A 115,343-nucleotide genomic window follows, 5' to 3' on the forward strand; every position below is an offset into this window, starting at 1 on the left:
CTGATTAATAAAATCAGCCCTCTTTATTTTATCATAAATATTTATCCAGTATTTCCGTCAGCTCTTCTTTCGAATACAATCCGACCAGACGTTCAACTTCTTTTCCGTCTTTATAGATAAACATAGCCGGAATAGTAGAAATCCCCTTTGATGTAACAAAGGCCTTGTTATTATCAACATTGAGCTTTCCAATCTTTACGTTTTTCTCAGCTGCCAGACTTTTCAATATCGGCTCCAGTTTGCGGCAAGGTCCGCACCAGGGAGCCCAAAAGTCGACCAAAACTACCCCTTTTGCTATTTCAGTCTCATATGTTTTTGCCGACACTGTAACTATATTACCCTTGCTTCCTTTATTATCCTGAGCCATCACTGCTACAACAAGCAGCGAAGCCATCATTATCATTATAATTTTTTTCATATATTAAAAAAACAATAGTCCGGTTTAGTAAAAAAGAGCCGCAGAAAATAATAATCACTGCGACTCTCTCTTTTTAACCTAATCTTAATACCTAATCTATATCTATTATTCTACAAATAATTATTCTCTATCTTGATATTTATAGTCACGTAGCATTTCTTGCAAACGCTTTCTGGCGAAGAATATACGGCTCTTCACGGTTCCGATAGGCAATACCAATGCCTGAGCAATTTCTTCATATTTATACCCGGAAACGTGCATCGAAAACGGAACTTTATATTCGTCAGAAAAACTGTTTATCGCTTTTGTAATTTCTGCGATAGTATAAGCTCCTTCGGGAGTATCAAACCCCGAATCCTGAGGCAAGTTCAAGTGGTATAAATTTTCTGTCTGGTCTACTACTGTCTGCGTACGGACAATACGGCGGTAATTATTCACAAATATATTGTGCATAATAGTAAATACCCAGCCTTTGAAATTTACATTTTCGTAATATTTCTCTTTGTTGTCAAGTGCTCTTAATGTTGTTTCCTGTAACAAGTCTTTTGCTTCTTCACGGCTTGTAGTCAGAGTCATCGCAAAATTCAACATATTATTCTGTAAGGCTATAAGTTTGTTTTCAAAACCAGCGTCTGTAGTATCTGTAGTGTTTGTTCCCATAATCATTTTCTTTTAAATGTAGCTAACTTAAAACAATGTTTGTAAATATAAATATTTTTTCGAATCAACCAACAGTACAAATGTACGATCTTTTCTGATTGCGCAAAATAAAATACAGTTTTTTTAGCAAAAAAAATGTTAACTAGACAACTATAACACCCCTAAAATATTGATTTACAGAAATATTAAATTCACATAAATTTACACATACGCCCACTTATAAGAGATAGATAAAAGCTATACACCTCGCAACATGTGATAAAAAAATTCGATATAGTTTGTCAAAATGGCAGTAAATATACTATTGGCACTTTTTTTGAATAGTATTGGATAAAATTACATAACATATATAACAATATTATATCATGGAAGAGAAAAAAGGACAGATTGGGGTAACCACAGACAACATATTCCCCATTATAAAAAAATTCTTATACAGTGACCACGAAATATTCTTAAGAGAGCTTGTCTCTAACGCAGTAGACGCCACTCAGAAACTAAAAACATTCTCGTCGCTAGGCGAATTTAAAGGTGAACTGGGTGACCTTACCATACATATATCGGTAGATAAGGACAAGAACACATTAACCATATCGGATAAAGGAATCGGGATGACAGCAGAAGAGGTAGATAAATATCTGAATCAAATAGCGTTATCATCGGCAAACGAATTCCTGGACAAGTACAAAGATGATGCAAACTCTATTATCGGACATTTCGGATTAGGATTCTACTCGTCATTTATGGTTGCAAAACAGGTAGAAGTAATCACCAAATCGTACAAAGACGAACCTGCTGTAAAATGGACTTGTGACGGAAGCCCCGAATTTACAATATCGGCTGCCGATAAAGCTGAAAGAGGCACAGACATTATCTTACATATAGATGATGAAAACAAAAACTTTCTCGAAAAAGCTGAAATAGAAAGACTTCTAAAAAAATATTGCCGATTTCTGCCTATACCTATTGCTTTCGGCAAGAAAACCGAATGGAAAGACGGAAAGTCGGAAGAAACAGACGAAGACAACATCATCAATGATACCACACCACTCTGGAGCCGCAAACCCAGCGAATTGAAAGACGAAGACTACAAGAAATTTTATCAGGACTTATATCCTTTCACCGACGAACCTTTGTTCTGGATACACCTGAATGTTGACTATCCGTTCAAATTGACAGGTATTTTGTACTTCCCTAAACTAAAGCCGAATGTAGATCCGCACAAAAACAAAATACAACTATATTCGAATCAGGTATTTATCACCGACTCGGTAGAAGGTATCGTCCCCGAATTCCTTACATTATTACACGGAGTGATCGACTCTCCGGATATCCCTCTGAACGTATCGAGGTCATATTTGCAAAGCGACCAGAATGTAAAGAAAATATCGAGCCATATAACCAAAAAGGTAGCCGACCGTCTGGAAGATATATTTAAGAACGACCGCCCCCAATTCGAAGAAAAATGGGATAACCTGAAGATATTCATCGAATACGGGATGCTGACAGATGAGAAATTCTATGACAGGGCTCAAAAATTCTGTTTATTAAAAAGCACTGATTCTAAAACATTTACCCTTGAAGAGTATAAGACCTTGATCAGTTCTAATCAAACAGACAAAGATGGTACATTAATATACCTATATACCAACAATAAAGAGGAGCAGTATTCATACATCAATGCGGCTAAAGAGCACGGATATGATGTATTGCTTCTGGATGGGCAATTGGATGTACACCTGGCAAGCATGCTCGAATCGAAACTGGAGAAGAGCCGGTTTGTGCGCATCGACAGTGATATTATCGATAATATTATCAAAAAAGAGGATATAAAAGAAGCCGAAATCACAGACAAACAAAAAGAGAATCTGGATGAAGCTTTCAAATCACAGCTTCCTGTAATCGAAAAAGTTGACTTTTCATTCGACTACAAGCCGTTGAAAGAAAATGTGCAACCTATACAAATCACTCAGGATGAGTACATGCGTCGCATGAAAGAGATGGCAGCCATGCAAACAGGTATGTCATTCTATAGAGAGATGCCCGATCATTATAAAATGGTTGTAAATACAAATCACCCGTTGATCAAACAAATCATGGGCGATCTTGAAGGTAAGGAAAAAGAAGATGCTGCTTCTTATGCCTCAGATAGTGCCATTATCAGACAGTTAGTTGATTTGGCTTTACTATCGAACAATATGCTGAAAGGAGAAGCCTTGAGTAACTTTATTAAACGCAGTACAGACATTATTTCGAAATAAAAGAACTCTGAATAATAAAAGTCCGGTTTTCGCAATGGAGACCGGACTTTCTTTTTATATCTATACGAAAAATCCACTTTACTAAAATCATCGCAACACCCAACAATATTAGCTCATCCATTTTCGATCTCATAAACTTTCTCTTTTTGCCGAATAAAAATAGTAAGTTTACACATATTATTACCTATCTATGAATCCGAGTACCTATTTAATTCTATTCCTGATTGTTTGCTTCGCAATACTGGCATTGTGCATATATAAAGTATATGCGTGGTTCAAACGTCCCGAGGTCAGAGCACGTATAGATAATTATAAAGGGCAACAGCAATCAATATATAAATCTTTTCCTATCTACCGGAAAGTAAAACGTGTTCGCAACGGCACCGCACTCTCTATGTGCATTGTCTTAATTATCATATTCACACTTCATCTTACAGCGGTAGAAATACCCAAACATCTTTTCGGCGGGATGATGCTTGGCTCTTTTATACTAATTATTATTATCAACAATTTTTTAATCGGGCATATATGGCGATGCCCACATTGCCATAAACCTCTACCTATCAAAATAGGGAAAGGAGGCATACACCCCTCTCTTACTGAAAAATGTCCGTCGTGTGGAAAAACACTTTACTAATATTTTAATGTATTAATATCATGAAACAAATTATTCTTATTCTCTTAACAACTCTATCACTGACACCTTGTATTAATGCCCAGAACTACAACAACATTATTAACTATCATTTGAACAATACCCCCACCAAGGGCATAAAGATAAAAACCAATATTCCATTTCAGGATGGCTTAGGTATGCCCAGTGTAAAAATAGAAGGCTATGATTATCAAAAAAAACAAACTTTAAATCTTCATATAGTATGGTATGTATATAATGGGGCATTTTGGAATCCTACTATATCTACAGCCGGCGGTTCAATCCCTAGTGTATGGATGAGCAATGAAAATGGAAAAATTGTAATATTCCTGGATGAAAAGGTATACTACCAGCGTTTTACCGTGAGTGTATATGCAAAAGGCCAAAACGAACAGGATGCTTATTTTTCGGGCTGGGAAGTTGTAGATGAGCTGCCTACCGGAGCAAATAAAACACAATGTATTTACAAGAACAACTTTGCCGGTAATGTAGGTATCGGAACTGAAAGCCCCAAACAAGCACTCGACGTAAACGGCAATATACAGGCAAATATATTATATTTAAATAATCTAATGCCAGAAGGCACACCTTTCCAATCCTATTTATACTATGGAGGTCATTACATGACAGTAGGAACTCCCAAAGGTTTATACAAACATAATTATTTCGAACTTAAGCCGGGAGGAGCTTCGAATGGAACTTTATTCACCACATTTACAATGTATACAAGTCCCAACGAAAACCAACAAGATAAAAAAGTACTGATACATTCTCAAGGTAAATCTTTCTTCAACGGAGGGTATGTAGGAATAGGCACCGAAAATCCTTTGGCGACACTAGATGTTGCCGGAACCATACGCGCTCAGGAGGTTAAAATAGAAATAGTAAATGGTGCGGATCATGTATTCAGTGAAGAATACAACCTGAAACCTCTTTCTGAGATAGAAGCTTTTATCAAAGAGAATGAACTCTTACCAGAAATACCCAGCGAAAAACAAATGCAGAAAGATGGCTTAAACATCAATGAATTTCAAATAAAATTATTACAAAAAATCGAAGAATTGACCTTATATTCCATTCAACAAGCAAAACAAATTGAAGAACAGAAAGAGGAAAATATAGATTTAAAAAAACGTGTTGAACAATTAGAAAAAATTCTTAAGTAATTAATATACAACAAAACAAAAGAGGTAAATACCTTAAAATAAGAACTATTATTTATCTATATAAGAAACAAGTTATGGATATAAGTTCTGAGATAAAAATATTACTGTCACCTTTGTTTACCTGTCACCTTTTAAGGGTTAAATCACAAACTTACAAGTATTTAAAAAAGTTACACGTGTATACTTTTTGTCACTTTAATGTCACCTTATTGTATAGTTTGTAACCCTTTTGTTACCTCAGGCTACAAACCCACCGGGAGTAAAAATAAAGAATAACAATAATAGTTAATTACAATAATGATACGCATAGAATTTATTAACTTTGCATTCTCGATAACAAAAGAAAAGAAATAGATATAGTTTATGAAAAGAAGTGCTTTTTCGGTGATCATATTCTGGTCACTATTTATCGCCTCTACATTTGCTCAGAACCCCGTCAACTGGAAATTTAAAATAGAGGACAAAGGCAACGGCGAAATAGAATTGGTAGCCGATGCTTCCATTGATGCCGGATGGCATTTGTACGATACTCAAATACCCGATGGAGGCCCATACCCCACCGGTATCTCAATAGACGAAATAAAAGGAGCCACACCTATCGGAAAATTCCATGCAGTAAACTCCAAATTACACAAAGAATTTGACAAGGTTTTCGAAATGGAGATCGGCTTTTTTGAGAAATCAGCAACCTTCGTTCAGCGATTCAAAGTAACAGATAAGGCCAAGTTCTCGCTAAAAGGCGATGTAAGAGCACAAGCTTGTAACGACCGCGAATGTACACCACCCATACCTGTCGACTTCAGCTATAATTCAAAGAACCTACCTGCAACAGTCACAGTAGCAGGAGGAGCAGATATCGCAGCAACCGGTGCTCAGGATTCTGTAGTAAGCAGTCCTACCGACACAGCACAGGCACAGGTTACAAATATCGACATACAGGTAGACAAATCGACCCTATGGGAACCTGTTATTGAGAATCTGAAAGTATATGGGGCTACAGGCAATCAATCGGATCAAACCTTATTGATGATATTTATCGCCGGAATGGCAGGAGGATTTTTAGCACTGCTTACTCCTTGTGTCTGGCCTATGATACCTATGACAGTGAGCTTTTTTCTTAAAAGGAACAAAAAGAACAAAGGCAAGGCTATCAAGGACGCGGCTACTTATGGTCTGGGCATCATAGTTATCTATGTAGCCTTAGGTTTATTGGTAACCGCTATATTCGGTGCCAGTGCCCTGAATGATTTATCAACAAGCGCAGTGTTCAATCTGATATTCTTTGCTTTATTGGTATTCTTCGCAGCTTCTTTCTTAGGAGCGTTCGAGCTTACCCTGCCTTCGTCATGGACCACTAAAATAGACAGCAAGGCCGATTCTACAACCGGGCTTATCAGTATGTTTTTTATGGCCTTCACTTTAGCTCTGGTATCATTCTCATGTACCGGTCCACTTATCGGATGGCTATTGGTCGAAGCTGCCAGCACAGGCGCAGTAGTTGCTCCTGCTGTCGGGATGTTTGGGTTCGCACTGGCATTAGCTATTCCATTTACCCTGTTTGCAATCTTCCCCTCATGGCTCGAAGAAATGCCCAAATCAGGCGGATGGCTCAATTCGGTGAAAGTAGTTTTGGGATTCCTCGAACTGGCATTAGCACTTAAGTTCCTTTCGGTTGCAGACCTTTCTTACAAATGGGGAATATTAGACCGCGAAGTATTTATCGTACTTTGGATTGTCATATTCGCTTTGCTCGGATTATATCTATTAGGAAAACTTAAATTTGCCCACGATAGCGACCTGAAAAGCATCTCAGTTACACGCTTATTCATGGCTATTATATCACTCTCATTTGCGGTATATCTGGTTCCCGGTTTATGGGGTGCTCCGTTGAAAGCAGTCAGCGCATTTGCCCCACCTCATTTCACTCAGGATTTTAATCTGTATGACGGGTCGGTACATGCCAAATTCGATGATTATGAAGCCGGAATGGAGTATGCCCGGAAGAACAATAAACCTGTCATGATAGACTTTTCGGGATATGGTTGTGTCAACTGCCGGAAAATGGAAGCATCGGTTTGGACAGATCCCCGTGTGAAGCATTCACTCGAAAATGATTATGTACTTATCACGCTGATGGTAGACGACAAAGAAAAATTGCCGGAAATAATAGAAGTTGAGGAAAACGGCAAAACCGTTAAGCTTAAAACTATCGGTGACAAATGGAGCTACCTGCAACGACACAAGTTCGGAGTAAACTCACAGCCATACTATGTATTGCTCGATCTTGAAGGAAAACCAATCGGGCCATCATACGCATATGACGAAGATGTGGATAAATACCTGAATTTTTTAAAAACAGGTCTCGACAATTTCAATAAGAACAAGTAATGAACAGCAGAGAACAAAAACTTGAAGCTTTCGGGCGGCTATTGGATATCATGGACGAACTACGCGTGAAATGTCCATGGGATGCCAAGCAAACCAACGAAAGCCTTCGCACAAACACTATTGAAGAAACATATGAGCTTTGCGAAGCTATCATGAAGGATGATAACCAGGAGATCAAGAAAGAGCTGGGCGATGTTCTTCTGCATATAATCTTCTATGCAAAGATCGGACAAGAGAAGGAAACGTTCGATATCGCCGATATATGTAACTCTCTTTGCGACAAACTCATATATCGCCACCCACATGTATTCGGCGATGATGCTGCAAAAACAGCAGGTGAGGTGGAACAATCGTGGGAGCAACTTAAACTGAAAGAAAAAGGCGGTAATAAAACCGTTCTCGAGGGAGTTCCGGCATCCTTGCCTTCCATAGCAAAAGCACACCGCATACAGGACAAAGCTCGCAATGCAGGTTTCGATTGGGATAAGAAAGAAGATGTTTGGTACAAAGTGAAAGAAGAAATAAACGAAGTAGAGGCCGAAATAAGCAATATGGATGATGATAAACTTGAAGCTGAATTCGGCGACTTGTTTTTCAGCCTGATAAATGCAGCCCGGCTATATAAGGTTAATCCTGACAATGCGCTGGAACGAACTAACCAAAAATTCATCAAACGCTTCAATTTTATCGAGCAAGAAGCCAACAAGCAAGGTAAAAAGCTAAAGGATATGACTCTTGCCGATATGGATATACTTTGGGAACAGGCCAAAAGCTTATTATAACAGAAACGAAGATTACTATGACACTGGTTTCGATGATAGTCGCTATAGATGAGAAAAATGCAATAGGGAAAAACAACCAATTGCTTTGCCACCTGCCTAATGACCTTAAATACTTCAAGTCAATCACACAAGGCCATACAGTAATCATGGGACGTAACACTTACGAATCGTTACCCAACGGAGCCCTACCCAACAGGCGCAATATTGTACTAAGCCGTAAACCTGGTTTAGAGATCGACAAATGTGAAGTATTCAAATCCCTTTCTGAGACTAAAGAAGCTTGCTCCGGCGAGAATCAGGTATTCATTATAGGAGGCGCAACATTATACAGTCAATGCCTGATGGAAGTCGACTCTCTTTATGTGACATATATACATCACTCATTTGATGGGGCAGACACTTTCTTCCCCTCAATAGATAACAATATATGGCAAGAGGTATCTCGTGTATATAATCCTGCTGATGAGAAGAATCAATACGCACATAGCTTTGTAGTTTACAACAGGCGATAAAATAAAAGAAGAGGTTATCCCGGTGGGACAACCTCTTTCTTTCATATAGCGACTTTACTCCTATTCTCAATACCCTATTGTGAACCGTTCCTGATGATGTTTGGGTGTTTCCAGTTCATCTATCATTGCAACAGCATAATCCTGAACCGATATATTACTTTTACCTTCTGTATCTACAATCAGATTATCCTTACCTAAACGGAACTTACCTGTTCGCTCTCCCGGAAAGATATTTCCAGCAGGAGAGAAAAATACCCAATCGATATCTTTTTCAGGTTGTAAATAGTCAGTCAGAATCTTCGCTAAACTCTTTACTCCGGGAAGTATTTCCTCAGGCAAAACACCAGTATCCATAACTCGTGTATTTGGCGCAACGAGTAAACTTCCGGCTCCGCCGACAATCAATAACCGTTTTACACCTGCACCTTTAGCTGCATTTATAATAGACGGATAACCTTTAAGGGTATCATCATAAATATTGGGATTTGTCCATCCCGGATTATATGCACTGATTACAGTCTCCGTACCTTTCAGCAAATCAGTTAAACTGGCAGTGTCCATTACATCTGTCTTGATAACTTCGATAGCAGAATCTTTTACTTCTACTTTTTCAGGATTACGGACAAGGGCTTTCACCTGATAACCTCTTGATATTGCTTCTTTCAATACTGCAGTTCCAACGAATCCGCTAGCACCGATAATTACTATATTTTTCATATTGCTACTATTATTTAGTTGATTTTAATTATATAACAAATGTAATACAGTTAAGTATGGCAGCACTGATAGAAAAAATGCTAATAATGGTAAATCTGCGCCATGTATTATTTATATAACAGAAATATACAGGGCAATTTCCCTATCTCACTGATATGCTTCGACCAGCTTTTAATAGGGAGGGTTTTAATATACTCATCTTCGCAGGTAATATTCATTGCAACGCAAAGCTTAGTGGATGCTCCGCAATGTTTAACTAAATCTTCGATAAGTTTTGTATTGCGATAAGGCGTTTCGATAAATATCTGTGTCTGATCTTCGCTGAATATACGCTGTTCTAACAACTTCAGTTTTTTAATCCGTTCAGAAGAGTCAATTGGAAGGTATCCATGAAAAGCAAAACTTTGCCCATTAAAACCGGATGCCATTAATGACATTAATATAGAAGAAGGTCCGACCAGAGGAACCACCTTTATCTTCTTTCGTTGTGCAATCGCCACCACATCTGCTCCCGGATCTGCAATTGCCGGACATCCTGCTTCAGAAATAACACCTACTGAAAAACCATTTTCTATCGGTTTCAGATAAGACTCCAAAGCGTCCCGGTTGGTATGCTTATTCAGATCGAAGAATGTGAGTTCATCAATATTGATTGACGGTTCCGTCTTTTTCAGAAAACGCCTTGCTGAACGGACATTTTCCACAATAAAGTGTTTTATACCAACAATTACTTCTTTATTATATTCAGGTAACACCTGTTCGATCGGAGTTTCGCCCAAAGTAACAGGTATCAGGTAAAGTGCGGTTTGCATATATTTCGATTTTCCACAAAAATACATCTTTTCGGCTAAATAAAGTCATTGTCTTTTTATAACTTCGCTCCGTCAATTATCAAACAAAAATAAGTACAGGTTGTTAGAGTTATAAAGATTAGAAAAACCTCATTTTATTTATCAAAATCCTATGGAGGAAATAAATCCGAAACCCAGACTTTGGACTTGGGGCTATCTGAATGTTTGTATTGCCAATTTTCTGATGGCATGCTCATTCAATTTACTTATGCCATCCATCCCGCTATATATTACCGAACAATTAGGTGTACCTCAGACTAAGACCGGAATTGTTTTAGCATCTTATGCTATCGCGATACTTATCATTCGTCCATTCTCGGGCTATATTGTCGATTTGTATTCCAGAAAAACTGTCTTACTTATCAGTTTCATATGTTATGTAAGTATATTCATCGGCTATTTTTATGCTACAGCCATACTCATATTCATCATTGTCCGGTTTATGCATGGTGTTACATGGGGCTTATCCACGGTATCATCAAGCACATTAGCGATAGACTTGGTTCCATCCGAACGCAGAGCCGAAGGTATTGGCTATTTCGGAACCTTTATGAATGTTGCAATGGCTATCGGGCCATTTATCGCAATACATATTTATCAGACATATAACTTCCAGACTTTGTTATATTGCGCCATTTTCATGGGGATATTGGGTATAGTTGCCGTTGCCTTCATCAAAGCTCCGGAACGGCCAAAGGTTCAACGAGAGAAACTGTCATTTGACCGGTTCTTCCTTGTTCCCGCGTGGCCTATATTTCTCAATCAGCTATTGCCTAGTTTTGCCTGGGGTACTATAGGACCCTTCGTTGCTCAATACGGAAAAGAGATATCTATACCAAATGCAGGGGTGTTCTTTCTATTTTGGGCAGGAGGGATTATTATCTCCAGAATCTTTGCCGGAAAAATGGTAGATAAAGGGTATATCCATTTAGTGAACATATCCTCAATGCTTATTGTAGCCTTATCTTTTCTGACATTCGCCCTCTTTCATAACATTGAGGCATTTTGCATTTCTGGTCTATTTATAGGTATAGGTTTCGGTATGATGTTTCCTGCACTACAAACATTGTATATAAATATGGCTGAAAACAATCAACGGGGAACAGCTAACTCTACTTATCTTGTAGGATTCGACCTCGGATTAGCTTTAGGTATGCTTATAGGTGGATATATTTCAGGTATTTATTCGTTCGAAATCTTATTTCTTGTAGCTTCGGGACTTTGTGTCCTAAGTAGTATTGTCTATAATTTCGTATCGAAGAAACTATTTGAAAAGAAAAGGCTTAGGTAATATGACCTTATATCACAACCCTTGTTTATGTAATTCTCTCTCCAATTCAGACTTTAGTACAAGGGCATGATTCTGCGACTCATTTTTAGAAGCATATAACAAAGTCACAACCGATTGCCCTTTTAGCGTATCGACAAATCGGGATAATACACCGGAAGATTGAAGTTCAATCCTGTAACGGGTAGCAAATTCCTCCCAGTTTTGAGCCTGATCAGAGTGAAACCACTTACGTAGTTCTGTCGACGGAGTAATATCCTTCTCCCACAGATCGAACTTCAGGCTTTCTTTCTTCATACCTCTGGGCCAAAGCCTGTCAACCAGAACCCGATATCCGTCTGCATTATCATAATCAGCGTATACACGTTTCAACTTTATTATCATGAATCTTATCTATTGATCTACTTATATAACACAAAAAAAGGAAAACCGTTTTTGATTAGCTTTCCTTTTCACATATCTTCTTATTGTTTATACTTGATCAGATATCAACAACAAACTTCTTCAATTCCGCATTCAATAACTGAGGAGGAACAGCTTTCTTTACTTCATCGATAATGATACTCAAAACCCGTTCTCTCAAGAACTCCTTACGTGTAACTAAACTGATCTCACGAACCGGAGAAATATCCTTCAACGGACGGATATTCTGCTTTTGCTTATCGTTCAACTGATCAATAGCCATTTCCGGAATAATAGTCAGCCCACTATTATTATCTACAATATTGATCAGTGTTCCAATACTTCCTGCTTCGTATGTAAACAGTGTATGAGAACTCTTGCGTTTACGCAGATTACAAATACGTAGTATCTGGCTTCTAAAACAGTGAACTTCTTCTAGTAACCAAAGCTTATTTATATTCAAATCCTCTTCATCCAGTTCTTTCTTTGCATATAGGGAAGTCTCACGGGGAGATACATATGCATAAAATCGTTCGTAATAAATCGGATGTTCTTTCAACTTATCATTTTTAAGAGGAGTTGCCAAAATAGCCCCATCTAAAGACCCATTGAGAAGACGGTCTATAATCTGGGTAGTAGTGGTTTCTTCAATAACCAGCTCTATATCATAGCCATTTTCTTCGTGCCTCAACATCAGTTTGGGCAAAAGATATGGTGCTATAGTAGGGATGATACCCAGCTTGAAAGTACCTTTTACAATACCTTTTTCCTCCTGTATTATCTCCTTTACCTGCTTCACCTGTGAAACAATAACTCTTGCCTGATTTATAATCTGAGTTCCTATCGGAGTTGGTTGAACGGGCAACTGGCTACGATCAAATATCTTCACCCCGAGCTCATCTTCGAGCTTCTGAATCATCATACTTAATGTAGGCTGAGTCACAAATGACGCCTCGGCTGCTTTTGCAAAATGACGGTGATTATCGACTGCGATAATGTATTCCAACTGTTGTATATTCATATTCGAAAAAGTTGTATCTTTTAAGTAAAAGTATATATTCGAATGAGTCTCAATATTCCCTTTCTCCGAAGATAGATGTCCCTACACGAACGATAGTAGCACCCTCTTCTATGGCTATTTTATAATCATGAGACATGCCCATCGATATTTCACAGAACTGAGAACATTCTGAGAAATAAGAATCTTTCAATTCTTCATAAAAAGAATTTAAGGTCTTAAACTCATTTCGTATTTGTATTTCATCGTCAGTCAAAGTCGCCATTCCCATCACCCCTGCAATCTGAATGTATTGTAACGCAGACCAATTCTGATTATCCAGCATTTCACGGCATTCATCATAGCTAAAGCCGTATTTAGTATCTTCCTGAGCGATCTTTATTTCAAGTAGGCAACGGATTGTCCGGTTGACTGCTTGTGCATGTTTATTTATCTCTGTCAATATCTTCCAACTATCAACACTCTGAATAGTATGAATATACGGAACAATAAACTTCACTTTATTAGTCTGAAGATGACCTATCAGATGCCATTCGATATCAGACGGTAATTCCTTCGCCTTTTCATCCAGTTCCTGAACACGGCTTTCTCCAAAAACACGCTGACCGGCATTATAGGCCTGCATCAAAGCTTCTTTCGGATGGAATTTAGAAATGGCCACCAACTTAACCCTTTCGGGCAATTGGCTCTTTATTGTATCTAAATTCGATGCGATGCTCATCTTACTCTTCTTTTGTATACTCGATCTTCCCTTTATCGTCTGTTGAATAAGGGAAAACATCCATTAATGCTGTTTCTGTCAGAGAAGCAATACTGTAGTCAGCCATAGTTCCAACCATACCTTTCTCTACAACCTCCAATGCATCTTTTATATCCGATGCCTGAGCCAACATCTGAACAGCTGTTTTCTTCTCCATTCCACTCTTTTCGTCTAAAGTGATGAAGTATACTTTTGCCTTGTAATAGCGGTCTCCGTTTTCATTAAAGAACAACTCAGCAAGTTTTGCACGCTTAATATCGGCTATTGTAAACTCTCCGGCAATATAAGGTTTTAGCTCTTCGATGATACGAGCTTCGGCTTCCGTAAATGATAATGCATCTACCAGATAAGGTTCGGTCACTTTTTTCTGTGTTCCGTTCTCCATCGTTTTCTCGTAAGCCACCTTACATTCAAACCAATTATACATATAGATTTTATTGTTTTAATTTACTTATACAAACAAGACTTTCCCATGTCGACAAAACCAATATCGGAGCAGAGACTCTTATTTCAAGAAACAAAAATAGCAATTATTTATATATTTAAGTCTTCTCTGATAAATAAAATTTATAAATAAAAGCCGGCTATCTATAAGCCGGCTCAATTAACATTTATTTTTTACAGTTTACGGGCACCGTCTTTTATCACCACATCATAAACTTTCGGTTTGATGCGGAATTTTTGCTCGTAACTTTCAGTTGCACGCTTGATAAATCCATCATGTAGTTCATTCTTTACCAAGTTGATAGTACAACCTCCGAAACCGCCACCCATTACACGTGAGCCTGTTACACCACATTGACGGGCTACATCATTCAAGAAGTCTAACTCCTCGCAGCTTACCTCGTATTTGCGGCTAAGCCCGATATGTGTTTCGTACATTTTCTTGCCCACTGTTTCGTAGTCTCCTTTTTTCAAGGCATCACAAGCTTCGTCCATACGTTGAATTTCTTCGATCACGAACTCTGCGCGCATATAATCTTCGGCACTCACTTCGTTTACCACTTCTTTCAACATATCAATGGTTGCATCCCTCAACAATTCAACCTCAGGATGGTATTTACGGATGTAAGAAGCAGCATTCTCACACGACTCGCGGCGTTTGTTGTATGCAGATGAAGCCAGTTCATGGGCAACACAGGTATTAATCAATACCAAACGGTATCCTTCTGGATTAAACGGAATGTACTCGTATTCCAATGAACGGCAATCCAAACGGATAAGCGAACCTTCTTTACCGAAGCAAGAAGCAAACTGATCCATAATACCGCATTTTACTCCTACATAGTTATGTTCTGTAGCCTGACCGATTTTAGCTAATTCAAAACGGTCGAATCCTAAACTGTATATATCATTCAAAGCAAAACCAAAACAACTTTCTAAAGCTGCGGAAGAAGACATACCTGCACCCAGAGGTACATCTCCGGCGAACACACAGTCGAATCCTTTGATTTTAGCTCCACGTTTCATCATCTCGTGGCAAACACCAAATATATATTTACCCCACTGTTTGATCGGAATATCATCCAACCCGAATTCATCCATTTCTTCAAGGTCAACAGCGTAAGCTCTTACACGATCTTCAGTTCCGTTTGGCTTGATCATGCAATACATTGCTTTGTCGATAGCTCCCGGAAGAACAAAACCTCCATTATAGTCGGTATGTTCTCCGATAAGGTTGATACGACCCGGTGATGTGTATAGCTGACCTCCGTCACCGAACAATGATTTGAATTTTTCTGAAATAACAGTAGTTTTCATGGTTCTTTATTCTATTTTATATATTTAATGAATAGTTTTAATCGCATTTATTCTTTGAGGTATAAAATTAACACTTATTTCCGTTCCGAATAATTTTTTCCGTACAATTGGCAACTTTTTTAATCTTTTAACTATCTCCGATTTATTCCGGTTTCAATGACAAAAAAAGTGACAAACTTATACAGAAAGGTGACATTAAAGTGACAGATAAACAATTGGTGTCACCTTTTTTATTTCTTGACAATAAGGAATTTACCCTTCTCAAAGTGACATTTGAAGCAAAAGTGACAATATTTTTTATTTTTCTTTTTATTCATTTCTCTATAAATCTGTTTTCTGTATAGATAAAAAGCCGGGCAAGTGAAAATATTGCATTTGTACATACCATCCATAAGCAAACAGGGCAGCTTTTATAGCCACCCTGTTATTATATTCTTATCTCGGATATTAAAGGTTCAGGTTCATTCCTTTCGGATATTTTACACTGTAACTGATCTCATAAGTTTTGGTAGCCCCGGCAGGCAGTTCTTCTTCCCAGCTTATAACCCCTATATCTTCTTTATTAGCGGTCCATGGGGTAGTATCTTTTGTTATCAACTCCACTTCGATGTTTTTCTGGGTCGAAATCGGATACTGGTCTTTCAATACCATCTTCACCGGTTTCGTCTGGTTATTCTTTACAGTTATGCGGTAAGTAAAGACCTGTTTTGTTCCGCTATCCAGAAATTTAGTACTGCTGAAATCTTTCAATCTTTCGCGTTTTACTGTAACTCGTTTATCTGACCCGAGAGTTAGTGCCAGTTTTTGAGTTGTAGAACGGGTGTCGATCATCGACTCTCCTACATAAGTACCATCGTAAGTTATATTAGCCTTACCACTAAGCAGATTCAGTTTCTCCCAATCCGCTATTTCTGCCAGCAAATATGTCTCGGTATCCAGTTTAGGTGCACTGTAATATTTATATTCGGCTTGTACCTGTTTTGTTTGCAGGTCTATACTTTGCACTTTTCCATTTCCCTGTATCGTATAGGGTATATCGATATTGTATGTAACATTCATATCGTTGTCAGACATAGTAATATAATCATCCATACTGTTTTTCAAGGTTATTACCTCTACCCCTCCGGTAGCGCTGCTACCATATATGGCAGTAGCATCAGAGCCTGTCAATCTTTGGCGGCTTTTTATCATAGACGGATCAAGTGCAGCCACATATACGGCATCAACAGGATTGCCATCGACAATATAAAGTAACTCGGCTTGCTTATCTTTTCGCGTACCATATGCTGTAGTTACTACTTCCTGTAATTCCTGAGCCGGCATCATATCATACTCTTAGATTTGTAAATTGTTAAATGGGTTATAGACAGTTAATCTTTACAGTGTTATGAGAAATGAATATTACTTGATAGGTCTCGGCCTAGAGACTGGAATTGAATTGTCTGAGGAGGTGGCTAATAGACTTATTGCTAAGGGTCTGCTCGTTTTGGACGGTACGGAAATTCTTAAATCTATTGATGTTAAATTCTACTGGTTGAAAATTGCTATTTAATGTAAACTTTAATACTTGTATTATGTCTAAGCGTAAATTACATAAGATTTTCTTGCCTGCTGGTGAAAATGTTTCTCTAGGCTCGTTTATTCGTATAACTGGTCTTGAGGCTAAAAGGTTTCTTGCATCTGGTGTTATCGTTCCCTCTGATAATCCTTCTTTATATACAGTTACTATATTTTATCAAATATCTGATTCTTATGGCAAAGCAATCTAATGATGTAATATCTTTTGGTTTTGGTTTATACCGTGCTGAAATCGTTGTTAAAGCCGGTAAGGCTGTTGTTACTTACTTTTATGAAGGTGCTAATCGCGAATCCTCTTTACTTCATTTCGCAGTTAATGAGATTACGCAATATAATTCTGTTCGTCTTAGTTTTTTGCGCGAAAAAACGCAAAAATATGCTGCTCAGAATTCTTTGAAGTTAGTCGATTCTTTATTTGATCCTAGATCTTGACCGATATGACTGATGTGGCTTATAATATCTTATGTACTCAGTATCGTTGGCTGGTCTCATATATATCAGCGAATTACAGGATCAAAGTTTACTCACGCGCTATTAACCGTTTGGTTGGTGTCTGGGGGCTTGTTTCTCTTGTTGGTTTTGATTTATGCTTTAAGTTCTTGAATCGTGCTTATTCGTCTATTGACGATAAGTTAACGTTTAAGCTTAGACGTGGTCTAAAAGTTACTTTTTATTCCCGTTAATGAACAAAATGCTCTTGTTTATATTCTATTAATACCTAAGCGGAACGGGTGAACTAAATATCTTACTAGATTCAAGGTCTATCATTCGTTATAGTCCCGTTCCGTTTTTTTTGTCAATAGGTCTAGATAGAAAAATAGCATTAAAGGGCTGGTAAGAGTTATAGAAAGTTTGATAAGTGGGTTAATTAATATGAATATGAAAATAAACAAAAATCTTATGTCCGATCGTTATTGTATTGGTGTTGACGTCTCAAAGAAGACTCTGGATATTCGTATCTATGCATCTGAAAATATGTTATCATCTAACTATGTTCAGGTGTCTAATGATTTATCCGGGTTTACTTCTTTTGCCCGCTGGTTAAAACAGCGTAATATCTCCTGGCCTGATGTTCTTATTTGTATGGAACATACGGGTTATTATGGTTATGACTTCCGTTCTTTTTTGCAGGAGAAAGATGTGTTTTATAGCGTTGTTTCCGGTTTGGAAATAAAGCGGTCTATGGGTCTCGTTCGTGGTAAATCCGATAATATAGACGCCGGGCGTATAGCCCGTTATTGTTATCTTCATCGTGACGAGCTAAAACGATCGATAGGTAAATCTTCTGAGATGCTTATGATTCAAAGGCTACTTAGCGAGCGTTCCGATTATAAAAAGCGCGCATCTCGTGCGAGGGCTTATCTTACCGATCATAGACAAGCGCCGGATACTCCGGTTTATCGTCGTTATGAGTCTGATCTTAAGCATTGTACATCTGTTTTAAAGGTTATTGAGTTGGATATTATTCATTTAATAGAATCCGATGTCGATCTATATCGTAACTTTTCGTTACTGATCAGTATCGTTGGTATTTCGTTTATTAATGCTGCAAATGTCCTTTTATATACTGATAATTTTCGGCTGTTTAAAGACGCTCGGAGTTATGCTAGTTACGTCGGTGTTGCTCCCTTCCCTTATCGTTCAGGTACAAGTGTCTATTCTGCTGATCGCGTGTCTAAATTATGCGCCCGGCATTTAAAATCTGATCTGACTCAGGGTGCTTTGTCTGCTATTACTCATGACCCTGAATTAAGGGCTTATTATAAAAGAAAAATCGCTTCCGGAAAATCTTCCGGGAGCGTTTTAAATGCAGTTAAATTTAAACTTATTGAACGGATGTTTTGCGTTGTTAAGCGTGGCGCTCCGTACGTTAAGTTATCTAATCATGTATCTCTGTAATGTCTTTGTTTTCTTTATAGTGATTATTATTAATTGTTTGAATCTTAAGCGGTTTCGTTGTGAAACGCGACCGCTTTCTTTGAAAAGAGTTTCTTTATTGTTTTATTAAATATATTATTGATTATGAGAGTTTTAAACCAAAACGGAAATATTTCCGACTTGCAAGTCGAAAATGGTACTTTCTTCTTGCTTTTTGATGTGACTAAAAGTCAGGGTTATGACAGTTTACCTGCTTTTTTTGGCGATTTGGCATTACCTACCTCCGATACGTTAAAAGTGTTGTATACTTCTCGTGCGGGTGGTCAGCGTACATTAATACCTTCTCTGCCTATTCTTCCTTTAACTATCGCTGCTACTATGGGAGAACAACATTTGAAATGTTATCTAGACGCGAATGGAAAGATTAATCGTGTTGTCTTCCCTGTTATGATCGGTGCGGGTGGTGCTCTGTCGCTTGATGACAATAGTTATATCTCTGTATCGACTAACTTTAGCAGTCTTGCTACGATTACACCTAGTGCTGCTGATGATGGTTTGAGTTTGCAAATCTATGCTGTCGATACTGTTAAATCGAATCTTGCGTTTATGTACGAATCTATTCATCTGAATGCCAGTTCTCAAAAAGCTATTGATTTGACGAATAGTAATCAGCTTATTATGTCTAAACAGATACTTGATTTTCAATTGCTTGCAAAGGAAAATCAGTATTCTGTGAACTGGTCTGAACGAGAAATTGAGTCTGTCGCTCGTGCACAGAATGACTTGTTAGCTATGTTTGGTAATGATATCTCTGCTACCCGTGTTATTCAGGGACAGAATGTTACTTCTAATCTTGGTTTTGAAGCGGTTACTATTGCTTCCGGTGGTGCATATTATAATGCTATCGGCGTTACAGACTTTGCCACTGCTAAAGTGACGAGTAAATATGATGATCGTGCGTATGTTCTGCGCGTGGTCGATACTTCTGTCCTTTAATATTCTTGGTTTATGAGTATATTCAGTTCTATTGGTAAGGTCGCTTCGAGCGTCGTTAAATCGGTTGGTAAAGTTGCAAGTTCCGCCGTTAAGGTGGTTGCAAAAGTTGCCAGTCCGGTGTTAAAAGTTACTCCGGGTGTTGGCCAAATCTACGATGCCGCTACGGCTCTCGTAGGTGTTGACCCTGTTGTGGCTCTCGGTAATACTGTAGGCGGTGTTCTCGGTGGCGGAAATATTGGAGAGAATATTTCTACTGGTTTAAAGGCAAGTGTTACGGGTGGTCTTGTCAGTGTCTTATTCCCCTCGAAGGTTAAGCCCGGTGAAGAATTGCCGAAAACGTCGGCTGATTCTCCCGGGGTGTATACTTATGAAGATGGCAGTTATGCGTATACTGTGAATGCTGATCAATCGGTTACTTATAATCCGGTCGATCTTACATCGCCTCCGATCAATGCCGCTGAGACCGCTAACGGTTCTCTTGTATCTCTTCCTGAGTCGTTGGGTGCAAAAAGTATGTATGTAAAGCAGTTACTTGATTCTTATGGACATCCTTTGGGAGTCGATAAAGCTAATATGACTCTTTCAGCGGTGAATAGTTATGTCACAGGGCAGGCTCCGTTATCAGGTGCTCAACAAAGTAATTTAATTGCTCTGGACGTCGTTAATCAGGATCCTGAGGCCTTGGCTTATACTGCTGAGACTTTAGCCGTGGCAACGAAGAAGAAATCTATTGACTGGGTTGCTCTGTTGTCTGGTCTCTGGAACACTGCAAAAGCGGCTGATATACCCGGTGTTTCTGATGCCTTGAAAAAGGCCGAAGGACAGGCTATAAACGTCGTTACGGGCGTTGTTGAAGAAACAACGGCGCAAAAGATGGCGCGGTTTATTAAAGATAATATGCTACTTGTTATCGGTGGTCTCGTGGCCCTGATCTTGCTTGTGATGTTCTCCCTGGGTCGTCGAACCCGTTAATCTAGTAAGCTATAATAATCTTTTTTTTTTTTACTTTTTTTAATTATAAAAATAATCAGATAAGAATTTTTTACCTGCGCCAATAACGCTAAAAAGAGAAAGCAAAACACGGGTTAATTTTAATCGGATTTTTAAGCTATTACTATAGTTAAAAATTTGTTAAAATTGTAAAAGTTGATTGCTGTTCTAGCCCTTTCTATGTCTCAATTTTCGGTGTTATGCCTCCCGTGTTTTGTGTCTCTTTGGGCGTTATTTCCTTTGTGAAAGATTCTTATCCTAAAACCAAATTACGATGAAAACTATAGTTAAGTACATGGCTTTGTTTGCCATTATTGCAGTTGCTGCAAAAAGTTTTGTTGATGCCTTTACTCCCGAGTATGAGGCATGGCGTGAAAAATACCCTCCAGAAGTTGAACCAGACGAAGCTGACGAAGACCCTAGTGAGGTGGCAGCTAACGTTGTTACTGCAGCTGATCTGTTTAAAGCAGACGGTTCAGAGAAAGGGGGTCTGTAATGGCACGTCGTAGAACTTCCCGCAGGCGTTACGGCTTTAGACGTCGTTTTCGTCGTTATCGTACCCGTTTCCGTGGTTATTTCCGTCGGTTCCGTTCCTTTCGTCCTTTCAGACGTTTTAGACGTCGCCGTTCATCTTCTGGGCGTGGTTTGTTTTCTGGTCGCCGTACTCGGATTTTGGGTTTTGGTGTTCCTACTATTCTGTTGGTTTTGGCGGTAATTGTCGCTATTTGGAAATGGCAGCCTATAAAAACATGGGTTAGCAAATTTATAAAGGTATGAATAAGGGAATTTTGGCTTTTCTCATTGCTGGCGTTCTTGCTGTTATTAGCTTCCTTGTCTGGAAGCTATTAATAGCTAAGAAGACTTCGGATGTTGTTACACCGTCTGTTCCTGTTCCTGTTAATAACCCTATAAGCTCTCAGAGCGTCAACAATATTGGCGGTTATGTAAATGTTAGTCCTGAATCTACTCTTGATTCTGATAGTGTTCACACTAGCAGTGTCTTGCATAATGACTCTAAGGGTTTTTCGGCTTCTTATCAGGAAACTTTGACCTTTGACAAGACAGCACTTAGTCAGCGTTCGAATAATCCCGGTGCTTTGTTCTGGGATGGTTCGACTAACTGGCAGGGAATGAATAAATCTAAAACAAAGTCGGGTGCTATTATGTATTTTGATAATTTTGATTATGGCGTTCGAGCGCAGCTCATGACGCTAAAGAACTACTTCAAAAAGCATGGTTTAAATACGCTGCTTGGTATTACTACCCGTTATGCTCCTTATGGACATGAAAGCAATGATCCGGCCGCGTATGCCCGTACTTTAGCTTCTTACTTGGGTATCGATGTTGACACTAAATTTGATTTAGATGTAAACAGGAATATGCTTGCTGCTTTAGGTTATTTTATCCATCGTGTTGAAGCTGGTTACTTCTGGATACCACGTTCTAAATACCTTGAATGGGCTCCTAAAGTGTAATATTGTTGAATTTATAGAGCCTGTATAGTCAGGCTTTATTTAAATTGTATATTTTATGGCTATTTTGAATAAAAGTGCATCTCCTGCAGGAGATACATTCGGTATTATACAGAATGTATTTGTTTGGTTTATCGTTATTGCTTGCGGTTTCTTGTTGTATAAGTTATATCAGAAGGTTTTTGGTTCTTCTGGTGCAGGTACTGTAACCAGTTCTCAGGAAAAGGAAATATTAAATCATTCTTCTGATCGGATGTCTAACGGTAATACGTATATGCAGTCTGCTGAATGGCTTTTTAATGAGCTTTGGGCTTCGGATGCCTTTTTTCCTTGGTTGAAAAATACTGATGAAGCTGTCGTAGGTCGGTTTATGTTGACTGTTACTAAGTCTGAATTTCAGCAATTGTCGTCTGTTTATTTACTATTAAAGAGAGAAAAGCGTTCTTGGTATCAGCAGATGGATTTGAACGCTTCTCTTTCTTCTGATTTAGATGTCTTGTTTAGTTCTTCTGATAAAGTTATGTATATGGAACATTTGTCTTAGAGGATAATGAGTATAGATGTAGTGATTCCTATAATAATCCCTATTCCTGTTCCTATTCCTATATTTATTATTCCTTGCGATCTTTTGTCGTTAATTACCGTTTCGATGTAGTTTTTATTGTATGTTTTTGGCTTTTCGTCTATTATTTTTTTAATTATTCGTGCGGTGTCTTTTATGTCGTGTTCTTCTTTTAGTAGTGAATTAGGGATTCTTATAGTGTAGTATCCTTTAACCATTGAATAGTATGTTCTTAATATATCTCTTTTTGCTTGTTCTTTGTCTAAATTGTGATGAGAACCGTCTATTTCTATGTTTATAAACTTGTTCGGTATGGCTATGTCTATGTGTTTGTATCCGTCGTATTTCTCTAGCTCTGATCTTATGCCTAATAGCTGTAGTTCCTTGTTTAGTCTTTTTGCTACAAGTGTTGGTTCTGGTTTTTGGGTGTTTTCTCTGTTCATGTTCTTTAAATTTTAAAAATTAATACTGTAAAATAATGGAAAATAATCCAGAAAAAGAAATAGTTTTTATTGAAGGTCGATCTTATGAAGTGATTGATCATGCCAGTTGTTTGGGATGTTTCTTTGAGTTGGACAATGGTAATTGTTCTGCACCCTATCTGCTTGGTTGCTCTCCTCAATTCCGTTCAGGTGACCGTTCAGTTATTTTTAAGCTAATTGAGAATGAAGAAAATAATTAACAGTTGGCTTTTCCTCTGCTATCTACGCGAGGAAAAGCGCTTTGTTTGTCATTGCATAACAGAAGGTAGTTTTACTAATGCGATGGCGTCGCATGGGAAATTATTCCCTATGCACAACGTTGTATTTGTTCTTAGCGTTCCGTCTTACTTATGTGAGGTTTTTTGTATGTATTTACAGAGTTTTTTCGCTGATTCGGCTGCCGTATCAGCTTCTTTAAATTCCCGCTTGACGGCTTCTTCTTCTCAGTTTGTTGTTGCTCCTGTTAAGACCTATCTGGGTCTTATTCCTCTTAGTTATAGCGATGTCTCCCGGGTTCTGGTCTTTAGTAACTGGTCCGGTGAATATTATGAGAATGCCTGTGCATTTGTGCTGCATTCTTCATTCCTGGAATACTTTAACGCTATATTCTATAGTTCCCGTTCTAATAATACCCTACATATCTTTTCGTGATGGATATAAAAAATAATTTATTCAGTAGGCAAACAGATTATACATTGAAGATGTATAAGTGTATACCTACTATCGTTAACGGCTCTCAGGTTGACAATTTAGTAGAATTTCAAGTCGATAAGCCGTTTATTCTGCTACATGCTTTTGTAGTTAAAAAAACCGATTCTCGCGACCGTTATTCAGACCTTACTCAGGGTATGACTAACGCGTTATTGTTTCTCGATCCGCACCCGATTGTTCAGATAATGAATGTTGCTAATGTTAGTAGCTTCCATATTGCGCCAAATCTCTACTATGTTCAGGACTTGCGCCCTGCTCCGGGTTCCGTTGATTCGAATGGTTTACCATTGAACCGTGATGACTATGAGCAATATGTTTATGTTCTCGTTTGTACTAATTTTTAAGATTAATTGAGATGGATGTAAATAAATTTAGGTTAGACTGGCGCAATAGCCCCCAGAAGCAATTGGACTTCTTAGAGGCTATGGTCGGCGCCTTGATTCGTATAGATGATAAGTTAGGTGATATAAGTATAAAGCTTGATGTCCTTCCGGATATTAAAGCTTTGCTTGAAAAGAGTAATGAGATACTTGTGAGTATCGAAGACTTGAATGAGGTAAATAATTTGTTGACTCAGCAAGTTGTGGATAATACGACATGTACATGTAATGCTTTGCATAATGTCGAACAGCAGCTTGATGAAATTATCGATCTTCTTAATACTGATGTTCCGGCTTACTCTTTTGACATTGTCGATTCTTCGTTTACCTTAACGGATAACGATTTAGTAGCCGGCTCATTCTTGTTAAATGCGACGTCCGTTAAGAACGGTGCTAATTTCGATGGTATAACGGTATTGGAAGGTAACGAATATGTATCGTCCGTTGAAGTCTTAAATGATGGCACTTTCCGGCTGAATCTGGCCGTTACTTCGCTCGCTTACGGTACTTACGTGATTCGTTTACAACAAGCCGAATCTTCGACCGTAGAAGAGTTCAATCTTATTCGCGTTCAGCCTACCGTTACGAAGGCTTATTTGTCTTATAGTGGTGCTGGCGGTTTATTGATCGGTGGCGATACTGCCGGAGAATATCAAGTAGGCGTTACTATTAACTTGCCTACTGAGGTTTGGCGACAAGGTTATTCGTTTCTTGGCTTTGTTAGTTCTGCTTGGAGCGGTACTAAACAGCTAGGTGAAACCTTTATTATGCCGGCCGCGAATACGAATGTAGCTGCATCATGGAAGATTATCCCGACAGCTACTATAAGTATCGAGAGTATAGATACCGCTGACTCTCTAGAGCTGCTTGTATTACCCGTCGGTACTGCCGCAGATTGGAGTTCACAGACGGTTTATCTTGTTAATTCCGGAACGCCTCTAAATGTTGGCTTAAATAGTCTCGGTCAAAAGTTGGTAGTAGGCGATCATTATTCTATTTATTACCGGAAACTTAACGGTAATGGCGCGGTTACGACTTATGATATACCCGCCGTGGTTGATGGTGGTGTATATTCTATTGGTGTCGCTCCCGGGCCTGATATCGATATAACTAATACAAATGCGACTGCGCAGTATGAAGTTATAATCTTGCCTGTAAATGCCCCTATAGACTATGTTACTCAGGAGATATGGATAATGCCGGGTGCGAATTATACTACTAACTTCGATCGTGATAGTTATGGCAATAACTTCATCGTCGGTAACCATTATGTAATTCATTATAGTAAAAGTTTCTCAGGCGGACAGCCTGTTCAGTCTGAGGACATTGACCCGTTGGTAGATGGTGCTACCTATACTATTAGTTAGTATATAGTAATTAATGTTTTGTAAACTAAGGCTTTAGGAGAGTTTGAATAACCTCTCCTAGCCTTTCTCATGTCTTTGTTTATGAATAATTTAGATAAGAACATATTGAAATTATGGCGTTTAGGTGATGTTCCTGAGCGTTCATTATCTTGGCTTTGTATGAAGTCTTTTCGGTCTGTAGATATTCACATCAGTATAAGGAAGGATAGTATTTCCGGCGTTTATGTCGCTTCTTGTCTCGACCCAAAATTAGAGATCAAGTTGTTTGATTTGCGTTTGCTCCTCGAGCGTGTTTTTACGAATCTTGATAAGCTGACTACGGATGTCTATCATAGGTCTACGCTTCGCCGGGTGCTGCCGTTTATAGAGCAATTGAAGGTCTCACCAGACTTATTTGAGTTTAATGAGTTCCCTTTTTAGAGGGCTATTATTCTTCTGTATAGTTGGACTTGTTTATGTTTCACTTTTCGGATTAGGTTTTTATTTATGTTTGATAATCATGGGTTTATCCTCCGTAGAGATTTTAGTTCTACTCTTGTACCGCGTCGTGCTTTTGTTGCGTCGTTTAAGCGCGCAAAAAGGGAGCCTGTTTTCACGAATCTTGATTTGCTTGACTCTCATTCTGGTCATGCTGTCAGTTGTACTTGTTCTTGTTGTTGTGCTGATCGGTCTGTTAAAGTAAATTCTTCGCTTAACCGGTCTGAACGTGGCTTTTCTATTGGATCCCGTTCCCGGGTTGCTATCAAAAATGCAGCAAATTCTATGTTTTTTCGGTCGAAAAAGAAAGAATATCTGCGGTTTATTACCTTCACTTTTCCGTCTATTCCTGGAACTTTTGATAGTAAGGTTCAGGAGGATAAGTATTTACATAATCTTTTTAAAAAATTTTTAGACAATGAGCGTAAAAATTATGGGCTTACTGAGTGGCTTTGGACTAATGAAAGGCAAAGTGGCGAACGACTCGAAAAACATGAACAGTCTGCTCGTGAGGTCCTTCACTATCATTGTATCTTTGAGTATAAAGATCGTATCAATTACTACCTTGTTAACCTGCGGTTTCTTAGGCTTTTGCATCGTAATGGTTTTAATATTTTATCGTCTTATAGTCAAAATATTAAAAAAACTGACGTTCGATATTCCGGCTTAAAGAGGACTTGTCAGGCTATTGCTAAAGGTGATTACGATTATCTTATTCAGGATACTGAGCGCATGTACTTGCGTGATGAATTAGGCATTAAGCGTTTTGTTTTCTTGTCTCCTGTTGATTTTGAAAAAATCCGGTATAGCTCCCTCGATATTGGTCGTGTATCGGCCTATATTTCAAAATATATCTCTAAAGCGAGTGATAAGATCTATTGCCGTCGCTGGGGGTCCTCTCAAGGTCTTGTTCTTAAGAAAGAGCAGTTAGAGGCTTTCGCTATCGACTTGTGCGGTACTGAGGTTGTCGATGAAGATACCGGTGAAATTGTTCCTGTTATCGATAAATTGAAGTTCTTCAATTTTATGATCGCCGGCGACGATTCTACCGAAATTATTAAATTTCGTGTTTCGGCTTTCGATCAGGAGGGCGAAGACTTTTATTACATCCCGCCTAACTGGCGGAACTGGCGTAAATACTCGATCTTCTTTGAGAAGATAAAAGAATATTTCGGTTATGAGATTTAAGGCGTTCTAAGCGCATTAAATTTTATTTTGGTATATAGATACTATTTTATTAAAAAAGTGTCTTAAATCAGAAATTCGGCCAAAATAACTACATTTAGGACGGTCTTTTAATGAGCGCGGAGCGCTCTAAATTTTAGAAAATGATTATGTTTCTGTCATGTTAAATTATGTTAATTCAAATATTTTCTTATATATTAATTTGCTTATTATCAGATTATTGATTATCTTTAGGTATTGAATTTAAATAATTAAAAATAGTATATTATGGAAACAATTAATGTTATAGAAAAGGAAGCTACCACTAATGAAGACCTTTATCTATCTATCAAAAATAGGGAGAGTGAAGATGTGATTGTAGATCTTCTTGCTGGTCGTTATGGATGGGCTTTTGATAGCGTGGATGAAATTGAAGGTTATGTCTGGGCTGAACGTGCTAGTGGTTATGGTCATTATATTATTCATTATCAGGTGTATAATTTTCCTGTTTCGAAAATTAATGTTCCGGACTTTAGTATAGAGGACTTTAGGGCCGATTTAGCAGATGATGATTATGAGTGGTATACTGATGATACTTTTGACGGCGTGATTGAAAAAATAGAGTTGAATTGATGTATAGGGGGCGGTACTCCGCCTCTATTTTTTTATGTATTAAATCGAAATTATTAATATTTTTTAACTATTTAAAATAGGGTTTATCATAGAAAACGAATAGCTATTTTGAACAGCCAGTCCGGCAACCCTTCCCGAAAGTTGGTTTATTCCGACCTGCCCATAAGTATATTCCTTCAAAAACCATGCACTGAATAAAGGTGCGGTTTTTCCGTTACTGGGAGTTGCAGTAGATAAGGTAAGTTTTACCTTTTCCCAATCGAGTCCTGTAGTTTGCCTTACCTTCGATTTGGCAGCAATAGTGATAGGCTTATCTGTAGATACTACAGTAATGTCGTAATAAGGTACCCAGTTGGCAGCCGATGTATAATACGAAATAGTAAAGTTGGAAGCTGTAGCTACCGGAGCGGCTAAAGTCAGCTTCAATACTCCCGATGTTTTGTTATTTTTGGTTGTTTCCTGCGACAGCTGATTACGTAAACGGCTCAATGCCTCATCGTATGTTTTTTTCTTTTTATTATTATCTGACTGAGTCAATTGCAATTCAGTTGATTTAGTCTTATAATAATCCATGGTTTTTACCAGTTCATCGATACCCAAGCCATTTTCCGATCCGGCAACATTCTTATCCGTTCCTTTTTGCAGAAGGGAAATAAGATTATTAGTCACAGTAATATCGGTATTTAACTGCTCTACTTTCTTCTGATAAAAATCAATAGAATCCAGCAATCTTTTTGAAGCAGGACTTACAACTTTACTCTCCGATAAATAATCGACCGAAAATTCATACGAAGATATAATTACACTATTAGATGCTTTTATTTTCAGACTGTTTACATCTATATTCGGGCTAAGACCTTCGATATAGATTTCGTTCTCTCCCCTGCTCAGGGTACCCGATGCAGAATGATTCAATTCTGCTCCTTGAAAAAATACTGTTACAGCATCCAGTTTCGATTTTATAGTTTTCTTATCGTCGGCGAACAAACTTGTCGAAATGCACAACGATAAACAGATTATGCCCAATACATTCTTTTTCATATCCTACTTTTTATTGTTTTTGTTTTTCTCTTTATTACTTAATAGAGTATATATTTCGATTATTTTCATAACCAAAAGTAAAAAAAGAGGATATGGGCGTCAATCTTTAATTGGTGAATGGGGAATCCGGCTTGGTGAAATCCGGCTAAAACATACTATATTTACATAAATTACCCTATCAAAAGAACAATACAAACCTATGAATATAGAAGATTTCAGAGAATATTGCCTCTCGTTTAAAGGAACATCCGAGAGTTTTCCTTTCCTCGACAAAAACATCCTCGTTTTTAAGGTAATGGATAAAATGTTTGTGTATGGTTCTATATTCCCGAAAGACGGAAAGATTCGAATGTCTATGAAATGTAATCGCGATTATTCGGTCGAACTCCGCGACAAGTATAGCGGCGTGCAAACAGGTGACCATACCCGCGACCTTTCATGGAACAGCATTTATATTGAAAGCGATATACCCGATACCCTGATTAAAGAGCTTGTCGCCCATTCCTTACAAGAAGTTATCAACGGTATGACCAAGAAAAAACAGGCAGAGTATAATAACCTCCGCTGATTATAACCTTTACAATAAAACTAATGGAAGATTTCCCATTTCTTTTTCCCCGAACTATATTTCCATTTATAATTTTTATCCTGATAGTAGCCGGACTCATTTTTAACAGCAACATATCTAAAAGTAGGCGGATCAGCTTCGGGTAAAATATTCGACCTGTAATAGACATGATTTTTATCTTTTGAAAAGCTTTCACTTATCTTACTGAATGTCCGAACATCAGCGCCCTTTATTTCTATTCCACTATAATATATCCGGTTCTTATCTGTTGCATAATCTCCATCGCATTTGAATGTAGCGATATCTATATTTGAAGCATCTCTTTCTTCCATATTCCAATACATCGTTTTATCTACAAAAAAGACAATATTTCGAATAGAGTCAACAACATGAATTGTTGCCGGACTATTTACCGGAATAACTGATACGGGCTTTTTTCTGAAATTATAAATCTTATTATCATCATGAAAGATATTTTCTATTACAGGACGGACTTCCCCTGTATAATGATAACTTTTTCCATACCCGAGAGATGGTTTGCCTACTATATAGTAAATAGTATTTTTATCAATGCCAACATCCCCTGACAAAAACCTGAATGTCTGAACATCGACATCTATTTTTTCATCGAAGTAATAATAATGAGAGTCATCTTTGGCCCAGCCACTATTTATTTTTATGTATTTATCAGGATTTGCACCTTCTATTATGTTTAAAATACCTTTCTCTTTATCTGAAAAATCGTTAGTAAAAACATGGTATTTATCACGAGTAAACGTTTCGTCGGAAGTAAATGAAGCGACATCGGCATTTGTCACTTTCACTCCCTTAAAAAACACATTATTTTTATCTTTAGCATAACTCCTACTGAGAACAATAAAACTTCCGACATCTGCATCCATCCGGATAGGAGTCGACCACCACAATTGAATTCCTGTTACTGACTGCTTATATTTATAAACAACATCCTTCTTTGAACTTGTGTAATAATAGTATTCAGATTTTCGGGCATCTACCACCGTATCACCCGAACCAAAGCCACAGCCTGACAATGAAACTATCACCAATAGTATAAGTATCTTTTCAGTCATTTTATAATCAACTAAGGTCATAAAATCAAAAGTATAAGAAAAAAGAATAGTATCGTATTTTGTAACTTTTAATACCGAAATAATTTTAACGACAAAAGATGTGATAATAAATGGACAAGCAGCTATAACATAATTTCAGGCAGAGCATAATAACCTGCCTGATATTAAATAATAGCTTATATTTTATTTTGCGAAATTCCTGCTTGCGAACGGCAAACACAAATAAAGGCCTGAATGCCAGAACTCTAAATCATGCCCTCCGTTGCGGACACGGTATTCGCAAGGTATATTGAGTTTACGCATCGCCATCACAAAATCGGTATTCCATTCTAAGCCTACATAATGGTCATCATCACCAAAGTCGATAAACCAGGCAGTCGACCGGAGTCTGCTTTCAGTTGCTTCATCAGCCTCCTCTATAAATTTTACGCAATCATTCTCTATAAGCTTAGTGCTTGTTTTCCTATATCTGTCTATTATAAAATCTTGTAATTGCAACCCTTTTACCATATCCAGCTGCATATCTATCAACTCCTGTTTATAGCGCAAAGTCGAACTCATTGCATATACAGCAGAAAACATTTCGGGATAATGTTGTGCATACCATACCGACGCACCTCCTCCCATCGAAAAACCTCCGATTGCCCGGTGTGACTTATCCCCGATTATACGGTATTCTTTCTCTATATATGGCAGGAATTCGGTAAAAAAGAAGGTTTCATATTTCCACTCCAAAATATCATAGTAAGTGTTCCAAGCCCCTTCCAGAATATTGCCTCCTGCATTTGGAGTAACCACGATCATTTCAGAAGCTTCGCCGGAAGATACAAGCAAATCCATCACATCCTTCAGGTGGAGACGCTCAAACCATACATTATCTGTAAATCCTGAACCATGTAAAAGATATAAGACCGGATATTTTTTGTCGGTGTTTGTTTCGTAACTCTTAGGTAAAAGAACTGTATAGCTCCTTTCAGCTCCAAGAACTTCACTTTTAATACTTTTAGTTTCGACCTTAGACTGAGGCGTAAAATCAAATTGTGCTAAAACCGGGATAGCCACCAATGCCATAAGCAGCGTGTAGAACATTTTTTTCATGATTCTTTGTTTAAGTTTATTCAAATTCATCCGTTTGACGCAGACAAAGGAATAAGGTTACAAAGAATTTATTCTACAATCGGCTTCACCCGATCAGATATTTACTTTTGGGTAGATAAGACAATATTTTTATTAGTATATATGTTGTTATAAAAGTGCAGACAGAAATAACAGGTAATTTAATACAGACATTATCAGTCATCCCATCAAATACCGAATAGAAAAAGTTAAGCAACATTATATGCGCCAAATACATTCCGTAACTCATATTCGAAATATCTGTAACAGTGCGACTCAGCACACATTCTTTACATGTCAGATTTTTGAAGATAAAAAATATTCCCAAAGCCATCATGGCAACATTTACAGTCCCGTATCCCCACGACAATTCCACATCAGCGACAATAGTCTCTGTCGAAAGCCGTTGACGGAAAACCAATACGGTGACAGCAAACCCGACTATCAGTAGCAAACTACCTAAAAGCATATCCGACTTTTTGTTTTCCATATGATATTTCTTCAAATATGCACCTAAAACAGCAAAGCCTAACAGACCACTGAAATAATACAACATCGGAGTATTATTCCAGTAACATTCGCCTAGTATCTCGGGAAATACCAGATGTATATAGGGAAGAAACAAAGTAAATACCCAAATCACCAGATAGAAAAGCAAAGCTTTCTGTGAAGCAGACTTTATCCACGGAGAAATAATGGGAAAGAAAAGATACAACCCTATCAGCATATAAACATACCAGAGATGACCTACCTCAGTACCGAAGTTGACCGGAATTTTCAGTATATTAACTAGAGTTGCCTGTACATCGGCATCACCCATAATCAGTTTATAAAATGCATAAAGTACACACCAGATAACGAAAGGAATAACCACACGTGTAAAGCGCTTCTTGAAAAAATCAGCCATATTATCTTTTACAGGCAGTACAAAAAAACCTGTGATCATAACAAACAGGGGAACTGCCGCCCGTCCTATCGAATTAAACAGATTAACCCAATAAGGATTATCTCCCATTGGAATCGTACCATCGGCATTAATATAATAAAACTCACCGGCATGCACCTGTATCACAAGGTAACAAGCTATTACCCGAAGTAGATCTAAACTGAATATCCTGTTATTCGTACTCATAAATACTCTATGTTGTTTTTATTTTGATTGCTAAAAGTATATAATTCGGATTAGTAAAAAAAATCCTTTCGCACTGTCAGACAATCTTTGTACCTTTGTTTTGAATTAGTCTCCGAAAATCACATTTTTTCTTCAGATGAAAAAACTTCACCCCATCATGTTTGCCGGAACAGGCAGCGATGTAGGCAAAAGTGTTATTGCAGCGGCATTCTGCCGTATCTTTTTGCAAGATGGTTATCATCCCGCCCCGTTCAAAGCACAGAATATGGCGCTCAATTCGTTTGCCACTCCCGATGGTTTGGAAATAGGGCGTGCTCAAGCCGTTCAGGCGGAAGCAGCTGGTATTCCCTGCGATACCGACATGAATCCCCTTTTACTAAAACCGACTACCGACAAGGTCGCACAGGTTGTCCTCAACGGGAAACCTTTCGGAAACCAAAGCGCATACCAATACTTCAAAAAAGAAGGGCGTGATGTTTTACGGAAAGAAGTAAACGATGCTTTCGACCGTCTCGAAAAGCGATATAATCCTATCGTAATGGAAGGAGCCGGCAGTGTATCGGAAATCAATCTCAGGGAAACCGATATTGTGAACCTTCCTATGGCGATCCATGCTAAAGCCGATGTAATACTCGTCGCAGATATAGACCGGGGAGGCGTTTTCGCCAGTGTGTATGGTTCGGTTATGCTGATGAATGAAGAAGAAAGAAAACATGTAAAGGGCATCCTTATAAACAAGTTCAGAGGAGATATCCGGCTGTTCGAATCGGGAATAACAATGCTCGAAGAGTTATGTAAAATACCTGTTATCGGGGTTGTTCCTTATTACAAAGATATATACATCGAAGAAGAGGACTCGGTTATGTTACAAACCAAAAACGTACAGGCTACACACGGAAAAGTCAACATAGCAGTAGTGCTGCTCAGGCATATGTCTAACTTTACCGATTTCAATGTATTGGAACGCGATCCACGTGTCCACCTCTATTATACCAATAATACCGACGAAATAGAAAAAGCCGATATTATACTCATACCCGGCAGCAAAAATACAATATCAGACCTGTACGAACTGCGCCGTAACGGTGTCGCGCAAAGCATCGTAAAAGCACACAAAGAAGGAACTACTGTTATGGGCATCTGTGGCGGTTACCAGATGATGGGGCACGAAGTTTGCGACCCCCATCATGTAGAAGGAGACATCGAACGCCTACCCGGACTAGGACTCCTGCCTATTACCACCGAAATGCAAGGGGAGAAAGTAACCCGTCAGATAGGTTTTACCTTTCTGGATTCTGCAGTTCCCTGTGAAGGGTATGAAATACATATGGGGACAACAAAACCGATAGATGATGCTAAAATATTACCGTTAAATCAATTATCGGACGGAACTACAGACGGATATTACCTCAGCCGGAAATGCTTTGGAACATACATACATGGTATACTCGATAACGGAGCATTTGTCGATTTTCTGCTCGAACCCTATGCAGAAAAGCTGACAGGCAAACCTTTCGATTTCAAAGCCTACAAAGAAGAACAGTACAATAAACTTGCTGACCATATCCGCTCACATGTGAATATGGATCTGGTATACTCAATAATGGGACGATAAAATGCTCAACGGACACGGAGACGACATATATGCACACGACAACAAGATTGTCAGCAATTTCAGTTCGAATGTATATAATAATCTGGATCTTACTAAACTGGAAGAATACCTGTGTACACATATTTCGTCCATCCATTCGTATCCCGAACCCGATGCTATTACTTTGCGGAAAATTATCAGCCGGAAATTGAATATTTCTTCCGGGAGCATCTGCGTTACCAACGGGGCAACAGAAGCAATTTACCTGATAGCTCAGGCATTCAGGGAAGCTAAAACAGCTGTCGTTATTCCTACATTCAGCGAATATGAAGACGCCTGCCGGATACAACAGCACCGGTTATATTTTATCGAATCGTTAGACGAAATAGAACCGGACACAAAACTGGTCTGGATATGTAACCCCAACAATCCGACGGGAAAGATTTACGATCCGGATTATTTACGGGATACCATATCAAGTCATCCTGACATTTATTTTGTGATAGATCAATCTTATGCAGGGTTTACAGAACAAAAGGTATGGAGTCCTGATGAAGCATTACAATTCAACAATGTTTTACTACTTCACTCATTGACCAAATGCTATGCTATCCCCGGATTAAGGCTCGGATACATTACCGCTCCCTCTGAACTGATCGAGAGAATCAGCTATTACAGTATGCCATGGTCAGTCAACCAAATGGCACAGCTCGCAGGGCAGTATTTATTGGAAAACGAAGAATACGATTTATCCGAAAGTATAGAAGAGTCACGCCGTGTACAAAACATACTTTCAGTTACGCATGGAATTGAAATTCTCCCCTCAGAGATGCACTATTTTTTATGTAAGTTAGAAAAGGGAAAAGCGTCCGATCTGAAACAATACCTTATCAGCAAATACGGAATATTAATACGGGATGCCTCTAATTTCAGAGGGCTCACCGCAGGACACTTCCGCATTGCCATACAATCACCCGAAGAAAACGAACAGCTTATAAACGCTATAGGAGAATGGATAAAGCTACATTGCTAATAATACCCTTACTGATCGGATGGATTGCAGACCGGTTGTTAGGCGACCCGCCTTCTCTGCCCCACCCTGTTGTGCTTTTTGGCAAGATAATATCCAAAGGCGAAAAGCTGCTGAATAAAGGTACAGGGCAATTAATTAAGGGGGGCGTTTTTTCGCTCGTACTCATTGCCGGAGCTTACTTTGTTACTAAATACATACAAGTCGGCTTAGCCCAGATACACCCCATTACTGTTATTGTATTTAATGGCATCATTGTATTTTTCTGTCTGGCAGGCAAAACTTTAATTAAGGAAGTAAAAGCTGTATTTGTGGCATGTGAACGCTCGGTTGAAGACGGACGGAACCAAGTATCACGCATTGTTGGTCGGGATACCTCTCAGTTATCACTCCAACAAATAAAGAAAGCAGCATTAGAAACTTTATCCGAAAACCTCAGCGATGGTGTAATAGCTCCTCTCTTCTGGTACCTTATCTTGGGAGTACCCGGTATGGTAGCTTATAAAATGATAAATACTTTGGACTCGATGATCGGATATAAAAACGTGCGTTATAAAAATTTCGGTTGTTGGGCAGCATATATAGACGATATTGCAAACTACATTCCTGCGCGGCTAACTGCATTTTTGATGATCCTTGTGAATGGCAAAGTCCGGTTAATTTCGTTTATTGCCCGATACGGGTCAAAGCATGCCAGCCCCAATTCGGGATATCCCGAAGCAGCTTTAGCAGGAATACTCAACTGTAGATTCGGCGGTCCCAACTATTATTTCGGGGAACTTGTCGACAAGCCTTATATCGGAGAAAACGACCGTCCCATAGAGATAGAAGATGCTTTAGTTTCAATAGTAACCAATCAACGGACAGAAGCCTTTATGGTAATCATTATTGTTTTTTTGAGCCTTACGGAGTTTTTTCCGATATTGTAGCAGGAATTATTTAAAATAATATGCTCTATGGCCTTTTCTTGGGGGATCTATCTGGTTATTTACGGAATCTGGCTCTATAAAAAGAGACCATTTTCAAAATATAGTACACACTATCTTTCTTTGATAGATGTTGAAATAAAGATAAAACGAAAATGGTTTTGAACATTTTCATCGATTATATTTAATAACACAAGCATCCTCGATACATACAGTCACTGTAATAACATATAAAATAAAAAAAATGAAAATATATACACGCGGAGGCGATAAAGGTAAAACAGGCATACACGGCGGACAACGTGTTGATAAAGACGACATCCGTATAGAAGCGAACGGCTGTTTAGACGAACTCAATTCTATGATCGGAGTTATACGGGCTTATCTTCCCCGGGAACATGAGTGGCAACAAATATTATTCAGAATACAATCGGAACTGATGGTTGTTATGTCACACGTTGCCACCCCTTCGGACATCAGGGATAAAAATCCGAATCCATTACCCGAAGACCTGGACAAACTTTGCGAAGAATGGATAGACAGCATGACCGATGATATGGGACAAAGCCTTACTTTTATCCTCCCGGGAGGTAATCTGGTGTCATCACATCTGCAACTTGCACGAGCCATAGCACGACAAAGCGAACGCCGCCTATGGACTTTAAACAGGCAAGACGAAGTACCCGAAAGCATTCTACGGTTTATCAACCGTCTTTCAGACCTTTTCTTCACAATGGCACGCTTCGAAATGTTCCGTGATGGTACAGACGAAGAACGCTGGAAAGATTTTCTGTACAAACGTAAAAAGAAAGAGAACTCAGCAGATGAATAAAAAGATCACTCTTATTACCGGAGGACAGCGGTCGGGTAAAAGCAGCTATGCCGAAAAACTGGCGCTCTCGCTATCCCCGAATCCTGTTTATCTGGCAACTTCACGGATATGGGACGAGGAACATCAGAAGCGCATCGAACGCCATCAGGCAGACCGGGGACCTGAGTGGACTAACATTGAGGAAGAAAAATACCTAAGTAACCATAACCTGAACAACCGGATCGTTCTTATAGATTGTATTACACTATGGGCTACCAATTTCTTTTTTGATAACGATTCGAATGTAAAGAAATCTCTGGATGAACTGAAAAGTGAATTCGATAAATTTACCTCTCAGGAAGCACATTTTATATTTGTAACAAATGAAATTGGATTAGGCGGAACATCCGAAAACCAGATTCAACGCCTTTTTACCGACCTGCAAGGATGGGTAAACCAGTATGTTGCATCGAAAGCAGATGAAGTATTCCTTATGGTATCGGGTATCCCGCTTAAAGTGAAGTAGTGAAGTAAAGTAATCAAAGGTTTTTCCCTTGCGTAAACTCCCTGTATTTGATTGGAGTATAACCAGTTTTTCGCTTAAAGGTACTGCAAAAATAATCGGAATTATCGAAGCCTACGGCAAATGCTACCTCCTGACTGGTCATCATCGTATTAGTCAGCAATTCTTTGCTTTTCTGTATTTTTAATTCAAGGATATATTGTGCAGGAGCAAATCCTGTATATTGCTTAAAAATCCGCCTGAACCACGAATAACTCATATTTACCCGTTGAGCCACTTCTTCGGGGAGAATAGAAGTATGGTAGTGTTCGAGCATTATTATTTTAGCTTTATTTATCTGATTGGTCACCTTCAGGTCCTCAAACAACGAATACTTATCCTGCGAATAAGCATATCCCAATAAATGATTGACAATACCGGCCAACATCTGCTGGAATCCGGTATGCTGGTCACGGGCTATATCGATTGCCTGTTTGTATAGCTGTACTATCTCCTCACGGATACCGACATTAAAGACCGGTTTATTCTTCGAAAAAAAGCCATTCTGAATACGGTTATCTATATTGATTCCCTGAAAACCTATCCAATATTCATTCCATCCGGTCGACTGATCCGGATGATACGTATGCCACTCACCGGGAAACAGCAGGAACATATTGCCTTCACACACATTAACAGGCTTTTGGCTTGTTGACGTAAAACGTCCTTGCCCCTGAGTGATATATAGCAGCTGATATTCTTCCAAAATACGCCCCTTCTCCGTAGAAAAAAGATAACGGGTCGGATGGCTTCCCAACGGATATGGAGAACCCGGTGGAATATCCTGTACCCCTACTGTATTCACAGTAAGCCCCCAAAGCAGATCCTGCTCATTGGCAATCAAATATTTTACGTGAATAGAGTTATCTTCTATCATACAAAAAAATAAAGACTGAAATTATCCGACACCCGAAGATACAATAAAAATAAAGCGTATCAAATTTCAAAGTTTTAAAATCAAGAATGTAAATAGTTATCCCTGCTGTTTAAGCTAAATTTGTATTATACAAGTTAGTAGATTACCCGATTCATAAACCTGCATAAGTGATTATACATATAACTAACGGTAATTTGGTAAAAAACATTAAATATCCGTTTCGTTAAGCCAAATATACTAAAATAGCGTATTTTTGCGATATAGATTATACAAAACATACTCTTCGTTGTATCTGCCCGCAGATCGGGATATGACTATCAACATATAAGAGGATACAGTCAATCGAATCATTGACAAAACATTAACCTGAACCTAAGTTATATTTACGAGTAACATTCGTCAGGGATATATAATCAGGTAGCCATTAATTAGTATTACTATTAAAAAATTATATATAACATGAAAACTGTAATTGAAGAACGTTGGGGAACTCACCCGAATGATGTAAAGAACTATGATACGACACAACTCCGTAATGAATTTCTGGTAGAAAAACTATTCGAAGCCGATGCTGTACTCATGACATATACACACAATGACCGCTTGGTCATCGGGGGAGCATTGCCTGTAAAAGAAGCATTAAAACTTGAAACCGTAGACCTGATTCGTTCAGAATATTTCTGCGAAAGACGCGAACTGGGTATTATCTGTATCGAAGGAGAAGGCTCGGTAGTAGTAGACGGCACAGAATACAAACTGGGTTTTAAAGATGCTGTTTATGTAGGACGCGGCTCTAAAGAAGTAATCTTCAAAAGCAACGATAGTTCGAAACCAGCCAAATTCTATTTCGCATCGTCACCTGCGCACAAAGCATATCCGACAGCACAAATCACTTCCGAAATGCGCCGTACGAGAGATTTAGGAGTGAAAGCAACATCAAACGAGAGGCTTCTAAACCAAATTATCCTTAGCGAGATCGTTCCTTGCTGCCAGCTTCAAATGGGTATGACCGAACTAAAGGAAGGCAGCGTATGGAATACTATGCCTCCTCATACACACTCGCGCCGTATGGAAGCATACTTCTACTTCAAAGTTCCCGAAGGACAAGCTGTTTGCCACTTTATGGGACAACCACAGGAAACCCGCCATATCTTTATGGGTAACGAACAGGCTGTTATCTCTCCATCATGGTCTATCCACTCTGCTGCCGGAACAAGCAACTATACTTTTATCTGGGCTATGTGTGGCGAAAATCTGGACTATGACGATATGGACACATTCACTGCCGATAAATTAAGATAAGGCTACAGGCTATTACCTTTCAATAAAATAGTAAGAGTAAGAATTATTATTAAATCGAAGTATGAAAAGAATATTCTATTTTCTATTTGCCGGCCTATTGGGCTTCTCGTGCTCAAATCAGACCAAAGACTTACAGGTTACAGTAGAAAACCCAAGTGATTTCGACCGCACCGAAGAGTTAGTGGAAGTTCTCGTCGAAAGCATTACTGCCAAAGTAAAGCTAGCAGACTCTACTCAAACGTACATCGTGAAGAACAGTAAAGGCGAGATTGTACCGACACAGATTACTTATGACGGAAAATTAGTATTTCAATCAGGAGTAAAAGCTAAAGAATCGGCAGTATTTACTATTACTACAGGTGCAAAAGAGGAATACAAAGCTAAAACATACGGACGCCTAGTTACCGAGCGTAAAGACGACTTTGCTTGGGAAAACGACCGTGTAGCATTCCGTATTTACGGACCTGCGCTTCTTCCTATCGATGGTCCGAGCAACGGCCTCGACATCTGGTACAAACGTACCAATGACTTGAAAATAGACCAATGGTACAAAGACGATATAGCAGGAGTAGCTTCTTATCACGATGACCATGGCGAAGGACTTGACGACTATAAAGTAGGACGCTCTTTAGGAGCAGGAGCTATGGCTCCTTTCGTGAACGGGAAACTGGTTCTGAACGAAAACTTCGCATCAGCAGAAGTTCTCGAAAATGGCCCACTGCGTACGACATTCAAACTGTCTTATAAAGATATTGACATCGATGGCAAGACTTACAAAGAATCACGTACATTCTCTATAGACGCCGGATCACAGCTATCTAAAGTTGTACAGGAGTATGGTGTTAGCGATGCGATTGATGTAGCTGCAGGATTCTCTAAACGTGAAAAGAATGATACAATCATAGTATCACCCGAAAAGGATTATCTTATATACAGAGAACCAAGCGAAAAAGCAGGTAATGTATTCCTTGGATTAGTATTCCCGAATGGCATCGACAGTACAACTATCGATACATACGATGTAGTAAATCCGGTAAACAATACCAAAGGAACATTCACTCATGTACTGGCTATAACTAAGTACCAACCGAATACGCCTATTACTTATTATACAGGTTATGGCTGGACTAAATTCGGATTTGAGACCGAAGCTGCTTTCCAGACTTATCTGAATAATTTCTCTAAAGGATTGAAACAACCTCTTATCGTAAAATTTTAAGTAAAGACATAAAATAACAACCATGAAAAATCAATTTTCATTAGAAGGAAAAGTAGCTCTTGTTACAGGAGCATCATACGGTATCGGATTTGCTATTGCATCTGCTCTAGCTAACGCCGGTGCAACAATAGTATTCAACGACCTTAAACAAGAATTCGTAGACAAAGGGCTTGCTGCTTATAAAGCGGAAGGCATCACTGCACACGGATATGTTTGTGATGTAACCGATGAAAGCGGAGTAAACACAATGGTTGCCAAAATCGAAAAAGAAGTAGGTGTTATTGATATTCTTGTAAATAATGCAGGAATCATCAAACGTATACCTATGATAGAAATGTCGGCAGCCGAATTCCGTCAGGTGATTGATGTCGATTTGAACGCTCCTTTCATTGTAGCAAAAGCCGTTATTCCTTCGATGATCAAGAAAGGCGGAGGTAAAATCATCAACATTTGCTCTATGATGAGCGAACTGGGTCGCGAGACAGTTTCGGCATATGCTGCTGCTAAAGGCGGTCTTAAAATGCTGACCCGTAATATCGCTTCTGAGTACGGCGAATTTAATATCCAATGTAACGGTATCGGACCGGGTTATATCGCAACTCCCCAGACTGCGCCTCTGCGTGAAAAACAAGCTGATGGATCGCGTCATCCATTCGATTCATTTATTATTGCAAAAACTCCGGCTGCACGCTGGGGTAATCCTGAAGACCTTGCAGGTCCGGCTGTCTTCCTTGCATCTAATGCTTCGGACTTCGTTAACGGTCATGTACTGTATGTAGACGGAGGTATTCTTGCCTATATTGGTAAACAACCATAAGTAATTTACATTATAATATATAGTAAAAGGGAGTGTCAGATAATACCTGCCACTCCCTTTTTATTTATCAAAGCAAGCAAATTTCAGTTTATTGAAGAAACTCGCAGACAAATGTGCAATCATCTATATTATTCGCATTTGAAGTTCCTGTTTCATCTGTATACATTGTAACTATATCATTTTGGCTTAAATCTAAAATAGTAATAAAAGTTGGAGTTAATCCCCAATTATTACTATATCCGATACAATTACCCGTCCACGCTATTATCCCGTTTCTATAAACCGCCGGAACAATATTATATGGATTATTTCCAACCCTGTTTGTCCCCCAATGCCCCGATATTGTGATTCTATACTTTCCCGAAAAAGGAACCTGTATAGTTCCACTTGTCGCATTTACACCTCCCTGAGCCGGATTAGATATCATTTGTGTAGAGAAGCCTGTAACCTGTCTCATTGTATATGAAGTATAGTAAGTTGGAGTCCATCTACCATTCAGAACTGCAAACCATGAACCCGCAACAGAAGCCCATGTACCCACCCCGTTAGCATCAGAAAGAAGCATCTTATTTACCCCTTCCGAGGTATCCGATATTCTGATAGCACCCACAGACGAACTTTGTATATCGAGTTTAGTATCGGGTGTGGCAGTTCCTATACCGACATTCCCCTGATTGTCTATAACCACATCATCAGAAGCCTGCGTAACCGATATAGTTCCGGTCGGAGGGTTAGTTGTTGCTACAGAAGAAGCCGCATCTATATGTAATAAAGTTTTAGGATTAGTTGTATTTATCCCGATTTGGGAATATAATTGACTATTAAGAATAAGTATAAATATGAATGTTATTGTAAAAGTTTTCATTTAAGTTATTGTTTTAAGAAGAAGTTATGTTTCTTATTTTAAGCTTTAAAAGATATTATACCGGTTGGTTACTACGAAATAAATTCCGAAAAGTATTTTCACTGCACAAATTCGACTAAAAGAGTAAGGTCTTTTACTCCATTCGCATATCCTGTACTAGTCTCCACTCCTGCAATGGTTATTATATCATCTTTATTTAATTGTGCAAACGACATATAGCTAACCTGTTTTTCATTACTGATATTGGTATTTCCCAGGTTGTGAGGTCCCCATATTCCTACCGAATTCTGATATACAAAGAAATAACCGGCAATATAGTATCCCGAATACCTGTTCATCAAAGAAGTAGCATATATACATATCCGGTATACACCATCATACGGGATTTTAATAGATCCATTTACAATATCAACAGCTCCAATTCCGGTTTGTGAAATAAACCCCTCAGAAAAAGACTTGATATTTCGAATTCCTGTAGCCACTATATAAGGGAGTGCCCCTCCGTTTAATGTAGCCGACCACGAACCGGGAACATTCCGCCACGTTGCGACACCTGCACCATTAATAGAGGACAATATTTTCCCTTCCCCTTCATTCCCATCCACAATTCTGATAGCTCCGGGAGTTGCAGAAACAATATCAAGTTTAGTCACAGGGGCAGCAGTTCCTATCCCGATATTGCCTTTATTGTCCATAATTACATCATCCGAATCATTTAAGGGAGAAGATGTTGTTCCGCTTGTATTAGCCAAAGGGTCTATATGTAAAATACCCAAAGGATTCTGGGTATTAATCCCCACCTGAGCGTGCAGGTTAAAAGCACCTATTAAACAAAATAGAAAGAATAATTTTTTCATTGTTATTTCAGTTTGAGTTGGGGTCGCAGACCCTCTTGTTGTTTTTATAAAAAGTTGTTGATTTAAAACACAGAGTCTCACGGAGTTTATTTTACAGAGTAGGAAAAGATATATTCCGCATTTGTAGGGGCAGGGCTCTGCTCTGCCCGATAATGTGTACTTTATCACAAAGGGCACAAAGAAAGCACAAAGGGCACTGTCTTGTTTTTTAATACAACGGGTAAAGCAGAGCCTTATCCCTACAGGATATCTTTGAATAGAACCTTTGTATCTTTCTGTCTTTGCGTTAAAAATATCCGGTAAATCTCGAAAATAAAGCAGCAAAGTGCACACACTGCACCCTGCTGCATAGATTAGTTGGCGTATCGGCAAGCTGTTTTCCGAAATAGTATTCGAACGACAACAAAACAACAATGATTCTACCGGACACAGTTTGCCCGGCCAACTTATAATTTGGAAATGGATATATACGACAAAATAAGCGAAGACACAAAAAAACGCCCCGTCATTTTGACACAATAAGAAATTTTGTTTAGTTAACGCCCTGTGATGCGTCTCTCTCTCTCTCTCTCTCTCTCTCTCTCTCTAATATTTCAGCACACAAACACAAATCCAAATTGTTAAAATTCAGATTATTATTGATGTTTTTATGTGTAAATACAGAAGTCATTCCAAGCCTTTAAGAAGTCTATTAATACGGCAAATATAAAGATATTTTAATATATCCCAAAGACAAATATTCTAAATACAAAAAGAAAGTTTATACATATGAATTTCTGACAACGAAAATCACTACATTTACAGCCTCATTTTATACCGCTTAATAAAGCATGGATACTTCTTATTTACAAGTTATTAAAACACAAGCGACAAAGGTTATCCACATCGCTGCCGGCAAAATTAAACAATGGTTTGAAGCATACAAAACCTACTATAAGAAATCGGCATGGTACAAAAAGACAGGTGTTATTATCGCTACCTCGATTGTTCTTTTTATCACTTATCTTTTTCTTGTCGATATAAACTTTTTGTGGTTATTCGGCAAGTCTCCCGGATATTCGGATGTAAGTGCCCCTATGCAGAATGTCGCATCCGAAATATACACTGCTGACGGTAAATTACTGGGTAAATATTACAAAGAGAACAGGATACCTGTTACCTCAGAAGAAATATCGCCTATATTGAAAGAAACTCTTATATCAACCGAGGATATACGGTTCTATCAGCATTTTGGTATAGATATTAAAGGGATTTTTGCAGCAACTAAAGACATGATCCAAGGCAATGCACGTGGAGCAAGTACCATAACTCAACAGTTGGCCAAAAACATGTTCAAAGTACGATCTCAATATTCCACCGGGTTACTGGGATATATTCCTGGCGTAAAGATGCTGATCATGAAATCGAAAGAATGGATTCTGGCATTAAAACTGGAAACATTTTATTCGAAAGACGAAATTCTGACCATGTATTTCAACACTGTCGATTTCGGCAGTAATACCTACGGCATAAAAACAGCCTCTAAAAATTACTTCGATACTACCCCGAAAGACATAACTATCGAGCAGGCGGCAACACTTGTAGGATTGCTTAAAGCCACAACGACTTACAATCCGAGACTAAATCCAGAAGCGAGTTTGATACGGCGCAATATCGTCTTATCCAATTTACAGGAAGCCGGGCATATAACCAAAGCTGAATTTGATTCGATAAAACAAATCCCGATCAAACTACATCAATCAAGAGAAAAAAACGAAAAAAGTTTTGCTCCTTATTTCCGGGCAGCGGTAGCCGAGTCGCTCGAAAACTGGTGTAAGGAAAATGATATAGACCTGTATTCCGATGGACTGAAAATATACACAACTCTTGACTCACATATGCAAGAATATGCCGAATCGGCTGTAGATAAGCAAATGCGTATTGTTCAGAGAAACTTCAACAGTCAATGGGGAAAAGAAAATCCGTGGCAAGACGAAAACCGGAAAGAGTTACCGATGTTTATCGAAACGTTGGCGAAACGAACTTCTATGTATAAAGATCTGGAAGAGAAGTTCTCTGGCAATCAGGATTCCATAGACTTTTACATGAACCAACCGCGCAAAATAAAAGTCTTCGATTACGATACAGGTTCGGTCGAAATGGAAATAAGCGCCATGGATTCCATCCGCTACATGCAACGCTTTATGCATACCGGATTTCTGGCGATGGAACCCCAGACCGGATTTGTTAAAGCTTGGGTAGGAGATATCAATTTCGACTCATGGCAATACGACAAAGTAGAGTCGAAACGCCAGCCGGGATCTACATTCAAGTTATTTGTATATACCGAAGCCATGAATCAGGGATTATCGCCCTGCGATATTCGTGTCGACCGTTATGTAGACTGGGAACTGACGAAAAACGGCAGTATTGAAAAATGGGTTCCCCACAATGCCGACGGAGCCTATTCAGGTGACACGATGTCATTAAAAGCTGCATTTGCCCGTTCAGTAAATAGTATTGCAGTAGAAGTAGCCAAAGAGGCCGGAATCAAAAATATCATACGAACAGCTCATGCGATGGGTATAAAAACGGAGCTTGAAGAAACTCCATCCCTTTCGCTGGGAGCATCTGATGTTTCGTTGCTCGAATTGATCAACTCTTACTGTACCGTTATCAATGAAGGGATGGCACATGACCCTGTACTCGTCACTCGTATAGAAGACCGGAACGGAAAAATCCTATTTCAATATAATAAAACTCAGGTTCAAGCACTTTCATACGAAACAGCCTTCCTCATGACCGAAATGCTAAAGTCGGGCATGACTGAACCGGGAGGAACTACCCGTGCACTTTGGGGATTTAACCTATTTAATTACAATACCGAATTCGGAGGAAAAACAGGAACATCATCCAATCATTCCGATGCATGGTTTGTAGGTGTCACTCCCAAGTTAGTAGCAGGAGCATGGGTTGGTGGTGAGCACAGAAGCATCCATTTCAAAACAGGAGCATTTGGTCAGGGCAGTCGTACCGCTTTACCCATTTTCGGGTATTTTATGGAAAAAGTATTAGCTGATAAAAACCTTACTTCATACAGGGCTAAATTCCCTGCACCAAAGAAACCCATCAACCGGAACTATCAGTGCCAATCGGTATATAAAGCCCATAACGATTCTACCGAAGTTTCGACAGACAGCCTGAATATAGAAACCGAAGAAATACCGGAGGTTATAGAAGAATAATAAGTACGAATACAATCAACCAACAAGACATATCATTCAACCTTTTAAGAACTTCAGGATAGAACAAATCATTCTATCCTGAAGTTTTTTTAATAAACAGATAATAATAAACCCTATTTTTCTACGTTATCCTATTTTGCATCAATATTGCAAAACGAGCGTATTAACAGAAAATTACTTAAAAGAGAGGCTTTATATGATCATATTGATAATATTTTAGCAGAAAATGTTTTCAATATAACATTTTAAAAATTACCTTTGTAACAATACTCTTAAAATGACATTAAAATATAGCCATGAGTTATTTAATTGAACCAAAGCAATACACACCTATACTTGATCTCCAGCAAACGGAAATGGGGATCAAACAAATAAAAGACTTTTTCCAGCAAAACCTATCTGCCGAACTCCGGTTAAGACGGGTTACAGCTCCTCTTTTCGTACTCAAAGGAATGGGGATTAATGATGACTTAAACGGAGTAGAACGTGCTGTTACCTTCCCTATCAGAGACATGGGGGACGAGCGTGCCGAAATCGTACATTCTCTGGCTAAATGGAAAAGACTTACACTTGCCGACTATCACATTCCGGAAGGCTATGGTATTTACACTGATATGAATGCTATCAGAGCCGACGAAGAATTGGGCAACCTACATTCCCTCTATGTAGATCAATGGGACTGGGAAATGGTTATGTCTCCGGAAGACAGGAATCTTGATTTCCTTAAAGAAATTGTAAACCGTATTTATGCTGCTATGGTCAGAACAGAATACATGGTTTACGAAATGTTTCCTTCTATCCCTCCTATCCTACCCAAAGAAATTACATTCATCCATTCGGAAGAATTACTTCAACTATATCCCGGACTAAACGATAAAGAAAGGGAAAATAAAATTGCAGAAAAATACGGAGCTGTGTTTATCATCGGCATCGGTGGAGTACTTAGCAATGGCGAACGCCATGATGGACGGGCTCCCGACTATGATGACTGGACAAGCAAGTCGGAAAACGGTTATAACGGACTGAATGGCGACCTTCTTGTATGGAATCCTATTTTAGGAAAAGCGCTGGAATTATCATCTATGGGCATCCGTGTCAACAAAGAAGTACTGCTCAGACAACTGGAGATAAGCGGACAGGAAGACCGTGTAAACCTGTACTTCCATAAACGATTGATCAACGGAGAATTACCTCAATCTATAGGCGGAGGTATAGGACAATCCCGCTTATGTATGTTCTACCTGCGCAAAGCACATATCGGAGAAATACAAGCCGGAATCTGGCCATGTGAGATGCGACAAAAAGCAGCCGAACTCGGAATTGTTTTAATTTAAAGAAAAGTCTCAATATTTAAATACAAAAATAGCCGGAAGAATTTTAATTTTCTTCCGGCTATTTTTATATACTAGAGCCTGAACTTACTTAATCGAGACTAACCAGTTCATACTTCTGGCTACCCAACCCTATAGATTCTCCATACACAAGTGTATGTATCCCGTTTTTAGATTCCATACGTTCAATCAAATGGATTTTACCATGATCATTCGATGCATAAACCTGATCTACACAAGCTTTATCCAAAGCAACGGGATCCAGTGAAGCCAAAATACCAACATCTCCCATTTCCGGATTAGCCGGATTAGAATCACAGTCACAATCTACCGATAGATTATTCATCACACTGATATATATAATCTTGTCACCGGCATAGTCTGCAACGGCCTTAGCCGCTTCTGCCATAGATTCCAGAAAATCATCCTGAGCAGGACTACCCCAGCTTGTAGTACTGGCACCTGCAGAATGTATCAATACTTTACCTTTGGATGAAGCAATACCTATAGACATATTTTTCACTGCACCACCAAATCCTCCCATAGCATGTCCTTTGAAATGCGAAAGATTTACTATAAAATCATAATTCTTAATATGCGAACCTACAATATCTCTTGTCAAATGTTTTCCTCCTTCGATTGGCAATTCTATCTCTCCTTCCGAATCCAGAATATCAACAGGAGCAAGTGCTAAAAAACCATGATCTTCTGCTGCCTTAAGATGTAACTCCGTAGTAGCACGGTTACCTCCATAAGCTGTATTGGCATCGATAAAAGTACCATTCACCAGACGTACAAAATCGCCAACCAGTTCGGGCTTCAAGTAATTGTGCCCTCCGGGTTCACCCATACTCAATTTGATAGCTACTTTTCCGGTAGCTTCACGTCCAAGTGCCTTATAAATACGGATCAAACTCTCCGGCGAAATTTCTTTTGTCATATATACTTTCGGCACATCTTCGTTCGTTTTCTTATTCTGCGAAGAACAACCGAGAGAGACAATCAGCATACAAGACATAATCATTGAAACGATTAAACTTTTTTTCATAACAATCCTCCTTTTTATTGATTATATATATTTGAGCTAAGAACTTATTCTTTAAAATTTTACAGAAACACCACCAAACACTGTTGCTCCGGGCATAGGATATCCTGTATACATCTGATAATTCTGATCCAACAGATTCTCTCCACGGGCAAAAAGATCGCACCACTTAGCAACCTTATAAGAAACACGGACATTCCACAAAAGGAAAGAATCTTTCTCGCCCGAAGTACCTGCTACAAGATCGGGAGCCTCCGTTACCAGATCATTTACATATTGTAATCCAGTAGAAAACAGCCATTTTTTCATAGAATAATCCACTCCTGCAAATATTTTATGTTTCGGAGCCGCTGCAATTTCATGTTCCATATGAAGATAACTATAATTCGCATTAATATTCAGACGGGGTGTGATATAATAGTTCGCCGAAACCTCCAACCCGTAATTTTCCAATTCTCCGGTATTCATATACTGCCAGCCTGCGCTGTTTTCTGCGGGAGCGGCTACAATACTGTTATTCCCCTTTATATAATAAAGATTCAATTCCAAAGCGAGCCGTCTGTTTAGTAAATGCTGGTTCAACGAGACTTCGTAATTCATCAAATCCTCAGGTTTCAGATCCGGATTCTTTGGTCCCCACATATACAGTTCTCGCATTGTCGGGTTGCGATACCCTTTACTGACAATCCCCTTAATAGTAGTATTAGGCGCAGCAAAGTAACTCAGTCCTATTTGAGGAATCCATTCGTTTCCGGCAACCGTATGATGATCAAACCTAATACCAGCATTCACCATCAGTTTGTCCCACAACATCTGCTGAAAATTTACATATCCGGCATAATCACTCATATATTCTCTTGCGATCTTACTATCGGGATTATCATTAACGTACGAAGTCCATGCATGCCCTCCATAACGCTGATAATCGAAGCCAATCGTGGTTTGGTTTCCCTGCCATAAGCTATAGTTCTGGAACATCATTAGCCCGAACATCCAGTCTGTCGAATTGAAACGCGATTCACGCGGAGTACCACCCTCACGGTAACCATCGTTTATATAATGATCTCCAAAGTTGTAGAATAACTTAACTGCTCCCGAAGTACGGTCGTAATTATTTGTCAAAGAAAAAGATGTAACTCCGCGCAAGATATCCATATCATTATCGAACATAGGCACATCAACAGTTCCCGGATTAGAACTATATGACTTTGACAAATCAAGATCGACAAAGCTTTTCCAGTTGGGAGTTAAATCATATCCGACTTTGGCATAACCGCTATATTGCTCAAAATCCATATTGTCACGGTGCCCGTCAGACCGGTTATATCCGAGCGAAAGCACACTGTTGAATTTCCCATAACGGGCCATATTAGTAGCTTCTGCCGAAAGTGTGTTGTATGAACCATACATCAGCCGGGCTTGTGTGCGAACTCCCTCATCCTGTTGTTTTTTGGTCAAGATATTGATAACGCCTCCCATAGCATTCGACCCGTAAAGAACCGAAGCTGGCCCCCGTACGACTTCAACTCTTTCTGCCATAAGGGTTTGATAAGTATCATTCAACGGATGGCTAAAGATACCCATAAACTGAGGATGTCCGTCGATAAGCATCAGCAATTGAGAACCGGTACCTCCTACCCCGCGCATACTCATTGCACCTGCAGCACCTGTAGAAGCACCATACCCCATAACGCTACGGGAAGTGATAAACAAGCTCGGTACACGCTCTACCAAAATAGGAAGAACCGACTGATCTTGCCTGTTTTCGAGTTGAGTTTCTGTTACTACGCTTACACTCATCGGGAGATTATTCGAGGTAACGGATGTACGAGTTCCGGTCACCACAACCTCATCGATACCAATAGTATCGCGAATCGAAATATCCGGCAAAACCGGTTGGGCAAATGTCCCTAATGATAAAAACAGTAATACACTCAATAGAAATAGACCTTTGAATATTCTCTTCATCCTAATTATGTTTATTCCAAAAATGGTTCGTTTTAACTTGTTATTCCGTTTTGTGTATGCAAAGAAACAGAAAATTCACATAGTAGATTTTTCTTACAGGCTCAAAAGGTTTTGTTATAAGGCTCACCAAGTAATACGATTCTATAAAAATAACAGGTATATCTCATTTTTATGTATCTTTGCAACAATAAAATCATTGGATGTTTAAATTTAAGAAGGATTTGGTGAAGTAAATAACCTTTTAAGTGCTTTCGCTTAAGGTTATCCCTCCGTTACTCGGGCATATTCTTGCCAGAGTTATTCTTGCATTATATTTTAGTATTTACATCGGGGCTTTTACAAGAAAGTGATATTTCCTTGTACCGAACCTCAATAATAAATTTGAACATCATGAGTAATGAAAATAAATCGATCCACGAATTCGACTTTAATTTAATTTGCGAATACTATTCAAGCGTCGAACGCCAAGGTCCCGGAAGTCCGGAAACGACCATTAAAGCACTAAGTTTTATCGACAACCTGACAAGCAAATCGCATATTGCAGACCTTGGTTGCGGAACAGGCGGACAAACAATAGTATTGGCTCAGCATCTTCAAGGTGAAATTACAGGAGTGGACTTATTCCCCGACTTTATCAATCAATTTAATGACAATGCCAGACTCCTGAATCTTCAGGACAGAGTAAAAGGAATTACCGGGTCAATGGATAATCTGCCTTTTGCTGAAGAAGAATTTGACCTTATCTGGTCTGAAGGAGCTATCTATAATATCGGTTTCGAGCGCGGATTAAGAGAATGGCACAAATACCTCAAAACGGGAGGATATGTTGCAGTATCAGAAGTATCGTGGTTTACCAACGAACGGCCATCCGAGATCAATAATTTCTGGAATGATGCTTACCCCGAAATCAATACCATTCCGAATAAAGTAACTCAGATGCAAAATGCAGGTTATATTCCGGTTTCGGTCTTTATTATTCCCGAAACTTGCTGGACAGAAAACTTTTACGCACCACAGGTTTTCGCTCAGGAAAATTTTCTAAAAAAATATCCGGATAACGAAACAGTGAAAGATTTTATTGAAAACCAACGTCACGAAGAACGGTTATACAATAAGTATAAAGAGTTTTATGGATATGTATTTTATATAGGAAAGAAAATCTGAATATGGTAAACACCAAATAGAGAAAGAGCCTGTTTTTATGAATTAAACAGGCTCTTTCATTTTATAGATTATATTATTTTTAGAATCCGGTATTGAGAATTACAAGTAATGAAAGTACCGAAATAAACACCCACAAAATAATACCCTGCAATAGTGGTTTAAAACCTATTTTTTTCAATGCCTCTTTAGTCAATCCGGCACCTATGAGAAATAAAGTCAATGTCAATCCGCGTTTCGAAAGCCATACTATATACGGACTGATTGCCTGTATCGGAGTAAAGTAAGTATTGATAAGCATAGCCACCACATAAAGAAATATAAAGTAGGGTATAGAAATCTTACTTCCGCTTTTCTTATAGAACAGAGCTGTAACCAAAGAAAGAGGAATAATCCATAATGCCCTTTCGAGCTTTACTGTTGTTGCTATATGTAAAGCTACATCCCCATATCTTTGCGAAGCGCCCACGACCGAACTGGTATCATGTATTGCAATGGCAGCCCAAAGCCCGAATTGCTCTTGTGTCATCTCAAGCAAATGCCCGAGAACAGGAAAGATAAAAAGAGCAATAGAATTAAGGACAAAAATAATACTTAAGGAAATGGATGTTTCTTCTTCCTTTGCATCTACTATAGGTGTCATTGCTGCAATAGCACTACCTCCGCAAATAGCGGTACCCGAAGATATAAGGACACTGGTATTTTTCTCTGTCTTGAAGATCTTCCCCAAGAGTAATCCGAAAAGCAACGTCAGGATAATAGAAGACGCGGTAAACAACAATCCGGTTTTACCGACTTCAAGCGCCTCCTGAAAGTTCATACCAAATCCCAATCCGACGACTGCAGCCTGTAACAAAAACTTGGTTGCTTTGGACGTTTTTTTCCTAAAAGGGTTGCCTATCGTAAATGACAAGATAAAACCGGCAAGCAACGCCAGAGGCGGTTGTACAAAAGGGAAAAGGCACAGTACTGCGACTATGATGAATATACTTTTTTTCAGGGTTTCGTTTTTTGTCTGCATAATCTAAATCAAATAGGATACAATTCTTTTTTCTGCGGACAAAGGTCAGATAAAAAACGTGCAGTTGTATATTTTAAATAATTATAGGCTATTACTTCTAGTTATGGTCTTAGATGCAAAATCCATAAAAAGATCAGAAAGGCTTTGTTGTTGCCCATGCAATTGAACAAAGTCGAATGTGCGGACAACCTCAAAATCCGTGATATCGATAATTTTATATTCTCCGTTTTTCAACTCTTTACTGATTGCATTTATCGATATAAGTCCTAATGTATCAGAATATCGAAGATAAGATTTTATCCCCTCGGTACTGCCCAGATGCATTACAATATTCAGGTCGCGAAGGCTTATATTGTGTTCATGCAACTTATCCACAATTACATCAAGGCTACCCGAACCTTGTTCGCGCAACACTACCGGAATGGATCTCAACTCATCTAACGTTATCTCATCTTTCTCTGACAAAGGCTTCGAAGTATGAGCTATTGCCACAATCTCGTCTTTGATAAACGGTGTGTATTTCAACTGACTATTCTTCGATTTCCCCTCAACCAATCCCATATCGATCTCTTTTGCAGCCAATAAAGCTTCAATCTTCTTGGTATTGTCATTAATCAGAGTGATATGTATATCGGGATATTCTTGATTGAACCGCGCCAGAACTGCAGGCAAGATATACTGCCCGATAGTAGTACTTGCTCCAAGCCTGAGTTGTCCGGAATACTTATCACTAAGGCTCGACAACTGATAAGTCAATTTACGGTCGAGTTCGAATATTTGTTTTGTGTAATCGAGTAATATCTCTCCTGCTTCGGTCAGATACACCTTTCCTTTAATACGGTCAAATAACCGGGCGTTGAGTTCCGTCTCCAGTTCCTTAATATTCTTTGTAACAGCAGGCTGGGTAATAAACAACTCTTCGGCCGCCTGTGTAAAATTCAGGTGTGAAGCAACCGAATGAAATACTTTTAATCGAAAATTAGACATTCTTTTTCTAAATAATGACTCTAAAATTAGTGATTAATATTCACTTTTTATCATTTGTAAAAAACTGTCTCTTTTTAAATCACGATCTTTGTTTCGTTAAAAAGAATTTTCAGCATTTATGAATTGGATTATTTTGGTTATAGCCGGACTCTTTGAAGTCGGATTTACATTTAGCTTAGGAAAAGCGAAAGAAGTTGGAGGCAACGCCTCTTACCTATGGTATACAATATTTGTGATTTGCCTCTTTGCCAGTATGGGGTTGTTGATACATGCGATTAAAACCATCCCCATTGGAACAGCTTATGCTATATGGACAGGCATCGGTGCTGTAGGAACAGTATTACTCGGAATCATAATATTTAAAGAGCCTGCCGATTTCTGGAGGCTGTTTTTCGCAACCACGCTGGTATGTTCGGTAATCGGGCTTAAGTTTGTTTCTCATTAATATCAGGAACAGTTATCTATCTTATACACCAAGGAACCGGATCAATGATCCGGTTCCTCTCGTATATAGGCAGATAGTAGATAACTAAACAAAATTAAATATAGAAGTCTGCACTGTATATTATATCTTAACCTAAAAAGGAATGATGCCTTTATTTTACTGCTGCAAGAGCTGCGCTGTAGTTCGGTTCATCTGCAATTTCAGGAACAAGTTCTGTATAAGCCACTTTACCCTCAGCATTGATAACTACTACAGTACGAGCCAAAAGTCCTTTCAAAGGACCATCAGCCATAAGTACTCCGTAAGCTTTAGCAAATTCAGGATTTCTGAATACCGAAGCAGGATGTACATTATCGATACCTTCTGTGGTACAGAAACGTCCGGCAGCAAAAGGTAGGTCGGCAGAAATAGCCAGGATCACAGTTCCGGGAATGCTTGCAGCTTCTTTGTTGAAACGGCGAACCGATGCAGCACAAGTACCTGTATCGATACTAGGGAAAATATTCAGGATTACTGTTTTACCTTTCAGGTCTTTCAATGTTACTTCTGACAAATCGCTTTTTACCAAAGTGAAATCCGGTGCTACTGATCCTACCGCAGGAATTTGACCGTCTACATTAACTTTACTTCCTTTAAATGTAACTGTTGACATAATTGTAATTTTTTTAAGTTGTTATTACTTGTATTGTATAGTTTATTCTATCGTGATAAGAAATTCAGATAGAGGATGTCTTACTTTTTTCTGGTTAACAAGCCAGTCATTCGTTTCGTCTCTATAGCCCAAGGGTAACATAGTAACACTTTTCAAGCCTTTAGAGTTCAAACCCAGAAGCTGATCTAAAGCAGCATTATCAAAACCCTCCATAGGTGTAGCATCCACTTTAAGCTCGGCAGCCATAGCTATGGCATATGCGAAAGCAATATAAGACTGACGCGCAATATGGTCGAAGTTTTCCGATGCCGGACGGTTCAGGTATGCAGCCTTCAACCGGTCGGTGTATGCTTTATATCTGTCGGGAGCCTGTCCGCGTTCTTTGGTTGTAATACCATAGATGTGGTCGATACGCTCTTCGGTATAATTATCCCATCCTGCGAAAACCAAAAGGTGAGAACAGTCGGCTACTTGTTGTTGGTCGAATGCTATACCGACTATTTTTTCTTTTAATTCCTGATTGGTTATTACCAGCAATTTATAAGGCTGTAATCCCGATGAAGTAGGAGCCAAATGTGCTGCCTCAACTATCTGGGCTACGAGCTTTTCATCTACTTTCTTCGACGGGTCGAATTTTTTTGTGGCATACCGCCAGCGGGATTGTTCTAATATACTCATTTTCTTTTTATTTATCTGATGAATCGTATTTACATTTTGTCGCAGAGTCTATCATTTTGTTGAGTTGATTCTTGAGTTGCGATAGCTGCTCGTCGTCAGCTTGTAATCCTTCTTTAATTTTGGAGGGAATATCGGTTGCTTTTTCTTTCAGCTGCATTCCTTTTGGAGTGATAACGATATTGACAATCCGTTCATCGGTTTCAGACCGTTTTCTGTTTATCAATCCGCAAGCCTCCATTCTCTTTAACAGAGGAGTAAGGGTGCCGCTATCTAAAAAAAGCATTTCCCCGAGTTCTTTTACCGTTCTCGACTTGTATTCCCAAAGCACCATCATAACCAAGTATTGAGGATAAGTTAAACCCAGCTTATCGAGGTGCGGACGATACAATGCTGTTATCTGTCTGGATAATGCATATATCGGGAAACATACCTGATTTTCGAGTTTTAAATAATCAATCATTACTTTTTCTATTTTGGTTTCACAAAATTAGATTGCGCACAACCAAAATAAAAATATTTAGTGTTAATATTTACTAACAGAAAAACAAAACACTCAGGACTATCTGTTCCGAGCACAAATAATATCCTATAATATAGCGATATACATATTACCTTTCAGACAACGGTGACCCTCCTTTATACACCCACGTACCATTCTTTTTTTCATAGATTTCATTCAATTCCTGACAGTCCCAACAGAGGGTTACCATAAAATCTACTCTGGCAAGATCAAGATTCTTATTAAAATATACCTTTTTCACAAAAGGGAGAGATTCTATAAACCAGTTTCCGCTATCCCTAAAAGCATTGATAGGTGTTCTTTCACCCAGAAGGTCTTTGAGCCTTTTCAGTTTGCGGGCAGTTTTTCCGGGCAAAGCTGAAGCCACCCATTCATCATATTTCTCTGCTAAAACATTTTCTACCCCGTATTTATATTCTTCGGTTGCATAAAGCACTTCACTATCCGGTAAACCTGTAGGAGGTCTGAAATTCTCTATATATTGTATAATAACCGTTTCGTCTTTCATCCCTTTCCCTATATCATCTTGCTCTAAAGACCTCGACGGAAGCACTGTATAGATCATGAAATTCTGTACAACAAAGTATCGGGGATTACCTTCTTTTCCAACAATACCATATATGCGGTTCAGATTGTCATCTGCATAAATATCTTTATACAATTGATACACTTCTTTCATTCCGTCATTCTGCCCGATATATTCAGCTGAATTAGGCTCTATAGTGCGGTTCCATTCTTTATAGAAAGCCTCTACACTATCAGCTGGAACAGAATCGTTGGCTATTGCCCGGATTTTTTCGTAAACTCCGGCTGTCGTATATTTAGGGATATAAGAATCCTCCACTTCTTTTTCCTGTTTAGCAGAACAGGACGATAAAGAAATCAGTAATAAAGCGATAAGTATTGTTTTCAGTTTTTCCATAAATTCAAAGTGTAAGCAGTCCCTAAAAATAGCTAAGAAAAAACATATTTCATATTGTAATTATAATATTCAGCACCACCGAAACGGATTTCGCCTTCGTCGACCAGTTCAAAGCCAAGTCGTGAATAAAAAGAAACATTTTCGGGCAATTGGGTAGTCAGCCCCAGTAAATCCGATTTACGTACGATCTGTTGTAATTCGTCGAGACAACGACCGATAGCAAAAGAACCGACTCCCCTGCCCCGATATTCGTCTTTCACAACCACCATCGACAGGTAATAGTATGAATCTGTTCCGATAGAATCGGTCAGAACCTTTTTATTATAGTCTCCCAAACGCATCATTTTAAGCAAAGTAGAAAATCCGAATTTAAAAATAAATGCAGGAATCCCAAGTTGCAGATAATCGCGCAACCCGTTTTTCTTACTATCGGGAGGAACAAGTGTGAATGTACCTATAATATCGCCGGTTTGGCTGTCTTTAATCACTCTTGTCAATACTTCGTGGCAATTAAGCAAATACAGGCTTGTGCGGAAAAGCCAGTCCAACCCTTCCCGTAAATGCGACTTTTTGAAAATAGAAGCATACGCCGGATTTGTTTCGAAAGCATCAGTCTGCATACCGGCTACTTTATCCAAATCGGACATTTGCATTTTCTCTATAGAGAAATTATTTATTATCAAAGAAGTATTCATAGTTATCTAACTTATTGTAAAACTGCCGGAAAACTGACTCCTTTTTATCCTTTACATTCCCATCCATATCATACTCAATCCGGTTTAGCAAACCATTATCTGCATCGAAAAACACTTCCTGTACTTTCACCCCATTGTCTGAATATCTGACATAATTAATGAGTATTCCTTTATCGTAAAGTACCTCATAAATTAAGTTTCCGTTTAATAAACAAACCTTTATAATTCCGTCCGGCATCCCATCCTTATACTGATAATGCATCTTTTGGGTTAAGTCTTCCGACATCTCTGCTCTCTCACCATTGTGACCATCCAGAGCTTTTTTTATCAGATTCCTGATAGCTTCTCTATCCGATTCCTTGTATTGAATCTGGGTAGGATAAAGAGGGGTACCCCCATACGATATAACCCCTTGAAAATCGCGAAACTCACGCACACGCATACGCATAAACATATCTCCCTCAAACGAATAAGCATTATTACTCCACCCGGAATTGTATAACCGGATAAATTCTTTTGATTCCTCTTCGCTCAATAACACAGGCGGAATATGAAGAGAAGGGAAAACATTCTGAAAATTAAAGATAGAGCTGATTTCTACCCGCTCATTTTCTATTAATTCAACATTATTGAACTCTGTATTATACTTAAAGAAAAGTTCTTTTATTTGGTTTATATCACCAACAGACAGCTTTCCTTCCGGCCGGAAAATACCGTAAGGCTTACCATCCGGATATTGAATCAGAAATTCATCTTTGCATATACCTCCACTATTTATCCTTAACCTCATTTCGCGTTTATCGGGATGGGTTATTGTAATAAAATAACTGTGTACATAATAATGATATCCGTGCGAGTTTAACACATATTGCTCAATAGTTGCTTCGTGGTTTTTCCTGTTTTCTACCCAGTCGTGGGCAGAAAAAATATCAATCAGGATTTTGGTATCCTCTTCCGACAACAGGTGAGACGTCTTGGCTTGCAGATATACTGTATATTCCGATTTATCTTTAACCTTAAAGAAACCGGACTTTTTCCAATCCGAATTTGAAAATAGTGTCATAAGAGCAGATAAAAGCATACAAATAGTCATACAATTTCAGGTATTAACAGAGGTGTTGTTGTATTAAATAGAGACATACCCGGGTTTTATTCCATAAGAAGAAGAGGAAAACATTCCTTTTATTATGAATAAAGCCTTCCTGTGACGGAAGGCTTTATGTTTATTTTTTGATATTTCCCCTCAGCTCTTCTACTTGCTTTAGCAAGTCGTCAACTTGTTTTTCGAAGCGTTGTATTTGCTTGTCTTTTTCGTCTATCAGTTTGTTGTAAAGGTCTTTTATATCGTCTATCGGGTAGTTGTAATTATTTTGTTCTTCGACATTTTGTTGAGTAACAACATCCTTTGAGCCTTCAGCTGAAGTATTGGTAATTTCATTATCATGCAAGGTTAAGTTATGCATATTAATTGCCTCATCCATATTATAGCTCTTCAAGAAATCGACTGGAATTACTAAAGAAGCAGCAATCTGTTCCAGAATAATATCATCGACAGTTTCTTTGGATTCTATTTCCGAAATCTGTTTCTGGCTCATCCCCAGATTAAAGGCTAACGTCTCTTGACTTACCCCTTTCCAGTTCCTACCCAATCTTATATTACGTCCGTGATGTATAATTTTCTTGTTTGCAGTTGCTTCCATATGTTATTCTGTTAAAATAAAACCTTGTTAAAGATAGTATATTTTATCCGAAAATACAGGATTAAATTATTTATCGGTTTGCAAATATATTCATTGTCAGCGGTATAAAATATCCTTTTACAGTAATATTTTATGCTCTGCATCTTACATATATTTGTATAGACAAATCGTGCAAAACTATGTTTGCTTATTCAGATAAAAATAAACAACACAACAACCGGTCGATGGACGAATCATTCAATAGGCTTAGGCAATGGATGTCTGAGGAGGAGATCGAGAGCTATACCGATCCCGAATGTGAATTGACCGACTTACTCGGCCTGCTCTTATCACGCCATAAACATACACGCGGATTGATAGAATCTCTGCAAAAAACCGTGGACCCTGCCTTTGCAAAAAAACTGTCATGTATCGACGAAAGTATACAGGTAAACCATTTCTTTTATCAATCGGCCTTGGTACAATTTCACGCAGGCCACAAAGAGTACACTCGTAATATCTGTCTCCTGATGAATGCCATTCAGAAAAACAGCCGCTGACACATCAACCCTATGATCGTGGGTATGCCAAAGAAGCATATAAAGCTGACTTATCGTCGAACATATTCGAAAAAATAGTTATTCAGTTCAATCAATAGTAAAAACAGACACTATTTCATTTTGCAAAACCCACATTACTGAGGGTTTTGCTTTTTTTAGTATACATATCTGAAACAGAATATGTATTTTTATCTTGTTATTATAAATGTAGAGACTGCGCGCATCACAGATGCTTGCATATCTGCCGTCAGGCTTCCGGCATTTATCTCGCAGACGGGGCACCCATTCGGTGCAGGCGGTGTAAAACGGGATGTTGTTTGAGCCGGAGGCGAGTTTTATCCCGTTTAACCGGCAAACCATTAATGGGTCGGCGAGGGATGTAGCCTTGATCTTTTGCTTCGTTTTGTATCAAGACAAAATGAAGAACAAGCCTAAAGGCGCGTTAGTAAAAAATAATCAAAAACACCCATGTTACGAGATTTTGCAGCTATAGATTTTGAGACAGCCAACGAACAATTATCCAGTGTTTGCAGTGTCGGAATAGTGATCGTAAGGAACGGTACTATCGATGAACGCTTTTACAGCCTTATCCAACCCGAACCAAATTATTACAGCCTGCAAAATACAAATGCACATGGCATAACGTACGAAGATACAGCGAAAGAAGCAGTATTCCCTTTGGTATGGACACAAGCCGAACCGTTGATCAGAGACCTGCCATTTGTCGCCCACAACAAAGGTTTTGACGAAGCCTGCCTAAAAGCCGTTTTCAAAACCTACCAGATGGATTATCCCGATTACCGCTTTTATTGCACATTAGCCGAATCGCGCCGTCAGTTGAAATATCTGCCCAATCATCAACTACATACCGTAGCAGCCGACTGCGGCTATGTCCTGACCAACCATCACCATGCTTTGGCCGATGCAGAGGCTTGTGCTGAAATAGCATTGCAGTTGCTGTAGTCTGTTATCCATCTGATACAGGCTTTTTTAGGAGATTAAATTTGGAGAATTCACCGGAATAACCCTATCTTTGCATCAGTATTCACTTAAATCCGTAAAAATGTACAGATAAGAAACCTCCACTACATAAATTGGGTTTCATCTTTCAATAACCAGTTATTGAATTTAATATCCTCACTTGGATATTAGTCTGTCATTTATATCAAATAATTTTGTAGAGGAACGGTTCTTTTCGGCATTTATGATGTTGACGTGTCCGTCCTGTATCCAGACTTTTTTGAGGCTCAATTTGATAATCAAATTTTTAAACAATCAAAAGGAAATTGAGCTATGACAAAAATAGTAGACATACAAAACTTTACCTATGAACACCCCGACAGGGAGGTTCTTTTCAGGAACATCAATTTACAGATTGTCGAAGGGCAGAAAATCGCCCTGATAGGAAGAAACGGAACAGGAAAAACAACCCTGTTACGGGCCATAACCGATTATGAGAAATATCCCGAAATAAAAACCGGGGCTGAGCCTTACAATATACCCCAACATGTCGATGTATATAACAGTTGGACAATAGCCCGTATTCTGGGAATCGAAGACAAACTCTGTGCATTGAACGCTATTAGCGCAGGTGACACTTCTCAGGAGAATTTCGATATTCTGGATGATGACTGGGACATAGAGAATAAAGCTATCTCCGTTTTATCATACTGGGATATGGAGCAAATAAGCCTCAACTCTAAAATGGAAGAATTGAGCGGCGGCGAGAAAATAAAAATATTCCTTTCGGGCATAACGCTGCATCAGCCAAAGTTCGTTATTCTGGATGAGCCAACCAATCATCTCGACTATGCTGCAAGAGAGACATTATATGCATGGATAAAAAACACTACGGCTACATTACTGATAGTGAGTCACGACAGGTATTTGCTCAACCTACTGACAGACATGTATGAACTGACCGAAAAAGGCATAAATTTTTATCCGGGTAATTATGATGCCTACGAAGATCAGAAAGAAGCAGAACAAGACGCCCTACTGAAACAACTGGATTCGCAAAGACAGGAACTAAAGAAGGCCAAGAAGATACAACAGGCCGTTGTTGAACGCAGGCAGAAAATAGAATCGAGAGGCAAAGGGCAGACTGCAAAGAAGTCTATACCGCGGATTGTAGCCAATGCAAGAAAAGGTGCAGCAGAACAAACTTCATCCAATCTGGCAGACAAGCACAGCAAAAAAATAGCAGGGATAGGACAGTCGATACAACAACTGAAAGAAGGCATCGATAATACTCAGAATCTAAGATTCAGCGTAGCAGATTCACAGTTGCATAAAGGGAAGATACTGGCAGAAGCAATCGCAATAAATTATTCTTATAACGAGGATAAGATATGGGAAACAAACTTAAGCTTCACCATAACCAGTGGTAACAGAATTCAGCTTAAAGGTAGAAACGGATCGGGAAAATCAACACTTATCAAACTGATAACAAGGCAGTATCAGACCACAGAGGGTATACTTAAACTGGCAGACTTCGATTTTCTGTACCTCGATCAGTCTTATTCATTGATCAACGATTCTAAAACTGTTTATGAGCAGGCACAACAATACAACAACGATATGCCGGAAAGTGAAGTAAAAAGATTCCTAACACATTCTCAGTTCTTTTCCGACACTTGGGACAAGCCCTGTTCGGTACTGAGTGGCGGTGAGAAAATGAAGTTATCTCTGTGTTTTCTTGTAATAGCCAATAAAGCACCCGATATGCTGATTCTGGATGAGCCAACCAATAATCTGGATATAAGCAGCATGGAAGTATTAATCAAAGCCGTAAAAGATTATTCGGGTAGCCTAGTTGTTGTGAGCCACGATAAGTATTTCACAGATCAGGTAGGATTAGAAAACGAGATCGATCTGGATGTCTTATTGTAACATTTTTAGTTCGTCTTCGGAGAAAAGCCTCGAACGGATAACGAATGATTTTTCATAGTCACTTTCGAGGGAAAAACCTCCGTAAGCACTATCTACGACATCGAGAGTTAACTGGCTGTACCGCCAGTATTCAAATACATCTTTGTCCATATAGTAAGGAAATCCCTCGATTGTGGCGAATAAGACATCTTTACTTTTTTCATAAAAATCGCCCTTTGCCATACAAATGGGACGGGAGCCTTCGCAGCATCCACCCGACTGATAAAAGACAAGATCACCAAATTCGTCCGTCAAACGGCGAATAACTTCTTTCGACTGATCTGTTGTGATAATACGTTCTACCATATTATTTATTAGAAAAACGGGTTCACAGACTATTTGTCTGTGAACCCGTTATATGATTAGAAGAATCCCAGTTTATTCTTGTTATAAGATATCAGCATATTCTTAGCCTGACTATAATGGTCGAGCATCATTTTGTGATTTTCGCGACCGATTCCCGATTGCTTATATCCTCCGAAAGGTGCTCCTGCCGGATAAGCATGATATTGGTTTATCCACACACGCCCTGCCTGTATTGCTCTCGGCACCTGATATATTTCGTGTGCATCTCTTGTCCAAAGCCCTGCGCCCAAACCGTATATCGTATCGTTAGCAATAGCGATAGCTTCTGCCGTATCTTTGAAAGTCGTAACAGACAGTACCGGGCCGAATATCTCTTCCTGGAAAATACGCATCTTGTTATTCCCTTTGAACAGAGTCGGCTGAATATAGAAACCGCCTTCGAGGTCACCGCCCAAATGCTGAACATCACCACCAATGAGTAGCTCGGCTCCTTCTTCCTTACCTATATTTATGTAATTCAGTATTGTTTCTTTCTGGGCTTTCGAAACCTGAGCACCCATCATCGTGGTTTTATCCAGAGGATTACCCATTTTAATCGCTTTCACACGCTCCAATACACGGGGCATAAACTTGTCATAAATATCTTCGTGAACCAACAGGCGTGACGGGCAGGTACATATCTCCCCTTGATTCAAAGCAAACAATACAGCACCTTCGATTGCCTTATCGAAATATTCATCGTCAGCGTCGGCTACCGATTTCATAAATACATTAGGAGACTTACCTCCCAATTCGAGAGTAACAGGGATAATATTTTCGGTAGCATATTGCATTACCTGACGCCCCACTGCGGTAGAACCAGTAAAGGCTGCTTTAGCAACTCGTGGCGAAGTCACCAGAGGTTTACCCAGCTTAGCACCCGAACCATTGATAACATTCACTACTCCCGGAGGCAGAATATTTCCGATTATCTCCATTAGTACCATAATAGATATCGGAGTATCGAACGCAGGTTTCAAAACTACAGTGTTTCCTGCAGCCAATGCCGGAGCCAGTTTCCAGCAAGCCATTAATAAAGGAAAATTCCACGGAATAATCTGGGCTATTACGCCAATCGGTTCACGCACTATAATAGATACTGTATCGGCATCGAGCTCTGCGATAGAACCTTCTTCAGCACGAATAACACTTGCAAAGTACCTGAAATGGTCAATAGCCAATGGCACATCTGCCAATAAAGTTTCACGAACCGCTTTCCCGTTATCAACGGTCTCTACGGCAGCAATATACTCCAGATTGGCTTCCATTGCATCCGCCACTTTATTAAGGATAATACTACGTTGAGCAGGTGAAGTTTTGCTCCATGTTTCAAATGCTTTATGAGCCGCGTCTAAAGCAAGATCAATGTCTTCGACTGTTGATTTACTTGTTTTTGTGAATACTTTCCCGTCAATAGGAGAAATCACATCTCCATATTCTCCTTTTACCGGAGGGACAAATTTTCCACCGATAAAGTTATCATACAACGATTTGAATTGTGGTTTTTGTATTAAGTTATCCATGATATATTTATTTAAAATGGTTATATATAAATATACAAAACTTTGTACTGACTGTCGTTTTCAAGTTTGTTTCCAATCGATTATATCCGGGAACTGTTATTTCCCGGATATAATTCTACCTAATTTAAACTATTCTTTTATAGCTACTTCGTGCTTATCCGCTTCACTAAAAAAGGTTGCTCCTGATTAACTATTGATTATATCTATGTTAAAACAAATCCGGGAATCTTTTTGTTTGGTCTGGATTTTATTACTCCACAGGTTTAATATACTTCGAATACAAACCTTCCGAAAATTTGCATTATTTAACATTTATCGAGGGTTACAACTTATTCTTTTTTTACTTTCCTTTGCACCCAGATTTCATACAGAGATCTTTTTTATTTATGCAAATACTATTCTACAAGAAGTTCTGGTCTATCAAGAAAAATTATCAAAAACTGCTTCTTCGCATTGGCTGGTAAGCTGATTTTTTTTAGTCAGTAATACGACAACATCACAATTTTTTCATTTTTTAATTTATAACTTTAATATGAGTAAATTCTATTTGCTCACGGTAGCTATGTGCATGCTGCTGTGTGCACAACGACTGTCTGCTCAGGAAAAAATCAGCAAAACATTGACTCTTGATGAGATGTTTCACCTGGCAACCGAGAACAGTAAACAATTAAAAGTATCGCAAACTGCAATTGAAACAGCAAAGCGGGCTACAGACGTAGCACGCAATCTACGATTACCTTCATTGGATGCATCGCTGGCACTATCTTATCTGGGAGATGCAACCCTTCTGGACAGGGATTTTGGAAATATAACCCGCGCTGCAATGCCACACTTTGGCAATAATTTCGCATTCGAAGCATCTCAAGTAGTATTTGCAGGGGGTGCTATTTCAAACAGTATAGCCAAAGCCGAACTGGAAGAACAAGTTGCCCGGTTGGCATACGAAAAAGATCAGATGAATATTCGTTTCTTACTTACCGGTTATTATCTTGATCTGTACAAACTCATTAATCAGAGAAAAGTATATATAAAAAACATTGAGCAAACCCGATTATTGATCGAACAGATCAGAGCTAAACAACGTGAAGGAATGGCATTAAATAATGACATAACCCGCCACGAATTGACCTTGCAGAATTATAATCTGGCTCTTATCGAGATAGATAACAACTCTGATATCCTCAATCATCATCTCGTTGTTACTTTAGGCTTGCCTTATCATACACAGATCATGCCCGATACTACAATTCTCAACATGAATCTGGTAAATTCGACACCAAACGACATGATGCTGATTGCTGAAAATAATTTACCGGAATTAAAAACAGCAACAGTAAATATAGATATAGCAGAGAAAGGAATAAAACTGGCAAAAGCTGATTATTTACCATCTGTAGCTCTTGTTGCAGTCAATTATCTGGACGGACCAATTACAATAGAAGTTCCGCCAATCAATAAAAACCTGAATTATTGGTATGTTGGTGTAGGAATCAAATATAATCTGTCGTCGATTTTCAAGACTAAAAAGAATGTAAGGCTTGCAAAAGCTCAACAGTCAATGGCTGTAGATACACGGAATGTCATAACCGAACAAACAGAAACAGCCATACATACCGATGCGACACGTTATAAAGAGTCATTCGAAAAGCTGAATACATTCGAGAAAAGCCTTCAACTTGCTAATGAGAATTACAGGATTATCAACAACCGTTATACTAATGATCTTGTATTGATAACAGAAATGCTAGATGCCAGTAATACCAAGTTAAATGCAGAGTTACAGGTAGTAAATGCCAAAATAAATATCATCTACAATTATTATAAATTACAACGTACAATCGGAAAATTATAATCGACAAAATGGAAAATCAGAATAACAATAAAAAAGGAAAAAACATCCGTTTCAGAATATTCAATTATACAATACTTGCACTTATAATTGTAGGTGTAATCTGGGTTTTTGCACAGTTTATCGAGGTTTCCGACACCGGATACACAGATAATGCACAGGTTAAGCGGCATATTGTACCCGTAAACTCGCGGGTTCAGGGCTATATCAAAGAAATTCGTTTCGCCGAATACCAACATGTGAATGAAGGAGATACCCTACTCATCATCGACGATAGCGAATACCTATATCGGCTGGCTCAGGCCGAAGCTAACTACGCCAATGCAGTAGCCGGAAAAGTAATTACCGGATCTACAATAAGTACAACCCAAAACAATCTATCCGTATCGGATGCCGGTATTGAAGAGATTAAAGTCCGGTTAGAGAATGCCGCTACCAACCTCAGACGATATAAAAATCTTCTGGAGCAGGAATCTGTCACACAGGATCAATACGATAGAATGAAGACCGAATATGATGCCACGAAAGCAAAATATGATATGCTTGTACGTCAAAAGCAATCAACAGCCCTTGTCGGACAGGAACAAACAAACCGTTTATCCCAGAACGAAGCAAATATCAAGCAGGCAAAAGCGGCATTGGATATTGCTCAGTTAAACTTGTCTTATACTGTTATTGTAGCACCACGTAGCGGCATAGTAGGACGGAAAGACTTACAGGTAGGACAGCTAATACAACCCGGTCAGTCTGTGGTTAGCGTAGTTGACGATTCTGATGTTTGGGTAATTGCAAATTACAAAGAAAAACAAACAAAGAATATATCAGTCGGAGATAATGTTGATGTATCTATTGATGCTGTGCCTAATGTCAGGTTCAAAGGAAAAGTAACAGCAATGTCTCAGGCTACAGGTTCGGCATTTTCACTTGTACCTACGGATAATGCTACCGGTAATTTCGTAAAAATAGAACAACGTATACCTATCCGTATCGAACTGACCGGAGAGAATGCCACTGAAAGTTTGGAGAGACTCAAAGCCGGAATGAGTGCCGAAGTATATATTCAATCGAAATAAGTAAACCCATGATGCCACAAGGAAAATACCGTATTATGTCTTTCAAGGAATTTGTTCCTGACAAGTTACGGTTTATTATATTAGTGTTAGGTGCAGTTATTTTTCAGTTCTCAAACAGTACTTATCTGGCGAATATCAACGAAACCGTAGGTGGGAAAGCCCTTACAGACGAAGACATAAAAATGATCTTTTATGCCTCCATGATTGGATTGACAATGGTTTTTCCGTTGCTATTCCGTTTTAAGTTCAGACTTCCATCCCGTACAATATTACTGGTTTGTTCGTCAGTTGTTATTCTTGGGAACGTTACTGCGCTGTACTGCAGCAATGTCTTCATACTGATTCTGATTTCCTTTATTCTGGGATTCTTCCGTATGATGGGAACATTCGAGTGTTTCTCGTCTATCAATCTGATTATAACACCGACCCGCGATTTTAGTGTATTCTATCCGTTTATCTATATGATAATATTAGGCTCTATACAATTTTCAGGGCTCGTTAATGCAGATATTTCTTATGCTCTAAATTGGAAATACATGTATGTATTGATAGTCAGCCTGCAACTATCGTTCATGATAATTATCTTCACCCTGATGAGACCAATTCTTCTGATGAAAAGGATTCCTCTCTATCAGATCGACTGGTTAGGAATGCTTTTATGGACAGTTGTAATCTTCTTGATTTCTTTCATAGCTGAATACGGAGAGCGTCTCGATTGGTTCTATTCCAGATATATCCGTATAGCAACGGGCTCATGCATTATTTTACTAATATGTGCAATTCAACGTATGACAGGATTGAAACGTCCTTTCATCATGCCTGAAGCATTTGCATACAGAAACGTAATAAAGTCACTGGTTCTGCTGTTCCTTCTCGAATTATTCATCAGTACAAATACAGTAATAATGAACGCCTATCTGGGTGGATTTCTGGAATATAATATGCAACATATCAATTCTCTGAATTGGATTGTAGTTGTTGGCATAGTACTGGGTACAGTCCTTTCCTATTATTGGCTGCACGTACGGGGAGGAGGTTATAAAGTTGCCTTTTTCGGAGGGTTCGCCTGCCTCGTATTGTATCATTTCATTCTATACTTCACTTTCCAGCACTCAGTTGCAAAAGCAGATCTTTATGTACCTTACTTCTTATACGGAGTCGGTTATATCGTGTTGTATATAGCAATAGTATTATATGCTGCCGACAGAGTACCATTTCCGCACTTTTTTGCAACTTTATGTATTCTCGGCTTCGTAAGATCAGGAATTGGCATGCCTATCGCCGATAGCATTACACACAACTTATGGCATCATATCCAAGAGAAGAATGTAATGCTACTTTCTTTAGGTATGGATACTGTAGATCCGACTACCAATTCGTTATACGGATATGTATTCAACAATGCGATAGAGGCCGGCCGTTCTATAGAAGAAGCTCAAAGCATGGCAACAAGTGCATTGTACGGAAATGTATATAAACAGGCAATGTTATTAAGTTGGAAAGATATTTATGGTTGGTATACTCTATTCGGCGCACTGGTCTTATTAGGAATTATGTTCACCCATTACCGGAAACCATCCTTCCCTAAAATAAGGAAACTCAAAAATATCTGGAGATATGCAAGAGGTAAGGTTTACAGCAATGGATAGCAATTATTTCAAATAGATCTATCTGTGAAATATCTACATCCAGATAGAAAAGTTTGTGTTAAAATAGAGAAACCGTATACATAGAATTTGTGTATATGGTTTCTTTTTTATTTCTTTATGTTAATAGTTCTGAAAAGCAGACACCTATTCGGAGGTAAGACCCACTGCAAAGATTGACCGACATCTCCTTTTATACATATAGAACAAAGAACAATTAATTATTCAGCATTACGGAAAAGGGCAGACAATCAAACCCACATAAACAATTAATATTAAACTACTTATAATTAATAAAAGATAGTAAAACCAGCCCATAACAAGCAGCAAGAAAGCTCTAATTAGTCAATTTGACCCCCTCTAAAAGATATTTTAACGCTGTTTTGTGTAGGAAAACATACATACATTGCAACATGAAATCCAATAACATTTTTTATTAACTAAATACTATTATTATTAAAATAACTTTCAATTAAAAATTAAAACACTCAGAAGAATATGATTTGAACTGGAGAATCCTAGAGAACACTAAAATTAGACGTTTAATATTTTTAAGAAAAAACGTTAACCAAAACCATTTAGCTATAAATTATAAATCTAAAAAACATGCAAAAGACAATCAACAACTTTTTGTCTCTATTTTTTATCTCGCTATTACTCTTGTGTGGGCACACACCGATTTATGCCCAACAAAAGAAGGAGATAAAAGGAACCGTTGTGGACGCCAGCGGTGAAGGTTTGATAGGTGTTTCTGTCGCAGTGACCGGAGCCTCTGTCGGTACAGTTACAGATTTGGACGGAAACTTCACATTATCGGTTCCGACAACAGCAAAAACACTGGAAGCAAAGTATATAGGAATGAAAAACCAAACAGTTCCTATTACAGGTGATCACATTAGAATAGTTATGGAAGATAACTCCTCTGAACTGGATGAAGTAGTAGTTATCGGTTACGGAACAGTAAAGAGAAGAGACCTTACCGGGTCTGTTGTCTCCGTTCAGGGAGAAACTTTGGCTAAAGTTCCGGTAACAAGTGCAGCAGAAGCTCTTACAGGACGCTTAGCGGGGGTACAAATCACCTCTACCGATGGTTCACCGGATGCCGAAATGATTATCCGCGTACGCGGGGGTGGATCTGTTACCGGAGACAACTCTCCACTATATATTGTGGATGGTTTCCCTGTATCTAACATTAATGATATAGCATCAGCAGACATTCAGACTATTGACGTATTAAAAGATGCATCTTCAACTGCAATTTACGGATCACAAGGTGCAAATGGGGTAGTAATTATCACAACAAAATCAGCAAAGGGAGGAAAGACCTCAGTTTCGTACAATGGTTATCTCCAATCTAAGAAACTGTCAAAAAAGATGAAAGTTCTGAATCCTTACGAGTACGTAATGTGGAACTACGAACTTGCACTATTTGATGGAGACGATGGTTTGAAAAATGTAACCCAAAGATATGGTTATTACGATGATTATGACCTTTATAAATACCAAGATGGTATCGACTGGCAAGAAGACATGTTTGGAGCCAGTGTATTGTCATACCAACACAATGTTAGTATTAATGGTGGGAGCGATAAAACAAAATTCGGATTAAGTGCGACATGGAATAAAAATGGCGGTTTAATGCCTAATAATGACTATGAGCGTATAAACGTAAATTTCAAGCTAAGCCACGAAATTTCTAAAACGTTACGATTCTCGGCCAATGCTCGTGTTATTGACACAGAAACGAATGGTTCAGGTACATCAGGAAGTACTTATAAAGTACGTACAACCAGCGCAGTAAACTCTCCTGCTACCCTTGGACTCGATGGTGTAAAAATTGTAGATCCGGGTTCAATGACAGATGAAGAATATCAAGAATGGCTAAACAGTAATGTATCTCTGAGCGAACAAGCATCCTGGTATTGGCAACGGAAAAACGAAAAGACGTATAACTTTACAGGAAGTCTGGACTGGGATATTCTAAAAAGTCTGACCTATCGTATTGAAGCCGGATACGAGTATCGTTTCGACGAAAAGAAAAACTGGTGGGGAGAACACACCTCCAATGCTTCTTATGTAGGTGGTTTACCTTTAGCTGAATGGACTAAAACAAACAGGACAACCCTACGTGTGGCTAATACTTTATCATGGAACCAGACTTTCAATAAAGACCACAAAGTTGATGTTATGGTCGGACAAGAAATAGTATCTAAACGATCTAATTATAACTATATGTATGGCACTCACTTCAGTGTAGACTTTTCCCCTGAAAAAGTATTTGCGAATATGAGCTCGGGGGCTTCTATCGGGACAAAAAGTATTAAAAGCTATATTAACCGCGATGATAATTTGGCCTCATTCTTTGGACGTGCCGGATATAATTACAAAGAACGTTATCTGGCTACGCTGACTTTACGAGCTGATGGTTCGACTAAATTTGCTAAAGGCAATCAATGGGGATATTTTCCTGCCGGAGCATTAGCTTGGCGTGTTATCGAAGAGCCATTTATGGAAGGGATTAAAAATTCCTTAGCCCTCTCAAATTTAAAATTGAGGGTTAGTTATGGAGAAGCTGGTAATAACCGCATCGGAGATGCTTTATTTGAGCCTAACTATGGACTATTTGATACTAAGACCTATGGGCTAGGTGACAGACAAAATACCTATTATGCCTCAGCAAACAAGCAATTGCCAAACCCTGATTTGAAATGGGAAACGACCATAACTCGTAACTTAGCTTTGGACTTTGGACTGTGGGGGGAACGGTTAAATGGTAGTATAGAATTTTATAAAAATACAGCAAAAGACCTGTTGATAGAAAGACCGATTGTAGCCCCTGGATACGAAACGACGGTAGAAAATACAGCCCAAACAACAAATAAAGGGTTTGAAGTCACCCTTAACGGATTTATAATTAACAAAAAAGATTTTTATCTGAATGCGAACTTTAACATTGGGTTCAATAAATCAAATGTCGACAAGATTGCCAAAGGTATTTCTCTTATGGAATTTGGATCAGGATGGGCAGGAACAGACCTAAAGGGAAGTAATGATTATCATGTAATGGTAGGCAAGCCTGTCGGTCAAATATATGGATGGGTTACAGATGGTTACTATACAACAAATGATTTTACATCTTACGACGAATCGAGCAAAACTTATATTCTTAAAGACGGTGTTGCTGACTTAAAAGGTTTGACCGGAAGCAGAATTGGGGTTCGTCCGGGGACCATAAAGTTTAAGGATTTAGATGGAAACGGGATTATAGACGATAATGACCGTACTATAATAGGTGACACTAACCCGGATTTTACCGGAGGTTTCGGGATAAACGCAGGTTATAAAGGATTTGACTTTACCATGATGTTCAACTTTGTATATGGTAATGATATTTATAATGCAAATAAGATTGCCACATCGCAACAATATAGAACCAGTAATTATCAGTCCAACCTATTGTCTTTCATGAATTCCAATAACCGTTACTCATATTTGGATAGAAATACCGGAACATTAGTAACCGATCTGGCCACTTTAGCTGAAATGAACGAAGGAGCTAATGCTAAACAATACTGGTCTCCGGCCTCATTTGGGAATGCAACTGTTGTGCCTCACTCATGGGCTATTGAAGACGGATCTTTCCTACGTTTACAAAACGTTACACTTGGTTATACATTACCAAAGACTATAACCCGTAAATTTATGTGTGAGCAATTCCGTATTTACTGTACATTAAACAATGTGTGGGTATGGACTAAATACTCAGGATATGACCCTGAAGTATATTCTCCGATAAGAGGATCGTCTTCATCAAACCTAACTCCTGGTGTAGATTACTCTGCTTATCCAAAGAGCTTTTCTTATACATTCGGTGTGAATCTTACATTCTAAATCATAAAAAGAAAAACGATGAAAAAATATACATTATCAACACTGTTAAGTCTGAGCCTACTGGCAGGATTCACTTCTTGTAGTGATTTTCTGGATGTAGATTCTCCTTCGACTTTTACTCCCAAATATGTATTCTCCAATGCGAACGATGCCCAGAAGGCGGTATTGGGAGTTTATGCTTTATTTACCCAAGATACTTACACATCACGTATGTCGGCCGTATGGATGCAAAATACCGATGTCGAGGTTACTGTTCCCAGCGCTAGCCCCGATGGTACCCGCCGGGATATATGGAGCCTTCAAGCTGGTCGTTTAGCTAATTTTCAAGATGTTTACAAAGCCTGGCAGGACTGTTATCTGGCTATAGACCGGGCTAACCAATGTATAGAAGGTATTCAGGCCAGTGGTGCAGCTAATGAACCCGATATGAAAATGTTATTAGGTGAAGCATATGCCTTACGTGCTTACAGATATTTCTTATTATGCAATTTCTGGGGGGATGTTCCCTATTTCAGGGAAGCAGCCAAAGTAGGAATGGAACTGGATATCCCTAAGACTGATAAAAACTACATTTATTCAGGCATGATACAAGACCTTGTCAATTGTGAAGGAGATATGTATTTTGCCGATGCAATGGGAGAAACCGGTTTAGAACGGACGAATAGAGAATTTGCTCTGGGAATGATTGCCCGTATGGCTCTTTTCCGTGCAGGATACGGTACAACAATAGATGGTTCGATGAAACGCGCGGATGATTACTTAAATATATCAAGTGATGAGGCCCTGGCTGTGACATATACCTATAACGGAGTTGAAAAAACAGCGCGTACTTCCACAGAATACTATCAACTGGCAAAAGATTATTGCGAGAAGTTGATTAATCTGAAAGATCGTGCACTGAATTCTAATTTTGCACAGATATTTAAGAACCAATGTCAATGGATAAAGCCTTTAAACGACGATATCCTTTTTGAAATAGGCTTTGGAGATACTAATAGTGGAGGTGATGTAGGTTGGTGTATCGGCGTCACTGTAACAGCCAGTTCTAAAGGCACTACAACCATCCAGGTAGGTTTGAGTCCGGCATATTACTATTCATTTGACCGTAAAGATGTGCGTCGTGACGCTACTATATCTAAGATAAAATACTCCAGCGATACTAAACAAGAAGCAAAAGCATCCACAGAGTTAGATGTAGCTAAATGGAATAGGCTTTGGTTAGCTTCTAGTCCAGGGGCAAGCTCTTCTAAAGGTACAGGTATCAACTGGCCGGTTATGAGATATTCTGAAGTATTATTGATGCTGGCCGAAGCTGAGAATGAACTAAATGGTCCCACTCAATTAGCCAAGAACATGCTTATAAGGGTTCGTGAACGTGCCTTTACATCAGGAGATCATTCAGAGAAAGTAACTGCCTATGTAAATAAGCTAACTAACAAAGATAGTTTCTTCAATGCTATTGTTGATGAGCGCGCATGGGAATTCGGGGGAGAAGGTCTTCGTAAGTTCGATCTTGGTCGCTGGAATATCTATGGTAAAAAGATCGTCGAAACTAAAAAGATCCTAAACAATATTGGACAAGCTGCTTATGGACTGAATATGAATGATCCGGAAGTTGCCAAATATGCCGACTACGCAACCGAATTGTACTATCAAAGAAGCAATGGAACCATTACATTCCTTAACGATTATTATAATCCAGACAAAGTTCCAACCAATGTAGTGGATGCTGACGTTTTGGATAATGCGGGAAATGAAGGTGCCTACGCTAAAATAAACTGGGCTAAGAGTCTCTATAACCAAATGAAAAATACAGATGGAACTATTACCGGATACCAAAGCGCTAATTATACCATTTATTCATGGAGAGGATATACAGACGAAAGCGGTGTTTCTGCAGTACCATTTTTGTTACCGATTGGAGCACAGACTGTAGCTAATAGTGAATACTTGACTAATGATGGTTACGGGCTTGTAACAAATCAATAAATTAAAGAATATACATTATGAATAAAATACTGAAATATAGCATAATGGCAATAACATCCATACTTTTTGCAAGTTTCTTTGCAAGCTGTAACGATGATGATGATTTGTCAGCAGACCGCTTGTTTCGCCCTCAGGTTAACGAGACTTTTATTTCGGGTACTTATTTTACATTGAAATGGGATAAGTATGAAGGGGCAGAATCTTTTGAACTGGCACTGTCTACCGATACATTTAAAACTACTCTCCGAACAGTAACAACAGATACCACTTTTTTCACCTTTGATGATCTTGAATATGATACAAATTATCAGGTAATGATGAGATCCGTTGGGGGAGGTCTGGAATCTAATTATACTTCGTACTATATAACAACACAAGATTATCCGGTAAGTATTGAAGCTCTCACGGATGCCGATATTATCGATACACAAGTAAAAATAACTTGGGATGATATTAACTATGATCAATTCGAAATCCGCTTAGGAAAGAAAGGAGAAGTAGTATCAACAATTGATGTTACTGACGATGACAATCAGACAAAGCAAATGATTATATCAGAGCTTGATCCCGCGACATCTTACTCTGTATATACATACGTACTGGAAGATGGAGAAATGATATATAAAGGTAAAAGACAGTTCAAAACAGCGGCTGCACAAGTTTATGAAGGAGAAGTATTCGACCTGAGAGGACTAAGCGACGAGGAAAGTTTGAACCTTATAACTCCTGAATATATATCCAACATTAATACCAACTATCCTGATGGTGCAACTATTGTTCTAAAAGGAGGTACTGTATATAACATAAATAACGCTATCGAACTGAAAGGAAATATTACATTCATTACAGGTCTAACTTTTAGCGGAAATGCAGTAATGGCTATTGATAACAATTTCGTAGTTCCATCATCTTCTACTGTAAGTAATGTTAGGTTCGAGAAAGTCTTCTTTACTGAAGGTCCTACCAAACCTAGAGATTCTGGCAATTATGGAGGAACATACGTCTTCAACTTTAATCAGTCAAATGCGACTCTTGAAAATCTGACATTCGAAAGTTGTGTTATAAAATACAAACGTGGAGTGATCAGGTCACAGACTCAAGCAACGATCAATAATATTACTATCAATAATTGTGTAATAGATTCTATCGGAGGATATGGTATTGTCAACAACGACAATGACAATTCGGTTATAGCAAATGTCAAGATTACCAATTCTACAATATCACATGCCGAGAAATTCCTTGTAGGAGCAAAAGGTCCAAGTATTACTTCTATTTTGGTTGAAAACGTAACAGTATGCTATTCTCCTAAGGGATCTGGTAATTATCTATTTGACTATAATGGCAAAGATATTCCTGGAGGATTAACTGTGAAGAATTCAATATTTGGAGCAGGTTGGGGATCTACTGTAAATGGTATGAGAAGTAGTTCCAGCAAGATAACATTTGATAAGTGTTTCCGGGCAAGTGATTTGGAATGGACTGTTGCTGCCGGAGCGACAGCACCTACTGCTCCAATTGATGACTTGACCAACCTCAACAAAAAGACCACTGAGCTCTTCCAAAATCCGGATAAGGGAGACTTCACTATAATTGATAGCGATACAAAAGCTAGAAAGATAGGTGACCCACGTTGGTTGAACTAAACGACATCAACTTATTATATAAAAAAGGAGGCTTTAACAGCCTCCTTTTTTTATTTCTGATCATCAAAAGCCTTGTTCTACAAAAACGAAAAAACTATATTTGGAACTCTAATAAATCTGATATTATGACAAAAACACTAAACGAATATGTATCCATATATAAGACACAATTAGGAAAAGGAGATATCCAAAAGGCTTACACGGGATTAGTAAAATACATATTACATTTAAAGTCCTATTTATCAAAGAGAATAGATAAACAATTTACATTCGGAAATGTCTCACCGGGATATATGGATTATACATATTTTGCTTTCTTCGATGAGTTTCTAAGAAATAAAGAGTTACGTTTCGGAATAGTTCTTAATCATACTGAAATCAGATTTGAGTTATGGTTAATGGGTCAAAATGCTAAAACCCAAAGAAAATACTGGGATATTCTAAAAGCTACAAAATGGAATAAAGATCAGATATTGATGCCTAAATATTCCGTTCTAGAAGTGGTTTTAATCGAAAATCCTGATTTTAATGATCCGGACACACTATCTCTCAATATTGAAGAAAAAGTAAATCATATTACCGGAGAGATTATCCAATTTCTTAAGAGTGAAACAAAATAAGCCACAAAGAAAACGGGTCTATATAATCATATATATAGACCCGTTCTTTAATATAGCAATGATTACTGGTAATATTCCAGTTCGTAAACCTCTCCCTTTTTGGTATCAATATCATATAAAAACGTGTCAGACAAGGAAGGTGTAACTACAGGAGCATTTGCTGTAATCAAAGGTTCTTTAATTTTTTGTGTCTCCAGCAATCGGTTCGCCAATTCAGCATTGGCTATATTCAACGGTTGCCCTTTCATTTGCAATTTATCAGCACAACGAATACGCAATGTTCCTCCTACATTCGATTTAATCTTCACTTTTTTAACCTTTCCATTTTCCCATGTAAGTTCTTGTAGGTCAAAACCACCTCTACATCTCAAACCTTTGACTGTTCCTTTAGCCCAAACCTCAGGAATTGCAGGCAGCAAATGTATTGATCCTGTATGACTTTGAACCAGCATTTCGGCAATACCGGCCGTACAGCCAAAGTTTCCATCTATCTGAAAAGGAGGATGTGCATCGAACAAGTTTGGATATGTGCCCCCATTCTGTCCCTTTTCATCGACTGTAGGTTTTAACTGATCCTGAATAAGTTTGTACGCATGATTACCATCAAGCAGCCTTGCCCACAAACAAACTTTCCAGCCCATAGACCATCCGGTCGAAGGATCGCCCCGATGTATCAGTGAAGTCTTAGCTGCTTCAAATAATGCCGGACTTTCGAATTTATTTATCTGATATCCGGGATAGAGCCCCCACAAATGGGATATATGACGATGCCGGTCTCTGGGGTTATCCCAATCCTGCATCCATTCTTGCAATTGTCCCCACTTTCCAATCTGCATAGGTGGAAGCTGATTCACTACGCTTTGTAAAGAATCAATAAATAATTTATCTTCCGACAATACTGTAGCTGCTTGTATTGTATTCGAAAACAGGTCAAAAACCATCTGGTTATCCATTGTACAACCGGCAGTTACAACCCATTCCCTCTTTCCTTTCACATTAGGAGCATTCTCCGGTGAATACGAGGGAGCAACAACCAACCAGCCATTCTCAGGTTCCTTCACCAAGAAATCCAGATAAAACTTACAAGCTTCTTTCATAATCGGATATGCCCTACTCAAGTAACGATCATCACCAGAAAACAAATACCGATCCCATAAATGTTGCGAGAACCAAGCATTACAAGTCGGCCAAACCCCATATTTAGGACCGTCTACAGCCCCGGTCGAACGCCATATATCGGTATTGTGATGCAAAGTCCACCCCCGCGCACCATACATAGCAGCACTTTCTTTTCCGGTCAGAGCCACATCTTCGATCAGTTGGAGAAAAGGTTGATGCATTTCGGCCAGATTAGTAACTTCCGCAGGCCAATAATTCATTTCCACGTTTATATCTGTTGTATACTTTCCATCCCATGGTGCCCGTAACTGATAGTTCCATATTCCCTGTAAGTTAGCTGGTTGTCCCCCCGGCTGAGATGAACAAATAAGCAGATAACGGCCAAACTGAAAATATAGTGCAGACATCTGTGGATCGAATGTAGTGGCAAATTCTTTAACTCTTACATCTGTTGTTTTTGTAGCTTGTTCATTACTACCTAAGTCTAATGAAACCCTGTCGAAAAACTTTGTATAATAGGCAGAATGATCTGCTAAATACTTTTCGAAAGTTTTTGTTCCTACCCTTTTCAAATATTCTATTGCAGTCTTTTCGGAATCTCCGGTTACATCCTGATAATTTTTGAAATTAGTACCAATTGACACATAAAGGATTACACTATTCGCATCAATTACCTTGATTGTACTATCTGACAATACTTCCAGTCTTCCTCCATCATTATCGACTTTCACTAAAGATGTAAAACGTACTTTCCCTTCGATGCCTTCATGATCCGACGCCTTTCCGTCCATTTGTAACATTTTCTCATTTACACTTTTCCTTGCGTCTTTATAAGGGCTTGTATAACGGGTCGTGAAAGTTATTTTTCCTTTCTCCGAAGCTGTAAACCTTATCATTAATAGTTGATCGGTAAAAGATGTAAAAGCTTCGCGGGTGTATTTCACTCCATTAGCCGAAAATGTTGTTTTAGCTATAGCTTTTTCTATATCGAGTTCACGATAATAATCGTGGTATGAATCCATTCCTTCAAAATCGAAATGTAATGATCCGACTGTTTGATACGGCATACCGTTTGCTCCTTGTGAACATATGGCAGGACCACACATTTCCTGAGCTTTCAGATTTTGTCCCTCAAATATCAATTGCCTGATTTCTGGCAAAGCATCTTTAGCCAACGGATTGGTATTATTATATGGCGAACCGCCCCATATAGTTTCTTCATTAAGCTGGAATTCTTCATGAGCAGGATTTCCATATACCATGGCACCCAGACGCCCGTTACCCAATGGCAAAGCCTCCACCCATAAGTCAGCAGGACGGTCATACCATAATTTCAGCCCCAAAGATGGTTGCGCACACACATTTACTGCCAGCAACAAAATTAAGCTGACAATGCTTAGATTTTTCATGATTTCAATTTAATTGTGGTTTTACCGAAAGATAGGTATTCTTTTCTATTAATCAATGGATTACCTCTAACATATTACTTCTTATTTCACGTTCAAATTTCAACAGCCTTCAATTATTATATCAACTCAAAAAAACATCCCTATACTGATAAATAAAAAACAAAATGACTATCCGCTTGTTTTACCCATATAGGAAGACCCTTAAATTAGGTTAGGATTAAATAAAAAACGTATGGACTGGATTATAAAAACATTACAAAACACCCCTGAGCTCGCCATATTTTTAACTCTGGCTCTAGGTTTCGCCGTAGGAAAAGTTAAAATAAAAGGTTTTAGTTTAGGTTCTGTTACCGGTGTACTACTAATGGGAGTTCTGATTGGACAATTAGGAATAACCATTTCACCAACAGTAAAATCAACTTTTTTCTTAATATTCTTATTCGCCGTAGGATATAGTGTCGGACCACAATTTATACATAGTCTGAAAAAAGAAGGACTACCACAAATAGGGTTTGCCGTTATAATTTGCCTTTGCTGCTTAGTGGTAGCGTGGATATGTGCTCTGGTAGCAGGTTTCGATCTGGGTAATACGGCCGGTCTGCTAGCCGGTGCTAATACAATCTCAGCCGTTATCGGTGTAGCTACTGACACTATCAATCAATTATCAATCAGTACGGAGCAGAAAACATCCATTATCAACCAGATTCCGGTAGCTTATGCAGTCACATATATTTTCGGAACTGCAGGAACTGCTTGGTTCTTAGCATCAGTTGGGCCAAAACTTCTTGGTAAAGATTTCGACAAAAAGGTAAGAGAATACGAGCAGTCTCTAGGTGGAGATATAGGCGACAATGATGCTTCGATGGAAGATGCATATGACGGCACTACCTTCAGAGTAATAGAAGCTAGCAGTGACCACTTTAACCAACCAAGAACTGCGCAGGAAGTAGAGACCTTATTAGTTAACAGAGGCTGGCCTGTATACATCGAACGCATCAGACCTCTAAATGGAGAAATAATACAAGAACCTACAGCCGAAACTGTTATAAATAAAGGAGACCGTCTTGTATTGAATGGTCCTATAGACACGCTTATTGCAGATGAAAATGCTATAGGAAAAGAAGTTGCAGATGTTGAGCTTTTAGACTTCAAGGCAGAGGCAATAAGAGTAATAGTAACCAATAAAGACATTACTTCAATTACGCTAAAAAGCCTGAAAACTTATAAGGAACGTCATGGCGTAATAATCAGAAAAATATACAGAGGAAAAGCCGATATACCCAAATTAAACAATGTAAAACTCCAAAGAGGAGATGTTGTCGAGATAGAAGGCCGTAAAGCTGATGTCGACAGATTTGCTAAATACTTAGGCTACCCCGAACGTCCAACCAATATAACCGACCTGCTGTATGTAGGTCTCGGTATATTCTTAGGTGGAATTATCGGTTCTCTCACCATCCGTACCGGAAATATACCTCTGAGCCTGAGCGCCAGTGGAGGAGTTTTGATTATGGGAATCATTTTTGGTTGGGCTCGCTCCCTGCGTCCTACCTTCGGTGCTGTACCCGAACCTGCTATCTGGTTAATGAACAACCTCGGATTAAACATTTTCATTGCAGTAGTCGGTATCAACGCCGGCCCTGATTTTATCACAGGACTAAAAGCCGCCGGTGTAAGTCTTTTTGTCGCAGGTATATTTGTCAGCATTGTACCTATGTTCATCGGCTTGATGTTAGGACGATTTGTATTTAAATTCAATCCGGCCATTACTTTAGGAGCCTGTGCCGGAGCACGTACTACAACAGCTGCCCTTGGAGCTATTCAAGACGGCATTAACAGCAAAGTACCAGCTCTTTCGTATACGACAACCTATGCAATAGGAAATACGCTCCTTATTATCTGGGGGGTAGTCATCGTATTATTAATGAGTTAAGATAAAACTCTTCAGAAATATTTACTCACATCAATAAAGAAATATTATGGATATAGAAAAATTAAAGACATCTCGTAAACGCGAAGATGAACTGGAACAATTAAGTCCTTTCGAATTAAAAGATAGTTTAATCGCACTAGCATCAGACCAACAGAAAAAGCCTGCAAGAGCGATGTTAAATGCAGGACGTGGAAATCCTAACTGGACTGCAACTGTACCTCGTGAAGCTTTCTTCTTGTTAGGACAGTTCGGTATAGAAGAGAGCAAACGTGCAATGAACAAACCTTCGGGACTTTCGGGTATTCCTCAGAAATCAGGTATTGCAAAACGTTTTGAAGATTTTCTGAATAAAAACAAACAACTGCCCGGCGCAGATCTTTTACTTGGATTGTATAAATACGCAATAGATAAACATGAATTTGACCCCGAAGCATGGATTTTTGAAATAACTGAGGGTATAATCGGAGACCAATATCCAAGCCCGGTAAGAATGCTTAAGCAAACCGAAGTTATTGTACACGACTATATCGTACAGGAGATGTGTGGCAATGCTCCTACACACAAAGGCAAATACGATCTGTTTGCAGTAGAAGGAGGAACAGCCGCTATGTGTTATTTGTTCGATTCACTTGTCGAAAACGGCTTATTGAAAAAAGGGGACAAAATAGCCCTCGGAGTACCCGTTTTCACTCCATATCTTGAAATTCCCGAACTGGCCAGATATGATCTCAAAGTAACGTATATACATGGATCGGCAAAAGACAAGAATGGAAACTCTACTTTTCAATATCCTGATGAAGAACTGGATAAATTAGGAGACAAAGCAATAAAGGCATTTTTTATTGTGAATCCAAGTAATCCGACATCAGTCGAAATCTCCGATCACAGCCGCAAATATCTTGTTAAAGTCGTTAAAAATCTGAATCCGAATCTTATGATTCTTACAGATGACGTATATGGTACATTTGTTCCGGGATTCGTTTCTTTAATGAACGAACTTCCACAAAATACGCTTTGTGTATACTCTTTCTCTAAATATTTCGGAGCAACCGGATGGCGTTTAGGTGTTATTGCTCTTCACGAAAATAATATCTACGATGATATGCTGTCTGCCATCCCCGAAAAAGAAAAGAATAAATTAGCTAAATTATACGAAAGCCTGACACTACATCCCGAGAAACTAAAGTTCATAGACAGGCTTGTTGCCGACAGTCGCCAAGTAGCATTGAACCATACTGCCGGACTATCTACCCCGCAACAAATACAAATGTTATTATTTGCTGCATTTGCCATACTTGATAAAGAGAATAAGTATAAACAGGATTGCATAGACCTGCTCCAACATCGATACAAATTACTATGGGATGGAATGGAATTTCCTATCCTTCAAGACCCCGAACGGGCTGCATATTATTGTGAGATAGATATCCATGAGTGGGCTATGAAGAATTACGGTAAGGACTTTGTTACTTTCCTCGAAAAGAATTTCGAACCCGTAGATATTGTATTCCGTCTGGCCGAAAAATCGTCTGTTGTACTGCTCAACGGAGGAGGGTTTGCCGGTCCCGAATGGTCGGTACGTGTTTCCCTTGCGAATCTGGAAGATGCAGACTACAGCATTATAGGCAAACAACTTGCCGAAACCATGTACGAATATGTAGAAGCTTGGAAAAGTATCCAAAAGTGAAACATATATCTAAAAAAGAAGTGTAGGTTAGTTATCTAACCCACACTTTTTTGTATCAAAATATAGATGATATGAAGAAAATATATATAATTATCTGTTCTGTTCTCATCAGCATAGGAGTACAAGCCCAGCATAAGGAAAGTGAAAATATACTGAACAAACTTTTGTGGAATGACGAGATGCTGAATATAATGGTAGATACCAGAATAGATTTACAGGCACAGTTCAATAATGGCGATTTAGATAATGCCAGTTTCCGTACACAAACTTTCAGGCTATGGCTGGTAGGCGAAATTATACCCGGTATTCGTTACAGATTCCGCCACAGATTTAATAAACCGCAAACCCCTCTCCTTCGCGACAATTATTCCAGTGCAACCGATCAGGCATGGATTGCATTCGATATAGGTAAAGACTGGACTATTACAGCGGGGAAACAATCTATGCAGTTAGGAACATTCGAATATGACTATAATGGTGCAGATATATATCAATCGACCATGGTTAATGGAGATATAGATATGTACAAAACCGGAGTAAATATAGCTTATAAATTTTCCAGTCAGGAGATAAACCTTCAAATTGTAAATTCAGATGCTCCGCAGTTTGCCAGCGAAGAATATAAGAACAAAGCATTCGCCGCAAATTTCCTTTGGGTGGGTGATCTATTCGACAAAAAACTGAGGACAAGATGGGGTTACGGCATATTTCAGCACAATAAATCAAAATTCTACAATTGGCTTACACTTGGCACACAACTGAACTTAGGAAACTTCACAACAGAACTTGACTACTTCCGGGGGAATCGTGATATGGATTATGGGTCTATTGTAGATAGTACGGAATTAGGTTCGCGTTACGTACAGGATCAATCCGTTGCACTGAGTCTTAAATATGATTTTGGCAAATGGAAACCCATTATAAAAGGAACATGGAATCAACGTTACGATAAAAAATACGATAGCAACGCCTATGAGAGTATAGGGATACAAGCCGCTCTCGAATTTTATCCGTTTACGCAAGACAAGGTCAAAGATTTACGCTTTCATATAGCGTATGCATATTCAAATACAAACTTTCAGGGAGAATTCAATTCCATGAGTAATCAAGATACACATACTATACTAGCCGGAACAAGATGGCTCTTTAAGGTAAAATAGTTTTGTTTTGTAATAAAATATCCAACGGCTCATCTTTCGAACCAAAGCCAAAGATATACCAAGAAAATAATTAATCGGGGTGATATTGGGGATTTTACTTTGTTTTTTGAACAGGTTGAATCTTACTATTAGAGAGAGAAAATATCACAAATTTTCTCTCTAATTATTTTTTTAGTACCTTTGCACTATGACACTTAATTTATTTAAATCGGATTTGGTTTAATAAACAATCTGTATTTCCTGTACAGATTGTCCTTTCGTTTGCTCTCGGATAACTCCTTTTGAGAGTAATTTCCTATTATTAAATTTTAGTTTTTAATCTGCGTACAATGTCAAAAGTATTATTATGCTTTTCAGTGTATGCTATATACATTACAACAATGAGTAACGAAAGTATCACAACTATTCACGAGTTCGATTTTAATTTAATCTGTGAATTCTTTTTAAATACAGAACGCCAGGGGCCCGGTAGTCCCGAAGCAACCCTGAAAGCATTGAGTTTTATAGATAACCTGACCGATAAATCCCTTATCGCCGACATCGGTTGCGGAACAGGCGGCCAGACAATGGTATTGGCTCAGCAGGCACCGGGACAGATTACAGGTTTTGATATTTTTCCGTCATTTATCGACCGATTCAACAGTAATGCCAAAGAGCTGAATCTTCAGGATAGAGTGAAGGGTATTGTCCGTTCAATGGACGATCTCCCTTTTCAGAATGAGGGGTTAGACCTAATCTGGTGTGAAGGAGCCATTTATAATATCGGTTTTGAACGGGGATTGAACGAGTGGCGAAAGTTCCTGAAACCGGGAGGATATATTGCCGTAACTGAAAGCTCGTGGTTTACTAAGAAACGTCCTGCGGAAATTGAGCACTACTGTATGCCGCATTTTCCCGAAATGAATACGATTTCCAACAAAATAGCCCAGATAGAGAAAGCAGGGTATATGCCTGTTGCTACCTTTATTCTGCCCGAAACATGCTGGACAGATCATTATTTTACTCCAATGATCAAGGCACAGGAAATGTTTCTCGATAAATATGCAGGAAATAGAATGGCGGAAGAATTCGTAGAACTCCAGCGTTACGATGCGGAAATATACCACAAGTATAAAGAATTCTATGGTTATGTATTTTATATCGCAAAAAAAGTAGAACAATGAATTATTTAAATACTTATGGTTGGGATGAAAAATTAGACCAACTAAAACAAAAATCAATTCATGAGAATTTGCCTCATGGACGGGTAGCCGTTGTACATCGGACATGCTATGAAATTATTTCCGAAATAGGATTGTTTCAATGTGAACTAACCGGGAATATGATGTACAGCAAATCAGGCTTTGAATTACCTTGCGTAGGCGATTGGGTTATTTTTCAACCGTTCGATGAAAGCAAAGGAATCATCATCGATATACTACCCCGTGAACGGACTTTATATCGAAAAAAAAGCGGAACGGTGGCCGATAAGCAGACTATTGCTTCTTATGTCGACAAGGCTTTTATAGTGCAAAGCCTTGATGATAACTTTAATGTTAGGAGGGCAGAACGTTTTATGGCTCAGATATTGGAAGAGAATATCAAACCAATATTAGTTCTCAACAAAGCCGATCTCCCTTTTGACAAACAGCAAGTTGATGGACAAATTAAACACATTATCAGTCAGATACCTGTATTTTTCACAAGTATTCGTCAACCCGAAACAATTCTCCGGCTACGGGAATCCATATCGGAAGGTGAAACGGTGGTATTCGTTGGCTCTTCGGGCGTCGGAAAAAGTTCTCTGGTGAACGCACTTTGCGAAGGCTCGACATTGCTCACATCCGATATAAGCCTATCCACGGGAAAAGGGAGACATACATCTACCCGCCGGGAAATGGTATTGATGGACGGTTCGGGTGTTTTAATCGACACTCCGGGTGTGCGGGAATTTGGTTTGGCTATTGACAATCCTGACTCTCTTGGCGAAATACTTAATATTTCCGACTATGCAAAATCGTGTCGTTTCAAAGATTGCACGCATACAAATGAACCCGGTTGCGCCGTTTTAGAAGCGGTAAACGGTGGCATATTAGATCATAAAGTGTATGAGAGCTATATGAAACTTCAACGGGAGTCATGGCACTTTTCTGCCTCGGAACACGAAAAACGAAAAAAGGAAAAATCCCTTTCTAAGTTGATCGAAGAAGTAAAAATGCGTAAAGCAAATCGCTGACTTTCTTATTAGAATGATACGGATGTTCTATTGACAGAACATCCGTACTTTTTTGTACCTAAACTCCCGAAGGATCTTAGAAGCCCACAGAAAAATTTCAGTTATCCAATTGTCTCATACAACTTATGTATCTTTGTAAATAAATCAAGATAAATAGTCTAAATATGAAAGAAATATATCCCAAAGCAACCGTATTAAATATGGCTGCTTCAATAGAGTACTCCGAAGGTGGAGTAGTCAGCAAACAGATACTTAAGAATCAAGTTGGAAACATTACACTGTTTTCTTTCGACAAAGGACAAGGACTGAGTGAACACACAGCACCTTTCGATGCTTTTGTACAAATACTCGACGGTGAAGTTGAAATAAAGATAGATGGTAAGCCTTTTATTGTCAAGGCAAACGAATCTATTATTATGCCGGCAAATATTACCCATGCTTTGTATGCTGTAGAAAAATTCAAGATGTTATTAACTATGATCAGAGGCTAACTATCTTATATAGATAACAAATGGCGAGTTATATTATAACCCACCATTTGTTATTTACAAAATACTTTTATCCATTCCGATTGTCTGTAAATACAGCTTATTTGAGTGGATACATAACAAATGTAAATTCATAGTCCTGATACGGAAGCCTGTACTGTTCGAGCGGCATTGCCCCCCAGCTGTTTACACAGCCCAACCCCATTTGTACACTATCAATACAGAGATTTGTATAATCTACCGGTTTCACTTCAGGCCAGTGCATTTGTTTTTTACTTGTGCCGTCATCCAAAGACTCTATACTGTAGTTTAATGCAGAAGCAGAGAAAGGTGCATCAGCGACAAACTCTAAACCAAAGCCTCCGGTATTTAGCTGCCTCCACCAACGAATATCGCTCTTTGTTCCGGTTTCCTGTGGACGGACATAAGGATAGTATTGTTCGGCTACAGTCTGGTGGTAACGCCCTAAGTCGGTTGCACTCTTCCGATCCTGATAATTCTCTATAGGCCCACGTCCATAATAGTCGATCTTATCAAACTCTTTTGGCATTTGCATTTGCATACCGAAACGGAACATACCCGGAACATCAGTACCTTTACCAGCAATCATCTTTTGTACAACCTTCACAGCTCCTTTGTTATTGATTGTGTAAGTCAGGAGGAGTTGAGCAGATACAATCGGCATATCATAACGTGCAGATATTGTTACCACATCATCTGTTATTGTATGCTTCAACTCTGTCAGCTTCATCTCGGGATTCAGCCATACACGGTATTTATTTTGCAGATCGGCTCCAAAATCGTTATCGGTAGGGGCACGCCAGAAATTAGGTCTTAACCTGCTACCTGTATAAAGGTATTCGCGACCTTCCACCATGTATCTAGACATAAAACCGTCTTTCTTATCGAAATCAATCATAAACTCCTCTCCTTCTATAATTAAGAAGTTTCGATCATTCTCTTTCACCACAGGAGATACTGTAGCTATATTAACCTGTTTTGCACTATTCACGTCCAATTTTTTAAACAAATAGGGTCTAATTACTAATTGATCTTTTGCAACTGTATGTCCAATAGGAAGGGGCATTTCTGCACTCTTCAATTTATAAGACACATTTAGTAACAGTTCTTTGTTCTTACAAATGTTATCCATTTTATAGTCCAGCCTCATTACATTTGTCTGTTGGGGAGCTACATCCAAATCGTTTACAATACCTTGTTGTACAACTTCACCATCGGCAAGCAAATACCATTCAAGGTAATATCCCGACAAATCCCGAAAGAAGTTTTCGTTATAAATTTTAATTTCTCCTTTTTCCAGATTGGAGGACGTTGTCCATATCGACTGATAGATGCGTTCTACCTCGTACATATGCGGATTTGGAACACGATCGGGACTGATAAGCCCATTATTACAGAAATTCAGGTCACTGGCATCATAAGAATTGAAGTCTCCGCCATAAGCGTATATCTCCACGCCATCTTTGTTTTTCCAACGAACCGACTGATCCACAAAATCCCAGATAAAACCTCCCTGATATGACGGATATTTACGGGTCAGATCCCAGTATTCTTTAAATCCTCCCATCGAGTTACCCATTGCATGGGCATATTCGCACTGTATCAGCGGTTTGGTAATATTTCCCTGTAGATATTTTTCACATCCGGCATAATCCAGGTACATAGGACAAAAAACATCCGTAAACTCGTTGGTCTGCGCTTTTTCATACTGCACCGGACGGGTTTTATCCTCATTTTTCACCCATCTATAGCATGCTTCGAAGTTTGGACCGAAACCGGCTTCATTCCCCAGTGACCAAAATATAATGGAAGGATGATTATAACTGCGTTGTACATTACGTTGATTACGCTCGAGATGCGCTTTTGCATAGACCGGATTCTTAGCCAATGTTTTATCTTTATAGCCCATACCATGTGACTCCACATTTGCTTCGGCTACCACATACAAACCATACTCGTCGCAAAGGTCGTACCACTGATTATCATTAGGATAGTGACTGGTACGCACTGCGTTAATATTAAATTTCTTCATTATGCTGATATCCTGTATCATGCGTTCGCGCGAAACGACATAACCTCCATCGGGATCTATTTCGTGCCGGTTAACCCCTTTGAACAATACAGGCTGACCGTTCACCAATATCTGTGCATTTTTCATCTCTATTTTCCTGAATCCTACTTTCACAGGAATTACTTCCAAAACCTTACCTCCACTTTTCAGTGTGGCTGTAAGAGTATACAGATTAGGTGTCTCTGCCGTCCATTTAGCAGGAGCAATTACTTGCATATCGGCTGATAGTGTTCCCGAACCTTTTACTTCTACGGTAGAGACTAGGTTTCCTTTCATATCTTTCAAATCAAGGGTGACTTCTCCACTATTTTTCATCTGAAGGGTTATATTCAAGGTACCATCTTTGTACTGTGTATCAAGATCGGGAGTTACACGAATATCCTGTATATATGTTTTGTTACGAGTATAGAGGTAGCAATCTCGCCCCACACCGGCAAAGCGGAAAAAGTCCTGATCCTCCAGATAAGTTCCATCACACCAACGGAACACCTGGAATGCTATCAGGTTTTTACCGGGTTTGAGATAAGAAGTCAGGTTGAATTCAGCCTCTAATTTGCTATCTTCGCTATATCCTACATATTTGCCGTTCACCCACAAATAAATATTAGAGGTTACCGAACCAAAATGTGCAAATATTTCCCTGCCATTCCAATCAGCCGGAATGGTTATTTCTTTACGGTACGAACCTACATGGTTATTTTCGTTCGGAAATCTGGGCGGATCATTTTTAAACTGGTTTTTCCATGCATATCCCATATTTACGTATATCGGATCGCCATAACCGTTCAGTTCCCATACACCGGGTACTTTCATATTATCCCAGCCCTTATCATTGAAAGCCGTTTGATAGAAATCCGTCGGGCGTTGATCGGCATTGCGTACCCAATTAAATTTCCAGACACCATTTAAGGTCATAAAGTTGGTCGATTGTTCTTTACTCCCTTTTGTGGCGCTTTCTGCCGATTCATAAGCAAAATAATTACTATGCATCGGTGCCCGGTTAACCGCATTGATTTCGGGATCCTGCCATTCGTTCTTTTGTGCCGTTGCTCCCACTGAAAGCATTATCAGACAACAAATCAGTATTTTATTTTTCATAATTCAGTCAATAAGAATATCGTTATCACCACTGCTGTAGCGTATCAGTCCAATTTGAATTTATATACAGTAGAAGTATGGGCGCCTAATTGGGTATTCAGTATATTCCCGTCAATTTTCACATTGCTTTCTTCGGGTACTACTACATTTGGGTTCTCCAATGTATTATCTTCTAATAAATCATTAGTATGCAATGTAATACATTTACCACTACTAAGTTTATTATTCTTCCCGAGCCCTGCAAAATTTAAAGTAACAGGTTGGGGTATCTCGGATGTATTTACCACTTTCACAATGTATGTACCGTCAGCCTCTTCCCATACAGCACTAGCAAACAAACCATTTTGACCTTCTGCTCCGGTTACACTCTTTTTATCCATGGTTAACGTTAAAGTATGGCTACCCTTATTCACAGCAAACATTTGCTGCACATAATAACTCGCTGTGCATACGCTATTGAGATTGTCGAACCAGATCATATCGGGACGCCACTGCCAACCCTCCACATGAGCAAACAAAGGCGCATAGGTAGCCATGTGTACTACATCCGCATTACGTTCCATACCTGTCATAAAAGCAGCCTCGAGAAGTGCGGCATAAAATTGATTCCATTTTTTCTTACGGATATGGCAGGCATATTCTCCGGCAAATACTTTCGGACCTTTACGATCGTAATTATCATAACGTGCCCCCTGACTAAGGAACCAATCTTCGTTACGATAAAAATGCTCATCAACCAGATCCACTTTCAGCCTTTTCATTTCAGGCCAAAGATAATCGAATTCCTCTCCATCAGATTTAGGTCCCGAGCTGCCTATTATCTTAATTTCGGGATAAATTTTCCGTATTGTTTTTACAAAAACTTCCAGACGTTCTACATATTCGGGTCCCCATTGTTCATTACCTATTGCCAGAAATTTCAGGTTAAATGATGCCGGATGTCCCATTTCAGCACGAAGTTTACCCCAGGTTGTAGACACATCTCCATTCGCAAATTCGATCAAATCAAGAGCATCTTGTACATAACAATCCAGTTCATCAACAGGGACATGTGCCAGCATGTCTTTATTCTGATATTGGCAGACCAATCCGCAATGCAATACAGGAAGAGGTTCAGCTCCTATTTCTTCCGACAACAGGAAGTATTCATAAAACCCTAAGCCGTAACTCTGGTAATAATCGGGAAAGAAACGCCGGGGAAAAGTATAATGCCAACGATTTTCATTCAAAGGACGGTTTTCGACCGGTCCCACTGTCTTCTTCCATTCATAACGGGTATCAAGGTCTGTCCCTTCAACAACACATCCTCCGGGAAAACGGAAAACACCTGGTTTGATATCAGCTAAAGCCTGTGCCAGATCTTTACGCAAACCATTCTCATGTCCATTGTATGTATCAACCGGAAAAAGAGAAATATGTTCTAGATCAACTGTTGTAGGCGATGCCAAAAAGATACGGAGTGTTGATTTTGATTCAGTCATTTCGGGAGTAAGAATAACTTCATATTTCTTCCATTCAGAGGAAGTTATTTCCAATTCCTGTGTGACAAAAGCCTGGTGCTCTGCCATAGTATTGGTCTTGATAATCTCTATCAGTATTTTCGACTTCGCCCCTCCCTGAGGTAAGCGTGCCCACACCGAGAAACGGTATTTTTCCCCTTTCTTCATTCCTATGCCAAAGAAGCCATCGTTTTGTAGCCCGGTTCGCTTTTCAGCATGTCCCGGATCAGACAAGCGCACATAGTGGGGATTACGTTCGAAAGGACCGTCATCCTGCAACGTAATTTTACCGAAGGTAGTCCATCCCATCAGATGCTGTGGAAACTCGAACGAACGGTTTTTTATCAATTCGGCATACAATCCGCCATCACCGGCATAGTTTATATCTTCATAAAACAAGCCATACATGGTCGGTTGTATTTTGGCTCCCTTCTTTTGAGTTTGAATAATAAGCTCATTGGTTTGCGCAGTTACCCCTACTGAAAGAGCAAGTGCGGCAAATATAATTTTGAGAGATTTCATAATCTGATTTTTTAATTATTCTTCTTGAATGGTATTCCGGCATATTTAGCTCATACCGTGTTTTACTTGTTCTCCCAGAAAAGCTTTAACCACCTTCCATGAATAGTAAGGATTAGTACTACTTTCGATAGGAAGATTCACCTCATTTTCATTAAGTAAAAATTTCACCAGAATATCATCCTCGTTATTACGAAAGAAGATTATTTGCAGATTGCCGCCCATAGGGGCAACACGGTAATCCTGCCATGCCAAATGAAATTTCTCCATATCCGACTCGCGATTGTTGCACCCCTCCACCTGCATCAGGGCAAGTAAACGGATAAGGTGTGTATCGTGCCCGAAACGGAGATGCGAGGCAGGAGTACCATCTTTTATGGCAGCCTCTGCACTTTCCAATATATTGCTGAGTAAGGGGATTGCGCAATCGGGCATCAGTCCTTCATTGAGAGGGGCATTGGCATTACACACATACATACGGGCATTTACAGTCTTCCAAATCCCCACTAATTCTTCGTATTCAAAAATGTCATAAAGAGAAACATCTATATCTACGTTCTGCATATCGGCAGTGATCCAATACATTCCACGCATAAAGGCGTCCCGACGGGTTATAGCATCCGGATTTACGAATAATGAAGCCAACAAACGTTCGGGTTGAACATTCTTCCGTTCAAATTCGCGGAAGCTACGCCTCCACGGAGCCGGTTTTGTCTCGGACGAGAAAATTTCTCCTTCGGGGGAGGTATAAGCAATATAATCCATATAACGATTGTAAGCCCTCTGATCGGTGCGTAATGTAGGATTCAGCTCTTTCAGCCGTCGCATAAAGTAGCTCATACTTATGGCGCAACGCAGAGATGTAGATGAGCGTGCATCTATATATGCTTCATTTTCGAATACCTGAGGAAAATTGCGATACATCCGCTCTGCTATTTCGCCTTGCTGACGTTCGCCAAGTGGAGTAATGCTGCCACTACGCCCCCGTGCATCTTCCCATACCTTATGCAGCCGTTCGCGAACATCTATACCAAGTGGTGTTAATCCCGAACATTGATAAAGCGAATCGAAAACACTGATAATTTCGGTATAGCGTTTATCATCTGTCATCCAACGGGAGCCGTGACGCCCATAATGACTTATATAGAAAGGGGTATACCCTTCCGGTACAGGAGTATAGACTCCGGCAGGTGTAGGATAGGCATAATAAATGCTACCTGTTTGCTCAAGTGTAGGCTGAGCGCAGGCCGAAAGTCCACACAACAGATACAAAATGAGTATAAAGTATTGTTTCATAAGCTTTGATTTAATTGTTGATCTTCAGATTACGAACATTTATCTGTTTAATACCTTCTGCCGCATGTTCGGGCCGTATATCTCCCCAAGTAACGATGCAATCGTCGAGTCTGATATCTGATGCAGTATCCATATAGAAACCATAGGTCTTGTCATGAATAAAACCTTCTCCGTTACAGGGACGTTTGTCGTATACACCACCCTCATATGCTGTACGTTTATGTAATAGCAGATTTATATCTTTGAAATAGATATTGTTAACCTTTTCGGGGGTGTCTCCTCCTACAAATACACCATTCTCGCTGATACACTTGATATTAGTAAAATAAATATTGCTTACCTCACCACAGCGTCCCTCGGTCGCACCCTTAGGAAAGCGCCATCCGGCATCTTTATGATTACCTATAGCTCGTGGGTAAGACGTTACGTAGATAGGTTCGGCTTTCCCCCACCATACATCGGAGAAAAACTTACAATCAATAATCATATTCGAGAATATTACATTAGTTACAGTGCCTTCATCACGGTTCTGAATACCGATTCCCCGGTTACTATCCTTGATTATGCAGTTGTTGAACAGCACATTGTTTATCTTATCCATATTCTCCGAACCTATTTTAATAGCGCACGAACGGGAAACCATTGTACAGTTTGTTACTACAATGTCTTCGCAAGAACCATATTCTTCAAACTCCCTGCGGTTTTTCAGGCAGATACAATCGTCACCTGATTCGATGTGGCAGTTGGAAATACGCACATTTTTTGAATGATCAATATCGATACCATCACCATTGCGTATTTTCAGATCGTTCAGAATACTGATACCATCAATAGAAACATCATTACAGCCAATAAGGTGAACAGTCCAATAGGCACTATTACGGATGGTAATATCCCTGATTACTGTTTTCTCCACATTAATCAAGGTCAGGACATGCGGACGGGGATCAAAATCGGTTATCGGCTTCAATTCATAAGAGTCTTCCAATTCTTTTCCCATAAACGCAACTCCGTTCCCATCAATAGTGCCCGTACCTGTAATAGAGACCTGTTTGATATCTTTCCCGTAAATCCACATCATACCTTCACCACGGTTTTCGCGGAAAGCGCTCTGTGTATATACCACCTCATCGGGATTAGCGAGCAAACGGGAATTTGGCTCCAAATGAAGTTCGACAAAAGAGGCCAATTCAAAGGGGCTACACATAAACGTGTGTCCTGCCGGAACGACTACTGTTCCTCCACCCGATTGCGAGCATTCGTTAATCGCCGTTTGTATAGCTACGGCATCGTCTGTTTTGCCATCTCCCTTAGCTCCATAATCCATAATATTATAGATAGTCTTCTCTGTTCTGGGACTTGTACAGGCTCCCAGCAAGAAGATGCTGCATAAGGCAATGAAAAATACTTTTACTTTCATCTATATTTTACTTTTTGTTATTACTTTTCTATGATTACATTTTCGCAACCTTCGTATCCGAAGGCATCATAACTACTTCCGGGAGCTTTATCTCCTCTCACCCTGACAAGCGATAAATCATTAACATTCTGGAAGAAATAAGCCCTCTCCCATTCTTTTTCGGGTTTCTCCTTATTCCATTTCACAAAGCAATCGACTAAAGACAGCTCATCTACTCCATAAAACAGGAATCCATTACGGGATCTTTTGTCGACAGCATTCTCCGGCTCCATAAATAGCTGAATATCACGAAGGCGTATATTTTTCATCCGGTTGCTGAACCCTTCCATGCGGATACCACTTTGCCCATGAGCAATAATATTGCTGAGTGTAATATTCTCTATATTTCCCGCAAATGGGATATCTCCACGCTTTTGTATTGTAAACCAGATTGGATCGCCATTTCCCCACCAGAATGTTTCTTTCCGGACAGTATTAATAGTCAGATTCGAAAAAACTACATTACGGACAGTACCTCCGTCACGGACAATTATATTCAAACCTCGATTCGCTTGATTGATAACACAATTGGATACCGTGATATGCTCAAAATCGTCATGCGATTCGGTTCCTATTTTAAGGGCAGCAGATGAAGAAGTCAATATGCAATTACTGATAGTAATATACTGACAAGGTTGTGTTCTTCCATTCTGCCGGGTTGTTTTCAGACACAGAGCATCATCCCCTGTATCAATCCGACAATTGCTGACCATCACATTGCTGCATCCGTCGATGTCCAAACCATCAGCATTGACTCCGTTATGAGGGTCGGACATAATATATATACCGTCAACATACACTCTGTCACACCATTGCAGGTGAACAGACCAAAAAGAGGATTCGATAATCTGTATGCCGCGAATTTGCACATTAGTACATCCGGTAAAATTAATTGCTCCGGGGTACGGAGGTACTTTCCTGAATTTATTCTGATAGTCGACTCCATACTGGCCGGCATTTACAATTTCACGGGCAGTAATAGAATCTGTCACTACTGTCTTCGGTTCCCGGCGGTAGCCGACACGTTCAGCCCGGCAATGTAATATACCTTGTCCCGTAATGGAAATATCACGGGCATCGACTGCACCTATCAGCATTTCGGCTTCGGCATTATCAGCCGCACCAATATTCCTGATAAAATTACTGAAATCTTCGCTCCTCCTGCTGGCATATATGGTAGCTCCGGCATCGAGATGGAGATTGACAAAACTTTTCAGCTGGATTGTACCAATCAGATAGTCCCCGGCCGGAACCCATACTACACCTCCCCCATGAGCCGAACAATCGTCTATAGCCTTCTGGATAGCACTTGTGGATAAGCGTGTAGTATCAGATACAGCACCATAATCCATTATGTTGTAAAAAGCCTGAGAGTATGTGGCAGAACAACACAGGAGAAATAAAAATAATATCGTATTTCTGAGATGTATCATCATGTCTTTCCTTTCTTTATATTTTTACATTATCATATCAGGCGGGCAATCCTCAGGTCTGGTTCCCCATCCGGTATTCGGTTTGTCACCCATTACAAATTCCATTGTACCTCCATTCATTATATCCTGATGGGTTATATAATTACGTGTATAAGGCTTCCCGTTTAATGTTGCCGATTGAATATAGATGTTCTTTTCCGATGCCTTTAAAGCCTTCACTGTAAATGTCTTTTTATTTTCCAGATGTAGGGTAAGGCTTGGAAACGAAGGGCTGGCAAGCATATAATAAGGTGTACCGGGACAAACAGGATAAAATCCCATCGCGGCAAACATATACCAAGCCGACATCTGTCCGGCATCGTCATTACCTGCAAGACCACCCGGTGTATTCAAATATTCCGTTTCCATAATATGGCGGACAGCCTGTTGGGTTTTCCAGGGTTCACCTGCATAATTGAACATAAAGGCGACCTGATGACAAGGTTCGTTTCCGTGCCAATATCGTTGTTCGCTGAACATGGAATCAAGTTTTGCAATATAATTAGCCTTTCCCCCCATAGATTCCATTAATCCATACGGATCCTGTGGAGCATACCATGTATAATGGCAAGGCGCTCCCTCAGTAATGAAACGAACAAAGCTGAAAGCGTTATTCTCATCCAGAAAAGTTCCGTCGGCATGCCGTCCCTGAGCATATCCGGTACGAGGATCAATTACATTCCGGTAATTAGTCGCCCGTAAGATCAACTTCTCGTAATCTGCCGTCTTACCCAGAGATTTTGCCATCTGAGCAAGCACAAAGTCATCATAAGCGTATTCCATCGTGCGAGAAACCTGCTCTTGTGTATGAAATGCATCCGGCACAGCATCTTCAAGAGGGATATAGCCATATTTCAGATAGGAAGTCAGTGCCCGACGTCCCATGCCGTCTTTATATTCATCGATATCGGACGGGATTTCAAAAGCATTCTTTCTCATACCTTCATAAGCCTTCTCTACATCAAAGTTGCGGATGCCTTTACTATAAGCATCACCAATAGCCGCAATACTATGGTCGCCTATCATAGCAGCTGTATAACTATTCCAACAAGGAAAAGCCGGAAGCCAACCTCCTTGTTCGTATTTATGTACCAACGACTGCATCATGTCTCCACCTTTGGTCGGATAGATCAGGTTGATAAGAGGGTGCAGGGCACGGTAAGTATCCCACATACTGAAATCTTCATAATACGTTTCACCTTCGGGCAACTGCCGTATTGGCTCACCTTTTGCAAAAGATGGATAGTGCCCGTCCACATCATTGAATGTGCGTGGAAGAAATGAAGCCCGGTAAAAAGCTCCGTAAAATTTTTCTTTATCCGTATGGTTTTCCGTTTCCACTTTTATCGAGGAAAAGTGCAGTTCCCATATACGACTTAATTCTGTCCGAGTCCGGTCGAAATCCCAATGAGGAATTTCAGCTTCCAGGTTGCGGATTGCTCCTTCCCTGCTAACAAAGGAGGATGCCGCTTTTATCAAAACTTCTTCACCCGGTTCTACATCAAATTCTATGAATAAACCCATTCGTGGAGCCTTGTCAATCTGAGTAGCATGGGTAAATAAAGAGTCACCCCTATACGTACCATAGTTTGTTATCTTCTTATTGAATTGGATAACAAAATGTCCGCTATATCCTGCGGGTTTACCCAACCCCTGATAGATACGATGGACGGGATTGTATCCATAGATTTGATTATTGATGGTATCAATAGAGATATACCCCTGCCCTTCATCACTATTCGGGTTTACAACAAGATATCCTTTGCCTGCTTTTTTGTATGTGAAACGGTAAATTGCCGAACGCGAACGGGCTGTCATTTCGGTATGAATATTCTCATCGGGTAAAAAGACCGAATAATATGAGGGGGTTGCCACTTCGTCCTGATGCGAAAAACGGGTTGCTCTTTGTAGAGGTTGACAACGCAGATTGTCGAAAAGAGGCATAAGTGTCATCGAACCATAATCCTGAGTACATCCGCCCACAATCCAATGCGAATTGCGAAAACCTTGCAGCAACGTATCTGTATAATAATACGGAGCTACACATTTTAGTTCTGTATCACGGGTTTGAGGGGTCCAGAAATTCATACCGTTGGGTTCTAGCACCGCCGGAAGCGTTTGTCCGTATTCTTCCGTTTTTTTTCCGAATTTACCGGCTGTATGAGTTATGCTGGGAGCTGTCCCCACACGTGTATCGACGTATTTCAACAACGATTCCGCCTCACTATTACTTCCGCTCCTACAAGACATCAGGCAATGTAGCAATATAGCTATCAGCAGTATAGGACAATATGTGCAGATTGTTTGTTTCATTTATATTTTTATATAAATTTTTCTTTTGTATAATATGTAGCCGAATGCACCCATTACCAACGTAAAAACAAGGGCATAAACAGCCGATGCCAGATAGGGGTCAGGTATCAATAGATACACAATTCCATAAATACCAGGTTTAACACCTGTTGCTCCGATGACAATCGCAGTTACCTCACTTAGTACATAAAGGAATAGAGGGTTGACTCCAAAGACCTCAAAGAAGCGGCACCAACGTGTTTTCCCCTTCATGTCGATAAAATAGATCAGTACAGACTGAAGCATAGCAGCCAATCCACAGGTGACCAATACAAAAGAGGGCGACCAAATCCGCTTATTCAGAGGTATTGCTTCTGTAAGACAAAAGCCGAAGGCCATAAGTATGAAGCCTACAACAAACAGTTGCAGTGTTCTTTGTTCCAATGTATCTTTTTTCAGTATCAGCCTTCCGCAATAGAAACCAATCAGAGTATGGGCTATTGCCGGTAGAGTGCTGGTAAGCCCTTCGGGGTCTATGATACTTTTATAGTACAGGTGTCCGGATCCCAGCAGATTTCGGTCGATAATCCCCAATATATTTGTTTCATCCGGGTTATATCCGTTACCGATACAAAGCAGTACAGTATAGCCTACCAATAATATCCCGATTATCCATCCGATGTATTTATGATTGACATACAATGCAATAAAAGAAGCCACACAATAGCATAAAGCGATACGCGGTAATACACCTGTTAGTCGTAAATGTCCGAAAGGGAAGAAATCTCCCTTACAGATGTATCCGAACCAATGTATAGCCCAGCCTATGCACAAAATAATAAGGGTGCGTTTCAAAACCTTCCTAACCAGTGAGGAAGATGACTGAAAGTTAAATTTATTGAGTGCAATATAAGTAGAGATACCCATAATGAATAGGAAGAACGGGAATACCAGATCGCAAAACGTCAGTCCATTCCATTCCGCATGCTGCAAAGAATCATAAGATAATTTGCCCCCGGAATTATTGACGAGAATCATCCCGGCAACCGTAATCCCACGCAGTACATCAAGAGAGAGTAATCTCTTATTTAATGATGTGTCATTCATGGTTGAATATTTTATTGAATACCTCTTTAGCTACATCAACACTATTTCCTTCGGGAGCAACTGTATACGGATTCTTAGCCAAAGTCCACGGTTCTTCCATCGCATAGTAATCCAATATCACTTCGGGTTCACCATCTAATTGATCTTGCAAGGTCTGCCAATAAGCCTCCCAACGCTTATAATAGAAATCGCGCAGAATACCATTCCACTCCTTATGGGCATAATCACGGAGTCCACCATCATCAGCACAAATACGGTCGCCCCAAGTTGTAATTTGCACACGGGCATTCCATTCATACAAGTCTTTTTCTTCCGGTGTAGTACCCAGACTTCGCGCCTGTGCTGTCCAGCGACCTACACGAAACTCACTGCGTGTCCCTAATAGTTTGTCCTGCAACAAAAGCATATCCAAGAACTTTTGCGAATGACGGACGAAACTCCGTTTGTCGAAACTCTTGAAATCGGCAATAGTACGATTGTACGTAATACGCGCTTTGTCGGATATCGATTGGCGTACTATGTCTACCAGATCATATTCGAAGTTGTTATTTCCACGGTATTTATCTGCCACCTCAAGCACAAGCCTTGCAGCTTCTTCTGTAACAGTAGGATCATAATAGTTTTGCATTTTCGACCAACTGGATGCCTGAAAGTTATTTAACGACGGGCGTCCGCAGAAGATAGACTCGTGAGGTCCCTGTTGGTTGTTGCCGAACGGACAGTTATAAATACTATTGGCGAGTAACATCCATGCTTGTTCTATCTTTTCGTCTCTCACACCATAACGGGCAAAAGTGTAATTTTTTAACCACTCTTCCTTTGTAAACTTTTCGGGGCGCCAAGGCAACTCACTCATCAGTTCGAACATAACCGGATTATTCTCTGTCCCCTCCATAGTCAACCCTATCCCTTTCAGGTGAGCAGCCAGCGGATTATTTTTGGTAAGATAGAAATTGTCTAATAATTGATCCATCCGCCCGTGAAGTCCTACATTGCCTCCAAAATTCAGCAACATACAGAAAAGCCAATCGTGTTGTTCGTATCCTTTATCACGTTTCCAGATAGAAGGAATTCCCCACATGGGACGGCATTCACTGAACAAGTCCAATATCAACAGATCACCGGTTTTCATATTCTCAATCATTTCCGGCCGGGGATTTTCTGTCCATCCTTGTAACACCCATGTTGCTTTTGGATTCACCTGCTTCATAGCTTTCATTATAGCTTTGCCTGCTGCATCAAAATCTACCGAACCGGCATCCTCCACTTCATGGAATGGATCCATAGAATAGAAATCAGCCTTACCGAATAATTTTTCTTGTTCCTGATAGTATAAACTTGCTATTTCAGCAAAACGTGGGTCGGTAGGTTGCAAAAAAGCAGGACGTGTGAAACCGTTCCATAAGTCGGACTTTGTCAGATTTAACCCTAATTTTTGATCAGCGTTATGCGGAACCATTCCCGAGTAACCCGGAAAAACAGGCTTAATCCCATATTCGCGCATACGCCCCAATATTTTCTTTTGCAGTGCTTCCTGTTGTATATACCACGAGTCGGGATTAGGTCCGCCCCACCCTTCCAGATTATTCATTGCCCACCATGCGAGGAAAGCAGGGCCGGAAATGAAACTGTTTATCTCTTCTTTACTGTAACCTAGTTTTTGAAGCATATTAAACCAGATACACTCTTGTCCCACTACTGCCAGAGGCAGGTTGATACCATGTAGCGCCATCCAGTCTATTTCCTTTTCCCAACGCTCCCAATCCCAGAAAGCCATTGTATAGGAGTAAGTACAATAGTTGAAATCATAACGTAATGAGAGTGATGTCTCACGTCTCTCTCTGTGAGATACAGGCGGAAGTACCTGAGGAAGTTTTGCCTGCATCCCATTCCATGACAGATGCACTCCGGCATAATATTTCAGATACCAATTGATACCGGTCGCTATATTAACATAGGTATTGCCACGGACAACAACTTTATCTCCTTTTTGGTCAAGTTCAAAAAAATCACTCGTATTCTCTTTGACTTCTATAATAAACTTTTTTGATGCTCCTTTATCAATTCTTTCAAGCAGGCCGTTTACCGGATTAGCTAATAAATGAACCGACCAACAGGTAGTAAACAGAATTAGTAGATAGTGCTTGATTTTCATGGTATTCCTCGGTTTAGTATGATAGGCAAAAATAGAGGATTACCTTATATGAGTGGGGGAAAATAGGAAAGATTGGGTAGAAAATAGGAAAGCTGAAAATCCTTTCCCCGTTTTTTAGCTATTGAATCTGTACGGGCTTTTTCTTGTAAAAAAACCCATAACATAACACTATCGTTCTATTAATTATCGAGGGTTACTTCTTATTAAGCTTAGAGCTAGGCAGATATCCAAAGAACTCTTTAAAGCATTTTGTAAAATATTTGGGATCATTAAAACCTACAGCATAGGCTATCTCAGAAATATTGACATCTCCTGCCCTCTCCTGTAGTATTTTTTGTGCGACATTAAGCCGGTAATTCTTCATGAACTGCCCGATAGGCTGCCCTGTCAGATCCTGCATTTTTTTGTTTACTAATGTTTTACTATATCCCATATCACGGACAAACCGCTCCAGATTATATTCGGATTCAGCATAATTTTCCTTCATCAGGTTAACGGCGTTTGTAATAAATGTCTTATCTCTGGATTCTTCCTGTATATGCAGTTCTTCGACATTACTGCTTGCCGAAAACATCTTTTTATATTTATTCCTCAGATTGAGAATATTACGGATACGAAGCCGTAACACTTCCTCATCGAAAGGCTTGCAAAGATATTCGTCGACACCGATCTCGAAACTTCTTTTTTCCTGAAGTTCGGAACGGACAGCAGTAAGCATGAGTACCGGAATATGAGACGTTGCCAGATTTTCTTTGATACGCTGCGATAGTTCCATACCATCCATTACAGGCATCATAAGGTCACATATAATCAAATCAATGGCATGCTTCTGTACAATCTGAAGAGCTTCTTTTCCGTCTCCGGCCTCAAATATCCGATAATCCCTGACAAGTAGCATGCGGATATACGAGCGCATATCTTTATTATCTTCCACTATCAGAATAGTTGCTTTCTTAGTACTGTCTGCCGGTTGCTGTATATCCGGTATACAACTGTCATCAGTCACTTCGGATATTTCTTTGTCAACCTGTTTTACATTTTCGGCATGGACCAACGGCATCAATATACGAAACGAAGCTCCCCGACCAGAGTTATTACGCGCCCAGATTTCTCCTCCATGCAATTCCACAATTTTCCAGCAAAGAAAAAGTCCGATACCGGTACCGCTCTGACCATAGACAGGATATTTCCGAACTTTGGGGGATTGGTAAAAACGATCGAATATCTTCACCATATCTTCTGTCTCAAGACCATGACCTGTATCGCGAACACTTATATAAAGCGAATTTTCGTTCTCCTTTCTTTTGACGGATGCTATAAAAATGCTGATACGTCCATTGTCCGGTGTGAATTTGATAGCATTGGATACCAGATTTATCATTACTTTACGCATATATCCGGCATCGATAACAAGATAAGGATTATCAAGACGGAAATACAAATCAATACTAATCTGCCTTTCCTGAGCAAAAACCCTGAAAGGTAAAAGCAAATCCGACAGGAAATTGACAAAATTCTCGGGATGCTTATCCAATACTACTTTATCCATTTCCAGTTTCCGGAAGTCCATCAGTTCATTTACCAGAGAAAGCAGGTAGCGTGAGTTCCGTTCGGCAATCTCCAACTGTGCTTTTACCTTTTGATCCTGTGTTTCTCTCATGGCATGTTCGATAGGACCATGTATAAGAGTGACGGGAGTACGGAACTCATGGGTAATATTGGTAAAAAAGACTATCTTCTCTTCTGTTATTTCCCGCACATGTTTGGCCATTGCCTCCAGTTGCTTGTTTTGCACGGCCAGCTCTTGTGTTCGCTGTTCTACTTTTCTCTCAAGCCGTGCCTTTTGCTCCCTGTAAGTACGTATTTTTCTTTTATAGAACAGATAAATGATCAAACTGATAGCAACAATAAGTAATAGATAAAACCAGATAGTTTTATAAAAATAAGGAGTTATATGGACTTTTATTTCGGTAACCTCATCCGACCAACGCCCCGATCCATCTGTAGCGCGTACCTGCAATATATAATCTCCGGCAGGGACGGACGTATACCTAACCATATAGTTTCCGGGCTGGGTCTCAGTCCATTCTTCTTCATATCCTTTCAATCGATATGCAAAGCGGATACGGCTACTGTTGGCATAGTCTTGTATTGTAAAACCAACCGAAAACCGGCTCTCCCTTTCGTGCAGGAAAATATCCGAAGCTGTAGTGATGTTTTGTTTCAGGTAATCCCCACTGGACGGATAAATGATATTGCCCCCGATAACCAGTGAAGACAACTTCACCCGAGAAGCGGAAGGCAATAAAGTTTCATCCTGAGGATGGATAATAACTAACCCATCGATAGTTACCAAATAAATAAAGTCATGTATAGCCGAATAACGGATACCATTCCAATAAAATTGAGTAGCAGGCAACCCATCGGCTTGCGTGTAATTACTGAATGTCATGGACTGTATATTCAACCGCGAGATACCATCATTTGTTGTCAGCCACAAGTTCCCCTGTGCATCTTCAGCCATACCGATAATAGTATTGTTAGACAATCCCTGCCTTGTGGTATAGTTCTTAAAGACGAAGTGGTTATTCTTATCGCTTGTCAGTTGATACAAACCATGCCCATTGCTTCCCAGCCAGATTGTGCCGTTCTTATCCTCCAATATACTATTTATCTTTTCTAATTGAGTAGACTCCGGATTATCCAATTTATATCTAAGATATTTATAATCGAAGTGCCTATTAGACCTGGCAAAAGATGGTAAATCTACGATAAACACTCCTTGTGTGGTCCCTACCCACAAACGCTTTTTACGATCTATCAATAGTGCATGGATAGCTTCAAACTCATTATCGGATTGGTCGAATAATACTCTGGTGAAAGAGCCTTTGCGCTTATCATAAAAATGTATCCCTCGTGTAGAACCAAACCAGATTCCGTGATTGACCATATCTTCGCAGGCACTACTAATAAAGTCGCCTTCCAGTTCTGGGATGGTTTCACGGGTATAGCGCTTGAATGTACGATTATTAGAAATATTCAAGTCTATCCCATTAATACCTACACCCCACGTATATGCCCACAAATAATCGTCAGAGTCTATCAGTATACCATTGATAGTGTTATTGCTGATAGTAGTAATGTCATCTGGTGAAAAAAGAAATTGAGTGCAAGCCCGGGTTTCTTTATTCCATTTCATCAATCCCCGTTCGACTAATCCCATCCAGAGATTACCATCCTTATCCTCAGCCACTGAATTTACAGGAGTGGGAGTATCTACATTCATAGAAGAAGTTCCGCATGTCCACAGTTCGGTTTGGAGACGCTTTGGAGTAAGAAGGTTAATTCCTCCTGTTTCAGTACCCAGCCAGATTGTTTCACCATCGGTGAACAGACAATTAATAGCATTACAGTTAATTGTAGCATCATTCCGCTCACTCGTCTGCCGGATGAAAGAAAAGGTATCTGTAGCCCGGTCGTAAACATTCAATCCATTGAGGGTAGATACAATCAAATGTCCCCGATCGGTCAGTTTAATATCAGTTATATAGGCTTGACTCAACATTCCGGGACGATGCGTAGAGTAGCGGTATCTTTTCAGTCTCCGTTCATTGTGGTTATACTTAAATATACCTCGGTTGGAGCCAATCCACAAAAACTCGCCATCGTCCTGCATACAGGAAATACGCCAGTCTGCGCTAAAAGGTGTCAGGTTACCGGATAAAGGTTCAACAATCAATTGGTTACCAGATTGTTTTTGAACACGGCAAACCTGATTATCTATACCAGCGCAAATAGCCCAACCTGTATCTATGATCGTATGTATAGGCGATGTCCCGGCATTCTTGAGGCAATAATATGCCTTCACTGCTCCCTTATCGTCCAATTCTATACACCATAAATCTTTGCTGCCCGAAATCCATAGATTACCCTGCTTATCCTTATATATTGTACGCACATATTCATTCATCAGTTGGTGTAACGGACTATCCATTAGTAGAGGAAGTTCAACCAAAGAATAAGTATTGAGGTCGAGTATATCGATTCCTCCTTCCGAGACAATCCAGAGCCGTTTGTAATTGTCTTCGCATATCTTATGTATAAAATCATTCTTTAGGCGTACAGGCTCAGATTGCATATCGTAATTCAAGAACTCATAGCCATCATACCGGCCTATCCCATGATGTGTTGCAACCCAAATGTACCCTTCGGAATCTTTAAAAATATCGCTCACAAAACTATATGGCAGTCCTTTACTCTCAGTTATAAATTTGAAATTGTACTGGTCGAAAAACCGGTTAGTATTCTGAGAGAAAAGCACCAATGCTTGGAGTAACCCTATCAGGGCCAGCAAGAAGAATCGTTTCATTGTAATCCCTGGCTTTTAAAATTCTCGTATAGGCTAATTTATGAAACAAAAGGTACAACTTTATTTTTAATTCCAAACTTCCCTTTCCATAACCAGAAGCCAACTATACTATTTTCCCCTTCTTTTGCATCATTTTCCCCCTGCACCCAATATTATTGTTTTTAATTTGCAGTAATCAAAACCTAAAATACCATGAAAAAAAACCTTTTATTTTTTACCTTGACCTACGCCTATTATTAATAATAGTAAGGTACTACCTGAACGTGATGAAATTCATTTCATCTTTCCCCTTAAGCAATTAATAACTGATTAAAACAACTACGGCTTATGTAACAATATTTAACAATATATGATAACATTTGACAAAAGACCTGTAAACAGGTAATAGTACCTTGAGTCTGTCCAAACTCTAGTGAAATGATGTAAAACAGTTAAATAGAGATCGATTCCTTGAGTTTCACCTCACCAATAAACATAAAGTTTTCAGAGATTTAAACCAAACGAATAATATTCACCTAACAGTATTAACTAATACCCGATATTAATGTGTAAAAAAAAACATTATAATAGAAGATTATTAAACACTATGGATAGCCAACATGTAAAAAGGGATGATGAATTGGCTGCAAACATAAGAGAGATACTGAGGTAACAGAATAAAGAATAATACTTTCTCTTGGTTTAGCTATAACAGAAGGCTTTAATGTCGCCCCGAAGTTATTATTGAACAAAATCTAAACAGACTCTTATACTCCCGAAATAATTTATGAATACAGATAAAGAAAACTAAGTCTCTAATTAAATCTCAATTTTATGCAGAATGTACATATAAGAAGAAAAAGAACATTTACCCGGAGGATACTCCTAATTGTGTTCTTGATAAGCAGTACCCTGGCATTTGCCCAAAACAGGGTTTCAGGTACTGTTTCTGACCAGACAGGTGATCCCCTGCCGGGAGCCAACGTATCGGTGGCAGGTACTACAAACGGTGTTATGACCGATTATAACGGTAAATATTCAATAGAAGCAGAGAAAGGGCAAACCCTTGTCTTTTCTTTTCTTGGTTTTATTCAACAAGAAATAAAAGTAAGTCAGAATGTAATCAACATCACATTGGAAGAAGACTCTAAAACTCTCGATGAAATCGTGGTAGTTGGTTATGGTGTCATGACCCGTAAAGATGTAACCAGTTCTATAACTACAGTAGGAGCAGAAAAACTGAACGTAGGTGTTTACTCCGATCCGGCACAACTTCTGCAAGGTAAAGTTCCGGGACTGACTATAACGCAAAGTAGTAACCCCAACGCTTCGCCCACTGTCACTTTACGTGGGGCTTCGACCTTACGTACCGGAGCAGCTATGGAGCCATATTATGTAATAGACGGTATTCCGGGTATGTCACTATCGCTGATCGCACCGGATGATATTGAGAGTATAGATGTATTGCGCGATGCAACTGCAACTGCCATCTATGGATCGAAAGCTGCCAATGGTGTGATCATAGTGACTACCAAGAAAGGCAAAGCCGGACATACAAGTATCAACTATAGTGCTTATGTGGCAATCGACAATGTCTTAAAGAATTACGATGTAATGAATGCCTCACAACTTCGCAAGTATGCTGAATCGGGAGGTATAGAACTGTTCAATGATCTGGGAGCCGATACCCGTTGGCAAGACGAGGTACAACGTACAGCATTCAGTCACAACCATAATTTATCAATCAGTGGAGGTACAGACAAATCGGCCTATAATGCCAGCATTAACTATATGGAACGTCAGGGTGTTATCAAAGGTACAGACACAGATCGCATCATCGGACGGGCTTTTGTACAGACTACCGGATTGAAGGACCGTCTTACGCTCTCATTCAGTATCAATGGTAGTGTAACCAACAACAGCACTATCCCAACAGGCGACGACGGAAGACAGGGAAAAAGCGTATTGGATGCCATGTATTATTATTCGCCGCTAGTTCCTGTCCGCAATGCAGATGGTAGTTGGTACGAAAACAGTAGTATTTCGCAAAACTATAACCCGGCAGCCTTGATTAATGAAAATATCTATGATACCGAAAGTAAGCGCCTACAAGGAAATGCCAAAGCTTCATTAAAAATCATAGACGGGCTGCTTTACAATTTCAGCCTGGCTTATCAGAACGAAGAATATACTTACAGCAATTACAACACCACCAACTCTTTAATAGCCAGCGGCATGAACGGTAAGGCTCAACGCTCGTCCGTTACAAACAAAAAGAAAGTAATGGAAACCTACGTCAATTATGATAAAACATTTAACAAAGTTCATAAACTAGGTTTAATGGGCGGCTACTCGTGGGAAGAATCGAACGATAACGACGGTTTCCAAGTGACTACCTACGATTATTACAATGATGCTTTGACTTACCACAATATGGCCTTAGCTAATAAAATCGACAAGAACGGTTTAGGAGGCTGGGCTCTTTCTACTCTACGCATGATCTCGTTTTATGGTCGCGTCAACTACTCTTATGACAGCAAGTACCTACTTCAGGCAACTGTTCGACGTGATGGCTCTTCTGCTTTCGGAGCAAACAACCGATGGGCTACATTCCCCTCTATATCCGGAGCATGGCGTCTTACTGAAGAAAACTTCATTAAAGACCTGAATATCTTTGATGATTTGAAATTACGTGTAGGCTATGGAGTAAGCGGTAACTCACTAGGCTTTGATGTATTTACAGCTACCCAACTTTATGGAGCGACAGGCTGGTACGAAAACCTGACCTCAACGGGCGAAACAGAACAAATACATATACTTGGTGCTACCCGCAATGCTAATCCCGATCTGAAATGGGAACGTACAGGCATGTTTAATATCGGTATAGACTTCGGATTCTTCAAGAACCGTTTGAACGGAACAATCGAATATTATGACAAACGTACGAAAGACCTGATCGCCGATTATGCCGTTTCGACAACCAAATATCAGTACAACTGGCTGACAGCCAATGTGGGCGAAATCAGCAACAAGGGTATCGAACTTACGATCAATGCAATACCTGTAAAAACAAAAGACTTTATGTGGGAAACTTCAATAAACCTTTCGCACAACAAGAACAAGGTCGTTAAATTATCTAACAGTTCATATTCAGTCGACTATTTAGACAAAGGGAATGTCGATGCAGCAGGTTTTGCTACAGCAAATAACCAGCGTGTAATGGAAGGTTCTCCTATAGGCCAGTTCTATCTGTGGAAATGGGCAGGAGTAAAAGACGGTGTTTCGCACTTCTATGTATACGGCGAAAGCAGCCTCGAAGCGCTATATAAAGATCAGGGCGGATATGATGGTAATGTGACCAAACAAGCCGACGGCCGTTATATCGATAATGCAACCGGAGAATATGTAACAACCAGCAGCCCATTGTATGACGACCGTGCAAAAGCAGGTTCGGCACAACCAAAACTGACTGCAGGATGGAACAACTCGATCACTTATAAGAACTGGACATTGACTGCATTCGTTCAGGGAGTATTCGGAAACAAGATACTGAATGCATCGCGTGCCTACTTGAATAATATAGGTAATGTGACTGCCGGTAAAAACGTATTGGCTTCTATCGCAGATGAAAATCCGGTAACCGACTATAACTCTCATGCACCATCCGACCGCTATCTTGAAAGTGGTACTTATGTGCGCCTGTCATCTCTATCTTTGGGATACAACTTCGGGTATATGAACGAATATATCAAAGGGCTCCGCTTATATGCTACGTGTAACAATGTTTTCACTATTACCGGTTACAAAGGCATCGACCCTGAAGTAAGTCTGGGTGGCATAGAACCAGGTATCGACAACCGTCAGACTTATCCACGTACACGTACCTTTATGTTCGGTGTTAATGTCAACTTCTAAAATGCAATGAATATGAAAACTAAATATTTGAAATTATTTATGTCGGCTGCACTGCTGACTCTCGTAGCCGGCTGTACGGATCTTGATGTAGATATTAAGTCTCAATACACGGAATTCCCCGATTCGGAACTGGCGGCAGAAGCCAAAGCAGCTAATGCTTATTACGCTATGCGCGGACCGTTGGGTCGCGACTATAATCACGCCCAGACCTTGTCGTCGGACGAAACAATGTCTTTCTCTTTCAATGGTTCAGACTATTACGACAATGGTCGTTACAACCATATGAGCTTGCATAGCTGGACTCCGGATGATGCAGCAATCGGCTACTGGGAGAATTTCACAGCAGGTATTACAACCTGTAATAACCTGATTGCAGAAATGGGAGGGGAAGAAGCCGACGTAACCGCTTCTATCCGGGCTGCCCGTGCCTTTTATTTCTGGGTATTGATGGATAGTTATGGTGATGTGCCGCTACTGGATCACGTGCTGGATGCAGATGAAGCAGTAGACCGCTCTCCACGCGCCGTGATAGCTGAATATATAGAATCGGAATTATTAGCTATATTAGACCTGTTACCTACCGAAGTAGATGCTTCTACTTATGGCAAGCCTACCCGATGGATGGCTGATGCTTTACTGGCAAAACTTTATCTGAACTGGGCGGTTTATACCAGTAGCGATGTAGCTACATATACTCCATCCGTAAGTAACAGCAAACTGAATGATCTGGTTAAAGTGTGTGACGACATTATTGCATCCGGCAAATTCGATTTGTCCGACGCTTACCTTACCAAGTTTTATCCCGAAAATGGTTCGCATATCAAGGATTTCATCTATGCTATGCCTTTCGACCGCGAAACACAACAAGGTATGACCTACGCCCGTTTCTGGACACACCGCAATGGAAATACCGAATTCTATGGTGTAAACTTACCAAGCAGCGTAGGTGGATGTTTTGCGATCAACACCGAATTCGTAGACAAATTTAATCTGCCAGGGGATGCCCGTAACGATCAGATTATTGGCGGACCACTATATATTCGTAATGCGAGTACTTACAAAGCGACCACCACTCCATGGATAGTTAGTGATCAGCAAGTAACGTTAACAAAAGTAATCACATTGAACAGTTTAGATGAAACTATGCCGGTTGACAATACAGCGCATGGCGGCCGTTCACAAGGCTACCGCTCCATCAAATTTTACATGGATCTGAATACAACAGCTTCACAAAGCCGTAACCAAAGTAATGATGTGCCTATCTTCCGGTATGCCGATGTATTATTGATGAAAGCCGAGGCCATTCTGCGCGGCGCAACCAGTACCAATGGCGATACCCCTATGTCACTGATGAACCAGATACGTAGTTATGTCAATGCACCACTAGTTACAGCTAATCCTACATTGGACGAGCTACTTGACGAACGTGCCCGCGAATTTGCTGACGAAAACTGGCGTCGTAACGACCTTATCCGTTATGGCAAATTTGAGAACGATTGGGGTTACAAACACGTTATCAATCCGGGTGCCAAAACAGAGCTTTATCGTCGTATTTTCCCTGTTCCGACATATATTCTGAATACTAATACCAATTGGTCACAAAATAAGGGATATTAAAAAAATCGTTTTATTTTAAAACTTATAGAGCCTTGTATTACATCTGACCATCATATCAACTGTAGTACAAGGTTTTCTTTTAAAGACAAGACTGATGAAAAAAAATATACTCGTACTATCCGTTTTACTACTTTCTTACATAAACAGCTTTGCACAAGAAACAGCTCTAAACCGTTATGTCGATCCTCGCATCGGTTCCGAAGGCTTAGGACGGGTCTTTATTGGCCCGTCTTGCCCTTTCGGGATGGTAAAACCGTCACCGGACTGCACAGCCCGTCCGAATAGTGGCTGGTTACCCATGCCCGAACAAGTCGATGGCTTTTCGCAAGTACATGTCAGCGGAACGGGAGGTGGCCCTAAATATGGAAATATTCTGGTTATGCCTTTTGGAGAAGGGATGGATCGCATCCAGCATATTGACTACCGGAAGGATGAAACCATCAAATTAGGATATTACTCCACTCAATTCAAGGCTTCAGGCATACAAACCGAAATAACCACTGCCCCCAAGGCTTCGTTCTACCGATTTACTTATCCTGCCGATTCATTGAAATCACTCGCCATAGATGCAGGCTTCTTCCTTGGAGAAAGCTCTGTACCGGATGCCCGCGAAGCACAACAATTTGTAGGTTCAGAGATACAGATTATATCCGACAGGGAAGTTATGGGTTATACCCGCATACGCGGAGGATGGAATAATGGACGTGCATATACAGTCTACTTCTATGCCGAAACCGACAAGCCCTTCGTACGTACATCCACATGGAAAGGCAATAAAATCACAAATGACAAGTATCAATACGATTCCCAACAGAAAACAGGAGCTTTGCTTCAATTCGAATCTTCCGACAATGTGATACAACTGAAAATTGGTATTTCCTTCCTCAGTTCGCTAAAAGCAAGAGAGAATGCACATGCTGAGATATCTCACTGGTCGTTCGAGACAGTACATCAGCAATTACTGGATCAGTGGGAAGGGTTATTCCGGAAGATCGAAATATCACCCCGTACACCCGATGCATACAAGCGCATGTTTTATACAGCCCTTTACCATACTATGCTGATGCCTGTGGATCGCAGCGGCGAAAATCCGCTCTGGACAGATAACGAACCGTATTATGATGACTTCTACGCTATCTGGGATACTTACCGGACATCATCGCCCCTGATAACACTGATAGACCCCGAACGGGAAACAGACATTGTACGTTCGCTCATCAACATATACAAACGCGATGGCTATATGCCCGATGCACGTAGCGGAAACAGTAACGGACGTACACAAGGAGGCTCAAATGCTGAAATAGTGATAGCAGACGCTTTCGTAAAAGGACTGAAAGGGATAGATTATGAACTGGGACTGGAAGCCATGTTAAAAGATGCAACCGTACCTCCGGGAGGTAATGGGGAAGCAGAAGGACGTGGCGGACTCGTACCTTATCTGCAACTTGGTTACATTCCCTATGGTATCCCTCGTGCAGGAAACCGTACTGTCGAATATTCTTACTGCGATTATGCAATTGCACTTGTCGCCAAAGGCTTGGGTAAAGAAGATTTATATGATCACTACCTGAAACAGTCGGGCAATTGGAAGAATTTGTGGCGCGATGGTTATGAGCACGCCGGAGCAAAAGGCTTTATTATGCCACGTGACGAAAAAGGCAACTGGCTGGACAATATACCTTTCGGCAAGTCTAAGATACAAAAACCGACCTTTACCTATACTCCGGTAACATTCGAAGGGCCGTGGTATACCCCCTGGTGGGATATGTTCTTCTACGAAGCCTCTTCGTGGGAATATTCGTTGAGTATTCCACACGACGTTCCCGGATTGATTGAGAAATGTGGCGGTGCAGAAAAGTTTGAAGAACGTTTGGATATCTTTTTCGACAAAGAGTTCTTTAATGTTAACAACGAGCCGTCTT

Annotated in this window: 96 protein-coding genes (1 of these 96 running past the window's edge); 55 read left to right on the plus strand and 41 right to left on the minus strand. The window is 39.5% G+C overall.

Annotated features, from left to right (window positions below; all coding sequences use genetic code 11):
• Positions 1 to 31: 31 nt before the first annotated feature.
• Both trxA and BUC12_RS04875 read right to left on the minus strand, forming a co-directional pair.
• Positions 32 to 418, minus strand: coding sequence for a thioredoxin (gene trxA / locus BUC12_RS04870; protein ID WP_236689358.1), 387 nt, complete (start codon positions 416 to 418; stop codon positions 32 to 34).
• 120 nt (positions 419 to 538) lie between these two features.
• A complete protein-coding gene (locus tag BUC12_RS04875; protein WP_062176164.1) occupies positions 539 to 1,078 on the minus strand; it encodes an RNA polymerase sigma factor in 540 nt (179 codons plus the stop codon).
• A gap of 365 nt (positions 1,079 to 1,443) precedes the next feature.
• Between BUC12_RS04875 and htpG the strand changes: the two genes are divergently transcribed.
• From htpG to BUC12_RS04905, 6 genes are all read left to right on the plus strand, one after another.
• Positions 1,444 to 3,339 carry a molecular chaperone HtpG gene (gene htpG, locus BUC12_RS04880; protein ID WP_062176161.1) on the plus strand — a complete coding sequence of 632 codons (1,896 nt, stop codon included), beginning with the start codon at positions 1,444 to 1,446 and terminating at the stop codon, positions 3,337 to 3,339.
• Positions 3,340 to 3,529: 190 nt separating this feature from the next.
• A complete protein-coding gene (locus tag BUC12_RS04885) occupies positions 3,530 to 3,976 on the plus strand; it encodes a hypothetical protein (RefSeq protein WP_062176158.1) in 447 nt (148 codons plus the stop codon).
• 20 nt (positions 3,977 to 3,996) lie between these two features.
• Positions 3,997 to 5,160 (plus strand): hypothetical protein, encoded by a 1,164-nt coding sequence (locus BUC12_RS04890; protein WP_062176155.1) that lies wholly within the window; start codon positions 3,997 to 3,999, stop codon positions 5,158 to 5,160.
• A gap of 363 nt (positions 5,161 to 5,523) precedes the next feature.
• Entirely contained in the window at positions 5,524 to 7,548 is a 2,025-nt protein-coding gene (locus BUC12_RS04895; RefSeq protein ID WP_062176152.1) for a protein-disulfide reductase DsbD family protein, read from the plus strand.
• Positions 7,548 to 8,330, plus strand: a complete 783-nt coding sequence (mazG, locus tag BUC12_RS04900) for a nucleoside triphosphate pyrophosphohydrolase (protein WP_062176149.1) — start codon at positions 7,548 to 7,550, stop codon at positions 8,328 to 8,330. Before BUC12_RS04895 ends, mazG begins: the two co-directional genes overlap by 1 nt.
• A gap of 17 nt (positions 8,331 to 8,347) precedes the next feature.
• The gene (locus tag BUC12_RS04905) at positions 8,348 to 8,842 is read left to right on the plus strand and encodes a dihydrofolate reductase (protein WP_062176147.1); all 495 of its coding nucleotides are present in this window, start codon (positions 8,348 to 8,350) and stop codon (positions 8,840 to 8,842) included.
• Positions 8,843 to 8,908: 66 nt separating this feature from the next.
• Here BUC12_RS04905 and BUC12_RS04910 read toward each other — a convergent pair whose 3' ends face one another.
• A complete protein-coding gene (locus BUC12_RS04910) occupies positions 8,909 to 9,559 on the minus strand; it encodes an NAD(P)-dependent oxidoreductase (protein WP_062176143.1) in 651 nt (216 codons plus the stop codon).
• A 107-nt stretch (positions 9,560 to 9,666) separates the two neighbouring features.
• Positions 9,667 to 10,371, minus strand: coding sequence for an SAM-dependent methyltransferase (locus BUC12_RS04915; RefSeq protein WP_062176987.1), 705 nt, complete (start codon positions 10,369 to 10,371; stop codon positions 9,667 to 9,669).
• Positions 10,372 to 10,522: 151 nt separating this feature from the next.
• Between BUC12_RS04915 and BUC12_RS04920 the strand changes: the two genes are divergently transcribed.
• Positions 10,523 to 11,701, plus strand: coding sequence for an MFS transporter (locus tag BUC12_RS04920; RefSeq protein WP_070808535.1), 1,179 nt, complete (start codon positions 10,523 to 10,525; stop codon positions 11,699 to 11,701).
• A gap of 12 nt (positions 11,702 to 11,713) precedes the next feature.
• Here the strand turns inward: BUC12_RS04920 and BUC12_RS04925 are convergent, their stop codons facing one another.
• The 6 genes from BUC12_RS04925 to BUC12_RS04950 all read right to left on the minus strand — a co-directional run bounded on the left by BUC12_RS04925 (position 11,714) and on the right by BUC12_RS04950 (position 16,965).
• A complete protein-coding gene (locus BUC12_RS04925; RefSeq protein ID WP_062176141.1) occupies positions 11,714 to 12,082 on the minus strand; it encodes a DUF488 domain-containing protein in 369 nt (122 codons plus the stop codon).
• A gap of 97 nt (positions 12,083 to 12,179) precedes the next feature.
• The gene (locus BUC12_RS04930; RefSeq protein ID WP_062176138.1) at positions 12,180 to 13,121 is read right to left on the minus strand and encodes a hydrogen peroxide-inducible genes activator; all 942 of its coding nucleotides are present in this window, start codon (positions 13,119 to 13,121) and stop codon (positions 12,180 to 12,182) included.
• A gap of 49 nt (positions 13,122 to 13,170) precedes the next feature.
• Positions 13,171 to 13,839: a YggS family pyridoxal phosphate-dependent enzyme gene (locus BUC12_RS04935; protein WP_062176135.1), complete on the minus strand. Its 669-nt coding sequence runs from the start codon at positions 13,837 to 13,839 to the stop codon at positions 13,171 to 13,173.
• A gap of 1 nt (position 13,840) precedes the next feature.
• Positions 13,841 to 14,305 (minus strand): DUF4494 domain-containing protein, encoded by a 465-nt coding sequence (locus tag BUC12_RS04940; protein ID WP_062176132.1) that lies wholly within the window; start codon positions 14,303 to 14,305, stop codon positions 13,841 to 13,843.
• 191 nt (positions 14,306 to 14,496) lie between these two features.
• A complete protein-coding gene (gene galK / locus BUC12_RS04945) occupies positions 14,497 to 15,639 on the minus strand; it encodes a galactokinase (RefSeq protein ID WP_062176129.1) in 1,143 nt (380 codons plus the stop codon).
• Positions 15,640 to 16,086: 447 nt separating this feature from the next.
• Positions 16,087 to 16,965, minus strand: coding sequence for a DUF4139 domain-containing protein (locus BUC12_RS04950; RefSeq protein WP_073357287.1), 879 nt, complete (start codon positions 16,963 to 16,965; stop codon positions 16,087 to 16,089).
• Positions 16,966 to 17,213: 248 nt separating this feature from the next.
• Here BUC12_RS04950 and BUC12_RS04955 point away from each other — a divergent pair, with 248 nt between their 5' ends.
• From BUC12_RS04955 to BUC12_RS04995, 8 genes are all read left to right on the plus strand, one after another.
• Entirely contained in the window at positions 17,214 to 17,408 is a 195-nt protein-coding gene (locus tag BUC12_RS04955; protein ID WP_062176122.1) for a hypothetical protein, read from the plus strand.
• Positions 17,392 to 17,649: a hypothetical protein gene (locus BUC12_RS04960; protein WP_062176119.1), complete on the plus strand. Its 258-nt coding sequence runs from the start codon at positions 17,392 to 17,394 to the stop codon at positions 17,647 to 17,649. The genes BUC12_RS04955 and BUC12_RS04960 overlap by 17 nt, the downstream gene beginning before the upstream one ends.
• A gap of 447 nt (positions 17,650 to 18,096) precedes the next feature.
• Entirely contained in the window at positions 18,097 to 19,116 is a 1,020-nt protein-coding gene (locus tag BUC12_RS04970) for a transposase (RefSeq protein WP_175552606.1), read from the plus strand.
• Positions 19,117 to 19,488: 372 nt separating this feature from the next.
• Positions 19,489 to 20,091, plus strand: coding sequence for a hypothetical protein (locus tag BUC12_RS04975; RefSeq protein ID WP_139262003.1), 603 nt, complete (start codon positions 19,489 to 19,491; stop codon positions 20,089 to 20,091).
• Positions 20,092 to 20,103: 12 nt separating this feature from the next.
• Positions 20,104 to 21,063 carry a hypothetical protein gene (locus tag BUC12_RS04980; protein WP_062176110.1) on the plus strand — a complete coding sequence of 320 codons (960 nt, stop codon included), beginning with the start codon at positions 20,104 to 20,106 and terminating at the stop codon, positions 21,061 to 21,063.
• Positions 21,064 to 21,355: 292 nt separating this feature from the next.
• A complete protein-coding gene (locus tag BUC12_RS04985) occupies positions 21,356 to 21,577 on the plus strand; it encodes a hypothetical protein (RefSeq protein WP_062176107.1) in 222 nt (73 codons plus the stop codon).
• Positions 21,578 to 21,854: 277 nt separating this feature from the next.
• Positions 21,855 to 22,556 (plus strand): hypothetical protein, encoded by a 702-nt coding sequence (locus tag BUC12_RS04990; RefSeq protein ID WP_062176103.1) that lies wholly within the window; start codon positions 21,855 to 21,857, stop codon positions 22,554 to 22,556.
• A 55-nt stretch (positions 22,557 to 22,611) separates the two neighbouring features.
• On the plus strand, positions 22,612 to 23,097 hold the full coding sequence (locus BUC12_RS04995; protein ID WP_062176100.1) for a hypothetical protein: 486 nt from the start codon (positions 22,612 to 22,614) through the stop codon (positions 23,095 to 23,097).
• Here BUC12_RS04995 and BUC12_RS05000 read toward each other — a convergent pair.
• Positions 23,094 to 23,558, minus strand: a complete 465-nt coding sequence (locus tag BUC12_RS05000) for a PDDEXK family nuclease (RefSeq protein ID WP_062176097.1) — start codon at positions 23,556 to 23,558, stop codon at positions 23,094 to 23,096. The two genes, BUC12_RS04995 and BUC12_RS05000, sit on opposite strands and share 4 nt — an antisense overlap.
• 35 nt (positions 23,559 to 23,593) lie before the next feature.
• Between BUC12_RS05000 and BUC12_RS05005 the strand changes: the two genes are divergently transcribed.
• The 7 genes from BUC12_RS05005 (at position 23,594) to BUC12_RS05035 (ending at position 28,329) form a co-directional block, all read left to right on the plus strand.
• Positions 23,594 to 23,797: a hypothetical protein gene (locus tag BUC12_RS05005; protein ID WP_062176094.1), complete on the plus strand. Its 204-nt coding sequence runs from the start codon at positions 23,594 to 23,596 to the stop codon at positions 23,795 to 23,797.
• On the plus strand, positions 23,781 to 24,248 hold the full coding sequence (locus BUC12_RS19855) for a hypothetical protein (protein ID WP_139262004.1): 468 nt from the start codon (positions 23,781 to 23,783) through the stop codon (positions 24,246 to 24,248). Before BUC12_RS05005 ends, BUC12_RS19855 begins: the two co-directional genes overlap by 17 nt.
• Before the next feature lie 50 nt (positions 24,249 to 24,298).
• On the plus strand, positions 24,299 to 24,652 hold the full coding sequence (locus BUC12_RS05015; protein WP_139262005.1) for a hypothetical protein: 354 nt from the start codon (positions 24,299 to 24,301) through the stop codon (positions 24,650 to 24,652).
• Between the two features lie 11 nt (positions 24,653 to 24,663).
• A complete protein-coding gene (locus BUC12_RS05020; protein WP_062176083.1) occupies positions 24,664 to 26,055 on the plus strand; it encodes a hypothetical protein in 1,392 nt (463 codons plus the stop codon).
• 159 nt (positions 26,056 to 26,214) lie between these two features.
• Complete coding sequence (locus tag BUC12_RS05025; RefSeq protein WP_139262006.1) at positions 26,215 to 26,475, plus strand: hypothetical protein; 261 nt, start codon at positions 26,215 to 26,217, stop codon at positions 26,473 to 26,475.
• Positions 26,476 to 26,817: 342 nt separating this feature from the next.
• Positions 26,818 to 27,720, plus strand: a complete 903-nt coding sequence (locus BUC12_RS05030; RefSeq protein WP_062176077.1) for a hypothetical protein — start codon at positions 26,818 to 26,820, stop codon at positions 27,718 to 27,720.
• Between the two features lie 264 nt (positions 27,721 to 27,984).
• Complete coding sequence (locus tag BUC12_RS05035; RefSeq protein WP_062176074.1) at positions 27,985 to 28,329, plus strand: hypothetical protein; 345 nt, start codon at positions 27,985 to 27,987, stop codon at positions 28,327 to 28,329.
• A gap of 63 nt (positions 28,330 to 28,392) precedes the next feature.
• Here the strand turns inward: BUC12_RS05035 and BUC12_RS05040 are convergent, their stop codons facing one another.
• Positions 28,393 to 29,370: a mucoidy inhibitor MuiA family protein gene (locus BUC12_RS05040; RefSeq protein WP_062176071.1), complete on the minus strand. Its 978-nt coding sequence runs from the start codon at positions 29,368 to 29,370 to the stop codon at positions 28,393 to 28,395.
• Between the two features lie 199 nt (positions 29,371 to 29,569).
• Between BUC12_RS05040 and BUC12_RS05045 the strand changes: the two genes are divergently transcribed.
• Complete coding sequence (locus BUC12_RS05045) at positions 29,570 to 29,938, plus strand: MmcQ/YjbR family DNA-binding protein (RefSeq protein WP_062176068.1); 369 nt, start codon at positions 29,570 to 29,572, stop codon at positions 29,936 to 29,938.
• A 20-nt stretch (positions 29,939 to 29,958) separates the two neighbouring features.
• Here BUC12_RS05045 and BUC12_RS05050 read toward each other — a convergent pair whose 3' ends face one another.
• From BUC12_RS05050 to BUC12_RS05060, 3 genes are all read right to left on the minus strand, one after another.
• Positions 29,959 to 31,029 (minus strand): DKNYY domain-containing protein, encoded by a 1,071-nt coding sequence (locus tag BUC12_RS05050; RefSeq protein ID WP_175552607.1) that lies wholly within the window; start codon positions 31,027 to 31,029, stop codon positions 29,959 to 29,961.
• A gap of 183 nt (positions 31,030 to 31,212) precedes the next feature.
• Entirely contained in the window at positions 31,213 to 32,127 is a 915-nt protein-coding gene (locus tag BUC12_RS05055; RefSeq protein ID WP_062176061.1) for an alpha/beta hydrolase, read from the minus strand.
• 85 nt (positions 32,128 to 32,212) lie between these two features.
• Positions 32,213 to 33,277 carry an acyltransferase gene (locus BUC12_RS05060; RefSeq protein WP_062176058.1) on the minus strand — a complete coding sequence of 355 codons (1,065 nt, stop codon included), beginning with the start codon at positions 33,275 to 33,277 and terminating at the stop codon, positions 32,213 to 32,215.
• 136 nt (positions 33,278 to 33,413) lie between these two features.
• On the opposite strand from BUC12_RS05060, the gene BUC12_RS05065 reads away from it, so the two are divergent.
• The 5 genes from BUC12_RS05065 to cobU all read left to right on the plus strand — a co-directional run bounded on the left by BUC12_RS05065 (position 33,414) and on the right by cobU (position 38,164).
• A complete protein-coding gene (locus BUC12_RS05065; protein ID WP_062176055.1) occupies positions 33,414 to 34,892 on the plus strand; it encodes a cobyric acid synthase in 1,479 nt (492 codons plus the stop codon).
• A gap of 1 nt (position 34,893) precedes the next feature.
• Positions 34,894 to 35,904: an aminotransferase class I/II-fold pyridoxal phosphate-dependent enzyme gene (locus BUC12_RS05070; RefSeq protein WP_062176052.1), complete on the plus strand. Its 1,011-nt coding sequence runs from the start codon at positions 34,894 to 34,896 to the stop codon at positions 35,902 to 35,904.
• Positions 35,883 to 36,830, plus strand: coding sequence for an adenosylcobinamide-phosphate synthase CbiB (cbiB, locus tag BUC12_RS05075; RefSeq protein ID WP_062176049.1), 948 nt, complete (start codon positions 35,883 to 35,885; stop codon positions 36,828 to 36,830). Before BUC12_RS05070 ends, cbiB begins: the two co-directional genes overlap by 22 nt.
• A 241-nt stretch (positions 36,831 to 37,071) precedes the next feature.
• Positions 37,072 to 37,659 carry a cob(I)yrinic acid a,c-diamide adenosyltransferase gene (locus BUC12_RS05080; protein WP_062176047.1) on the plus strand — a complete coding sequence of 196 codons (588 nt, stop codon included), beginning with the start codon at positions 37,072 to 37,074 and terminating at the stop codon, positions 37,657 to 37,659.
• The gene (gene cobU / locus BUC12_RS05085; RefSeq protein ID WP_062176043.1) at positions 37,652 to 38,164 is read left to right on the plus strand and encodes a bifunctional adenosylcobinamide kinase/adenosylcobinamide-phosphate guanylyltransferase; all 513 of its coding nucleotides are present in this window, start codon (positions 37,652 to 37,654) and stop codon (positions 38,162 to 38,164) included. Before BUC12_RS05080 ends, cobU begins: the two co-directional genes overlap by 8 nt.
• Before the next feature lie 13 nt (positions 38,165 to 38,177).
• Here the strand turns inward: cobU and BUC12_RS05090 are convergent, their stop codons facing one another.
• Positions 38,178 to 39,077: an AraC family transcriptional regulator gene (locus tag BUC12_RS05090; RefSeq protein WP_062176041.1), complete on the minus strand. Its 900-nt coding sequence runs from the start codon at positions 39,075 to 39,077 to the stop codon at positions 38,178 to 38,180.
• A 459-nt stretch (positions 39,078 to 39,536) separates the two neighbouring features.
• On the opposite strand from BUC12_RS05090, the gene kduI reads away from it, so the two are divergent.
• The 3 genes from kduI (at position 39,537) to BUC12_RS05105 (ending at position 42,415) form a co-directional block, all read left to right on the plus strand.
• A complete protein-coding gene (gene kduI / locus BUC12_RS05095) occupies positions 39,537 to 40,379 on the plus strand; it encodes a 5-dehydro-4-deoxy-D-glucuronate isomerase (protein ID WP_062176039.1) in 843 nt (280 codons plus the stop codon).
• Positions 40,380 to 40,440: 61 nt separating this feature from the next.
• Positions 40,441 to 41,598, plus strand: a complete 1,158-nt coding sequence (locus BUC12_RS05100) for a DUF4861 family protein (RefSeq protein ID WP_062176036.1) — start codon at positions 40,441 to 40,443, stop codon at positions 41,596 to 41,598.
• 22 nt (positions 41,599 to 41,620) lie between these two features.
• A complete protein-coding gene (locus tag BUC12_RS05105) occupies positions 41,621 to 42,415 on the plus strand; it encodes a gluconate 5-dehydrogenase (protein ID WP_062176034.1) in 795 nt (264 codons plus the stop codon).
• An 88-nt stretch (positions 42,416 to 42,503) separates the two neighbouring features.
• On the opposite strand, the gene BUC12_RS05110 is transcribed toward BUC12_RS05105, so the two are convergent.
• Positions 42,504 to 43,280 (minus strand): hypothetical protein, encoded by a 777-nt coding sequence (locus BUC12_RS05110; protein WP_062176031.1) that lies wholly within the window; start codon positions 43,278 to 43,280, stop codon positions 42,504 to 42,506.
• Positions 43,281 to 43,378: 98 nt separating this feature from the next.
• Complete coding sequence (locus BUC12_RS05115; protein WP_062176028.1) at positions 43,379 to 44,137, minus strand: hypothetical protein; 759 nt, start codon at positions 44,135 to 44,137, stop codon at positions 43,379 to 43,381.
• Between the two features lie 830 nt (positions 44,138 to 44,967).
• Here BUC12_RS05115 and BUC12_RS05120 point away from each other — a divergent pair.
• On the plus strand, positions 44,968 to 47,361 hold the full coding sequence (locus BUC12_RS05120; protein ID WP_062176025.1) for a transglycosylase domain-containing protein: 2,394 nt from the start codon (positions 44,968 to 44,970) through the stop codon (positions 47,359 to 47,361).
• A 296-nt stretch (positions 47,362 to 47,657) separates the two neighbouring features.
• On the plus strand, positions 47,658 to 48,695 hold the full coding sequence (gene asnA, locus BUC12_RS05125; RefSeq protein WP_062176022.1) for an aspartate--ammonia ligase: 1,038 nt from the start codon (positions 47,658 to 47,660) through the stop codon (positions 48,693 to 48,695).
• Between the two features lie 88 nt (positions 48,696 to 48,783).
• Here asnA and BUC12_RS05130 read toward each other — a convergent pair whose 3' ends face one another.
• Both BUC12_RS05130 and BUC12_RS05135 read right to left on the minus strand, forming a co-directional pair.
• Positions 48,784 to 49,701 carry a DUF362 domain-containing protein gene (locus BUC12_RS05130; RefSeq protein ID WP_394333927.1) on the minus strand — a complete coding sequence of 306 codons (918 nt, stop codon included), beginning with the start codon at positions 49,699 to 49,701 and terminating at the stop codon, positions 48,784 to 48,786.
• A gap of 90 nt (positions 49,702 to 49,791) precedes the next feature.
• Complete coding sequence (locus BUC12_RS05135; protein WP_062176017.1) at positions 49,792 to 51,705, minus strand: TonB-dependent receptor; 1,914 nt, start codon at positions 51,703 to 51,705, stop codon at positions 49,792 to 49,794.
• A gap of 390 nt (positions 51,706 to 52,095) precedes the next feature.
• On the opposite strand from BUC12_RS05135, the gene BUC12_RS05140 reads away from it, so the two are divergent.
• The gene (locus tag BUC12_RS05140; RefSeq protein WP_062176014.1) at positions 52,096 to 52,869 is read left to right on the plus strand and encodes a class I SAM-dependent methyltransferase; all 774 of its coding nucleotides are present in this window, start codon (positions 52,096 to 52,098) and stop codon (positions 52,867 to 52,869) included.
• A 79-nt stretch (positions 52,870 to 52,948) separates the two neighbouring features.
• Here BUC12_RS05140 and BUC12_RS05145 read toward each other — a convergent pair whose 3' ends face one another.
• On the minus strand, positions 52,949 to 53,887 hold the full coding sequence (locus BUC12_RS05145) for a YeiH family protein (protein ID WP_062176012.1): 939 nt from the start codon (positions 53,885 to 53,887) through the stop codon (positions 52,949 to 52,951).
• Positions 53,888 to 53,968: 81 nt separating this feature from the next.
• Complete coding sequence (locus tag BUC12_RS05150) at positions 53,969 to 54,874, minus strand: LysR family transcriptional regulator (protein WP_062176009.1); 906 nt, start codon at positions 54,872 to 54,874, stop codon at positions 53,969 to 53,971.
• 118 nt (positions 54,875 to 54,992) lie between these two features.
• Between BUC12_RS05150 and BUC12_RS05155 the strand changes: the two genes are divergently transcribed.
• On the plus strand, positions 54,993 to 55,319 hold the full coding sequence (locus BUC12_RS05155) for a DMT family transporter (protein ID WP_062176004.1): 327 nt from the start codon (positions 54,993 to 54,995) through the stop codon (positions 55,317 to 55,319).
• Positions 55,320 to 55,470: 151 nt separating this feature from the next.
• Here the strand turns inward: BUC12_RS05155 and tpx are convergent, their stop codons facing one another.
• The 7 genes from tpx to BUC12_RS05190 form a co-directional block, all read right to left on the minus strand.
• Positions 55,471 to 55,971, minus strand: coding sequence for a thiol peroxidase (gene tpx, locus BUC12_RS19800; RefSeq protein ID WP_062176001.1), 501 nt, complete (start codon positions 55,969 to 55,971; stop codon positions 55,471 to 55,473).
• A 42-nt stretch (positions 55,972 to 56,013) separates the two neighbouring features.
• Positions 56,014 to 56,649 (minus strand): NAD(P)H-dependent oxidoreductase, encoded by a 636-nt coding sequence (locus BUC12_RS19805; RefSeq protein ID WP_062175997.1) that lies wholly within the window; start codon positions 56,647 to 56,649, stop codon positions 56,014 to 56,016.
• A gap of 7 nt (positions 56,650 to 56,656) precedes the next feature.
• Positions 56,657 to 57,109 carry a MarR family winged helix-turn-helix transcriptional regulator gene (locus BUC12_RS05170; protein ID WP_062175994.1) on the minus strand — a complete coding sequence of 151 codons (453 nt, stop codon included), beginning with the start codon at positions 57,107 to 57,109 and terminating at the stop codon, positions 56,657 to 56,659.
• A 148-nt stretch (positions 57,110 to 57,257) separates the two neighbouring features.
• Positions 57,258 to 58,091 (minus strand): hypothetical protein, encoded by an 834-nt coding sequence (locus tag BUC12_RS05175; protein ID WP_062175991.1) that lies wholly within the window; start codon positions 58,089 to 58,091, stop codon positions 57,258 to 57,260.
• Positions 58,092 to 58,123: 32 nt separating this feature from the next.
• Entirely contained in the window at positions 58,124 to 58,786 is a 663-nt protein-coding gene (locus BUC12_RS05180; RefSeq protein WP_087880231.1) for a GNAT family N-acetyltransferase, read from the minus strand.
• On the minus strand, positions 58,761 to 59,849 hold the full coding sequence (locus tag BUC12_RS05185) for a hypothetical protein (RefSeq protein WP_139262007.1): 1,089 nt from the start codon (positions 59,847 to 59,849) through the stop codon (positions 58,761 to 58,763). Before BUC12_RS05185 ends, BUC12_RS05180 begins: the two co-directional genes overlap by 26 nt.
• Before the next feature lie 160 nt (positions 59,850 to 60,009).
• Positions 60,010 to 60,486, minus strand: coding sequence for a helix-turn-helix domain-containing protein (locus BUC12_RS05190; RefSeq protein ID WP_062175984.1), 477 nt, complete (start codon positions 60,484 to 60,486; stop codon positions 60,010 to 60,012).
• 179 nt (positions 60,487 to 60,665) lie between these two features.
• Between BUC12_RS05190 and BUC12_RS05195 the strand changes: the two genes are divergently transcribed.
• From BUC12_RS05195 to BUC12_RS05210, 4 genes are all read left to right on the plus strand, one after another.
• Positions 60,666 to 61,025: a hypothetical protein gene (locus BUC12_RS05195; RefSeq protein WP_062175983.1), complete on the plus strand. Its 360-nt coding sequence runs from the start codon at positions 60,666 to 60,668 to the stop codon at positions 61,023 to 61,025.
• A 180-nt stretch (positions 61,026 to 61,205) separates the two neighbouring features.
• Positions 61,206 to 61,346, plus strand: a complete 141-nt coding sequence (locus tag BUC12_RS19995; RefSeq protein WP_157257473.1) for a hypothetical protein — start codon at positions 61,206 to 61,208, stop codon at positions 61,344 to 61,346.
• Positions 61,347 to 61,493: 147 nt separating this feature from the next.
• On the plus strand, positions 61,494 to 61,988 hold the full coding sequence (locus BUC12_RS05205; RefSeq protein WP_062175977.1) for a 3'-5' exonuclease: 495 nt from the start codon (positions 61,494 to 61,496) through the stop codon (positions 61,986 to 61,988).
• Between the two features lie 330 nt (positions 61,989 to 62,318).
• Positions 62,319 to 63,917 carry an ABC-F family ATP-binding cassette domain-containing protein gene (locus BUC12_RS05210; RefSeq protein WP_062175974.1) on the plus strand — a complete coding sequence of 533 codons (1,599 nt, stop codon included), beginning with the start codon at positions 62,319 to 62,321 and terminating at the stop codon, positions 63,915 to 63,917.
• On the opposite strand, the gene BUC12_RS05215 is transcribed toward BUC12_RS05210, so the two are convergent.
• Positions 63,909 to 64,262 (minus strand): DUF779 domain-containing protein, encoded by a 354-nt coding sequence (locus tag BUC12_RS05215; protein WP_062175971.1) that lies wholly within the window; start codon positions 64,260 to 64,262, stop codon positions 63,909 to 63,911. The genes BUC12_RS05210 and BUC12_RS05215 overlap by 9 nt on opposite strands.
• Positions 64,263 to 64,318: 56 nt before the next feature.
• Entirely contained in the window at positions 64,319 to 65,824 is a 1,506-nt protein-coding gene (locus BUC12_RS05220; RefSeq protein ID WP_062175967.1) for an aldehyde dehydrogenase family protein, read from the minus strand.
• Positions 65,825 to 66,356: 532 nt separating this feature from the next.
• Between BUC12_RS05220 and BUC12_RS05230 the strand changes: the two genes are divergently transcribed.
• The 7 genes from BUC12_RS05230 (at position 66,357) to BUC12_RS05260 (ending at position 78,538) form a co-directional block, all read left to right on the plus strand.
• Positions 66,357 to 67,676 carry a TolC family protein gene (locus BUC12_RS05230; protein ID WP_062175962.1) on the plus strand — a complete coding sequence of 440 codons (1,320 nt, stop codon included), beginning with the start codon at positions 66,357 to 66,359 and terminating at the stop codon, positions 67,674 to 67,676.
• Between the two features lie 8 nt (positions 67,677 to 67,684).
• Positions 67,685 to 68,746 carry an HlyD family secretion protein gene (locus BUC12_RS05235; RefSeq protein WP_062175959.1) on the plus strand — a complete coding sequence of 354 codons (1,062 nt, stop codon included), beginning with the start codon at positions 67,685 to 67,687 and terminating at the stop codon, positions 68,744 to 68,746.
• Positions 68,747 to 68,754: 8 nt separating this feature from the next.
• Entirely contained in the window at positions 68,755 to 70,395 is a 1,641-nt protein-coding gene (locus tag BUC12_RS05240; protein WP_062175956.1) for a hypothetical protein, read from the plus strand.
• Positions 70,396 to 70,998: 603 nt separating this feature from the next.
• Positions 70,999 to 74,283, plus strand: a complete 3,285-nt coding sequence (locus tag BUC12_RS05245) for a SusC/RagA family TonB-linked outer membrane protein (protein ID WP_062175953.1) — start codon at positions 70,999 to 71,001, stop codon at positions 74,281 to 74,283.
• An 18-nt stretch (positions 74,284 to 74,301) separates the two neighbouring features.
• The gene (locus tag BUC12_RS05250; protein ID WP_062175950.1) at positions 74,302 to 76,272 is read left to right on the plus strand and encodes a RagB/SusD family nutrient uptake outer membrane protein; all 1,971 of its coding nucleotides are present in this window, start codon (positions 74,302 to 74,304) and stop codon (positions 76,270 to 76,272) included.
• A gap of 17 nt (positions 76,273 to 76,289) precedes the next feature.
• Positions 76,290 to 77,918, plus strand: a complete 1,629-nt coding sequence (locus tag BUC12_RS05255; RefSeq protein ID WP_062175948.1) for a DUF5123 domain-containing protein — start codon at positions 76,290 to 76,292, stop codon at positions 77,916 to 77,918.
• Between the two features lie 125 nt (positions 77,919 to 78,043).
• Positions 78,044 to 78,538, plus strand: coding sequence for a DUF7000 family protein (locus BUC12_RS05260; RefSeq protein ID WP_062176978.1), 495 nt, complete (start codon positions 78,044 to 78,046; stop codon positions 78,536 to 78,538).
• Between the two features lie 62 nt (positions 78,539 to 78,600).
• On the opposite strand, the gene BUC12_RS05265 is transcribed toward BUC12_RS05260, so the two are convergent.
• Positions 78,601 to 81,066, minus strand: coding sequence for a glycoside hydrolase family 95 protein (locus BUC12_RS05265; RefSeq protein WP_062175945.1), 2,466 nt, complete (start codon positions 81,064 to 81,066; stop codon positions 78,601 to 78,603).
• A gap of 232 nt (positions 81,067 to 81,298) precedes the next feature.
• Here BUC12_RS05265 and aspT point away from each other — a divergent pair, with 232 nt between their 5' ends.
• The 6 genes from aspT to BUC12_RS05295 all read left to right on the plus strand — a co-directional run bounded on the left by aspT (position 81,299) and on the right by BUC12_RS05295 (position 88,552).
• On the plus strand, positions 81,299 to 82,999 hold the full coding sequence (gene aspT, locus BUC12_RS05270) for an aspartate-alanine antiporter (RefSeq protein WP_062175942.1): 1,701 nt from the start codon (positions 81,299 to 81,301) through the stop codon (positions 82,997 to 82,999).
• A 46-nt stretch (positions 83,000 to 83,045) separates the two neighbouring features.
• Entirely contained in the window at positions 83,046 to 84,686 is a 1,641-nt protein-coding gene (aspD, locus tag BUC12_RS05275; protein ID WP_062175940.1) for an aspartate 4-decarboxylase, read from the plus strand.
• A gap of 71 nt (positions 84,687 to 84,757) precedes the next feature.
• Positions 84,758 to 85,846, plus strand: a complete 1,089-nt coding sequence (locus BUC12_RS05280) for a porin (protein ID WP_139262008.1) — start codon at positions 84,758 to 84,760, stop codon at positions 85,844 to 85,846.
• A gap of 380 nt (positions 85,847 to 86,226) precedes the next feature.
• Positions 86,227 to 87,009 (plus strand): class I SAM-dependent methyltransferase, encoded by a 783-nt coding sequence (locus tag BUC12_RS05285; protein WP_062175931.1) that lies wholly within the window; start codon positions 86,227 to 86,229, stop codon positions 87,007 to 87,009.
• The gene (gene rsgA / locus BUC12_RS05290; protein ID WP_062175928.1) at positions 87,006 to 88,061 is read left to right on the plus strand and encodes a ribosome small subunit-dependent GTPase A; all 1,056 of its coding nucleotides are present in this window, start codon (positions 87,006 to 87,008) and stop codon (positions 88,059 to 88,061) included. Before BUC12_RS05285 ends, rsgA begins: the two co-directional genes overlap by 4 nt.
• Before the next feature lie 164 nt (positions 88,062 to 88,225).
• Positions 88,226 to 88,552, plus strand: coding sequence for a cupin domain-containing protein (locus BUC12_RS05295; RefSeq protein WP_062175926.1), 327 nt, complete (start codon positions 88,226 to 88,228; stop codon positions 88,550 to 88,552).
• Positions 88,553 to 88,649: 97 nt separating this feature from the next.
• Here the strand turns inward: BUC12_RS05295 and BUC12_RS05300 are convergent, their stop codons facing one another.
• The 9 genes from BUC12_RS05300 to BUC12_RS05340 form a co-directional block, all read right to left on the minus strand.
• Entirely contained in the window at positions 88,650 to 91,739 is a 3,090-nt protein-coding gene (locus BUC12_RS05300; RefSeq protein WP_062175924.1) for a beta-galactosidase, LacZ type, read from the minus strand.
• A gap of 44 nt (positions 91,740 to 91,783) precedes the next feature.
• Positions 91,784 to 93,760 carry an alpha-L-arabinofuranosidase C-terminal domain-containing protein gene (locus BUC12_RS05305; RefSeq protein WP_062175922.1) on the minus strand — a complete coding sequence of 659 codons (1,977 nt, stop codon included), beginning with the start codon at positions 93,758 to 93,760 and terminating at the stop codon, positions 91,784 to 91,786.
• A 45-nt stretch (positions 93,761 to 93,805) separates the two neighbouring features.
• Entirely contained in the window at positions 93,806 to 95,053 is a 1,248-nt protein-coding gene (locus BUC12_RS05310; RefSeq protein WP_062175920.1) for a histidine-type phosphatase, read from the minus strand.
• Positions 95,054 to 95,063: 10 nt separating this feature from the next.
• Positions 95,064 to 96,473, minus strand: coding sequence for a glycoside hydrolase family 28 protein (locus tag BUC12_RS05315; RefSeq protein WP_062175918.1), 1,410 nt, complete (start codon positions 96,471 to 96,473; stop codon positions 95,064 to 95,066).
• A 20-nt stretch (positions 96,474 to 96,493) separates the two neighbouring features.
• Positions 96,494 to 97,948, minus strand: coding sequence for a glycoside hydrolase family 28 protein (locus tag BUC12_RS05320; RefSeq protein ID WP_062175916.1), 1,455 nt, complete (start codon positions 97,946 to 97,948; stop codon positions 96,494 to 96,496).
• A gap of 21 nt (positions 97,949 to 97,969) precedes the next feature.
• On the minus strand, positions 97,970 to 100,297 hold the full coding sequence (locus BUC12_RS05325) for a GH92 family glycosyl hydrolase (protein WP_062175914.1): 2,328 nt from the start codon (positions 100,295 to 100,297) through the stop codon (positions 97,970 to 97,972).
• Positions 100,298 to 101,383 carry an acyltransferase family protein gene (locus BUC12_RS05330; RefSeq protein ID WP_062175912.1) on the minus strand — a complete coding sequence of 362 codons (1,086 nt, stop codon included), beginning with the start codon at positions 101,381 to 101,383 and terminating at the stop codon, positions 100,298 to 100,300.
• Positions 101,376 to 103,538 (minus strand): alpha-N-acetylglucosaminidase, encoded by a 2,163-nt coding sequence (locus BUC12_RS05335; RefSeq protein ID WP_062175911.1) that lies wholly within the window; start codon positions 103,536 to 103,538, stop codon positions 101,376 to 101,378. The genes BUC12_RS05330 and BUC12_RS05335 overlap by 8 nt, the downstream gene beginning before the upstream one ends.
• A 193-nt stretch (positions 103,539 to 103,731) precedes the next feature.
• The gene (locus BUC12_RS05340; protein WP_062175908.1) at positions 103,732 to 107,907 is read right to left on the minus strand and encodes a hybrid sensor histidine kinase/response regulator transcription factor; all 4,176 of its coding nucleotides are present in this window, start codon (positions 107,905 to 107,907) and stop codon (positions 103,732 to 103,734) included.
• Positions 107,908 to 108,720: 813 nt separating this feature from the next.
• Between BUC12_RS05340 and BUC12_RS05345 the strand changes: the two genes are divergently transcribed.
• From BUC12_RS05345 to BUC12_RS05355, 3 genes are all read left to right on the plus strand, one after another.
• On the plus strand, positions 108,721 to 111,801 hold the full coding sequence (locus BUC12_RS05345) for a SusC/RagA family TonB-linked outer membrane protein (protein WP_062175906.1): 3,081 nt from the start codon (positions 108,721 to 108,723) through the stop codon (positions 111,799 to 111,801).
• 12 nt (positions 111,802 to 111,813) lie between these two features.
• Entirely contained in the window at positions 111,814 to 113,418 is a 1,605-nt protein-coding gene (locus tag BUC12_RS05350; RefSeq protein WP_062175904.1) for a RagB/SusD family nutrient uptake outer membrane protein, read from the plus strand.
• A 94-nt stretch (positions 113,419 to 113,512) separates the two neighbouring features.
• Positions 113,513 to 115,343: the 5' portion of a GH92 family glycosyl hydrolase gene (locus BUC12_RS05355; RefSeq protein ID WP_062175901.1), read on the plus strand. 428 nt of this gene lie beyond the right edge of the window; only the first 1,831 of its 2,259 coding nucleotides appear in the window; its start codon is at positions 113,513 to 113,515; its stop codon lies off the right edge, out of view.

It is taken from the genome of Indolivaga macrotermitis, assembly GCF_900128985.1.
Lineage (GTDB): Bacteria > Bacteroidota > Bacteroidia > Bacteroidales > Dysgonomonadaceae > Dysgonomonas_A > Dysgonomonas_A macrotermitis.

Coding starts and splice junctions, on each gene's coding strand:
- trxA (WP_236689358.1), bottom strand. CDS start 418: ATGAAAAAAATTATAATGATAATGATGGCTTCGCTGCTTGTTGTAGCA.
- BUC12_RS04875 (WP_062176164.1), bottom strand. CDS start 1,078: ATGGGAACAAACACTACAGATACTACAGACGCTGGTTTTGAAAACAAA.
- htpG (WP_062176161.1), top strand. CDS start 1,444: ATGGAAGAGAAAAAAGGACAGATTGGGGTAACCACAGACAACATATTC.
- BUC12_RS04885 (WP_062176158.1), top strand. CDS start 3,530: ATGAATCCGAGTACCTATTTAATTCTATTCCTGATTGTTTGCTTCGCA.
- BUC12_RS04890 (WP_062176155.1), top strand. CDS start 3,997: ATGAAACAAATTATTCTTATTCTCTTAACAACTCTATCACTGACACCT.
- BUC12_RS04895 (WP_062176152.1), top strand. CDS start 5,524: ATGAAAAGAAGTGCTTTTTCGGTGATCATATTCTGGTCACTATTTATC.
- mazG (WP_062176149.1), top strand. CDS start 7,548: ATGAACAGCAGAGAACAAAAACTTGAAGCTTTCGGGCGGCTATTGGAT.
- BUC12_RS04905 (WP_062176147.1), top strand. CDS start 8,348: ATGACACTGGTTTCGATGATAGTCGCTATAGATGAGAAAAATGCAATA.
- BUC12_RS04910 (WP_062176143.1), bottom strand. CDS start 9,559: ATGAAAAATATAGTAATTATCGGTGCTAGCGGATTCGTTGGAACTGCA.
- BUC12_RS04915 (WP_062176987.1), bottom strand. CDS start 10,371: ATGCAAACCGCACTTTACCTGATACCTGTTACTTTGGGCGAAACTCCG.
- BUC12_RS04920 (WP_070808535.1), top strand. CDS start 10,523: ATGGAGGAAATAAATCCGAAACCCAGACTTTGGACTTGGGGCTATCTG.
- BUC12_RS04925 (WP_062176141.1), bottom strand. CDS start 12,082: ATGATAATAAAGTTGAAACGTGTATACGCTGATTATGATAATGCAGAC.
- BUC12_RS04930 (WP_062176138.1), bottom strand. CDS start 13,121: ATGAATATACAACAGTTGGAATACATTATCGCAGTCGATAATCACCGT.
- BUC12_RS04935 (WP_062176135.1), bottom strand. CDS start 13,839: ATGAGCATCGCATCGAATTTAGATACAATAAAGAGCCAATTGCCCGAA.
- BUC12_RS04940 (WP_062176132.1), bottom strand. CDS start 14,305: ATGTATAATTGGTTTGAATGTAAGGTGGCTTACGAGAAAACGATGGAG.
- galK (WP_062176129.1), bottom strand. CDS start 15,639: ATGAAAACTACTGTTATTTCAGAAAAATTCAAATCATTGTTCGGTGAC.
- BUC12_RS04950 (WP_073357287.1), bottom strand. CDS start 16,965: ATGATGCCGGCTCAGGAATTACAGGAAGTAGTAACTACAGCATATGGT.
- BUC12_RS04955 (WP_062176122.1), top strand. CDS start 17,214: ATGTCTAAGCGTAAATTACATAAGATTTTCTTGCCTGCTGGTGAAAAT.
- BUC12_RS04960 (WP_062176119.1), top strand. CDS start 17,392: ATGGCAAAGCAATCTAATGATGTAATATCTTTTGGTTTTGGTTTATAC.
- BUC12_RS04970 (WP_175552606.1), top strand. CDS start 18,097: ATGAAAATAAACAAAAATCTTATGTCCGATCGTTATTGTATTGGTGTT.
- BUC12_RS04980 (WP_062176110.1), top strand. CDS start 20,104: ATGAGTATATTCAGTTCTATTGGTAAGGTCGCTTCGAGCGTCGTTAAA.
- BUC12_RS04985 (WP_062176107.1), top strand. CDS start 21,356: ATGAAAACTATAGTTAAGTACATGGCTTTGTTTGCCATTATTGCAGTT.
- BUC12_RS04990 (WP_062176103.1), top strand. CDS start 21,855: ATGAATAAGGGAATTTTGGCTTTTCTCATTGCTGGCGTTCTTGCTGTT.
- BUC12_RS04995 (WP_062176100.1), top strand. CDS start 22,612: ATGGCTATTTTGAATAAAAGTGCATCTCCTGCAGGAGATACATTCGGT.
- BUC12_RS05000 (WP_062176097.1), bottom strand. CDS start 23,558: ATGAACAGAGAAAACACCCAAAAACCAGAACCAACACTTGTAGCAAAA.
- BUC12_RS05005 (WP_062176094.1), top strand. CDS start 23,594: ATGGAAAATAATCCAGAAAAAGAAATAGTTTTTATTGAAGGTCGATCT.
- BUC12_RS19855 (WP_139262004.1), top strand. CDS start 23,781: ATGAAGAAAATAATTAACAGTTGGCTTTTCCTCTGCTATCTACGCGAG.
- BUC12_RS05015 (WP_139262005.1), top strand. CDS start 24,299: ATGTATAAGTGTATACCTACTATCGTTAACGGCTCTCAGGTTGACAAT.
- BUC12_RS05020 (WP_062176083.1), top strand. CDS start 24,664: ATGGATGTAAATAAATTTAGGTTAGACTGGCGCAATAGCCCCCAGAAG.
- BUC12_RS05025 (WP_139262006.1), top strand. CDS start 26,215: ATGAAGTCTTTTCGGTCTGTAGATATTCACATCAGTATAAGGAAGGAT.
- BUC12_RS05030 (WP_062176077.1), top strand. CDS start 26,818: ATGTTTTTTCGGTCGAAAAAGAAAGAATATCTGCGGTTTATTACCTTC.
- BUC12_RS05035 (WP_062176074.1), top strand. CDS start 27,985: ATGGAAACAATTAATGTTATAGAAAAGGAAGCTACCACTAATGAAGAC.
- BUC12_RS05040 (WP_062176071.1), bottom strand. CDS start 29,370: ATGAAAAAGAATGTATTGGGCATAATCTGTTTATCGTTGTGCATTTCG.
- BUC12_RS05045 (WP_062176068.1), top strand. CDS start 29,570: ATGAATATAGAAGATTTCAGAGAATATTGCCTCTCGTTTAAAGGAACA.
- BUC12_RS05050 (WP_175552607.1), bottom strand. CDS start 31,029: ATGACTGAAAAGATACTTATACTATTGGTGATAGTTTCATTGTCAGGC.
- BUC12_RS05055 (WP_062176061.1), bottom strand. CDS start 32,127: ATGAAAAAAATGTTCTACACGCTGCTTATGGCATTGGTGGCTATCCCG.
- BUC12_RS05060 (WP_062176058.1), bottom strand. CDS start 33,277: ATGAGTACGAATAACAGGATATTCAGTTTAGATCTACTTCGGGTAATA.
- BUC12_RS05065 (WP_062176055.1), top strand. CDS start 33,414: ATGAAAAAACTTCACCCCATCATGTTTGCCGGAACAGGCAGCGATGTA.
- BUC12_RS05070 (WP_062176052.1), top strand. CDS start 34,894: ATGCTCAACGGACACGGAGACGACATATATGCACACGACAACAAGATT.
- cbiB (WP_062176049.1), top strand. CDS start 35,883: ATGGATAAAGCTACATTGCTAATAATACCCTTACTGATCGGATGGATT.
- BUC12_RS05080 (WP_062176047.1), top strand. CDS start 37,072: ATGAAAATATATACACGCGGAGGCGATAAAGGTAAAACAGGCATACAC.
- cobU (WP_062176043.1), top strand. CDS start 37,652: ATGAATAAAAAGATCACTCTTATTACCGGAGGACAGCGGTCGGGTAAA.
- BUC12_RS05090 (WP_062176041.1), bottom strand. CDS start 39,077: ATGATAGAAGATAACTCTATTCACGTAAAATATTTGATTGCCAATGAG.
- kduI (WP_062176039.1), top strand. CDS start 39,537: ATGAAAACTGTAATTGAAGAACGTTGGGGAACTCACCCGAATGATGTA.
- BUC12_RS05100 (WP_062176036.1), top strand. CDS start 40,441: ATGAAAAGAATATTCTATTTTCTATTTGCCGGCCTATTGGGCTTCTCG.
- BUC12_RS05105 (WP_062176034.1), top strand. CDS start 41,621: ATGAAAAATCAATTTTCATTAGAAGGAAAAGTAGCTCTTGTTACAGGA.
- BUC12_RS05110 (WP_062176031.1), bottom strand. CDS start 43,280: ATGAAAACTTTTACAATAACATTCATATTTATACTTATTCTTAATAGT.
- BUC12_RS05115 (WP_062176028.1), bottom strand. CDS start 44,137: ATGAAAAAATTATTCTTTCTATTTTGTTTAATAGGTGCTTTTAACCTG.
- BUC12_RS05120 (WP_062176025.1), top strand. CDS start 44,968: ATGGATACTTCTTATTTACAAGTTATTAAAACACAAGCGACAAAGGTT.
- asnA (WP_062176022.1), top strand. CDS start 47,658: ATGAGTTATTTAATTGAACCAAAGCAATACACACCTATACTTGATCTC.
- BUC12_RS05130 (WP_394333927.1), bottom strand. CDS start 49,701: ATGCTGATTGTCTCTCTCGGTTGTTCTTCGCAGAATAAGAAAACGAAC.
- BUC12_RS05135 (WP_062176017.1), bottom strand. CDS start 51,705: ATGAAGAGAATATTCAAAGGTCTATTTCTATTGAGTGTATTACTGTTT.
- BUC12_RS05140 (WP_062176014.1), top strand. CDS start 52,096: ATGAGTAATGAAAATAAATCGATCCACGAATTCGACTTTAATTTAATT.
- BUC12_RS05145 (WP_062176012.1), bottom strand. CDS start 53,887: ATGCAGACAAAAAACGAAACCCTGAAAAAAAGTATATTCATCATAGTC.
- BUC12_RS05150 (WP_062176009.1), bottom strand. CDS start 54,874: ATGTCTAATTTTCGATTAAAAGTATTTCATTCGGTTGCTTCACACCTG.
- BUC12_RS05155 (WP_062176004.1), top strand. CDS start 54,993: ATGAATTGGATTATTTTGGTTATAGCCGGACTCTTTGAAGTCGGATTT.
- tpx (WP_062176001.1), bottom strand. CDS start 55,971: ATGTCAACAGTTACATTTAAAGGAAGTAAAGTTAATGTAGACGGTCAA.
- BUC12_RS19805 (WP_062175997.1), bottom strand. CDS start 56,649: ATGAGTATATTAGAACAATCCCGCTGGCGGTATGCCACAAAAAAATTC.
- BUC12_RS05170 (WP_062175994.1), bottom strand. CDS start 57,109: ATGATTGATTATTTAAAACTCGAAAATCAGGTATGTTTCCCGATATAT.
- BUC12_RS05175 (WP_062175991.1), bottom strand. CDS start 58,091: ATGGAAAAACTGAAAACAATACTTATCGCTTTATTACTGATTTCTTTA.
- BUC12_RS05180 (WP_087880231.1), bottom strand. CDS start 58,786: ATGAATACTTCTTTGATAATAAATAATTTCTCTATAGAGAAAATGCAA.
- BUC12_RS05185 (WP_139262007.1), bottom strand. CDS start 59,849: ATGACACTATTTTCAAATTCGGATTGGAAAAAGTCCGGTTTCTTTAAG.
- BUC12_RS05190 (WP_062175984.1), bottom strand. CDS start 60,486: ATGGAAGCAACTGCAAACAAGAAAATTATACATCACGGACGTAATATA.
- BUC12_RS05195 (WP_062175983.1), top strand. CDS start 60,666: ATGTTTGCTTATTCAGATAAAAATAAACAACACAACAACCGGTCGATG.
- BUC12_RS19995 (WP_157257473.1), top strand. CDS start 61,206: ATGTATTTTTATCTTGTTATTATAAATGTAGAGACTGCGCGCATCACA.
- BUC12_RS05205 (WP_062175977.1), top strand. CDS start 61,494: ATGTTACGAGATTTTGCAGCTATAGATTTTGAGACAGCCAACGAACAA.
- BUC12_RS05210 (WP_062175974.1), top strand. CDS start 62,319: ATGACAAAAATAGTAGACATACAAAACTTTACCTATGAACACCCCGAC.
- BUC12_RS05215 (WP_062175971.1), bottom strand. CDS start 64,262: ATGGTAGAACGTATTATCACAACAGATCAGTCGAAAGAAGTTATTCGC.
- BUC12_RS05220 (WP_062175967.1), bottom strand. CDS start 65,824: ATGGATAACTTAATACAAAAACCACAATTCAAATCGTTGTATGATAAC.
- BUC12_RS05230 (WP_062175962.1), top strand. CDS start 66,357: ATGAGTAAATTCTATTTGCTCACGGTAGCTATGTGCATGCTGCTGTGT.
- BUC12_RS05235 (WP_062175959.1), top strand. CDS start 67,685: ATGGAAAATCAGAATAACAATAAAAAAGGAAAAAACATCCGTTTCAGA.
- BUC12_RS05240 (WP_062175956.1), top strand. CDS start 68,755: ATGATGCCACAAGGAAAATACCGTATTATGTCTTTCAAGGAATTTGTT.
- BUC12_RS05245 (WP_062175953.1), top strand. CDS start 70,999: ATGCAAAAGACAATCAACAACTTTTTGTCTCTATTTTTTATCTCGCTA.
- BUC12_RS05250 (WP_062175950.1), top strand. CDS start 74,302: ATGAAAAAATATACATTATCAACACTGTTAAGTCTGAGCCTACTGGCA.
- BUC12_RS05255 (WP_062175948.1), top strand. CDS start 76,290: ATGAATAAAATACTGAAATATAGCATAATGGCAATAACATCCATACTT.
- BUC12_RS05260 (WP_062176978.1), top strand. CDS start 78,044: ATGACAAAAACACTAAACGAATATGTATCCATATATAAGACACAATTA.
- BUC12_RS05265 (WP_062175945.1), bottom strand. CDS start 81,066: ATGAAAAATCTAAGCATTGTCAGCTTAATTTTGTTGCTGGCAGTAAAT.
- aspT (WP_062175942.1), top strand. CDS start 81,299: ATGGACTGGATTATAAAAACATTACAAAACACCCCTGAGCTCGCCATA.
- aspD (WP_062175940.1), top strand. CDS start 83,046: ATGGATATAGAAAAATTAAAGACATCTCGTAAACGCGAAGATGAACTG.
- BUC12_RS05280 (WP_139262008.1), top strand. CDS start 84,758: ATGAAGAAAATATATATAATTATCTGTTCTGTTCTCATCAGCATAGGA.
- BUC12_RS05285 (WP_062175931.1), top strand. CDS start 86,227: ATGAGTAACGAAAGTATCACAACTATTCACGAGTTCGATTTTAATTTA.
- rsgA (WP_062175928.1), top strand. CDS start 87,006: ATGAATTATTTAAATACTTATGGTTGGGATGAAAAATTAGACCAACTA.
- BUC12_RS05295 (WP_062175926.1), top strand. CDS start 88,226: ATGAAAGAAATATATCCCAAAGCAACCGTATTAAATATGGCTGCTTCA.
- BUC12_RS05300 (WP_062175924.1), bottom strand. CDS start 91,739: ATGAAAAATAAAATACTGATTTGTTGTCTGATAATGCTTTCAGTGGGA.
- BUC12_RS05305 (WP_062175922.1), bottom strand. CDS start 93,760: ATGAAATCTCTCAAAATTATATTTGCCGCACTTGCTCTTTCAGTAGGG.
- BUC12_RS05310 (WP_062175920.1), bottom strand. CDS start 95,053: ATGAAACAATACTTTATACTCATTTTGTATCTGTTGTGTGGACTTTCG.
- BUC12_RS05315 (WP_062175918.1), bottom strand. CDS start 96,473: ATGAAAGTAAAAGTATTTTTCATTGCCTTATGCAGCATCTTCTTGCTG.
- BUC12_RS05320 (WP_062175916.1), bottom strand. CDS start 97,948: ATGATGATACATCTCAGAAATACGATATTATTTTTATTTCTCCTGTGT.
- BUC12_RS05325 (WP_062175914.1), bottom strand. CDS start 100,297: ATGAAACAAACAATCTGCACATATTGTCCTATACTGCTGATAGCTATA.
- BUC12_RS05330 (WP_062175912.1), bottom strand. CDS start 101,383: ATGAATGACACATCATTAAATAAGAGATTACTCTCTCTTGATGTACTG.
- BUC12_RS05335 (WP_062175911.1), bottom strand. CDS start 103,538: ATGAAAATCAAGCACTATCTACTAATTCTGTTTACTACCTGTTGGTCG.
- BUC12_RS05340 (WP_062175908.1), bottom strand. CDS start 107,907: ATGAAACGATTCTTCTTGCTGGCCCTGATAGGGTTACTCCAAGCATTG.
- BUC12_RS05345 (WP_062175906.1), top strand. CDS start 108,721: ATGCAGAATGTACATATAAGAAGAAAAAGAACATTTACCCGGAGGATA.
- BUC12_RS05350 (WP_062175904.1), top strand. CDS start 111,814: ATGAAAACTAAATATTTGAAATTATTTATGTCGGCTGCACTGCTGACT.